Source organism: Segatella buccae ATCC 33574, from assembly GCF_000184945.1.
Taxonomy (GTDB): domain Bacteria; phylum Bacteroidota; class Bacteroidia; order Bacteroidales; family Bacteroidaceae; genus Prevotella; species Prevotella buccae.
This window is the reverse complement of record NZ_GL586311.1, coordinates 138,493-253,835: the sequence shown is the minus strand read 5'-3', so window position 1 is coordinate 253,835 and position 115,343 is coordinate 138,493. Positions and strand designations below refer to the sequence as shown.

Annotated in this window: 88 protein-coding genes and 2 tRNA genes (1 of these 90 running past the window's edge); 57 read left to right on the top strand and 33 right to left on the bottom strand. The window is 51.9% G+C overall.

The window, feature by feature from the left end:
* Nucleotides 1–559, top strand: the 3' portion of a protein-coding gene (locus HMPREF6485_RS01015) for an MIP family channel protein (RefSeq protein ID WP_004344116.1). The gene continues 122 nt to the left of window position 1, outside the view; only the last 559 of its 681 coding nucleotides appear in the window; its start codon lies beyond the left edge, outside the window; the stop codon is at nt 557–559.
* Between the two features lie 301 nt (nt 560–860).
* Entirely contained in the window at nt 861–1,874 is a 1,014-nt protein-coding gene (locus tag HMPREF6485_RS01010; RefSeq protein WP_004341759.1) for a class II fructose-bisphosphate aldolase, read from the top strand.
* 342 nt (nt 1,875–2,216) lie between these two features.
* On the opposite strand, the gene HMPREF6485_RS01005 is transcribed toward HMPREF6485_RS01010, so the two are convergent.
* Nucleotides 2,217–3,734, bottom strand: a complete 1,518-nt coding sequence (locus HMPREF6485_RS01005; protein ID WP_004344114.1) for a bifunctional ADP-dependent NAD(P)H-hydrate dehydratase/NAD(P)H-hydrate epimerase — start codon at nt 3,732–3,734, stop codon at nt 2,217–2,219.
* Nucleotides 3,735–4,025: 291 nt separating this feature from the next.
* Here HMPREF6485_RS01005 and hpt point away from each other — a divergent pair, with 291 nt between their 5' ends.
* From hpt to HMPREF6485_RS00915, 18 genes are all read left to right on the top strand, one after another.
* Nucleotides 4,026–4,565 carry a hypoxanthine phosphoribosyltransferase gene (gene hpt, locus HMPREF6485_RS01000; RefSeq protein WP_007412233.1) on the top strand — a complete coding sequence of 180 codons (540 nt, stop codon included), beginning with the start codon at nt 4,026–4,028 and terminating at the stop codon, nt 4,563–4,565.
* A gap of 74 nt (nt 4,566–4,639) precedes the next feature.
* On the top strand, nt 4,640–5,212 hold the full coding sequence (locus HMPREF6485_RS00995; RefSeq protein ID WP_004344112.1) for an adenylate kinase: 573 nt from the start codon (nt 4,640–4,642) through the stop codon (nt 5,210–5,212).
* Between the two features lie 219 nt (nt 5,213–5,431).
* Nucleotides 5,432–6,598: a GTPase ObgE gene (obgE, locus tag HMPREF6485_RS00990; RefSeq protein ID WP_004341745.1), complete on the top strand. Its 1,167-nt coding sequence runs from the start codon at nt 5,432–5,434 to the stop codon at nt 6,596–6,598.
* Between the two features lie 6 nt (nt 6,599–6,604).
* Entirely contained in the window at nt 6,605–7,384 is a 780-nt protein-coding gene (gene pgeF, locus HMPREF6485_RS00985) for a peptidoglycan editing factor PgeF (RefSeq protein ID WP_004344111.1), read from the top strand.
* A 22-nt stretch (nt 7,385–7,406) separates the two neighbouring features.
* Nucleotides 7,407–8,555, top strand: a complete 1,149-nt coding sequence (locus HMPREF6485_RS00980) for a M23 family metallopeptidase (RefSeq protein ID WP_004344110.1) — start codon at nt 7,407–7,409, stop codon at nt 8,553–8,555.
* Between the two features lie 7 nt (nt 8,556–8,562).
* Nucleotides 8,563–9,114, top strand: coding sequence for a sigma-70 family RNA polymerase sigma factor (locus HMPREF6485_RS00975; protein WP_004344109.1), 552 nt, complete (start codon nt 8,563–8,565; stop codon nt 9,112–9,114).
* The gene (locus tag HMPREF6485_RS00970) at nt 9,111–9,395 is read left to right on the top strand and encodes a hypothetical protein (RefSeq protein WP_004344108.1); all 285 of its coding nucleotides are present in this window, start codon (nt 9,111–9,113) and stop codon (nt 9,393–9,395) included. The genes HMPREF6485_RS00975 and HMPREF6485_RS00970 overlap by 4 nt, the downstream gene beginning before the upstream one ends.
* 105 nt (nt 9,396–9,500) lie before the next feature.
* Nucleotides 9,501–9,992, top strand: a complete 492-nt coding sequence (locus HMPREF6485_RS00965) for a DUF417 family protein (protein WP_004344107.1) — start codon at nt 9,501–9,503, stop codon at nt 9,990–9,992.
* Nucleotides 9,993–10,023: 31 nt separating this feature from the next.
* Nucleotides 10,024–11,244, top strand: coding sequence for a spondin domain-containing protein (locus HMPREF6485_RS00960; RefSeq protein WP_004344106.1), 1,221 nt, complete (start codon nt 10,024–10,026; stop codon nt 11,242–11,244).
* A 772-nt stretch (nt 11,245–12,016) separates the two neighbouring features.
* Nucleotides 12,017–13,933 carry an LptF/LptG family permease gene (locus HMPREF6485_RS00955; protein ID WP_004344105.1) on the top strand — a complete coding sequence of 639 codons (1,917 nt, stop codon included), beginning with the start codon at nt 12,017–12,019 and terminating at the stop codon, nt 13,931–13,933.
* A 58-nt stretch (nt 13,934–13,991) separates the two neighbouring features.
* Nucleotides 13,992–15,203, top strand: coding sequence for a bifunctional 3,4-dihydroxy-2-butanone-4-phosphate synthase/GTP cyclohydrolase II (locus HMPREF6485_RS00950; protein WP_004344104.1), 1,212 nt, complete (start codon nt 13,992–13,994; stop codon nt 15,201–15,203).
* 277 nt (nt 15,204–15,480) lie between these two features.
* A complete protein-coding gene (locus HMPREF6485_RS00945; RefSeq protein ID WP_044125681.1) occupies nt 15,481–16,674 on the top strand; it encodes a pyridoxal phosphate-dependent aminotransferase in 1,194 nt (397 codons plus the stop codon).
* A gap of 226 nt (nt 16,675–16,900) precedes the next feature.
* Nucleotides 16,901–17,743, top strand: a complete 843-nt coding sequence (locus HMPREF6485_RS00940) for a MotA/TolQ/ExbB proton channel family protein (protein WP_004344102.1) — start codon at nt 16,901–16,903, stop codon at nt 17,741–17,743.
* Nucleotides 17,744–17,773: 30 nt separating this feature from the next.
* Nucleotides 17,774–18,400, top strand: coding sequence for an ExbD/TolR family protein (locus HMPREF6485_RS00935; protein WP_004341732.1), 627 nt, complete (start codon nt 17,774–17,776; stop codon nt 18,398–18,400).
* A 3-nt stretch (nt 18,401–18,403) separates the two neighbouring features.
* Complete coding sequence (locus tag HMPREF6485_RS00930; RefSeq protein WP_004344101.1) at nt 18,404–19,072, top strand: ExbD/TolR family protein; 669 nt, start codon at nt 18,404–18,406, stop codon at nt 19,070–19,072.
* A gap of 34 nt (nt 19,073–19,106) precedes the next feature.
* A complete protein-coding gene (locus HMPREF6485_RS00925; protein ID WP_004344100.1) occupies nt 19,107–19,931 on the top strand; it encodes an energy transducer TonB in 825 nt (274 codons plus the stop codon).
* 14 nt (nt 19,932–19,945) lie between these two features.
* On the top strand, nt 19,946–20,905 hold the full coding sequence (locus HMPREF6485_RS00920; RefSeq protein ID WP_004341727.1) for a PstS family phosphate ABC transporter substrate-binding protein: 960 nt from the start codon (nt 19,946–19,948) through the stop codon (nt 20,903–20,905).
* A gap of 82 nt (nt 20,906–20,987) precedes the next feature.
* On the top strand, nt 20,988–22,400 hold the full coding sequence (locus tag HMPREF6485_RS00915; RefSeq protein WP_004344099.1) for a tetratricopeptide repeat protein: 1,413 nt from the start codon (nt 20,988–20,990) through the stop codon (nt 22,398–22,400).
* Between the two features lie 257 nt (nt 22,401–22,657).
* Here the strand turns inward: HMPREF6485_RS00915 and HMPREF6485_RS13230 are convergent, their stop codons facing one another.
* Nucleotides 22,658–22,825 carry a DUF362 domain-containing protein gene (locus HMPREF6485_RS13230; protein WP_004341725.1) on the bottom strand — a complete coding sequence of 56 codons (168 nt, stop codon included), beginning with the start codon at nt 22,823–22,825 and terminating at the stop codon, nt 22,658–22,660.
* 193 nt (nt 22,826–23,018) lie between these two features.
* Here HMPREF6485_RS13230 and porT point away from each other — a divergent pair, with 193 nt between their 5' ends.
* Complete coding sequence (gene porT / locus HMPREF6485_RS00910; protein ID WP_004344098.1) at nt 23,019–23,762, top strand: type IX secretion/gliding motility protein PorT/SprT; 744 nt, start codon at nt 23,019–23,021, stop codon at nt 23,760–23,762.
* 535 nt (nt 23,763–24,297) lie between these two features.
* Here porT and HMPREF6485_RS00905 read toward each other — a convergent pair.
* Together HMPREF6485_RS00905 and HMPREF6485_RS00900 are read right to left on the bottom strand one after the other, a co-directional pair.
* Nucleotides 24,298–25,137 carry a bifunctional metallophosphatase/5'-nucleotidase gene (locus tag HMPREF6485_RS00905; RefSeq protein ID WP_004344097.1) on the bottom strand — a complete coding sequence of 280 codons (840 nt, stop codon included), beginning with the start codon at nt 25,135–25,137 and terminating at the stop codon, nt 24,298–24,300.
* A gap of 36 nt (nt 25,138–25,173) precedes the next feature.
* Entirely contained in the window at nt 25,174–25,938 is a 765-nt protein-coding gene (locus tag HMPREF6485_RS00900; RefSeq protein WP_007412312.1) for a 5'-nucleotidase C-terminal domain-containing protein, read from the bottom strand.
* A 189-nt stretch (nt 25,939–26,127) separates the two neighbouring features.
* Here HMPREF6485_RS00900 and rplS point away from each other — a divergent pair, with 189 nt between their 5' ends.
* Nucleotides 26,128–26,487, top strand: a complete 360-nt coding sequence (gene rplS, locus HMPREF6485_RS00895) for a 50S ribosomal protein L19 (RefSeq protein WP_004341721.1) — start codon at nt 26,128–26,130, stop codon at nt 26,485–26,487.
* Nucleotides 26,488–26,572: 85 nt separating this feature from the next.
* On the opposite strand, the gene HMPREF6485_RS13915 is transcribed toward rplS, so the two are convergent.
* Nucleotides 26,573–26,719, bottom strand: a complete 147-nt coding sequence (locus HMPREF6485_RS13915; protein ID WP_155814374.1) for a hypothetical protein — start codon at nt 26,717–26,719, stop codon at nt 26,573–26,575.
* A gap of 418 nt (nt 26,720–27,137) precedes the next feature.
* Complete coding sequence (locus tag HMPREF6485_RS00890) at nt 27,138–27,437, bottom strand: hypothetical protein (protein ID WP_004344090.1); 300 nt, start codon at nt 27,435–27,437, stop codon at nt 27,138–27,140.
* 106 nt (nt 27,438–27,543) lie between these two features.
* On the opposite strand from HMPREF6485_RS00890, the gene HMPREF6485_RS00885 reads away from it, so the two are divergent.
* The 3 genes from HMPREF6485_RS00885 to HMPREF6485_RS00875 all read left to right on the top strand — a co-directional run bounded on the left by HMPREF6485_RS00885 (nt 27,544) and on the right by HMPREF6485_RS00875 (nt 29,332).
* The gene (locus tag HMPREF6485_RS00885; RefSeq protein WP_258575509.1) at nt 27,544–28,776 is read left to right on the top strand and encodes a phosphoribosylaminoimidazolecarboxamide formyltransferase; all 1,233 of its coding nucleotides are present in this window, start codon (nt 27,544–27,546) and stop codon (nt 28,774–28,776) included.
* 95 nt (nt 28,777–28,871) lie between these two features.
* On the top strand, nt 28,872–29,069 hold the full coding sequence (locus HMPREF6485_RS00880) for a hypothetical protein (RefSeq protein WP_004344086.1): 198 nt from the start codon (nt 28,872–28,874) through the stop codon (nt 29,067–29,069).
* A 189-nt stretch (nt 29,070–29,258) separates the two neighbouring features.
* A tRNA-Met gene (locus HMPREF6485_RS00875) sits at nt 29,259–29,332 on the top strand.
* A 184-nt stretch (nt 29,333–29,516) separates the two neighbouring features.
* Here the strand turns inward: HMPREF6485_RS00875 and HMPREF6485_RS00870 are convergent.
* The 4 genes from HMPREF6485_RS00870 to HMPREF6485_RS00855 form a co-directional block, all read right to left on the bottom strand.
* The gene (locus tag HMPREF6485_RS00870; protein WP_004344084.1) at nt 29,517–32,459 is read right to left on the bottom strand and encodes a DUF4450 domain-containing protein; all 2,943 of its coding nucleotides are present in this window, start codon (nt 32,457–32,459) and stop codon (nt 29,517–29,519) included.
* A 120-nt stretch (nt 32,460–32,579) separates the two neighbouring features.
* Entirely contained in the window at nt 32,580–32,879 is a 300-nt protein-coding gene (locus HMPREF6485_RS00865) for a GNAT family N-acetyltransferase (RefSeq protein WP_004344083.1), read from the bottom strand.
* Between the two features lie 5 nt (nt 32,880–32,884).
* Nucleotides 32,885–34,183 (bottom strand): NAD(P)/FAD-dependent oxidoreductase, encoded by a 1,299-nt coding sequence (locus HMPREF6485_RS00860; protein WP_004344081.1) that lies wholly within the window; start codon nt 34,181–34,183, stop codon nt 32,885–32,887.
* 89 nt (nt 34,184–34,272) lie between these two features.
* On the bottom strand, nt 34,273–34,620 hold the full coding sequence (locus HMPREF6485_RS00855; protein ID WP_004344079.1) for a cupin domain-containing protein: 348 nt from the start codon (nt 34,618–34,620) through the stop codon (nt 34,273–34,275).
* Nucleotides 34,621–34,939: 319 nt separating this feature from the next.
* Between HMPREF6485_RS00855 and HMPREF6485_RS00850 the strand changes: the two genes are divergently transcribed.
* Nucleotides 34,940–36,217 (top strand): pectate lyase family protein, encoded by a 1,278-nt coding sequence (locus HMPREF6485_RS00850; protein ID WP_004344078.1) that lies wholly within the window; start codon nt 34,940–34,942, stop codon nt 36,215–36,217.
* A 103-nt stretch (nt 36,218–36,320) separates the two neighbouring features.
* On the opposite strand, the gene HMPREF6485_RS00845 is transcribed toward HMPREF6485_RS00850, so the two are convergent.
* Nucleotides 36,321–36,716: a hypothetical protein gene (locus HMPREF6485_RS00845; RefSeq protein ID WP_004344076.1), complete on the bottom strand. Its 396-nt coding sequence runs from the start codon at nt 36,714–36,716 to the stop codon at nt 36,321–36,323.
* 114 nt (nt 36,717–36,830) lie between these two features.
* Nucleotides 36,831–37,265, bottom strand: coding sequence for a hypothetical protein (locus HMPREF6485_RS13910; protein ID WP_155814373.1), 435 nt, complete (start codon nt 37,263–37,265; stop codon nt 36,831–36,833).
* A gap of 376 nt (nt 37,266–37,641) precedes the next feature.
* On the opposite strand from HMPREF6485_RS13910, the gene HMPREF6485_RS00835 reads away from it, so the two are divergent.
* The 9 genes from HMPREF6485_RS00835 to HMPREF6485_RS00790 all read left to right on the top strand — a co-directional run bounded on the left by HMPREF6485_RS00835 (nt 37,642) and on the right by HMPREF6485_RS00790 (nt 56,641).
* Nucleotides 37,642–40,593, top strand: coding sequence for a two-component regulator propeller domain-containing protein (locus HMPREF6485_RS00835; RefSeq protein ID WP_004344071.1), 2,952 nt, complete (start codon nt 37,642–37,644; stop codon nt 40,591–40,593).
* Nucleotides 40,594–41,263: 670 nt separating this feature from the next.
* Nucleotides 41,264–43,132 carry a LamG-like jellyroll fold domain-containing protein gene (locus tag HMPREF6485_RS00825; RefSeq protein ID WP_004344067.1) on the top strand — a complete coding sequence of 623 codons (1,869 nt, stop codon included), beginning with the start codon at nt 41,264–41,266 and terminating at the stop codon, nt 43,130–43,132.
* Between the two features lie 16 nt (nt 43,133–43,148).
* Nucleotides 43,149–46,247, top strand: coding sequence for a SusC/RagA family TonB-linked outer membrane protein (locus tag HMPREF6485_RS00820; protein WP_004344065.1), 3,099 nt, complete (start codon nt 43,149–43,151; stop codon nt 46,245–46,247).
* A gap of 25 nt (nt 46,248–46,272) precedes the next feature.
* Nucleotides 46,273–48,051, top strand: a complete 1,779-nt coding sequence (locus HMPREF6485_RS00815; protein WP_004341706.1) for a RagB/SusD family nutrient uptake outer membrane protein — start codon at nt 46,273–46,275, stop codon at nt 48,049–48,051.
* A 19-nt stretch (nt 48,052–48,070) separates the two neighbouring features.
* Nucleotides 48,071–51,319: a SusC/RagA family TonB-linked outer membrane protein gene (locus HMPREF6485_RS00810; protein ID WP_248622178.1), complete on the top strand. Its 3,249-nt coding sequence runs from the start codon at nt 48,071–48,073 to the stop codon at nt 51,317–51,319.
* A 51-nt stretch (nt 51,320–51,370) separates the two neighbouring features.
* Nucleotides 51,371–53,158 carry a RagB/SusD family nutrient uptake outer membrane protein gene (locus tag HMPREF6485_RS00805; protein WP_004344060.1) on the top strand — a complete coding sequence of 596 codons (1,788 nt, stop codon included), beginning with the start codon at nt 51,371–51,373 and terminating at the stop codon, nt 53,156–53,158.
* A 90-nt stretch (nt 53,159–53,248) separates the two neighbouring features.
* Nucleotides 53,249–53,719 carry a T9SS type A sorting domain-containing protein gene (locus HMPREF6485_RS00800; protein ID WP_004341703.1) on the top strand — a complete coding sequence of 157 codons (471 nt, stop codon included), beginning with the start codon at nt 53,249–53,251 and terminating at the stop codon, nt 53,717–53,719.
* Nucleotides 53,720–53,731: 12 nt separating this feature from the next.
* On the top strand, nt 53,732–55,501 hold the full coding sequence (locus HMPREF6485_RS00795; RefSeq protein ID WP_004344059.1) for an arabinan endo-1,5-alpha-L-arabinosidase: 1,770 nt from the start codon (nt 53,732–53,734) through the stop codon (nt 55,499–55,501).
* 99 nt (nt 55,502–55,600) lie between these two features.
* The gene (locus tag HMPREF6485_RS00790; protein ID WP_004344058.1) at nt 55,601–56,641 is read left to right on the top strand and encodes a family 43 glycosylhydrolase; all 1,041 of its coding nucleotides are present in this window, start codon (nt 55,601–55,603) and stop codon (nt 56,639–56,641) included.
* Nucleotides 56,642–56,763: 122 nt separating this feature from the next.
* Here HMPREF6485_RS00790 and HMPREF6485_RS00785 read toward each other — a convergent pair whose 3' ends face one another.
* Together HMPREF6485_RS00785 and rd are read right to left on the bottom strand one after the other, a co-directional pair.
* Nucleotides 56,764–58,701 (bottom strand): alpha-L-arabinofuranosidase C-terminal domain-containing protein, encoded by a 1,938-nt coding sequence (locus HMPREF6485_RS00785; protein ID WP_004344057.1) that lies wholly within the window; start codon nt 58,699–58,701, stop codon nt 56,764–56,766.
* Between the two features lie 803 nt (nt 58,702–59,504).
* Nucleotides 59,505–59,669, bottom strand: a complete 165-nt coding sequence (gene rd / locus HMPREF6485_RS00780) for a rubredoxin (RefSeq protein WP_004341699.1) — start codon at nt 59,667–59,669, stop codon at nt 59,505–59,507.
* Between the two features lie 508 nt (nt 59,670–60,177).
* Here rd and HMPREF6485_RS00775 point away from each other — a divergent pair.
* Genes HMPREF6485_RS00775 through rodA form a run of 6 tightly spaced genes read left to right on the top strand, consistent with a single transcriptional unit; the run spans nt 60,178 to nt 66,556 of the window.
* Nucleotides 60,178–60,771 (top strand): bifunctional phosphoribosylaminoimidazolecarboxamide formyltransferase/IMP cyclohydrolase PurH, encoded by a 594-nt coding sequence (locus HMPREF6485_RS00775; RefSeq protein ID WP_004344055.1) that lies wholly within the window; start codon nt 60,178–60,180, stop codon nt 60,769–60,771.
* A 27-nt stretch (nt 60,772–60,798) separates the two neighbouring features.
* Nucleotides 60,799–61,821, top strand: coding sequence for a rod shape-determining protein (locus HMPREF6485_RS00770; protein ID WP_004341696.1), 1,023 nt, complete (start codon nt 60,799–60,801; stop codon nt 61,819–61,821).
* Between the two features lie 9 nt (nt 61,822–61,830).
* A complete protein-coding gene (gene mreC, locus HMPREF6485_RS00765) occupies nt 61,831–62,694 on the top strand; it encodes a rod shape-determining protein MreC (protein WP_004341695.1) in 864 nt (287 codons plus the stop codon).
* Between the two features lie 18 nt (nt 62,695–62,712).
* Complete coding sequence (gene mreD, locus HMPREF6485_RS00760; RefSeq protein WP_004341694.1) at nt 62,713–63,213, top strand: rod shape-determining protein MreD; 501 nt, start codon at nt 62,713–62,715, stop codon at nt 63,211–63,213.
* 39 nt (nt 63,214–63,252) lie between these two features.
* Nucleotides 63,253–65,103 carry a penicillin-binding protein 2 gene (mrdA, locus tag HMPREF6485_RS00755; protein ID WP_004341693.1) on the top strand — a complete coding sequence of 617 codons (1,851 nt, stop codon included), beginning with the start codon at nt 63,253–63,255 and terminating at the stop codon, nt 65,101–65,103.
* On the top strand, nt 65,084–66,556 hold the full coding sequence (gene rodA / locus HMPREF6485_RS00750; protein ID WP_004344054.1) for a rod shape-determining protein RodA: 1,473 nt from the start codon (nt 65,084–65,086) through the stop codon (nt 66,554–66,556). The genes mrdA and rodA overlap by 20 nt, the downstream gene beginning before the upstream one ends.
* 57 nt (nt 66,557–66,613) lie before the next feature.
* Here the strand turns inward: rodA and HMPREF6485_RS00745 are convergent, their stop codons facing one another.
* The 4 genes from HMPREF6485_RS00745 to HMPREF6485_RS00730 all read right to left on the bottom strand — a co-directional run bounded on the left by HMPREF6485_RS00745 (nt 66,614) and on the right by HMPREF6485_RS00730 (nt 70,750).
* A complete protein-coding gene (locus tag HMPREF6485_RS00745) occupies nt 66,614–67,072 on the bottom strand; it encodes a gliding motility lipoprotein GldH (RefSeq protein WP_004344053.1) in 459 nt (152 codons plus the stop codon).
* Nucleotides 67,069–68,517 carry a PSP1 domain-containing protein gene (locus HMPREF6485_RS00740; RefSeq protein WP_004344052.1) on the bottom strand — a complete coding sequence of 483 codons (1,449 nt, stop codon included), beginning with the start codon at nt 68,515–68,517 and terminating at the stop codon, nt 67,069–67,071. The genes HMPREF6485_RS00745 and HMPREF6485_RS00740 overlap by 4 nt, the downstream gene beginning before the upstream one ends.
* A gap of 157 nt (nt 68,518–68,674) precedes the next feature.
* Nucleotides 68,675–69,772 carry a DNA polymerase III subunit gene (locus HMPREF6485_RS00735; protein WP_004344051.1) on the bottom strand — a complete coding sequence of 366 codons (1,098 nt, stop codon included), beginning with the start codon at nt 69,770–69,772 and terminating at the stop codon, nt 68,675–68,677.
* 21 nt (nt 69,773–69,793) lie between these two features.
* Nucleotides 69,794–70,750: a methylenetetrahydrofolate reductase gene (locus HMPREF6485_RS00730; RefSeq protein WP_004344050.1), complete on the bottom strand. Its 957-nt coding sequence runs from the start codon at nt 70,748–70,750 to the stop codon at nt 69,794–69,796.
* A gap of 244 nt (nt 70,751–70,994) precedes the next feature.
* Between HMPREF6485_RS00730 and xylE the strand changes: the two genes are divergently transcribed.
* The 4 genes from xylE (at nt 70,995) to HMPREF6485_RS00710 (ending at nt 77,277) form a co-directional block, all read left to right on the top strand.
* On the top strand, nt 70,995–72,458 hold the full coding sequence (gene xylE / locus HMPREF6485_RS00725; protein ID WP_004344049.1) for a D-xylose transporter XylE: 1,464 nt from the start codon (nt 70,995–70,997) through the stop codon (nt 72,456–72,458).
* Nucleotides 72,459–73,117: 659 nt separating this feature from the next.
* The gene (locus HMPREF6485_RS00720) at nt 73,118–74,104 is read left to right on the top strand and encodes an aminodeoxychorismate synthase component I (RefSeq protein ID WP_004344048.1); all 987 of its coding nucleotides are present in this window, start codon (nt 73,118–73,120) and stop codon (nt 74,102–74,104) included.
* Nucleotides 74,073–74,666 (top strand): aminotransferase class IV family protein, encoded by a 594-nt coding sequence (locus tag HMPREF6485_RS00715; RefSeq protein ID WP_004344047.1) that lies wholly within the window; start codon nt 74,073–74,075, stop codon nt 74,664–74,666. Before HMPREF6485_RS00720 ends, HMPREF6485_RS00715 begins: the two co-directional genes overlap by 32 nt.
* 211 nt (nt 74,667–74,877) lie before the next feature.
* Nucleotides 74,878–77,277, top strand: a complete 2,400-nt coding sequence (locus HMPREF6485_RS00710; RefSeq protein WP_004344046.1) for a TonB-dependent receptor — start codon at nt 74,878–74,880, stop codon at nt 77,275–77,277.
* A gap of 187 nt (nt 77,278–77,464) precedes the next feature.
* Here HMPREF6485_RS00710 and HMPREF6485_RS00705 read toward each other — a convergent pair whose 3' ends face one another.
* Nucleotides 77,465–78,643 (bottom strand): serpin family protein, encoded by a 1,179-nt coding sequence (locus HMPREF6485_RS00705; RefSeq protein WP_004344045.1) that lies wholly within the window; start codon nt 78,641–78,643, stop codon nt 77,465–77,467.
* A 442-nt stretch (nt 78,644–79,085) separates the two neighbouring features.
* The gene (locus HMPREF6485_RS00695) at nt 79,086–80,048 is read right to left on the bottom strand and encodes a DUF6377 domain-containing protein (RefSeq protein ID WP_004344043.1); all 963 of its coding nucleotides are present in this window, start codon (nt 80,046–80,048) and stop codon (nt 79,086–79,088) included.
* Here HMPREF6485_RS00695 and HMPREF6485_RS00690 point away from each other — a divergent pair.
* The 4 genes from HMPREF6485_RS00690 (at nt 80,000) to HMPREF6485_RS00675 (ending at nt 87,156) form a co-directional block, all read left to right on the top strand.
* Nucleotides 80,000–82,462, top strand: a complete 2,463-nt coding sequence (locus HMPREF6485_RS00690; protein ID WP_004344042.1) for a SusC/RagA family TonB-linked outer membrane protein — start codon at nt 80,000–80,002, stop codon at nt 82,460–82,462. The genes HMPREF6485_RS00695 and HMPREF6485_RS00690 overlap by 49 nt on opposite strands.
* 25 nt (nt 82,463–82,487) lie before the next feature.
* Entirely contained in the window at nt 82,488–84,008 is a 1,521-nt protein-coding gene (locus tag HMPREF6485_RS00685) for a RagB/SusD family nutrient uptake outer membrane protein (RefSeq protein WP_004344041.1), read from the top strand.
* A gap of 11 nt (nt 84,009–84,019) precedes the next feature.
* On the top strand, nt 84,020–85,564 hold the full coding sequence (locus HMPREF6485_RS00680) for a glycoside hydrolase family 30 protein (RefSeq protein WP_004344040.1): 1,545 nt from the start codon (nt 84,020–84,022) through the stop codon (nt 85,562–85,564).
* A 233-nt stretch (nt 85,565–85,797) separates the two neighbouring features.
* Nucleotides 85,798–87,156 (top strand): DUF5121 domain-containing protein, encoded by a 1,359-nt coding sequence (locus HMPREF6485_RS00675; protein ID WP_004344039.1) that lies wholly within the window; start codon nt 85,798–85,800, stop codon nt 87,154–87,156.
* A gap of 180 nt (nt 87,157–87,336) precedes the next feature.
* On the opposite strand, the gene HMPREF6485_RS14075 is transcribed toward HMPREF6485_RS00675, so the two are convergent.
* The 10 genes from HMPREF6485_RS14075 to trxA form a co-directional block, all read right to left on the bottom strand.
* Nucleotides 87,337–87,483, bottom strand: coding sequence for a hypothetical protein (locus HMPREF6485_RS14075; RefSeq protein WP_004342396.1), 147 nt, complete (start codon nt 87,481–87,483; stop codon nt 87,337–87,339).
* A 65-nt stretch (nt 87,484–87,548) separates the two neighbouring features.
* On the bottom strand, nt 87,549–88,040 hold the full coding sequence (locus HMPREF6485_RS00670) for a very short patch repair endonuclease (protein WP_044126165.1): 492 nt from the start codon (nt 88,038–88,040) through the stop codon (nt 87,549–87,551).
* A 237-nt stretch (nt 88,041–88,277) separates the two neighbouring features.
* Complete coding sequence (locus HMPREF6485_RS00665; RefSeq protein ID WP_044126163.1) at nt 88,278–89,936, bottom strand: fumarate hydratase; 1,659 nt, start codon at nt 89,934–89,936, stop codon at nt 88,278–88,280.
* Nucleotides 89,937–90,211: 275 nt separating this feature from the next.
* Complete coding sequence (locus tag HMPREF6485_RS00660; RefSeq protein WP_004344035.1) at nt 90,212–93,121, bottom strand: M16 family metallopeptidase; 2,910 nt, start codon at nt 93,119–93,121, stop codon at nt 90,212–90,214.
* A gap of 127 nt (nt 93,122–93,248) precedes the next feature.
* A complete protein-coding gene (locus tag HMPREF6485_RS00655) occupies nt 93,249–95,075 on the bottom strand; it encodes a DUF4954 family protein (RefSeq protein WP_004344034.1) in 1,827 nt (608 codons plus the stop codon).
* 48 nt (nt 95,076–95,123) lie between these two features.
* Entirely contained in the window at nt 95,124–96,374 is a 1,251-nt protein-coding gene (gene hflX / locus HMPREF6485_RS00650; RefSeq protein WP_004344033.1) for a GTPase HflX, read from the bottom strand.
* A gap of 785 nt (nt 96,375–97,159) precedes the next feature.
* On the bottom strand, nt 97,160–97,486 hold the full coding sequence (locus HMPREF6485_RS00645; RefSeq protein ID WP_004344032.1) for a hypothetical protein: 327 nt from the start codon (nt 97,484–97,486) through the stop codon (nt 97,160–97,162).
* A gap of 30 nt (nt 97,487–97,516) precedes the next feature.
* Complete coding sequence (locus HMPREF6485_RS00640) at nt 97,517–99,469, bottom strand: glycoside hydrolase family 97 protein (protein WP_004344031.1); 1,953 nt, start codon at nt 99,467–99,469, stop codon at nt 97,517–97,519.
* An 80-nt stretch (nt 99,470–99,549) separates the two neighbouring features.
* On the bottom strand, nt 99,550–99,675 hold the full coding sequence (locus HMPREF6485_RS14450; RefSeq protein ID WP_258575507.1) for a hypothetical protein: 126 nt from the start codon (nt 99,673–99,675) through the stop codon (nt 99,550–99,552).
* Between the two features lie 158 nt (nt 99,676–99,833).
* Nucleotides 99,834–100,196, bottom strand: coding sequence for a thioredoxin (trxA, locus tag HMPREF6485_RS00630; protein WP_004342406.1), 363 nt, complete (start codon nt 100,194–100,196; stop codon nt 99,834–99,836).
* Between the two features lie 869 nt (nt 100,197–101,065).
* On the opposite strand from trxA, the gene HMPREF6485_RS00620 reads away from it, so the two are divergent.
* From HMPREF6485_RS00620 to HMPREF6485_RS00610, 3 genes are read left to right on the top strand one after another with little or no spacing between them, the layout of a single operon-like run.
* Nucleotides 101,066–106,615, top strand: a complete 5,550-nt coding sequence (locus tag HMPREF6485_RS00620) for an alpha-2-macroglobulin family protein (protein ID WP_004344028.1) — start codon at nt 101,066–101,068, stop codon at nt 106,613–106,615.
* 51 nt (nt 106,616–106,666) lie between these two features.
* A complete protein-coding gene (locus tag HMPREF6485_RS00615) occupies nt 106,667–107,731 on the top strand; it encodes a DUF1573 domain-containing protein (RefSeq protein WP_004342408.1) in 1,065 nt (354 codons plus the stop codon).
* A 19-nt stretch (nt 107,732–107,750) separates the two neighbouring features.
* On the top strand, nt 107,751–108,689 hold the full coding sequence (locus tag HMPREF6485_RS00610; RefSeq protein WP_044125676.1) for a 4-hydroxy-3-methylbut-2-enyl diphosphate reductase: 939 nt from the start codon (nt 107,751–107,753) through the stop codon (nt 108,687–108,689).
* A 1,109-nt stretch (nt 108,690–109,798) separates the two neighbouring features.
* Here HMPREF6485_RS00610 and cmk read toward each other — a convergent pair.
* Complete coding sequence (cmk, locus tag HMPREF6485_RS00600) at nt 109,799–110,488, bottom strand: (d)CMP kinase (protein ID WP_004344022.1); 690 nt, start codon at nt 110,486–110,488, stop codon at nt 109,799–109,801.
* A 38-nt stretch (nt 110,489–110,526) separates the two neighbouring features.
* Nucleotides 110,527–111,474, bottom strand: a complete 948-nt coding sequence (gene porQ, locus HMPREF6485_RS00595; RefSeq protein WP_004344021.1) for a type IX secretion system protein PorQ — start codon at nt 111,472–111,474, stop codon at nt 110,527–110,529.
* 132 nt (nt 111,475–111,606) lie between these two features.
* On the opposite strand from porQ, the gene HMPREF6485_RS00590 reads away from it, so the two are divergent.
* The 5 genes from HMPREF6485_RS00590 (at nt 111,607) to HMPREF6485_RS00570 (ending at nt 114,987) form a co-directional block, all read left to right on the top strand.
* On the top strand, nt 111,607–112,311 hold the full coding sequence (locus HMPREF6485_RS00590; RefSeq protein WP_044125673.1) for an energy transducer TonB: 705 nt from the start codon (nt 111,607–111,609) through the stop codon (nt 112,309–112,311).
* A 37-nt stretch (nt 112,312–112,348) separates the two neighbouring features.
* The gene (locus HMPREF6485_RS00585; protein ID WP_004344019.1) at nt 112,349–113,320 is read left to right on the top strand and encodes a polyprenyl synthetase family protein; all 972 of its coding nucleotides are present in this window, start codon (nt 112,349–112,351) and stop codon (nt 113,318–113,320) included.
* Entirely contained in the window at nt 113,320–114,018 is a 699-nt protein-coding gene (locus HMPREF6485_RS00580) for a hypothetical protein (RefSeq protein WP_004342415.1), read from the top strand. The genes HMPREF6485_RS00585 and HMPREF6485_RS00580 overlap by 1 nt, the downstream gene beginning before the upstream one ends.
* 6 nt (nt 114,019–114,024) lie before the next feature.
* Nucleotides 114,025–114,816: a TatD family hydrolase gene (locus HMPREF6485_RS00575; protein ID WP_004344018.1), complete on the top strand. Its 792-nt coding sequence runs from the start codon at nt 114,025–114,027 to the stop codon at nt 114,814–114,816.
* 83 nt (nt 114,817–114,899) lie between these two features.
* Nucleotides 114,900–114,987 (top strand) — tRNA-Ser (locus HMPREF6485_RS00570).
* A gap of 154 nt (nt 114,988–115,141) precedes the next feature.
* Here HMPREF6485_RS00570 and HMPREF6485_RS00565 read toward each other — a convergent pair.
* The coding region (locus HMPREF6485_RS00565) for a DUF1304 family protein (protein ID WP_004344017.1) at nt 115,142–115,343 on the bottom strand (202 nt) is incomplete at its 5' end.

The following is a 115,343-nucleotide window of genomic DNA, read 5'->3' as shown; positions in this document are numbered from 1 at the left end:
CTTCGGCCTCTCTGTGGTGGCTATGGCCTATACGATCGGTGGCATCTCCGGTTGCCACATCAATCCCGCCATCACGCTCGGTTGTCTTCTCAGCGGTCGTATGCAGGCCAAGGAGGCAGGTATGTACATGGTGTTTCAGGTCATCGGAGCCGTCATTGGTTCGTTCATCCTCTTTGTGCTGACCTCAGCTGCCGGGCTTAGTGGTACGGGAGCCAACGACCTGCAGGCCAACGGTGCCGGCACAATTCCCGTCTTGGGAGGTCTTTTGGCTGAGATTTTCTTTACCTGCGTGTTTGTACTCGTGGTGCTTGGTGCAACTGCCAAGACCAATGGAGCTACCAACAACTTTGCCGGTTTGGCCATCGGTCTTGCATTGGTGCTCATTCATTTGGCTTGCATCCGCTATACCGGTACATCCGTCAATCCGGCACGTTCCATCGGTCCGGCCCTCTTCCAAGGCGGCACGGCATTGGTCAACCTGTGGATTTTCATCGTTGGTCCGTTTGCCGGTGGTGCTTTGGCTGCAGGCATTTGGAAAATGATCGATACGGAAAAATAATCTTTTTACAGCAAAAGGCTGTCAGTTCGGGGAGTACATGTGTGTGCTCCCTGTTTGCTTTTATGCCTGCGATCCCTTATGGGAATGTAATGTGGGGGCTCTTTGTCTTTGTCAAAGGTTTTGCAAAATGCAGTTTGCAAAACCTCCGCTTCCGACTGTTAAACGCTGATTATTAAACTTTTTAACTTCATTGCAACATTAAAAAACATTCTATCTTTTTGCATTGACAAAAGAAAATGTTAAATTTGCAATCAGTTTAAGCAGTTTGAGAATTATTCATTTTTTAATAAATCATAGAATTATGGCAGTTAATTACAAAGATTTAGGTCTCGTGAACACACGCGAGATGTTCAAGAGAGCCATCAACGGCGGTTACGCCATTCCGGCATTCAACTTCAACAATATGGAGCAGTTGCAGGCCATCATCAAGGCCTCTTCCGATCTCAAGTCTCCTGTGATCCTTCAGGTGTCGAAGGGGGCCCGCAACTATGCCAATGCCACACTGTTGCGCTACATGTCGCAGGGTGCTGTGGAGTATGCTAAAGAATTGGGTTGCAAGCATCCCGAGATCGTTGTCCATCTCGACCACGGCGACAGCTTCGAGACCTGCAAGAGCTGTGTGGACATGGGCTTCTCGTCCGTGATGATCGACGGTTCTTCCCTGCCTTATGAAGAGAATATCGCCCTGACCAAGAAGGTGGTTGACTATGCTCATCAGTTCGATGTGACCGTTGAGGGTGAACTCGGCGTTTTGGCCGGTGTGGAGGATGATGTTGTAGCAGCAGAGTCCCACTACACCAAGCCCGAGGAGGTTATCGATTTTGTGAGCCGCACGGGTGTTGACTCTCTGGCCATCTCTATTGGTACTTCCCACGGTGCCTATAAGTTCACTCCCGAGCAGTGTACGCGCGACCCGAAGACCGGCCGTCTCGTTCCTCCTCCCTTGGCTTTCGATGTGCTCGATGCCATCATGGTGCAGTTGCCCGGCTTCCCCATCGTGCTCCACGGTTCTTCTTCCGTGCCTCAGGAGTATGTTGATATGATCAACAAGTACGGTGGCAAGCTCCCCGATGCTGTCGGTATCCCCGAGGAGCAGCTCCGCAAGGCTGCCAAGAGTGCCGTTTGCAAAATCAATATCGACTCCGACTCTCGTCTTGCCTTCACCGCTGCCGTGCGCAAGGTGCTTGCCGAGAAGCCCGGAGAGTTTGATCCGCGCAAGTATTGCGGCCCTGCTCGCGACCTCATGACAGAACTCTACGAGCACAAGATTAAGGAGGTTTTGGGCTCCGACAACAAGCTCGCACAGCTCGACTAATATTTCTGCCTTCCTCGCCACCGTGCGAGAAGGGTATGGTATGATTTGAATATTGTTTTCATTAGCAAGATAATCGTTATAAAAAGCGGGAATCCATCATTGTGGGTTCCCGCTTTTGGGGTGTGGTTGTGTATAGGGCGATTCATCCTCATTGGCTTTTCTCTTGCAAGACAAGTCGGCCTTCTACGTTTCCATTCACCCATTTCCCCGGTTTTTTCTCCATTCTGTCCCGCCCTTGGCAGGTTGATAGTAGGGGTGTGTCCACCCGTTTTCCGGGTTGGGAAAGTCGGAACGCCTGTTTCGACTTTCTCTCTCTCCCTGTCTCCGGCCCTTGCTTTCCCTTTAATCCTCCAACCTGTGGAAAGCCTGTGGCAGGTAGTCGATGATATCCCCGGCGATGAGGCTTTCTTTCCCCTTTTCCCGGGCAGCGATGTCACCAGCCAGCCCATGCAGATACATGCCCAGTCGGCAGGCATCCGCCTGCTGGTATCCCCGTGCCAACAGCCCTGTGATGATGCCCGTGAGCACATCGCCGCTGCCTGCTGTTGCCATGCCGCTGTTGCCCGTGGGGTTGAATTCCACCTGTCCGTTGGGCAGGCAAAGTGCCGAATAGTGTCCCTTTAGTATGATGTAAGCATGTAGATGCTCCGCCATCTGCTGGGTTTTATGCAACCGGTCGTAGTCTCCATTGCTTGTCCCTCCCGAGAGGCGGTCAAACTCTTTCGGGTGAGGTGTGAGGATGATGTCCCTCGGCAGCTGTTGCATCCAGGCGCGGTGGTTAGCAAGGATGTTGATGGCATCGGCATCGATGACGAGCGGGCAGGTGGCCCGACGAATCTGTGCGATGAGGGCGATGGCCGTATTCTCGAGTTGGCCCAGTCCCGGTCCGATGCCCAGTGCGTCGAAATCCTCCGTGTCCACTGCCTCGGAGAAGTAGGTCTCTTCATGATCCATCTGCATCACTGCCTCGGGCACAGCCATCTGCATGATGTCGTAGTTGCGCTTGGGTGTGTGAACCGTCACTTTGCCCACTCCTGCCCGCAGACAGGCCCGGGCTGCGAGCACTGCTGCCCCTGCCATGCCGTAGCTACCCGCCACAAGCAGCGCATTGCCCATGTTGCCCTTGTGGGCGAAGTCGCTGCGATGGAGCAGCCGGGGCCGCAAGTCGCTCTCTTCGAGCAGGGTGTACTGACTTTCGGTCTTGTTGATATATTCCGGCGAGAGCCGGATGTCAAGCACCCGTAGCCGACCGATGTAAGGCTGATTGTCGGCCAACAGCATGGCGAGCTTCTTCTGTTGAAGTGTCAGGGTAAGGTCGGCCCGGACAATGTTCTGGCGTATGTTGTACGTGTTGTCCTCACACATCAGTCCCGACGGCATGTCGATGCTCACCACCCGGGCCGGTGACTGGTTGATGTATTTCACCATGGCTGCAAACCCGCCGGCGAGCGGTTTGTTGAGTCCGCTGCCGAACAGTCCGTCCACCACCAGCGTGTCGGCCCCCAATTCAGGTGGATCAAAATTGAGCGTCACTTCCGTGAATTTCTTCAACCCTTTCATCTCCGTGAGCCGCTGCTTGTTGGCGGCACAGTCTTCGGATAAATGGTTGTGTACATTGAAGAGGTACACGCTCACATCGTATCCCTCTTCCACCAACAGGCGTGCCACAGCCAGTGCATCGCCCCCGTTGTTGCCCGGACCGGCAAACACCACCACGGGTGTGCGGGTCGAATAGTCCTCGGTGATGGCGTGGGTGAGTGCCTTGGCCGCCCGCTCCATCAGGTTGATGGAACTCACCGGCTCGTGTTCGATCGTATATTTATCAAGCTCATGTATCTGAGCACTTGTGAAAATCTTCATATCAAGGGCAAAATTACAAATAATCTTGGAATTTGCATCCCCTTGCGTACAGAAAAACTTGTTTCTTGCTGTTTAAGTTATAAATCGTAGGAACATTTTGTGAAGTTTAAAGCGCATTTTTGCATAGAGGCTAAATCAAAAACAGCTCCATTGACTGTGGGTGGACGCATTCTCTTTCGCTGATTTCCCGATGTCAGTAACATATAATTAAAAGTGAAAAATTGTCCCACGATGGCTGAAGTTACGCATATTTTTCGTAATTTTGCCACCAAAATAATAATCAGAGGGACAATGGGTACCATTAGAATAAAGGACAAGACCTTCAAGACTTCTATCCCCGAAGCCGAAATCATGGAGAAAATAAAAGTGGTTGCCGACCGTATCAACAAGGACATGGAGGGCAAGAATCCGCTCTTGTTGGCTGTGTTAAACGGTTCTTTTATTTTTGCGGCCGACTTGATGAGGATGCTCACCATTCCGTGTGAAATTTCGTTTGTGAAGTTGTCTTCATACGAGGGTACGGCCTCTACGGGCAAGGTGAAAGAGTTGGTGGGCATCAATGCCGACCTCACCGGGCGGACGGTCATCATCGTGGAAGATATTATCGAGTCGGGACTCACAATGGCGCACATGCTGGAGAGCCTGCGGGCCTGCAGGCCGGAGTCTATCCATATATGCTCATTGCTGGTGAAGCCGGAGAAGCTGTTGGTGCCTTTGGACATCGAGTACACGGTGATGAATATTCCTAATGACTTTATCCTCGGCTACGGCCTTGACTACGACCAGCAGGGGCGTGGCTTGCGTGACATCTACACGCTCGTGAGCGAATAGGGCGCAAGAGGGGAAGGGGGCAGTCCCGTTGGCAACGCATAATCCAAACACATACTTTATATATAAGGTAAAAGATGAAGAATATTGTAATTTTCGGTGCTCCGGGTGCAGGCAAAGGCACTCAGAGCGACAAGCTGATTGAGAAATACGGTCTCGGTCACATCTCTACGGGCGACGTGCTTCGCAACGAAATCAAGAACGGAACGGAACTTGGCAAGACGGCCAAAGGTTATATTGACAACGGGCAGCTGATTCCCGACGAATTGATGGTTGACATTCTGGCCAGTGTCTACGACGGTTTTGGCAAAGAACATGCCGGCGTGATATTCGATGGTTTTCCCCGCACCACTCCCCAAGCTGAGGCCCTGAAGAAGATGCTTGCCGAGCGCGGACACAAAGTGGCAGCCATGATAGAGCTTTCTGTCCCCGAAGACGAACTGATGGCCCGACTCATCAATCGCGGTAAGGAGAGCGGCCGCTCCGATGACAACGAGGAGACCATCAAGAAGCGTCTCAATGTTTATCATACACAGACCTCCCCGCTCATCGACTGGTATGCGAAAGAAGGCATCCACCACCATGTGGAAGGCTTGGGCACTGTTGAAGAAATCTTCAGCCGCATAGCCGATGTGGTAGATGGCTTATGAGGTGGTAGGTGATGGGTGTTAGGTGATAGGTGTTAATGATATGCAGCGATTGTTATTTGGCTGCTGTCGCTCATCTCTTTCCTCCTCGTTTTTGATAGGACTAATCATTAACACCTAACACCTATCACCTAACACCCATCACCTAACACCCATCACCTAACACCCATCACCTATCACCTATCACCTATCACCTAACACCTAACACCCATCACCTCACTAATGGAAAGTAACTTTGTAGACTACGTTAAGATTTATTGTCGCTCGGGCAAGGGCGGTAAAGGCTCTATGCACCTTCGTCATGTGAAATACAATCCCAACGGTGGTCCCGACGGTGGCGATGGCGGCAAGGGCGGAAGCGTCATCTTGCGCGGCAACCATAACTATTGGACGCTCCTGCATCTGAAATACCAGCGGCATGTCTATGCCGAGCATGGAGGCAATGGCGGGCGAGACAAGTGCCACGGCACCGATGGCAAAGACATGTACATCGATGTGCCGTGCGGGACGGTGGTCTATAATGCCGAGACGGGTAAGTATGTGTGCGATGTCACCTACGACGGACAGGAGGTGATGCTGCTCAAGGGCGGTCGTGGCGGATTGGGCAATTTCCAGTTCCGCACTTCCACCAATCAGGCTCCGCGCTATGCGCAGCCCGGTGAACCGATGCAGGAGATGACCGTTATCCTCGAACTGAAGCTCTTGGCCGATGTGGGACTTGTGGGCTTCCCCAATGCCGGCAAGTCGACCTTGCTCTCAGCTTTGTCGAGTGCCCGGCCAAAGATAGCCAACTATCCTTTCACCACCCTTGAACCAAGTCTGGGCATTGTAAGCTATCACGACCAAAAGTCGTTTGTGATGGCCGACATTCCCGGCATCATCGAAGGGGCGAGCGAAGGGAAAGGACTCGGGCTCCGTTTCCTTCGGCACATTGAGCGCAACTCGCTGCTGCTCTTCATGGTGCCCGGTGACACGGACGACATCAAGCGTGAATATGAAGTGCTGCTCAACGAGCTTCGGCAGTTCAATCCCGAGATGCTCGACAAGCATCGGGTGCTGGCCGTGACCAAGTGCGATTTGCTTGACGAAGAACTCATCGAGATGCTCCGGGAGACTTTGCCTACCGACCTGCCCGTGGTTTTCATCTCGTCGGTTACCGGTTTGGGACTCAGCGAACTGAAAGATGTGCTTTGGCGCGAACTCAATTCGGAGAGCAACAAGTTGCAGGACATAACGGCTGAAGACACATTGGTGCATCGCGATAAGGACATGAGCCGTTTTTCTTCCGAGCTGAAAGACGAAGGAGAAGATGAAATCCTGTTTGTCGACAGCGATGAGGTGGAAGACATTGAAGAGCTCGACGATTTTGAATATGAGGAGGAAGAATAGTTGCAGATGAATCCCCCTGTCCTGAAATACTACGAAGTGGCCGACCGCGTGTCGGCCTTTTCCACCACCCGTAAAGGTGGTGTGAGTTGTGGGTGCTATGGCGGATTCAATGTCAATGCTTTTTGTGGCGATGACGAAACACATGTAACTGCCAATCGCCGACTGCTTGCCAAGGAGCTTGGCGTGGCCGAAGACCGGCTCATCATCCCTCACCAGACCCACGGCATCGAGAGCCGGATGATAGCCGAGGAGTTTTTCGGCTTGCCCGGAAGGGTGCGGCAGATGCTGCTCGAAGGCATCGACTGTGTGATGACCGATGTGCCGGGAGTCTGCATCGGAGTCTCCACGGCCGACTGCATTCCCCTTTTGTTCTACGATCGGGCCCACCATGCCGCCGCTGCCGTACATGCCGGTTGGCGTGGCACGCTCAACAAGATAGCCCACAAGGCGGTGGTGGAGATGCATCATTGTTTCAAGACGGTGCCCCAAGATGTTGTGGCCGTGATTGGCCCGGGCATATCGCTTGCCAACTTTGAGGTGGGGCAAGAGGTCTATGAGCAATTTGCACAGTTGGGCAACGACATGGAGCGCATTGCCAAGATGTATGACAAGTGGCACATCGATCTGCCGGAATGCAACCGGTTGCAACTTGTGGAGGCAGGAGTGCCCGAACGCCAAATCCTTTCTGCGGGCATTTGCACTTACGACCATTGCGACGAGTTTTTCTCCGCCCGCAGGCTCGGCATCGAGTCGGGCCGCATCTATACCGGCATTGTGCTTAGATAATGCCCCTAAATCTCCCTGAATAATGAAGAGAAATCCACGACTACATTTTTTTCTTATAGGCATTGCGCTCTTTGCAGCGATAACGGCTTTTGCACCGGCCCGCAACCAGTTTACGGCGGCCGAGCAACAGCAGATAAGCATTGCCACTCCCGGACTGTTTGACAAGAGCGATGCCTTCACTGTTGAATTTGGCACAGTCGGTGCCGGTGACTACTCTTTTCCGTTGCCTGTGGGCAAGGCTGAACAGAAAACCAACTTCTTCCTCTCCATTGAAACCAAGGAGGGAGATGCCGTAAAAGCCATGTTCGATGGCGTGGTGCGTCTCTCCAGACATCATTCCGACTATGGCAATGTCGTTGTGGTGCGTCACGACAATGGGTTGGAAACGGTGTATGCTAACAATGCTCAGAATCTGGTCAAAGTGGGGCAAAGCGTCAAAGCCGGACAGACCATAGCCATCGTAGGCGGCAAAGGCGGACGGGCGTATTGCGATGTTGCCATCATGGTGAATGGCGCGCGCATCAATCCCTCTACAGTGATAGACATTAAGAGCCATCGGTTGCGCAAGCAGACACTGCTTTGCAAGAAAAACGGCTCTCGGGTGGCCGTTTCCATGGTGGGGGAGAAAGAGGCTTCAGCCGAGCGTAAGTGTGAGACACCCACCAGTCTCGACCCGTCCGACGAACTGACCTACGAACAGTCGAAAGAATTTAAAATCGATTTGGAGAAGATAGCCCGTGAGCATTGGGCCTATCCGTTGCCGGGCAGTCATGTGATAAGTCCATACGGTGGCAAACGCAAGCATTCCGGCGTAGACATCAAGACCTGTCCCAACGACAAAGTCTTGGCCGCTTTCGACGGAGTTGTCACCCTCTCTTGTGCCCACTACGGCTATGGCAACTGCATCACCATCAAGCATGCCTACGGCTTTGAGACCCTTTACAGCCATCAGTCGAGAAACTTTGTGAAAGTGGGGCAGAAGGTGAAAGCCGGGCAAGTGATAGGACTCACGGGCCGCACGGGCCGTGCCACCACCGAGCATCTGCACTTTGAAGTCCACTTCAAGGGGCGTCGCATCGATCCGGCCGTCATCTTCAACCACAGCAGCAAGAAACTCCAAGCTTCGACCCTCGTTTTGAAAAACGGGTGCATGACGACCCAAAAGAGTTGACAGAAATATGACGCAAGAGCACGAAGAAATCAATACTTGGATTGAACGCTATTCGGAACCCCTTCTGAACAGAGCTTTGTCGACCATGAGAAACAAGGAAGACGCTATGGATGTGGTTCAGGAAGTCTTTATTGCCGCGGCTGCAGCCTATCACACTTTCGAGGGAAAGAGCACGCCGCTGACATGGTTGCTGCATATCTTGAAAAACAAAACCGCAGATTTTTATCGGGATAAATACCGCAAGCCGGAAGTTGTCAATATGCCGGAGTTCTTTGACCGGACGGGGGCATGGACAGATGATTCCGTCCTTCACGAATGGTCGAGGGGTATCGAAGAGGGGGAAGATCGGCATGCACTGATGAACACCTTGGATAATTGTATAGACCATCTTCCCTCCCAATGGAAAGTCACGGTGAAACTCTACTATATAGAAGAGAAAAAAGCCAATGAAGTTTGTCAGGAGTTGAACATTGCCACGACTAATCTTTGGAAGATTCTTCAGCGCAGCCGTATGCAACTAAGAAAATGTATAGAAGTAAACTGGTTTGAGAAGTTATGAAAGCATTGATCAGCAGATTGATTCATATCATCATTATGCCTTGCAGCCATGTGCCGTTGCAGATAGAGCAGCAAAGGGCCGGCGAGCTCCCGTTCGTGAAGCGGATGAGGCTTCGCGCTCACTTGGCTGTGTGTAAATGGTGTGCTGCCTATGCCAAGAAAGTGGAGATGATAGACGGTCTTCTCACTAAAAAAGCATCGGAAGACAAAAAAAATATGCACTTTGAAAACCTTGAGATACAGCAGTTTAAGGATAAACTAAGAAAAAAAATGTCTTCTTAGCGTCATTTTTCTGTCAGGATTAGAAGAAGTTGACGACTATACAGGTGGAAAAGCCCTTCAAGGGCATTCACTAAACATAGTCATAAATTTCAAGAATCTGACAGGATGAAGATAAAGAAACAGTTGCTTTCGGGCAACAGACTCTATCAAATCGGGTACAATGTTACCCTGTTCGGCACCGCTGCCATTCTTTTGTGGATCGGTATCTTTAAGTTCACACCGACAGAGGCGGCAGCCATCAGACCTTTAATCGAATACCATCCTTTCAGTTTTTGGGCATACGACATGTTCGGCCAGCAAAGCGTTTCCAACTTTGTCGGTATCGTGGAAATATCACTTGCAGTCGTACTCCTTTTATCCATCAAATTTCATTCTTTGAGCCTGTATGCAGGGGTGGGAATTGTTTGTACCTTCCTTGTCACGCTCAGTTTTCTATTCTTCGCCCCCGGAGTGTGGAGAATCAGGGACGGCGTGCCCATAGCCGACTTTTTCATCGTCAAGGATTTGGCCTATTTGGGGTTCGGGTTGATGCTGCTCGGTCGGTCAATGTCCAACGACAAGGAAAAACATGATGCGGAAATGACATCCTCTTATTAAATAATATAATCGTATAAAACAACTAAAAGCAATGAAAAAGATTCAATTTGGCGCCGCTTTGTCGGCAGTAGTGTTAGCAAGTATGGTGTTTGCTTCTTGCAGTAAGGATGATGACATGAAGCCTTCTACGGGCAGTATGCGCACCCTGACAGTTGAAAACATCGTCGCACCGAAACTCTTTGTGGAGAGCGGGGCGTTCAAAAACACGGGAAAATCTCCCGTCATTCAACCCGGAGAGAGCGTCAGCTTCAAGTTTAAGGCTGGCAAAGGGCAGGCACTGATGTTTACCATGATGTACGGGAAGTCCAAAGACTGGTTCTTCGCTTCCCGTCAGCCCGGCATCAAACTGTTTGACGCACAGGGGAAGGCAATGACAGGAGATGTGTCTGCACAAGTGAAACTTTGGGATAACGGGACGAAAGTCGGTATGACAGACGCAAAAGAGTCGAACCCCATCATGGAGGTGAAGGGAGTGGATGTTGCCAAACTCATGAAAGTGATGCTGGCTTATGACGAACCGACCTCCGAGTTCACGCTCACCCTCAAAAACACTTCTGCCGGCACGGACAACGAGACTCCGTTCTCACCCGGCGTGTGGGCCGTGTCTACCTTTGACGGCAGCAAACTGCTTGCAGAGAAGCCCTTCTTCACACCGGGAGAAAAGTCTAATCCGGAGATGACAGACATTGCCCAAATGGGGAATATCGACAAGCTGAAAATGAAGGTGGAAGCCAACACCGGCATCATCACCGGCATCTCCCCGGTGCTTGTGGTTGTGTATCAAGGTGAGAAAAATCCCATCTACGAACTCGGCAAGAAAGATAGCGGCATGGGACTGAAAGATTTGGCACAAATGGGCAATGCAAGCAAGTTGCAGGAGAGTCTGAAAAAGATGAAAGGTGTGAAAAGTGTTGTCGTTGCCGGCACGGCCCCTGTGGGTCCCGGTCAAAAGGTCATGGCACAGTACAAGGTTGAGGCTGGAGACAAGCTCGCATACGCTACCATGTTTGGCTTCTCCAACGACTGGTTCTATGCCAATGAGCAGGCCATTCCGGCCGGTTCGAACGGTGACATTACTGGTAAGACAACCCTCCTTGATTCCGGAACAGGCGTTGACCAATATCCCGGAGCCGGTAACAGACAGGCGCTTTTCGGCGGAACACCGCAGGCAGAAAGCAAGCCCATCAGTAAAGTCGGAAACACTTTCCCCGTTCCTTCTGTCAATAAAGTCTTGAAAATTACAATTAAATAGGAAAGGGGCGACTCCCGTCGAACCGGGTAAACAGATTGGCAAAAACCGGGATGGTTGATGGCTGGTTGCGGAAATGAATATATGTATTGGCCACACACCGGCAAAAATCGGTGAAAGGTACCTCCAGAAGATACCGGATGGCGGCGAATAATATGAACAAAATCATATCCGTCAAAATTCTCCAACCAGAATGAGAAACCAGCTTCAGAACACCGGAAAAGCCCACCGATTTGCTCATTCGTGCCCATCGAACTTCTGAAAGGGCCACACTTTCTCGTCGAAAGGGCCACAGTTATACGACAACTGTGGCCCTTTTGCAAGCCCGTTTGGACCCTTTTAGGCCTGTTTTTGGTCCCGAAATCGTGTCAGTAAAATTCAAACGACTGATTGTCAGCGTCTTGGAAACATCGCCAAAAATCGCGTATTTGCATCCCGTGGGTTGTTGGTTGCGAATATTGCAAGCAGAGAGGTCGAAAACGAATAATTAGTTTGACATTTATTCTGTCCGGAGGTGTTTCACTATGCAACATTCGTTGATCCTAAAAAGCATTTGATTGCATAGCCTTTATGCCATAGAATGGTAAATGAAGGGTGTATGGAGGCAGTTTGGTGGAGCATTGTCGGGCCATCTCAACTTAACCAAGCGGAGAGTAAACAAAGAATCGGGCAGTCGTGGCTTTTATGATAAAAAACTGTAATAATGGATAGAATCTGAATTTTTTGTGCTACTTTTGCACTTTGATACAGTTAAGATGATAGAGACAAGGCAAGAATGCTCCGCATCAAAAAATTAGATATCTTCATAGCCAAACAGTTTGGCTTGCTCTTTGTGGGTACCTTTTTCATCTGCCAGTTTGTGCTGATGATGCAGTTTCTGTGGAGGTATATCGACGAGCTCATCGGCAAGGGCCTTTCTATGGAGGTGCTGGCCCAGTTTTTTTGGTACATGAGTCTGATGCTCGTGCCGCAGGCCTTGCCCTTGGCCATCCTCCTCTCCTCTCTCATCACATTCGGAAATCTGGGTGAAAGCTCTGAACTCACGGCCATCAAGGCCGCAGGCATTTCGTTGATGCAGACCTTCCGCTCGCTGATTTTCATCACGGTGGTGGTCATGGGCTGTTCGTTCTATTTCCAAAACAACATAGGTCCGCAGGCCAACATGAAGATCACCCAGCTGCTCATCTCGATGAAGCAGAAGAGTCCGGAACTGGAAATCCCCGAGGGTATCTTCTACGACGGCATCCCCAACTGCAACCTCTATGTGCAGAAGAAAAATGTGAAGACGGGCAAACTCTACGGAATCATGATCTACCGGATGACCAACAGCTATGAGGATGCGGCCATCATTCTGGCCGACTCGGGCATGTTGCAGTCGACGGCAGAGAAGAAGCACCTCGTGCTGACACTGTGGAGTGGGGAATGGTTTGAAAACATGCAGTCGCAGGAACTGGGGAACAGTGCATCGGTGCCCTATCGGCGGGAGACTTTCTCGTCGAAGAAGATCGTGCTCGACTTCGACGCCGACTTCAACATGACCGATGCCGCTTCGCTCTCCAACAATGCCAAGGCCAAGAGTCTGGGCAGAATCAAGAGTGACATCGACTCCCTCAACCATGTCTACGACAGCATCGGCCGGGTGTATTACAACGACGGACAGCAAATATATTACGCGAAAGCGAGCATCAGCAAGGTCGACTCGTTGCGCGTGGACAGATTGCTCAAGAACGGCAAGGCAGAGAACCCCGATACCCTGTTCAACCGACTGCCGGCCGACCGCAAGCTCGCTGCCGTGAACAGTGCCTTGAGCAGAGTGCAGGGCGACATGGGCGACATGGACTTCAAAGGCATGATAACAGGCGACGGAGACCGCATCATCCGCCAACACGAGATAGAGGCCATCAACAAGTTCACCTTGGCTTTCTCCTGCCTCATCTTCTTCTTCATCGGAGCACCCTTGGGGGCAATCATCCGGAAAGGCGGACTGGGAGTGCCGGTCATCGTCTCCGTGCTCGTGTTCATCGTGTATTACATTCTCGACAACACCGGTTACAGAATGGCGCGTGGAGGCATGTGGGCCGTATGGTTCGGCAAGGGGTTGGCCCCGGCAGTGCTGATACCGCTGGCAGCCTTTGTCACCTACAAAGCCATCAACGACTCGATGGTGTTCAACATGGACCTCTACCGCAATTTCTTCATGAAGATAATGGGCGTCCGCATCAAGCGTCACCTTTTCAGAAAAGAGGTGATCATCACGCCCCCCGACTACAACGGCGATGCAGAGCGGCTGACACGGATTGGCAACGATGTTGCCGCCTACAGCCAAAGCCATCGGTTGGTGCAGGCCCCCAACATCGTCAAGGTGTTTTTCAGATACCGCCCCGACCACGAGATAGAGCGCATCAACGACGAGTTGGAGGCCGTGATAGAAGACCTTTCCAACACGAAGGACAAGGTGATTCTGCACGAGCTCAACCAATATCCCGTGATGGCGGTTAAGGCGCACACGCGGCCTTTCGAGCGCAAGTGGATGAATGTCACGGCAGCTTTCGTCCTCCCCGTAGGACTCTTCCTCTATCTGCGCATGTGGCGCTTCCGCCTGCGACTGCTGCACGACTTGAGGCTCATCCGCCAAACCTGTGCTAACATCACGGAACGAATTAAAGAACTGGGGCCGGTTTGTACGGAATGAACCTCCATATACCGGCATCCCACTCAGATATTTCAGCAACATATATAATAAGGTACAAATGGAAGAATATAAACTCAATAGCGTAGAAGACGCGATAAAAGACTTTAAAGAAGGGAAATTCGTTATCGTAGTCGATGATGAAGATCGTGAAAATGAGGGTGACCTCATTATCGCCGCCGAGAAAATAGACGATGAGAAAGTGAACTTCATGCTCAAACATGCGCGTGGTGTGCTTTGTGCCCCTATCACCATCAGCCGATGCGACGAACTGGATCTCCCTCGTCAGGTGCAAGACAATACTTCTGTGTTGGGTACGCCGTTCACCGTGACCGTTGACAAACTCGAAGGTTGCACCACCGGTGTCTCTGCCCACGACCGGGCAGCCACCATCCGGGCGCTCGCTGACCCGGCATCGACCCCGCAGACATTTGGTCGGCCCGGACATATCAATCCGCTCTATGCGCAGGACAATGGCGTGCTCCGTCGCAGCGGCCACACCGAAGCCGCCATCGACCTTTGCCGCATGGCTGGTCTCTATCCGGCCGGTGCACTTATGGAAATCATGAATGAAGACGGCACCATGGCCCGTTTGCCCCAACTTCTCGAGTTTGGTCGGGAATATGGCTTAAAAGTGATTTCTATCAAAGACATGATAGCCTACCGCTTGAAAAGGGAATCGCTTATCGAGGTGGGCGTCAATGTGGACATGCCCACCGAATACGGGCATTTCCATCTCATTCCCTTCCGCCAGACCAGCAACGGCATGGAACATTTTGCCCTTGTCAAAGGCAAGTGGGAGGAGGATGAACCCGTGCTGGTGCGTGTACACTCGTCGTGTGCCACCGGCGACATTCTCGGCAGCAAGCGTTGTGATTGTGGCGAACAGCTGCATAAGGCCATGCAGATGATCGAGAAAGAAGGGAAGGGGGTGGTCGTCTACATGCAGCAGGAAGGCCGTGGCATAGGGCTGATGAACAAAATGGCCGCCTACAAGCTTCAGGAAGAGGGCTACGACACGGTGGATGCCAATATCCACCTCGGGTTCAAGCCTGATGAGCGCGACTACGGCTGCGGGGCACAGATGCTCCGCCATCTGGGTATCCACAAGATGCGTCTCATCACCAACAATCCGGTGAAGCGGGTGGGGCTGGAAGCCTACGGACTGGAGATTGTTGAGAATGTGCCCATCGAGATTACCCCCAACCCCTACAACAAACGCTATCTGGCCACCAAGCGCGAGCGCATGGGCCATATCCTGCACTTTGTCTGAGAAACGGGAGAAAAACATTTCAGGCATCAATTTAAAAAAGGAGAACGAAACTTTGTTTTTGTCCTCCTTTTGTTTTTGTCCCTTTCCCCCGTTGGGCTGGGAAATGGGGGCAAAACGAAGCTGACGACCAGATGTCGCCATACCGACGGCTTGCAACTTGGAATATGACAAAAATGACATTAATTCAAAACAAACATTGAAATATTGCCACCATTTCTTCTCCATAAAGAATAAAATGCTTACTTTTGCATCAGCATAACTTCAGTATTATTAAAATATGGCACAATTATCAGATCGTCTAAACAGATTGGCACCTTCAGCCACGCTGGCGATGTCGCAGAAGAGCAGTGAGATGAAAGCTCAAGGGATTGATGTAATCAACATGAGTGTCGGCGAACCCGACTTTAATACTCCCGACCACATCAAGCGGGCTGCCAAACGGGCTATAGATGAGAACTATTCGAAGTATTCGCCCGTTCCGGGATATGCCGACCTGCGGAAAGCCATTGTCGCCAAACTAAAAAGAGAAAACGCCCTTGACTATGCGCTATCTGAAGTGCTTGTGAGCAATGGTGCCAAACAAAGTGTATGTAATACTATTATGGCACTCGTCAACGATGGTGACGAAGTGATTATCCCCACTCCTTATTGGGTGAGTTATCCACAGATGGTGAAACTCGCCGGAGGTGTGCCTGTCTTTGTCAATGCGGGATTCGACCAGAATTTCAAGATGACGGCCGATCAACTTGAAGCTGCCATCACACCAAAAACCAAAATGCTGATACTATGCTCTCCCAGCAACCCCACGGGTAGCGTCTACTCACAGGAAGAGCTTGACAAACTGGCTGCGATAATTTGTAATCATGAAAACTTGTATGTGCTCGCAGATGAAATTTATGAGCATATCAATTATATTGGCAAACATGCCAGCATCGCCCGGGCCAAGGGTATGAAGGAACGTGCCATCATCGTCAACGGTGTGTCGAAAGCATACGCCATGACCGGATGGCGCATCGGTTATATCGCTGCTCCAGAGTGGATCGTTAAAGGCTGCAACAAACTCCAAGGGCAGTACACCAGTGGTCCGTGTTCTGTCAGCCAGAAAGCGGCTGAGGCTGCCTACACGCTTGACCAAGGCTGTGTGGAAGAAATGCGTCAGGCTTTTGAGCACCGTCGCAACCTTATCGTAGAGTTGGCCAAAGCCATTCCCGGTCTCGAGGTCAATGTGCCTGAAGGGGCTTTTTATCTGTTTCCTAAATGCAGCAGTTTCTTCGGCAAGAGCGACGGGATTACAACCATCGGAAATTCCACCGACTTGGCCATGTATCTTCTTGAAAAAGGCCATGTTGCCACCGTTGGTGGCGATGCTTTCGGCGACCCCGAATGCTTCCGCATGAGCTATGCCACCAGCGACGAAAATATCCGTGAAGCCATGAAGCGCATCAAGGAAACACTGGCCAAATTGAAATGACCTTGCATGGCGGCAACAGAGATTTGGCGGGGGAAGCGCATATTTTTGCGCAAACTACCCGTTAAAACTTCTTAATTAGGGGGATAGTTATCTTTAAATTGTTATCTTTGCCAGTAAATCTCAGCCAAAAGGGAAGGTGCGTCTGCACAATAACCACGGCATGGATAAGTGACTAACGAATTTAATTACAATTTTATAAATAACTAAAAATTAAAATTTTAAATTTATGGCAACTACAAATCAAACAGCCAGCCCTAAGAAATCTCAGGGCTTCACAGGTATCCGCGCAGCGTTCTGGGTTATCGTTGTATGCTTCATCATCGCAGTGTGCTTCTTCAAGTTCTTCCTCGGTTCTCCTTCTCACTTCGTCAATGGTGATCCCGAAGGTGCCGTGCTGAACTCCAATATCTGGGGTACTATCTACAAAGGTGGTGTTGTTGTGCCGGTGATCCACACACTTCTGTTGTCTGTTATCGCACTTTCCATCGAGCGTCTTCTCGCTCTCCGCACCGCTTTCGGTAAGGGCTCTCTGCCCAAGTTCGTTGCTAACATCAAGGCAGCTCTGAACGCCAACGACTTCAAGAAGGCTCAAGATCTCTGCGACAAGCAAAAGGGTTCTGTAGCCAATGTTGTTTACGCTTCTCTGAATGCCTACAAGGCCATGAACGACGGTGCCAACGCTTCTTTGAAGAAGTCTCAGAAGGTGGCTAAGATCCAGCAGGCCCACGAGGAAGCAACTCAGCTTGAGATGCCTACTTTGACCATGAACCTCCCGCTGATTGCTACCATCGTAACACTGGGTACGCTGACCGGTCTTCTCGGTACTGTAACCGGTATGATTCGCTCGTTCGCCGCTCTGGCAGCCGGTGGTGGTGGCGACTCTCTCGCTCTTTCTGCTGGTATTTCTGAGGCTCTTATCAACACCGCATTCGGTATCGCCACATCTTGGTGCGCAGTTATTTCCTATAACTACTTCACAAACAAGATTGACAAGTTGACATTCGCCCTTGACGAGGTTGGTTACTCTATCGCTCAGACATACGAAGCAAACCACGCAGACGAGGCTTAATTTTTGCTAACCCTTTAAAAATTTATCGCTATGGGTAAAGTAAAAATTAAGAAGAGTGACGTCTGGATCGATATGACCCCTATGTCCGACGTGATGGTTCTTCTGCTGACATTCTTCATGCTGACGTCTACGTTCGTTAAGAACGAGCCCGTGAAGGTTGTTACGCCGGGATCCGTGTCGGAGATTAAGGTGCCCGAGAAAGACGTGCTGAATATTCTTGTCAACAAAGACGGCAGGATATTCATGAGTATGGACAAGGTTACCGATTTGGAGGCCGCGCTTCAGACGATTACGGCCGAAAACGGTATCTCGCTGAACGGCGAACAAATCAAGAAGTTCAAGGATGATGCCATGTTTGGTGCTCCTCTCGACAAACTTTCCGACTATCTGAGTCAGGACAAGAGTGACATGTCAGCAGTGCTGCCTACACTCGGCATTCCTACAGACAGTGTCAAGATGTCCGATGGCACCATGGGTAAGAGCGAGTTCCAGCAGTGGGTTTCTGCTGCAAAGGAAGTCAATCCTGACATCAAACTCGCTATCAAGTCTGACCAGAACACTCCCTACAAGGTGGTGAAGAAGGTGATGGATGAGCTTCGTGATATGGAAGAGAACCGTTACTACTTGATTACATCATATAAAAAGGTGGAGGACTAAAGAATGGCAGAATTAGCAACAAACGGAAAAGGCGGCGGAAAGCAAAAGAAAATGAATGTCCGTGTGGACTTCACGCCTATGGTTGACATGATGATGCTTCTCATCACATTCTTTATGCTCTGTACCTCTCTGAGCAAGCCTCAGACGATGCAATTGACCATGCCAAGTAACGATAAAAACGTGAATGAAGCCGACAAGTCGGAAACAAAGGCTTCCCAAACCATTACTCTCTATCTTGGCGCAAACGACAAGATATACTATGGTGAAGGACTGCCCAAGTATGACGACGTCAACTGGTTGAAAGAAACCACTTGGGGCAAAAGCGGTCTCCGCAAAGTGCTTATCGAGCACCAGACGGAAGACGGCACCGTGCCTGTCGCAAAGATCATGTTGGCTAAGCAAAAGTTGGACGAGAAAAGACTCAAGAATCCGGCTCAATGGCCTGACAGTGTTTACGAGAAGGCCCTAAACCAGATTAAGGAAGGTAACATTGAAGGCGAACCTAACAAGATTCCTACCCTTACAATCGTTATCAAGCCCCTTGAGACTTGCTCATACAAAAACTTGGTCGACGCTCTCGATGAAATGCAGATTTGCAGTATTGGCAAGTACGTCATTGACAAGATTAATCCTGACGACGAGAAACTTATCAAGTTGAAAGGCATTAAGTAATCAATGATTAACCAATTAAAGAAAGGAAAAGACAATGTCAAAAATCGATCTTTACGATCCTTCATGGATTGAAATGGTGTTCGAGGGGCGCAACCAGTCCTACGGTGCCTACAAGCTCCGTAGGAATGTGACCAAGCGCAACATCCTCGCCATTATCATCATGCTCATTGCTGCTGCCATTATTGCATCCATCATCGGTATTCAAGCCATCGTTGAGGCCAACAAGCCTAAAGTGGCCGTGACCACAGGTGTGGAGCTCGCCACCTTGTCTCAAAAGAAGAAAGCCAAGGTAGAGAAGAAGACCGAGGTCAAGATTGAAAAGAAGCAAGAGGTAAAGCAAGTTAAAAGCTCTATCAAGTTCACGGCTCCTGTCATCAAGAAAGACTCCGAGGTGAAGAAGGAGATTGTTTCCCAGAGTGATCTGAACACTTCCAAAACAGCCATCGGTGCTTTTGACGTGAAAGGTAACACCGACAAGGGTGAGGTGCTTAAGGCCGAGCAAGAAATCGCCCAGCCTGAACCTCCCAAGCACGTTGAGGAGAACAAGGTGTTTGACGTGGTAGAAGAGATGCCGTCGTTCCCCGGAGGTCCTTCGGCACTGATGTCCTATCTTAGCAGCAATGTAAAATATCCCGTTGTGGCTCAAGAAAATGGTGTTCAGGGTCGTGTGGTTGTATCTTTCGTTGTTGAGCGCGACGGTTCTATCACCGATGTGAAAGTGGTTCGCTCTGTCGATCCCTCTCTCGATCGTGAGGCTACACGCGTTGTAAAAAGCATGCCTAACTGGAATCCCGGTAAGCAGAATGGTTCTGCCGTGCGTGTGAAATACAATGTCCCTGTATCATTCAAATTGCAGTAAAGCCGCGAAATGATATGAAACATCTATCTTACATCATCGTAGGATTGACTCTCACTGCCACCCTTTGGGTTTCCTGCTCCGAGCGGAAGCCCAAAGGGGGCAGGACAGATACTTATTCGTCAGGGGTGATTAGTTTCGCCTCTGACGAAAGTTTTAGTCCTATCATCGAAGAGGAGCGAGAGGTCTTCGAGAGTATATATCCCAAGGCTCGTCTCAAGCCGATATATACTAATGAGACTGATGCAGTCAATAAGCTCATGAAAGGAGACATCTGTCTGGTGATCACTTCCAGAGATTTCTCTTCTAAGGAACTCAGGAATCTCCAAGACCGTACATTCATGCCGCGTGCGATCAAAATCGCTTACGACGGTCTGGCTCTCATCGTGAATAAGACAAACACTGACACCTGCCTGACTGTCAACGACATCGGTGGGATACTCAGCGGAAAAATCAAAAGTTGGAAACAGCTTAATCCGGCATCAAATAAAGGAGATATCGAAGTCGTGTTCGATACTCAGAAATCGAGTGCCATCAACTGGTGTGTTGACTCCATCCTTAAAGGTAAGCCCATGACAAGTGAGAATATCATGGCTGCCAAGACCAGTAAAGAAGTGATAGACTATGTGGAGAAGACTCCCAATGCTATCGGTGTCATTGGTTCCAACTGGCTCAACGACAAGCGCGACACCACCAACACCACGTTCAACAAAGCCATTACTGTGGTGTCGGTGAGTAGTATGGCCAAGGCCACGCCTATGAACAGCTGGAAACCCTACCAATATTACATCTACAATGGCAACTACCCACTCGTGCGCACCATTTATGCCCTTCTCAACGATCCGCTCAATGCGTTACCGTGGGGTTTTGCCCATTTCATCGAGTCTCCTAAGGGGCAGATGATCATCTTCAAGTCGGGCTTGTTGCCTTATCGGGGTGACATGACCGTTAGGGATGTTAATGTTCGTCAAGAATAGAAACTTTTATATGGGGTAATACGTCATTCCCATAACAAGCATATTTTGTAAGTGTGTCTAACTTTCAACAAAAGTAAGAATTATGAAAGCAATTAAATATTTAGCAATTGCCGGACTGATGATAGGATTCAGCACCGGTGCCGTGGCACAAGAGGATGTGAAAACTCAGATTGCCAACATCACCAAAGTTATCAAGGATAGCAAGGGTAATGCGGAAGCTGTCAAAGAGCCTGTTAAGGCTTTTTATAAACTCAACAAAAAGAGTGCCCAAGCACTCACAGGCCTTGGCCGCGCTTTCCTTGATGTAAATGATACTGCCAATGCCAAGAAGTATGCCGACGAAGCCCTCAAACGAGACAACCACTACGGCGATGCCTATATCCTGCAAGGCGACATCGAAGCTGTCAAGGACGATGGTGGCCAGGCTGCCATGTGGTATCAGAATGCCAAGACTATGGATCCGAAGAATCCCCGTGGCTACATCAAGTATGCCAGCGTGTATCGTGGCCGCAGTCCGGAAGAGGCCTTCAAGTCGCTCGAAGAACTCCGCGCCATCATGCCCGACTATCCTGTTGATGCCGAAGGTGCCCACTTCTTCTACGGGGCCCGTAAGTACGACCAGGCTGTGACGCTCTTCGGTCGTGTGCCTATGAACAAGCTCAACAAGGAACAGCTCCACGAGTATGCCCTTGCAGCCTACTTTGATGGTAACAATGACAAGAGTCTTGAGGTGGCTAAGGCCGGCAATGCACAATATCCCCGTGACGCTGTGTTCAACCGTCTCACGTTCTACAACTCGCTGGCCAAAAAGGACTATCCCACAGCCGTGCAATTTGCCAAGGCTCTCTTCACCGCTTCCGACAGTGCCAAGCTCATCGCCCGCGACTACATGATGGCCGGCCACGCTTACATGGGTGACAAAAACTACACCGAGGCCGTAAACATGTTCAAGCAAAGTCTCTCCATGGAGGACAACAACGATGTGCGCAAACTCATCTCAGATGCCTATTCTGAGGCCGGTGATGTGGACAACGCCCTCACCGCTTACAATGCTTATATCAGCAAGAAGTCTGATGCTACAGCCAATGACTATATGTCTTTGGCTGAGATTTACACCAATGCGGCCGACAAAGCAACTGATGCCCAAAAGGTCGGTTACTTCAAGCAGGCCGACAAGGTGTATGGCGACATTGCAACCAAGTTCCCCGACTACGAGGCCTATGCTACCTACATGCGCGCCAATGTCAATGCTAATATCGACCCTGAACTGAAACAGGGACTTGCCAAGCCCTACTACGAGAAACTCATTAGCATTGTCAATGGACACAGCACAGCAGGCAGCAACGACAAGGCTTACCTCAAGCAGGCCTACTACTACATGGGTGCCTACTACTATGTGAACGGCAATAAGGAAGAGGGTGATGTCTATTGGAAAAAACTCCTTGAGATAGATCCTGACAACGCTAACGCCAAATCTGCTCTCGGCATCAAGTAAAAAACAACTATCCCATTAATACCAATCCCCAATAGGTTCTCCGTATAAGAATCCTATTGGGGATTTATTGTTTTAAAGTATAACAACTCTATCTGTTGCCATTTGATACACTATTCCGTTCTTCCATTTGTAATAGCTTCTCTTACTCTTTGTTTTTCCTACCTAAAACCAAGAGGCAAAATGCATAGGATAAAATGAAAGCGGCTCCCTCCGGAGCCGCCCTGTTGTTTTATGTAACCAAAAGTGTTGTCCCAGGTTTAGGGAAGGCTGATAGCCTCGTTGGGACAAACATCAGCGCAAGTGCCGCACTCAGTGCAGGCATCAGGGTTGATGGAGTAGATGTCACCCTCGGAGATTGCTCCTACCGGACATTCGTCAATACATGTACCGCAAGCGATACAGTCGTTACCAATTACGTAAGCCATAATCTTGTTTCTTTAATTCGTTTATAATGTTTTTGTATAATATCAACGAGTAGAATACCTACTTATGTGTGATGCAAAGGTAGTAATTATTTTTAATATACCTACAAATGATGATTACTTTTTTCTTAATTTAAACAATTTCGAAATAAACGGCAGCACAATATCGCACCCCGTTTGCCGTTATACAATCAGCATGAAGAGACTATCCACCATCATCTGCCTGACCCTGCTGCCTGTAGCCCTTCTCGCTCAGGAACGCACGGTGCAGAACAGGCCTTATACCGACTTGCGCGACCTCCATTTCGGCGTGCTTGTGGGCACACACCTGCAAGACCTCGAGTTTGTGAACGTGGGGCCACAGACTATCACCAATGATGACGGCACCACGCAGCAAGTCATCGTGAGCACTGACCAAGACCGCTGGGATGCCGGTTTTAATGTGGGCGTACTGGCCGAATTGCGTCTCAGCATCCACTTCCAGCTGCGTGTGGCCCCCGCCATGTATTTCGGTGCGCGGCACATTATGTTTCGCAACTACAGCCTGCTGAAAGAAAACGGTACTCCCACCGAACGGCGACAAGATCTCAAGACGGCCTATGTGTCGTCGGCTTTCGACCTCATCGCCGCCGCCCCTCGCTTCAACAACCACCGCCCCTACGTGATGGCAGGTCTTAATCCGATGGTCAATCTCAGCGGAAAGGGCAACGACTATCTCAAACTCAAAAAGTTTGATGCCTTTCTTGAAGTGGGGGTGGGCTGCGACTTCTACCTGCCTTACTTCAAATTGCGCCCCGAACTGAAATTCATGTACGGCCTCACAAACTGCCTCAACACCAATCACGACAAGGACATCCGCGACAAAAGCATGCTGCCCTATACCAACTCCGTGAACAGTGCGCGCAGCAAAATGATTGTCCTCACGTTCTACTTCGAGTGAACCGTCCGGAATCGACATTCTTAAAAAGCTTCTGGGACAGGAAATAAGGCCACCTCAAAGTGTCGTACTTTTTCCCTGCCTGTTTGCAACAGCCCCATTTTTGTATTATCTTTGCATTAGCAAGGGAAGCACACAAGTGTTTCCCTTTTTTCATGCGACCGAACCTCCATCCCCCTAAAGGGGCTTTTTCATTCTGCTGTGGAGTGTCATCGGGCCCGAATGGCGTTGTGAAAGGGTCTTTTTGAGTTTTTCGTTCGGGCCGAACGAGTTTTCAAGTATGGCCGTTTGGTAATGCCGTTTGGGCTTGGTGAGAAAAATGATTGGACGATGAGGCGAATAAGGTAAATGGAATTAGCCTGACGAATGAGTGTGAAAAGAAATCATGTAAGGCTTTTTCTAAACATTTAATAGAAAAGGCTATATGTCCGGTGCAGTCTCATCGGCTGACAATAAAAAGAGGAGGCAAAGGGATACCCCTTGCCTCCTCCAAAGCGTTGTATCGAAAACGCACATCGATGGTACATTTCCTACAATGCTATTTCTTCTTCATGTTGAGCAGCAGCCGGCCTATCCAAATGCCATGTTTGCCGTTCTGGTCTACTCCCACCCACTTGCCGTCAAGGTTGCGGCAGTATTCGAGATTTTGGAAATAGGTGTGTGAATGGCCACCCAGCACGAGGTCGATGTTGCGCGAACCCTCTATTGTGCGCACGTCGTCGTAGTCGTCGAGTTTCCATCCCAAGTGGGAAATACATATCACGAGGTCGCATTTTTTGTCACGTTTGAGGAAGGTGGCCACATTGAGTGCCGTCTTCACCGGGTCGAGGAATTTCACGCCGGGGCAGTTTTTGATGTCCACCAGTCCGTCGAGAGCCGGACTAAGGCCGAATACGCCTATCTTCACTCCGTTGCGGTGGATGATGATCCATGGCTTGACAAGCCCTTCGACCACGGTGCCCTTGAAGTCGTAGTTGCTGCACACGATGGGGAAGTTGGCCATGCGGAAGAGGCGTGCCATGTTGTCGAGTCCGAAGTCGAATTCATGGTTGCCGATGGTCACGGCATCGTAGTGCATCATGTTCATGAGGTTTACCTCTACATCCCCCTTGTATAATGTGAAATAGGCCGATCCCTGACAGAAGTCGCCGCTGTCGAAAAGCAGCAGGGAAGGATTCTTGCGCCGCTCCTCCTTGAGCATGGCTATGCGGCGGAGAAATCCTCCGCGGTCGGCAAAAGCTGTGTCGGCTAAGTTGCTTCCAAGGGGCATCACACAACTGTGGGTGTCGTTGGTGTGGAGTATCTCCAGCTGTTTCTGTGCCATGACAGGGAACGCCACCACACAGCATGTCAATAACAGGATATGTCTCAGTTTCATAATCGTTCGATTGTTTGGTTAATTCTTCTTTTTGTATTATTCTACCACTATCCGGCCTTCCACCTTCGGGGCTACCACGATGCCGTGGGCAGTCTGGTCCTTGAAGTAGTCGACGATGAGAAAACGCACGTTGTTCTCGGCACCTTGCGGTGAAACCATATTGGTGCGAGTCTTGAAGGCCTCCATCTGGTCGTTGCCCTGCGCCACATAGTCGAGCGTGGCCACCCGGTAGCTGCGCGCGGGCTCCACCGGCTCTCCATTGATTTTCGCACTCACCAGTTTTCCGTCCTTTGTGATGACCATTTCCACCCCGTGGCTCACGGCCTCGCCACCGCGGTGTGCTATTTGGCCGAACAGTTCGAGTACTTTTGTCCCTGAAAGGGTGAGAAAGCAAATCTTATTCTCAAAAGGGGCCATGTCCACAATGTCGCCCAGCGTCACGTCGCCTTCAGCCAGAGCGGCACGTATGCCCCCCATGTTGTAGACAGCAAAATCGGGCTTCTCGTTAAACCGGGGGCCGCACCACAAGAGGATGTCGGCCAACAGATTGGAGAGTTGGCTCTCGGGCCGTTTGGCCGCCATATAACAAGCCACCCGCCCCACCACGGGCCGCATCACACTGTCCACTTCGTGCCGGTAGGGCATGATGAATGTAGCGGCTGCAGCATCGGGAGTGGCATCGTAGCGGCGGTCGATAAGCAGGCGCGAGCGATCCACTGAAGCAAGTTGATAATGAGAGGCGCATGAAGCACCCACAAGCAGCATTGACGCAGCTGCAAGCATCACGTTGTATTTCTGCATAGTTCGTATATTTGATTCGTGCAAAGATAGACAAAAAGAGACAAAAGACAAAGAAAAGAGTGCAAAATTTGGAATGTCGGGAAAATAATCGTAACTTTGCATCCGCTTTTCGGCGTAACCGCTGGCCGTAGAAGAGTTACGGGCTATGTTGCGTTGGAACGACAAACAATATTTAATTATCAAACAACAATGGATTTAATTAAAGTTGCTGAAGAAGCATTTGCAACCGGTAATCAGTTTCCCGAATTTAAGGCAGGCGACACGATTACAGTAGGTTACAAAATCGTCGAAGGTACCAAGGAGCGCGTTCAGCTCTATCGCGGTGTAGTCATCAAGATCTGTGGTCACGGCGACAAGAAGCGTTTCACGGTGCGCAAGATGTCGGGCACGATTGGTGTGGAGCGTATCTTCCCCATGGATTCCCCGAACATTGCCTCTATCGAGGTCAACAAGCGCGGTAAGGTGCGTCGTGCCAAACTCTATTATCTGCGCAAGCTCACCGGTAAGGCTGCCCGCATCAAGGAGAAGAGAACCGTCGCTAAGGGTTGATTCTGCACTCCTTCCTTTTCAGCAGAGAAATAAAAAAGGTTTCAGAAGCCGCACTTCTGAAACCTTTTTTGTTTTTTTACAGTTCTCAAGTGAGGTGTATTCCTGCTGATGTGTGGTCTCCGGCTATTCCTGCCAACGCTTGCAGGAGAGTTTCCCGGCATCGCGTCATTTCCCCTTCAGCTGTGGGGCCGTCAATGTTCAGTAGGGAGATATCCGGATAGATGACTGTCAAACTATTTGGCCGTTTTCGGCCTTTCATTTTGCGATATTTGCAACCGATAACCCACTCGGTGCAAATAAGTGATTTTGGCGGTGTTCTTTAAGTCGTTGATAATCAGTCGATTGAATTTTACTGACACCTATTGGAGGCCGGAAATGGGCTTGAAAAGGCCCGGATAGGCTTGCAAAAGGGCCACAGTTGAAGTGCAACTGTGGCCCTTTTGGCATTCAAGTGTGGCTCTTTCGCAAGTTCGGAAAGTCGGAACAAGAAAATCGGGTGACGCATCCGGCATTTTAAAGTTGGTCTTCCACTCTAGTTGGAGAATTTAGGCGGATGTGTTTTTGTCAATATTATCTACCATCATCCGACAACTTACGGAGACTATTTTAATGGGGGTGCATCATGCGCAGATTCACGTCCCCATCAAATGTCAACTGTCCCTCTGCTGTCCCTCGTAGCTGGTCAGTCCGTCATCCTCGCCGTGGAGGTTTTCCTGAAAGTCGTTCCAGTTCTGGTAGCCCACAAAGAGCGCCAATTTGTCAAGTGTCTCCCGCGACGGATGTTCGGCTCCCTTGAGATAGCTCCACACCTTTTTCAGAGCCCCCGAGGGCAGATGCACATGGTGACGGGAGATATGGGCAGACAGCTTTTCAAAGTCGGAAGAGACACTGATGGGCTTCCCCACCTTTTTTTCCACTTCCGTCGCCAGAAGTTTCAATTCCTGTTTCATAACCTACTGTTAATTGTTCATGCCGGCCCCATCGGCAAAGGAACTTGCAGATAGCCGACTGTAACCGGTTGCAAAGATAACAATTTTCAGCATATAACGAACTTATATCGAAGAATTTTCGTACTTTTGCAGCAGGAAATTATTATCCCTCACATTTATGAAAGAATTAGCACTCAAGTACGGATGCAATCCCAACCAGAAGCCTTCGCGAATCTATATGGAAGAAGGCGAGCTCCCCATCGAAGTCATCAATGGCCGACCCGGCTACATCAACTTTCTCGACGCCTTCAATTCCTGGCAACTGGTGAAAGAGCTGAAAGAGGCCACGGGGCTGCCTGCCGCCGCTTCGTTCAAGCACGTGAGCCCGGCCGGAGCCGCTGTGGGGTTGCCCCTGAGCGACACGCTGAAGAAGATCTACTTCGTCGACGATGTTGACTTCGAGCTCTCCCCGTTGGCTTGCGCGTACGCCCGTGCCCGTGGGGCCGACCGCATGTGCTCATACGGTGACTTCGTGGCACTGAGCGACACCTGCGATGCAGCCACAGCCCGGCTCATCAAGCGCGAGGTGAGCGACGGTGTGATAGCTCCAGATTACACCCCAGAGGCCATAGAGATATTGAAGGCCAAGCGCAAAGGCACTTACAATGTCATCAAGATAGATCCTGACTTCAAGCCCGCCCCCGTTGAGCGCAAGCAGGTGTTTGGCATCACGTTCGAACAGGGACGCAACGAAGTGAAACTCGACGACCCGGCACTCTTTCGGGATGTTCCCACCCGTAACAAGACATTCCCGGCCGAGGCCATGCGCGATCTCATCATTGCGCTCATCACGCTGAAGTACACACAGAGCAACTCGGTGTGCTACGTGAAAGACGGCCAGGCCATCGGCATTGGGGCCGGTCAGCAGAGCCGCATCCATTGCACCCGTCTGGCGGGCAGCAAAGCCGACGAGTGGTGGCTTCGCCAGTGTCCGAAGGTGATGGCGCTGCCGTTCAGGAAAGACATTCGCCGGGCCGACCGCGACAATACCATCAATGTCTATATCAGCGACGAATATGAAGATGTGTTGCAAGATGGCATCTGGGAACAGTTCTTCACCGAGAAGCCCCAATCGCTCACGCGCGAGGAAAAGAAGGCATGGATTGCTCGAAACACAAAGGTGGCGCTTGGTTCGGATGCGTTTTTCCCCTTCGGTGACAACATCGAGCGGGCTCATAAGAGCGGTGTGGAGTATATCGCACAGGCCGGAGGCAGCATCCGCGACGACCATGTGATAGACACTTGCGACAAGTATGGCATTGCCATGGCGTTTACGCATGTGAGATTGTTTCATCATTAAAAGCCTTATCCCCCTCTCCCCTCGGAGAGGGAGAAATTAGCCCAAGGGATAAACTGCAATCCATTGGCAGTGTGCTTTTTAACAAACCGACAACTATGGACGAATTTGACAAGATACTTGAGAATGGAATCACTTTCAAGGCTGCACCCAAAGGTGGAGGCAAGGAAGATAAAGTGAAGACAAAGGCTAAGAAAAAGAAATATATTACCGGTGCACATGGCAGCGGTTCGGCCCGACAGAAAGCTAAATACCGTGAGCAGCGGGCCAACCGCAAGTCGCAACGAAAGAAATAGGTGGAGCTACCAAAAGGCGACTGTCGTGACAGCAGAATGAATAAAAGTTGATGTCATTCTGCTGTTTTTCTGTCATTCCCTATATGCTTTTTACATAAAGAACAAAAAACGCCTCAAAAATTTTGCCCGTTCAAAACTTTGTGTTACCTTTGCATCCGCAAACACCAATAGCCGTTTTGCAGACATGATGGCGGGATAGCTCAGCTGGTTAGAGCGTCGGATTCATAATCCGGAGGTCGAGGGATCGTGCCCCCCTCCCGCTACAAATAATAGTTGATGATCGATTGATTATCAGCTGTTTTTGTTTTAGCAGGGTACAAATGATGTGTAAATTGGCTCCAATTCCTTTAGCCGCTTAATATTGCTTCTCAAACTGGTGTCCGTCTATATGATGGAATTCCCCAAGCATACGGCAAGTCATCGGGGATGATGTCGTCTTGAGTTTACTCATTGGGGAGTCTGGACTGTTATAGCCATCAGTCCTATGACAACATCGTTGGCAGTCGTTCTCAGAGTCATTTTACGCAGTTTCTTTCTAGGATTGAGCCTCACCTCGAGCACTTCGGCAGCTCCGCCGTCGATTGTCAGCGGTGGGACTTTCGATGTTGGAGAGTCTGAGATGTTCCTGGCGCGCCTGACAGCCAGTGACTCGGATAGTGTTCTGCTCACCTTCCCGGTTTTCAGTCCTATGCGCCAAGGGCGTGGTTTGGGCAGCGTGAATGCCGGAGAACCGTCGTCGTAGTCCTGCTCTATGGGACACCAGTTGGAAGGGTTGCGCAGGCTGAGCGTCTCTGAATTGCCGTCACTGTAGGTTATCCTTACCACTCCGTTCTCGAAATGACTTTGCATAGGGTTTGTCGAGCCAGCCATGAGCAGGTAAACGTGCGATGCCCGTCCACAAAGCGGAATCTCAATGCTGTCGGGATAGTTGTCCCAAATGCTGGTGTAGACGATGTTTTTCCCCTTGCTCGGTGTACTGAAGGGTACTCCCGCTATCGTAACTGTTCCGCCAGCAGCGATGGCCCGAAGGGCACAATCATTGATGTCGGCTGTTTTTTTCGTCGAACACCAATCACCGATGCCTTGAGTGGGAAGGGCGAGGGTAGTGTATGGTGAGCGTGGCGAGAGGTATTTGTTCTTGAAGATGTCGGTGACTTCGGAATTGAAGAACTTTGAGATGTTGACGGGTTTACAGTATTCTGTGATCACCTCGTCAAGTGCTGTGCCTTCAGCTTTTTCCGTCATGACGTACTCGGGTGAAGGTTCCTCATGGAATCCGACCGTGTCCAGTACAATGGTCTGCACGCTGTCGGAACTGAAGGCCGTGTCTTTATAGTGTCCGTTACCGGTGTTCTGCCGTATAACTATTTGCAGCGGGCGGGTAAAATTTTGTATTACCTTATAATACTCTTTGCCGCCGGAACGCTGAAAAGAGTATTCTATGTATGGGGTCTTCACCGATGCGCTGTCCCAATCGGCAGGGAATCCGGGGCGTATGATGCATAGCCCGTCGAGGGCCTGAGGTGTTATGCCGAACAGACCTTCTATCAGTGCTCGCGATGTTATGCCTGTAACATCGGAGAAGTCGCGGTAGGCCTCCCCGAGGTTAGCGTCATACTTGGAGATCTGCCCGAAGTTAGCAGGGCTGGTGCCCATATACATGAAATCGATCAAGTTGCTCTTCAGCAGCTTGAAGCCGGCATCGGGTCTCCCTGCATGGAAATAGGCGAGTGCCATGTGGCTCACTTCGGCCATGGCCACGTTGTTGATGCTCCACTCGTAAGGTGTCCAGTCGGAGGTGGAGATTGTGGAAAATTGCTCGTTGCCGAGTGAGAAACGGATATGCGGTATCCGTGTATCGACATATTTTGTAGCCTCATACGCCTGCTCCGGGCTGCAAGCCCCGCAATCTATGGGTGTGTATATTGACCACAAGGCGGCATCATTATGAATGCGTTTCAGCCCCATGAAGTCTTGAAATTCGGCCCAATGGCCTTCGTCGCTTAGCCACAATCGGGCGTTCATGGCGTTGAGAATGTGTGAGGCTTCGACACTGTAGGGCTGTGGATCCTCACCTATGATCTCTGCAATGCGTGCGGCAAGAAGATTTCCGCGGTAGTTGTAGGCCGAAGCGTGCGTGACTGCTCCGCTGTTGTATTGCAGTGCGTCGCTGGCCCAAATGCAGCAGTAGGCATCGTAGAGGGCATCGTTGTCGGGATCCCATGTGTTCTTCTCCCACGCTAAGTGTCGCCGAATCACAGGCCACATCTGCCTCATGTAGGCAGTGTCGGCATCGAACTGGAAATGCCACAGAAGCTCGTCAATGTAGTTGAGGTTCATGTCGTAGTGGTGGAACTGGCGACTGTTCTCCCGGCTGCGACAGATGTAACCGTTGCTATACATCGGTGTCCCCCATCGGTATGTGCCGCGGGCAAGGTTGTTGGCAGAGTCCATGAGATGGGGTAACGTAACGGGCACGCCGGTCACCTGACTCTTGGCATATGCGTCGAAGTGGGTGCGCTGCCGTTGTGGCATTCCAAGAAAGTCACCCATATAAGCTGCGCGCCATCCGGGCAGCGGCATCCGCCATCCTACCGCACCGTGCAGCCACACTTTTCCGTCCCATGCCCCATCGGCGGCGATGGTCAATGCACTGCCTATGGGATTGATGTATGGGTCGGGAGTCGTAAAGACGATTGAACCTGCAAGATGTTCACGGTAGCTGTCAGAAGAGACAAATAGGGCTGCCAGTTCATTGCCCGTACCGCAAAAAAGAGTGTCGCTTTCGAAGACGAAATATAGTTCGCGGCCTTCAGTTGGCAGTAGTCCTGATGTCGTGGCCAAAGGCTTCTCGCCCTGCCGTTGGGCGAAACTTGTTTCCGGCTGGTCGATGGTGCCGAGATCGCCGCATCGGTGGAATTTCTTTCCGGTAACGTTACCCACCAAGCATCCTACGTGTATGCCATCAAGGCTGTCGCCAACGAGGCGCCAAATGGCACCTTCCCGGTCGGGGAAAGCTACAACGGCCATCCGTAGTGTTCCATTCCCCAAGCGTGGATCGCGAATGGTGTAATCACGCCGTCCACCAACGTAGCCCGCCATGCAATAGCTGGCTGAGTCAAGGGCAAAGATTCCATCGCTTGCCAACACCTGGAAGCGGATGTTTCGGCAAACGTCCTTCTTGTAGGTAGCAAAAATGGGGACATCGCTGGTCTCGAGGCGCCATTCGCTTCGGTTGCTTCCGTAAAGTGCGCGCGAATAGCGGTTGTTGCCGTTGACACAAACAAAAGCGTTACCTTGCGGAAAGTAATTTGCTGTTCGGGCTTTAGACTGTGCGGTGGCGCTCATGGCCACGCATGCCGAAAAGAGTAGTGTCGCGATCTTTTTCATCCTGAGTGGATAGTTTGGGTTTGCAGGACAAAGGTACGGAAAACAAATAAAATTCTCGAATAATTATGGTTTATCCTGTGTTTGGAGCGTCGAGTTTATAAGTTGGTAGCGAAAAAATATTTATTTTCTTCTCAGTCCGCAAGAGGGTGGGGGCACTTCCTTACCGTTTTGTCGGTCGATAACGGCTTTGGCAAAGGAGCAGACTGGATTGACGGTGAGCTGATGCGCTTCGGCGTAGGCTACGGCCGCTTTTACGAGTGCCTTGCCGATGCCCTTTCCCTCGTTGCCGTCGAATACGACGGTGTGGGGGATGACCATTGTGCGGCCATCGATTTCGAAGTCGAGTTGGCCCACTTGTGTTTCGTTTTCAAACGCCTGAAAGTTGTCGGCGTTGGTCTTGATAGTCAGTTTTGTCTCCATACTTTTTATTTTTTGTTGGTTTCTATTGTTTTGCACTCGGACTTCAAAATCAGCCGCAAGCTCTGTTTATAGTTGAAGTAGTTCCACATCCAGTTGAGGAATATCACGGTCTTGTTCTTCACGCCCAAGATGGAACGCAGGTGAACGACCAGCCAAAGCAGCCAGGCCGACAGACCGCCAAACTTGAATCGGCCTATCTCTGCTACGGCTCTCTTACGCCCGATGGTGGCCATGGTGCCGAGATTCCGATAGGTGAACGGTCTCGGCTGTTCGTTTCGGTTTATCCGCATAAGGTTTTCGGCCACATTGGTGGCCTGTTGTATGGCCACTTGCGCCAACTGCGGATGTCCCAACGGATAGTCGGCGTCGCCCTCTACCAAACTTTGGTCACCGATGGCATACACGCCCGCCATGCCCTTCACGTTGTTGAAGCGGTCGGTGAGCACCCGGCCGGCATGGCCAATGCTCGTCTGTGGGATTCCGCCGATGGTGCTTGCCCGGATGCCACTCACCCAGATGACAGTCCTAGCGTCTATACTGCTACCATCGCTGAGCATCACCTGTCCGCTCCGGCAGTCCACAACCGTGTAGCCGGGCATCACGTTCACGCCCATCTCCCGCAAGTCTTTCTCGGCCCGTGCCGACGAGGCACTGTCCATACTTTTCAGCAACCGCCGGTCGGCATTAACGAGATAGATATTCATGCGGTTGGCATCGAGGTCGGGATAGTCGCGTGGCACCACCGTCCGTTTCATTTCGGCCAAAGCTCCGGCAATCTCCACCCCCGATGGTCCACCGCCCACGATGACAATGTTCAGCAGCGATTGGCGGTGGTGTTCGTCATCTTCGGTTTCGGCCTTTTCAAGGTTTTGCAAAACGGTGTTGCGGAGTTTCATGGCCTCTGTGACCGTTTTCATCGGGAGAGCCTCCCGCTCGATGTTGACGTTGCCGAAGAAATTGGTCGTGGCTCCGGCTGCCAGCACCAGATAGTCGTAATGAAGTGTGCCGAACGAAGTGTGTAGCACCCTCTCGTCATTGTCCACCGACAGAGCCTCACCCATGCGGAAATAGAAGTTGCGCTGGTTCTGGAACAATCGGCGAAATGGGAAGGAGATGCTGCTCGGTTCGAGTCCCGCCGATGCTACTTGATAGATGAGTGGCGGAAACTGGTTGTAGTTGTTCTTGTCGACGAGCACCACCTGAAAGTCAGTGTGCCGCAGTCTCAGAGCCAGTTGCAGGCCCGCCAGACCACCGCCCACGATGGCCACCCTTTTCTGATTGTTGCGTTTGATGTTTGCCCTCATGATTTCCCCTTTCCTCTATCAAAAAGCGTTAGTCCCTGATTCCTCATCCGGTGATGGCGGACGTGCGCAAGAAGCCTTCGCTTCCGTTTTTAATGGTGCCCGACCGAAGAAGTCTGTTCGCGAATCATGGTGATAATCATCTTGAAACGCCGGGCTGCCTTCACCGAGTGGCGTGCTCCGCTGGGTATGACAAAGCTCTCGCCGGCCTTGATGGTGAACACGGTGTCTTCAACGGTGAGTTCCATTTCCCCATCGGTCACTTGAAGCAGTGCATCGAAGGGGGCAAAGTGTTCCGACAGTCCCTGTCCCTCATCAAAGCTGAAGAGTGTCACACTGCCGGAATTGCTGTGGATGAGTTCCTTGGAAACCACGCCACCATCAGCATAATCAATCATCTTGTTGGCTACAAATACCTTGCCTTTTTCCAATATTGCCATTGTCTTAATCTCCTGTTTTTAATTTGTTGTTGATGTATATTTCGAGAATTGTCTCTGTCAAGAGAGGGGCAAAAGACGTGCCAACGGACCGGCAGGTAACAAATGTGCCCGAAACGAAAGGCTTCCCCAATAGCTATATTATGTGCGTTGTCGGGAGCTGCAGTGTGTTGGCGGGTGTCTTCAGATACGCCGTGAAAACGTTTACGTAAGTTTCTTTGTCATTCATTGACGGAGAAACAACATTACATATTAACTTTGCAGCGTCGTTTCGAAACTACATGAAAAATAGTCTAACAATAAAAATCTTAAAGCAACTTTTATGAATTTATTATCTTTACGCACTTTCATGGCGGGGGTGTGTGTCTCTCTCGCAAGTCAAGCCTTTAGCCTTTCTGCTGCCACCCTGTCTGCCTACGACAAGAATGCGCCCGTTGGATGGGCCACTGTTGGCGGCACGGTTACGGGCAGCAATAACAAAAACAGTGTGGTCGTGACCACTAAGGCCGACCTGCTGGCTGCTCTCTCGGGCACCGGTCAGAAGACCATTTACGTGAAAGGCACGATCACTTTCAGTGGTATGGAGACGGTGAAAGATGCTGCCAACAAGACAGTTTATGGCTTGCCGGGGGCTGTGTTGAGCAATCCCATCCACAGCGCAGTGGTAAGCCAATCGGGCATTCTGTCGTTCAGCCGTTGCAGGAACATCATCCTGCGCAATCTCACTTTCAAGAGTGCGGGAGCTTATGACATTGATGGTAACGATAACCTGCAGTTCCAAAATTCCGACTATATCTGGGTAGACCACTGTGACTTCCAAGATGGTGTAGACGGCAATTTCGACTGCAACAACGGCACCGACCATATAGCCGTCACTTGGTGCCGTTTTCGCTATCTCATCAAGCCATACGCCGGTGGTTCGGGCGGTTCTGCCGACCATCGCAACTGCTGCCTTTGGGGCGGCAGCGATAACAATGCCAAAGACCGCGGACATCTGCGCACCACCTTTGCCAACTGCTGGTGGGATCAAGGTTGCCACGAGCGTATGCCCCGTGTGCGCTTCGGACAGGTACACATTGTGAACTGCCTTTTCTCTTGTAAAGGCAATAACTATTGCATCGGTGCCGCCTACGCAAGCAACATCTATGCCGAGAAAAACGTGTTCAGCGGTGTGTCCAATCCTTGGAAATGCTATGCCGTCAAGAAGGGGCGCACCGATTACAATATCACCATGACCGGAAACATCGGTGCAGCAAATGAGCAGAAGCGCAGCGGAAGCGCTGCTTTCTTCAATCCCTATGGTGTTTACAGCTACTCGGCTATGGACGTTGCCAAGGTGCAAGGGGAGGTGTCGGCCCACGCCGGTGCCACCTTGAATGTTACTGTGGGTAGTGGGGTAAACAAAGTGAGTGCCTTTGCCGGCGATAAGGAGGCCACGAGTGTCGCCGCGGTTGGTGAGAATGTTGAGGCCGAAGTGGTGGCTACGACTGTCTATACGCTTTCGGGCACGGAGATTCCCGCCTTTCAGAAAGGTGTCAACGTGGTGCGCACACGCTATTCCGACGGTTCGGTGAAAGTGAAAAAGGTGCTGGTGAAGTAAATCCAGACAGTTCATTCAACCATATAAGAAGGTCTGCAACTTCCCTTGACGGGTTGTTGCAGACCTTTTTTATTGGCCTTCCGGCAGCATTGTCGTCTGTTTCTTAGAAAAGCGAGGCCACAAGTTTGGCTTCTTCACCCTCGAAAAAGCGCGGTTGGGTGACCGGTGTGGCTTGAAAATTATTGTAGCGGAAGAGCTGTAAGGCGGCAAATTCACCGTCGGCAGAGACAAAGGCTTCCAGTCGCATATTGCCGATGGAGTCTGTCTTCAAGCTGCCTGTCTTCTTCACTTCCGCCTCCAGGTCTTCTGCCTTGCTGTTGAGCATGTGCTCTATTTTGGCTCCCATGTCGGCATTGTATTCGAAGCGATAGAGTCGCAGTGGACTCTGTGTGGGGGTGAATACGGCCTTCTTGGAGAGACCGAAGAATGAACTTTTGACGGTAACACGGGCGTCGGCGATGAGCGCAGGTGTCATCACCATGTTGTTAATATTCGACATTGTTGTATCTTGTTAGGATGAATGAAAAGAGCATAAGACTTTCCTGTGGCAGGAAGTCCGTGCATCTGATGTTTTAAATAAGAAAAAAGGGGCGTTTGAACCTACAAGATACGGCTAACAGCGCATACGTTTCAGTGCGAATACATAGTAGTCGCACGAGTGTGGCGAACAGAAAGGAGCCGCCTCGCGGCGTACTCCAAAGCCTGTATGGGCATTGCCCGCGTGTGGATAAAAGTGATGTAGACCAACCCTGCCCGATGCGTGTGGGGGGAGTGGGTTGGCAGAAGGAACGACCCGCTCGGGGCGCGAGCTGCAGATGCGGTAAAGATGCTGCACATCATTGAGCACAGCCTCGTGGCCTTGGCGGTCGTTGCTGTCAACAGTACACAAGCGGTCTCTCGTGGGTACGGAGTCCATCGCCGCGCTCTTGCTTGGGAGGCCAAGTGCCAAAAGCAGCAAGAGTGTGAACTTGATCAAGAGTCGTTGCGTCGTTGATGAGCGTACAATCATGCGACAAAGGTAGTCCAAATCGCCGATATGACAAAACATTTGATGGCATTTTTCGCATTTGTCAGCCGTTTTGTTGGCAAACGCCGTCGGACAGGTTATGCGTGAACGTTTCTTTTCATCGGTAGATGAAAGGATGCGGGCTTGGTTTAACTGTGTGGTAAGGGATTTTTGTTTAGGTGTTCAAAAAACACCGAAAAGTTGTCGGTTCTGTAATATTTTCGTATATTTGCAGCAGAAACCAACTCTATTGTTTTGATAATCCTTTGATCAGGCAACGCAACCAAGCTCATGAGAATCAGGTATCATTTTATCCCGATGGGCGTCCCGGCGGCACTCTTTGTTCTTTTGCCGGTGCTTCCGGTGAAGCTGCGTTGTGTGTGCCCGGCAGGCATTATATAATTAAGGTGGAGGTCGAATGAAGCATTTTGTCGTTTTGCTGTTGTCGGTATTGTCTGTTGCGGTTGCCTGTGCTCAAGGAATGGCTGAGAGCGTGGGCCGCCAATACAATGTGGCCTACCTCGACATCAAAGCCGGCCTGCCCAAAAATCATGTCAATGATATCTTTGCCGACAGTTTCGGATTCATCTGGATTTCCACCTATGGGGGCGGACTCGTGCGCTATGACGGCTACCGGTTTGAGCGAATCAGTGGCATATCCGTCAACAGTAATGCCTGCCGGAGTGTCTGTGAAGATGCTTTCAAGCGTCTTTGGACGGCTTACGATGAAGGAGTCGGTGTGACCGACCTCAAGACGTTGATGCCCGTTGTCCCCGTTTGCAGCCACGGAGATATAAGCAAACTCATTGGCCGACCGGCCGCAGGAGTCTATGCCGATGCGCTCCGCCGGATATGGCTCGTCACGCGCGACAGCATCTTCCTGCTCACTTTCGGCGGCGGGGGCAATGTGGTGGATGTGGCCTCGTGCCGTTACAGTTCGAATACGCCCGATGTGGTGTTGAGAGATGTGGAGGGCAACGGGCAGATGTGGGCCAATATCAACGGTGGTCTCTATCGGCTTGAAAAACGAGGCAACAGGTTGGTGCGCAAAGAGATAGCTCCTGCCATGCGCATACTCGGCGGTTTGTTCGTGACCGATATGCTGCGCCGCAATGCCGATGTGTGGATAGCCACCAATGCCGGTCTTTATCGGTACGACTGCCGCCGGAAGACGCTCGAAGCCTTCAAAAACTCTGTAGTTGCCGGTTCGCTCTCCCATGACTTCGTGAGCAGTCTGGCCATCGGCGATGGGGGAACCCTGCTTGTGGGCACCCTCGGTGGTGTGAATATCTACCGCGACTGCACCCGTGATTTCGAATTGTGGAATGCTTCTTCCCCCGTCAATCCGCTAAGTAGCAACTTTGTGAACTGCATTTTCACCTTCCACCACCAGTTGTGGGTGGGAACAGAAAATGGAGGCATCGTGAAACTGACTCCCCGCCGGTTGCTTCTCAACAACTTTTATCATACTCCTGCCCCCGGTTCGCTCTCGTCCAACCTTGTCAATGCCATGTATGTGGAGCCGGCCGGCCGCCTTTGGGTGGGCACGGTGGAGGGCGGGCTGAACCGCCTCGACCGCGGAAGCAATGCTTTCATACACTACAACACGCACAATTCCGGCCTTCCTCATAACACCGTCTCCACATTGGCTTCCGGTCGTGCCGGCCGTCTGTGGATAGGCACGTGGGGTGGCGGAGTGGCCTATATGGACATGGCCCGGCCCGACCGCATTGTGCCGCTCGCCGTGGATGCCGCCCACCGCCCACTGCTCAACTACATCGGGGCACTCGCTTACGATGCCCGTAACGACGGACTGTGGATAGGCAGCAACGACGGCTTGTTCTTCTACGACTGCAAGGCGGGCCGCCTCATAGAGCCTTTTGACGGATGCCGCAACGTGCGCGGGTGCATCGGTTCGCTCATCGACAGCCGGGGGCGGTTGTGGATGGGGTGCATCTATGGCGTGAGGGTGATAGACCTGAAGACGCGTGACCGGCACGACCACTTCCGGGCACGGTCGTTGGTCTACCGGCTTGATGCCCCTTCGTCGAAAGTCATTGACCACATCACCTCCATCTTTGAAGCCTCCGACGGCACCATCTGGCTGGGCAGCAACAGTTACGGACTCTATCGCCGAGTCACCGACAAGGCCGGCCACGAACGCTTTGAGGTGCTTTCCACAGCCGACGGGTTACCCAACAATGCCGTGAAAGGCATAGCCGAAGACGGAGCCGGCCGATTGTGGTTCACGACCGACAACGGACTGGTGGTCTATTCGCACAAAAGCAAGACTTTCACCACCTATACCGAGGCCGATGGCCTGCGTAGTTCGGCTTTCTACTGGAACTCGATCGTGGGCACGGGCGGCAAGCTCTACCTCGGCAGCATCAACGGACTCACCGTGATGGAAGGTGAAAACCGGACTGCTGTCTATAAAGGGCGGCTGCGGTTTACCGGACTTGTAGTGGACAATCAAGCCATCTTGGCCGGCACCCGTTATCTGGATGAGGACATCTCCGTGGCCCGGGAAATCCGTCTGCACGAAAGTGACAAGTCGTTTTCGATAGATTTTTCGGCCCTCAACTTCGGCAGTGAAGACCAAGGCACCTATTGCTACCGCATGGTGGGGTGGGAGAAAAACTGGGTGTATCTGAAGCCCGGAGAACACGCTGTGAGATATTCCACATTGCCCCCCGGCAATTATCGTTTCGAGGTGAGATATACATCGGCCCTTGAGCGGGCCGAAAACCAGACCGTCGCCATCAATGTGACCGTGAAACCTTATTTCTACAAGAGTTGGTGGTTTGTGCTTCTTCTGCTCTGTCTGGCCATAGTTGTCACCGTCAGTTTCTACAACCGTCGCGCAAATCAGCTGCGACGATTGGAGGCGGAAAGACTGCTGGGCCCCATTCGCAAGATACTTGAGGAGTCTGAAGACCCCGAACAGTTTCGCCGGCGCATACACAACATACTCTATAATGAAGTGAAATACAAGGACAGCTATTCCAAGAGTGTGGAGGCTGACAAAGAGAAGGTGGCCCGCAAGTTGGGCAAACCCTTTATCGACCGTGCGGTGGAGATACTGGAACAAAACTACATGAACTCCGATTTCGGTATTGAAGAGTTTTGCAAGCTCATCGGGATGAGCCGTTCGCTGGTCAACAAGCACCTTAATGCAGAGGCCGGTGTGCCCCTCGGGCAGTTTATTCGCAACTATCGTCTGAGCATGGCCCGCGAACTGTTGGCCAACAACAAGGCCAACCGCAACATCACCGAAATAGCCTACAGTGTGGGCTTCAACGACCCGAAATATTTCACCCGCTGCTTCACCAAGATGTATGGAGTGAGCCCGAGTGCCTATGTCGGATGAGTTTCCTGATTCCCGCGTCATTCGGCCTGTTTTTCCGGCCTGTTGACCGGTCTTTGTCCTGATTCATTCAAAACTATAGTGATATTTCGAAAAAGTTTTACCCGCCCTTTTCCCCTTATGTGTTGTAAAACCGGGAATACCGATTCTTTTTTCCTGAAAAGTTGAAAACGGGATGCGATTTGGCCGTAGTCACAAGGTCAAAGGACCGTAGTGAGAAGCTCAAACAGCCTCTTTTGCAAGTCAGGAACAGCCCTTTCGAAAGCCCGTTTGGGCCGAATGAGCCCCCCGGCAGGCCTAAAACGAAAAAAAGGAAACACCCGCGTGCTTCCTTTGCTGATGCAAAGATACAACTTTTTACGGCCGAATGCAAATGCGGAAAGAAAGATGTTGACACCACGTCCCATTTTTAATCTTTTGCCCTTTTCCCTCTTTTCCTCCCTCCTTTCCCATTCCCGTTCCGGCTTTCTGTCCACTTGAGGTGCCCCTTTCTTGCTTTCCGACTTTCCATCTCCTGCCCAAGACAAACTTTTAAAGGGTGAAAAAGACACTCATAACGCGTTTTATCCACCTTATATATCGTTTTGTCTACCCGTATTCTTGTGCCTTTCTTTAATTTTGCAAACATAATTAAACAATTCTATTAACTAAAACCTAATAAACATTACCTATCATGAAGATTGTTAAATCTTTGTTTAGTATTGTTGGTCTTGTTGGGCTCGTGGCATCTTTTGCATCTTGTAGTCCTGATTGGGGAAGTACCGATCCCGAAGCGGGGAACCAGACTTATGCCACCCGTCAGGCTGTTGCAAGCTACAATTTCGAGTATGCGGGCAAAAAACAGTTTTCAGATCTCAACATGACACACAATTTGGCTGAGGTGGTCAAGGATGATTCCCTCGGCAGCAACGTTTTGCATTTGAATGACTCCGGGTGTGTCAGAATCGTCAATCCGTTCACGACGGTGAAGCTCCAAAATGGTGCTGCCGTAGCTTTTTGGGTGAAACTTGACAGCACTGATACCACTCGTCCACTCTTTTCCTTTGGTTCTGAAGACGAAAATGCCCCAAGGTTCACTTTCGGCGTTAACGGTCAGTTGACCTATTCAAAGCCCGGACAGCTGGAGTCTTTGAATCTTGATGAAAACAATCCTAAAGCGTTCAAGACCGGCATCCTTTCTGCCGGGAAGTGGCATTTTGTAGCCCTTCAAGTTGCAAAGAGCGGCTATCAGCTCTATGTTGATGGCAACAAGAGCCTTTCCGGTCATGAGTCTGATGCCACAGCCGCGACCAATTTCAAGTATGAGACTTTGTTGAAGTTTATAAACACAGCACCTTATTTATATATAGGTACTGAAAAGATTGGCGATGTACATGCAGGAGCTTATTTTGATGACGTGGCTCTCATCGGCAACCAGATGGATGCCAAAGACTGGAACAAGTCGGCTTCCGGCAGTGGCGGAGGTTCAGAAGCCTTCAAATATGTGCTTGGCGACCCAGTCTTGGAAGTAGGTACGTCCGATTGTTCGGCCGAATGGTGGAAACACTTCTCCAACTATTATAGAATGCCTTCGGGAAGTGCCATGCGCTTTAGATTTGTAAACCATACCTCCGGAGCCAATAATTGGAATAACTGGAATCTTTGCCTGAGCACTGATGCCGACCGGGGAGGGGACAGTTATAAGGAGTATTTCGTTATCCGTTCAGATAAATACGGATGGGGTGAAAGCTATAATGGCGACAACTTCAATAACGAAGGTTATCCGACCGATGATGCCGGATGGGCGGAGTTCCGCAAGGAGATGGAAGGCGCCACGGTAGATGTGACCATTGCGCGCAGCGGTTCCACGGTGAATGTCACTGCCGTGGCAACAGGCAAGAGCGGTAAAGTCTATACGGAGAGATTTTCCGCCAAGTGTGGAGACGGCTCTCAGGTGGTGCGGGCATTCTTCATCGTAGACGGGTCATATCTTGTTTTCGACAAGACAGCTTGCGTGGTGGAAAGTGCCGTGACGCTTAAAACCACGACCATTGGGGCGGCAGACAACTCTTCCGAGTGGTGGAAAGAATTCTCCGATTATTTCCAAATTCCGGCAGGCAAAGCATTGCATCTGGGCTTTACGAACCATACCTCCGGAAATAATAATTGGAATAACTGGAATCTTTGCGTGAGTACAAAGGCCGATCGTGGCACTGCCGACTATAAGGAGTATTTTGTTATCCGTTCAGATAAGTACGGATGGGGAGAAAGCTACAAAGGTGACAATTTCAGTACGGAAGGTTATCCGACTGACGATTCCGGATGGGCGGAATACCGTAAGGATATGGAAGGTGCCAAGGTGGGCATGACCATCAGCCGCGTTGGTGCAGAAGTGACCGTAAAGGCTGTTGCCACCTGTACCAATGGCAAGGTGTATGTCGAGAGTTTCCATGCTACTTGTGGCGATGGGAAACAAGAAGTTAATGCTTTCTTGATAGTCGATGGCTCTCACCTTGAAATGGATTCCCAACAGTGCTACGTGATGGCACCATTGTATAATTGATAAAAAAAAGAAAACAATGAATAGCAGCATATTTCATAAGTCGTTCCTTTGTCTGGTTTTGATGCTCCTCTCTTTGGGAGCATCGGCCCAGGAGAAGCTTACTGTGACCGGTACGGTTGTCGATGCTACGGGCGAAGCCATCATCGGAGCAAGCGTACTGGAAGTGGGTACGACGAACGGTGCCGTTACCGATTTCGACGGCAATTTCAAAATACAAGTTAAGAACGAGAAGTCGCAGTTGCGCATTTCATACGTCGGTTTCGACACCCAAACGGTCATCGTCGGCCCCCGTCGCGACTTGAAAGTTACGCTTCAGGAAGACCATCAAGTGTTGAAAGAAGTGGTGGTTGTGGGTTATGGCGCCCAGAAGAAAGAGAGCGTGATAGGTGCCATCTCCCAAGTGTCGAGCAAGGACCTTCTGTCCACTCCTGCTGCCAACGTGACGCAGGCCATTGCCGGTAAGATTCCCGGTGTGATCACGACACAAACCTCCGGTGCTCCGGGCATGGACGACGCGACGATTAACATTCGTGGTCGTGCCACTTTTGCCGGTGATGGCGCCCCTTTGGTCATGGTCGATGGCGTGGAGCGCGCTTTCTCTCAGGTGGCCCCCGATGACATAGAGAGCATTTCCGTGTTGAAAGATGCCTCTGCCACAGCTGTTTATGGTGTGCGCGGTGCCAATGGCGTGATTCTTGTCACAACGAAGCGCGGTCGCGAGCAGAAGCCCGAAGTGAGCCTCACGGGCAACTTCCAATGGTCTTCGCCCACGCGCAAACCTAACTATCTTAATTCTTACGAAAGCGTAAGCCTGCTGGAAGAAGCCCTTTCCAATGACGGACTGCCGTCACAATACAGTGCCTCGGACATTGAGATGTACCGCAAGAGTGTCAACGGCGAGCTTTCCGGTGTGGATGCCCTTCTCTATCCCAATGTGGATTGGTATGACGAGGTGTTGAAGGGGTCTTCTCCCGCCCAGCGATACAATGTGAGTGTCCGTGGCGGTACGAGGCGTATGCGATACTATGCGTCCGGTGAGTTCTATAATCAGCATTCGCTGGTCAAGAATCTGTCGCAAGACCAGTACGGCAATACTTCCAGTCCCGGCTATCGCCGTTACGCTTTCCGTGCCAACATGGATTTGTTCTTGACCAAGGATCTCACGTTCAGCATCAACTTCGGTACGCGTTTCGAGGAACGTTATGGTTCCAATACAACGGAACGGTCAGACAACTATGCCATCTTTGCCCGGCTGAATCACACGCCGGGATGGATATTCCCCGTTGCCTATCGCGTATCCAATGGAGAGACGTACTCCACGCTCTATGGTGGCAGCTCGAATTATCAGGACAATGTCGTGGCTGCTTTGGCAAAGGGCGGTTACTATCGTGGAACGAACACTATCAACGAAACCAATTTCATAGCCGACTATAAGATGGATTGGCTGACCCCCGGTCTTTCTGTGCGTGGCATGGCTTCATTCGACTATGACTCCTACTATCGTAAACTTTTCAGTGCCGGTTTTGCCACATACGAGCTCAACGACCGTGACAACTATCAGAGTCTCGATGCCTATAACAAGTTCAACACTGACGGCGAACTTAGTTATTCCAAGAGTTCAAGCACCATTTACAAACTGTATATGGAGGCTCAAATCAATTACGCGCGGAAGTTTGGTGTGCATGATGTGACGGCCATGCTTCTCTACAACCAGAATGATTACCGTAAAAATTCAGAATTGGCCAAACGTTATCAAGGTCTTGTGGGCCGTGTCACCTATTCTTATGCCGATAAGTATTTGGTGGAATTCAATGCGGGGTACAATGGTTCTGAAAACTTCATGAAAGGCAGACGCTTCGGATTCTTCCCCGCATTCTCCCTCGGATGGCGCGTGACGGAAGAGAAATTCATGGCAGGCACCAAAGAGTGGCTGAACAATCTGAAGATTCGTGCAAGCTACGGTGAAGTGGGTAATGATGTGTACACCGTGAACGGAGTGGCACAGCGTTTCCTCTATGAAGAGAAGTGGAGCCAGATAAACAACGACTATTATTTCGGAAATACCGGCACGACGGGCATTTACGAGAGTCAGTATCCTAACTACGGGGTGTCGTGGGAGCGCGCCCATAAGTATAACCTCGGTGTCGAGTTTGGTCTTTGGAACGGTCTGCTGAATGGTAATGTCGATTTCTTCTATGAGAAGCGCAATGACATTCTCACCGCTTATCTGACACGCCCGCAGTGGGTAGGTGTAGCTATGGCAGCCGGAAATCTCGGCGAGACGAAGAATAAGGGTATGGAAATCGAACTTCATCACCACAAGAGTATCGGCAAAGACTTTTCTTACAATGTGGGCCTTACCTTCTCTCATGCCGCAAACGAGATTATCAACATGGATGAGCCGGCCATCAAGACAGCCTATCGCAAACGTGAGGGGCATCCCATCAATCAGTATTTTGGCCTTGTCTGTGAAGGATTTGTGACACAAGCCGATATTGATGGTGGCAAACTTCCGGTATCTACCTATACGGGCAATGTGAAAGTGGGAGATCTTAAGTATAAGGATATGAATGGCGACGGATTCATTGACGATCGTGATGAGACATTTATCGGCCATAGTGACATTCCCGAGAACACCTATGCGCTGACCCTTGGTGCCAACTATAAGGGCTGGGGCTTTGAAGTGATGTTCCAGGGTGTGGACCATGTGTCTCGCTACTATGACAGCGATGCCATGTTTGCATTTCAAAACAATGGTAAGGTGAAAGATGTGCATTTGGGCCGTTGGCAACCCGCCCAGAGCGAAGAGTGGAATTTGGCCAATGCCTCTTATCCGTTGTTGCACTATGGAAGCAACGGAGATCACAATCAGCGCTTGAGTTCTTTCTTCCTCAAGAACGGTTCGTTCATTCGTTTGAAGAATATTGAACTAAGCTACATGCTTCCTGCAAAGTGGATACAGCGTATTGGCATGAGCAGTGCGCGCCTTTATGTCAACGCCAACAACTTGGTCACTTGGGATCATCTTAACGACCTTGTAGACCCCGAGAGTAACGGCTCTAACCGTTATCCCATCTTGAAGACAGTCAACGTAGGTTTCAATGTTGTATTCTAATCAGAACCTTTAAAATCGATTTAAAATGAAGAAATTCAGTATATATGCTTTGGCATTGGCGCTGGGAGCCATGACGTTTACGTCGTGTGAAGACGCTTTTGGAGATTTTCTTAATAAGCAGCCCAGCAACGAGTTGACTAAAGGCGAAGTGCTTGGCGACTGGGCCCTGTTGGTTCAGTTCCACAATGACACTTACAATTTCCTGCGTCATGGTGCGCTGAGAATCAATCGTTCATGGCTTGATGCAGCCACCGACTTGGCTGAATCGAGTATCCAGACCTCCGGAACCCGCACAACCTTGAATATTGGCAATTATTATGGGTCAGGTGGAGCTGCCGAGTTGGCAGACACTTGGGAACACTATTATCGCGGAATACGCAAATGTAACATAACGATAGCGACACTTGATGCAGACACGGCGGGGGCACTTCGCCCTGCCGACCTTTCGGTCGAACTCTTCAAGTCGCGCAAAGCCAACTATAAAAGTGAGGCCCGTTTTCTCCGAGCCTATTTCTTTTGGGAAATGTTTTTGCGTTATGGTCCTGTACCTTTGGTGACAGAAGTGCTCGATCCCAATGGTGATTTGCTCAAAGGCTATACGGAGCGTCCCACGACAAAGACTTATATTGACTTTATCCTTAAAGAGTTGCAAGAGTGCGAGAGTGGGCTCAAGACTTACACCGAATCGAATGATGCCACTTATGCAGGTGTTGTCAATCAGCCTACGGCACGTGCTCTCTATGTCCGCATCATGCTTTATATGGCCAGTCCGCATTATAGTGAGGCTTCGGGCATAACTTGGCAGCAGGCTGCCGATGCGGCCAAAGGCTTTATTGATACTTACGGAGCAAACTATAAACTTGAAAACCGGACGAATGGCGGTGTGTCTGCCTATAACAATGCTTGGCTGCTTACCACTTATAGTGATCAAAATCCCGAAGTGATATTCTTCCGCAACGATGTCAATATCAGTTGGGGGAATATCGTGGATGACACTCCGGTGGGTGAAGGAGGAAACGGTGGGCTTTGCCCCAGTCAGAATCTTGTTGACATGTATGATATGGCCGATGGGTCGGCACCGTTCACCAAGTATGATGCAACCGGTTCGCCGGTATATGATGCCGCCTATAATCCAACGGTGAATGCCAACAGTCATTATACCGACCAGACCATGTGGCAGAACCGTGATCCCCGTCTTGCTTCCACCATTTTGTATAATGGAGCTGCTTGGGGTGGTCGCACCATCAATGTGGTCTATGGAAAGGCAGACAATCCTATTGGCAACCAGAACTCCACTCCTACGGGATATTATGTGCGTAAGTATATCCCTGAGGCCATTCTCAGTGCCAATCACACCGGAGCAGCCAAACGCCTTTGGAAACTCTTTGGCTACAATGAAATCCTTCTCAATTATGCCGAGGCTTTGAACGAGGCCGACTTTGACGCCAATTATGAAACGGTTTGCGGACTGCTTGACCAGATTCGCCACCGTGCAGGTATCACCGGTAATGTGGCCGACCGTCTGGATTTGACTTCACAGACAGCCATGCGCAATTTTATTCATAAGGAGCGCACCATCGAACTTGCTTTCGAAGAACATCGCTGGTGGGATGTGCGCCGTTGGAATGTGGCTGCCGAGGCTCTTGGCCGTGACATCATTGGGGTGAATGTAGCTAACGATGGCACCATTACCCGGAAAAAAGCTCAAAGCCGTGTTTGGCAGAATAGAATGTATGTTTATCCTATTCCTGAAACAGAGACTTGGAAGATAGGAGAATCTTTCCAGAACGAAGGATGGAATTAAATCTTAAATGAATCATATTATGAATCTACAATATATCATAGAACATGTGTCCGCATCAGGCAAAACCCTGATGCTGGGCGCGTTGCTTGGGGCTTCGACAACGGCTTTTGCCCAAAGCCAGCAGATGTTGAAAGGCCGTATTGTCAACAATGAAGGTGAGCCCGTTGTCGGTGCAGTGGTCAATGTGGCTGAAGAAAACCGTATTGTACTTACCGATGCGGAAGGATATTTCCAACTGAAAAAGGTGTCGAAAGACGATGAAATATGTGTCAGCAGCTTAGGATATAAGAATGCACAGGAGAAGGTCACGACTTTTGACGGAAGTTTTGTCATCAAGTTGGAGGCTGATGTTGACGAATACGAGCATCCTGCTCCCATCCCATTTGCACAGCAGAAGAAAAAGTTGCTTACCGATTCGCGCTCAACCGTCACGGGAACAGAGTTGCAGAAACATCCCGTAACGATTCTTCAGAATGCCTTTACCTCCGTACTCAATGGGGTGGAGACCTATGATTGGTCGGACGAACCCGGTTGGTCGGAGTCGTTTACCTTTATCCGCGGCATTCGCACGATGAACATGTCGGCCCGTTCTCCATTGGTTATTGTCGACAATGTGGAGCGCGACCTCTCTTTTCTTGACGCTTTTCCTATTGAGAGCATCACGGTCTTGAAAGACGCGGCAGCTACGGCCATTTATGGATTGCGTGGTGCCAATGGTGTCATTATGGTTACAACCAAGCGCGGTGAAGCCGGAAAGACCAAAATAGACTTTACCCAAGAGGTGGGCTTCAACACGCTGAGCAACACGATGGAGATGCAAAACTCCTACAATATGGCTCTCACGCGCAATCAAGTGCGCTATCTGAGTGGCATGGCTCCTATGTATTCCGACGAACAGATAGCCAACTATAAATTTGTTTCTGAGGGTGGCCGGTTTGCCGACAACGATATTCGCAGGTATCAATATTTTAATACGTCATGGGCGGATCAGCTTTATCGTGATGCAGCACCGCAATATCGTACCAATCTGCAAATCAGTGGCGGCAATCATCGGGCACGCTACTATGTGAGTCTTTCCTATTTGCGCCAGGAAGGTATGTGGAATAAGGAGGGCACGGAAATGAATGCCAACTTCTCCACTCAGCATCTGCTGAATCGTTGGAACCTTCGTTCCAACATCGACATTGATGTGAGTAAATATCTCAATGTTTCCCTTGACCTTGGCGGTCGCATCGACAATATCAGCCAACCCACAGAAGGGGTGTTCGGACTTGTGACCTTTGGTGTGATTGAGGCCAATCCTATGGCTCCCACCCACAATCCCGATGGAAGTATTTACTCTTCGTCTACGGCCAACAACCCGATACGCTATCTTGGTGGTTCCGGTGTTGAGAAAAACCGTCGGCGCAATCTTTATTCGACGCTGAATGCCAAATACGACCTTAGTCCCGTGCTCTCGGGACTCGGACTGTATGGCACTGTCAGCTTTGATGCCTACGAAACATTTGAGTCTACACAGGGACACCAGATCAATTCTTGGAACTATGATTATGATAATTTGAAAGTGACAGATGTCAGCCAGTTCACTTATACGAAGTACACCACCTATTCGGCCCTTTCCAACCCCACTGCCAATCAGCGTGGTTACTACTATAATATCAACCTGCATGGTGGTCTCACTTATACACATCACTTTGGCAAACATGGTGTAGGCGCACGTGCTTTCGTCCGCTACTATCGCAACGAGGAGGCGGGCTCAGATTTCAGCACGCAGCAGAGTGCTTCGTCTAATCGCTATCTTTCATACAATTTCCAGGGAACATACGATTTTGCCAATCGCTATGTGGCTTCTTTCAACTTGTCGCACATGGGCTGTGACAACTTTGACCCCGAAGACCGTTGGGACACCTTCTGGGGTGGTTCGCTCGGATGGGTGATTTCCGAAGAGCCTTGGGTCAAGAAAGGCGGAATTATTAATCTGATGAAACTCCGTGCTTCCTATGGCACTGCAGGACAGTCCAATACCGGCTCCGGCCGTTATCCCTATCAGAGCACTTATTCGGGCGGAACGGGCTATGCTTATGGTTACAACGGTACGTATATCGGCGGATATTATGAGAAGGTTGCGGGCAATCCCAATAATAAATGGGAAATCTCGAAGATGTTGAATGTCGGTTTCGACTGGGACTTCTGGAACAAGAAACTCTACGGTAGTCTTGATGTCTTCCACGAGTGGCGTTCCAACATCCTTGTGACCCGTTCCACAGTTCCTGAAAGTGTACTTGGTGTGCCGATGGCCAAAGACTCTTACGGCAAGGTAGAAAGTCGCGGGTATGAACTTATGCTCGGTCATCGTAACCACATCGGCGATTTCAACTATTGGATTGAAGGACAGCTCTCTTATAATACCAACCGCGTCAAAGAGATGGATGAAACCACCCCCAACGAGCCTTGGTTGGCAAAGACCGGTCGAAGAATCTATGACAACACCTCTGTCGCAGAACTCTATGAGCAGTCCCAGACCGGTACTAACCGCGTGGGTGGATGGAATATCTATCAGTTTGTCAAGTGGGCCGACGACCCCAACTTGATAGCTACTTCACAGCAAGATGCCATTGCCCATCCGGAGAAGTATCCTTATAACACATTCTCCAATGGTAAGCAGCAGTTGGGTACGGCCGTATTCCAGGATCTTAACGGTGACCGGCAGATAGACTCTAACGATATGTATCCGTCTACCTATACCATTATCCCCGAATTGATTCCTACATTAAACTTTGGTTTCGAATGGAAAGGCTTCGATGCACGCATGATAGTCAATGCCTATCTGCGCCGTTCCGTGTTCCTTTCTCCGTCCATCAGTTTCAGCGGATGGTCGAATATGGGCACCCACGAAGTGACCAAAGCATGGGGATACTACACGGATGACCCCACGGATCCTCGCAATGTGAATGCCACTTATCCGCGTCCGGTGTATAATGGTTTCGATGCAGTGGACTCCGATCGTGCCACAGGATCCTATCAGAATAACATCTGGGTACGCAACGGCAATTTTTGGTCGATTCGTAATATTGAAGTTGGATACTCTCTGCCTAAACAGTTGATAGCCAAATTGTATATGACCAAATGCCGTTTCTATTTCAGTGCCTATAATATAGCAACTTTCAGTGACCTGCCCCACGGCGTGGATCCCGAGAAGCCTATGAGCTATGTTTGGTGGTATCCCAAGACCAAGACATTTACTTTCGGTGTTAACATTGGTTTTTGATGTAAATTGTGCTGAAAGAATATTGATTTATGGATAATAGAACTTTATTATATGAAAAAGCTTTTAATTAACATATCGTTGGCATTTTTAGCCGTAGGCGGTGCAACCTCCTGCAGCGATGTGCTTGACAAGGAAGTAGACCTCACGTTTCAGAACGAACAGATTTTCTCCAAGTTTGAAAATACACGTGGATTTCTCGCCAATGTCTATGCCTATCTTCCCGATGCCTTTGCAGGCTACACGAACGGGCAGTTTCTCGGAGCCTCCCGTGACTGCATGACAGATAATGCTTTGTCCTATTGGAATGTGCATTATTATCATAGTGTGCTCAATGACTCCTACGATGCCACAAACCATTATTTCGCATCGGCTTATTGGAACAACGACCTCAAGGGCATCCGTGCTGCCAATCAGTTTATGGCCAACGCCCGTGCAAGTGTGATCGGTAATGTATCGAAAGCCGGTGACGACAATCATCTCTACGACAGATATATGGCTGAGGCCCGTTTTCTACGTGCCATGCTCCATTTCGACCTTGTAGGCTATTTTGGAGCCGTTCCCGTGGAAGACCATGTCCTCTCCAATGCCGAGGCCTCGTCCATGAAGCGTACGCCTGCTGCCGATGTGTTGAAATGGATTGCTGACGAGTGTGACTCCGTAAAGGATGTGCTGCCTTTCAGATATGCCAATGAGAATGAAAATTGGGGGCGCATCAACGGTGCAGCCGCCTATGCGCTGAAGTCAAGGGCATTGCTTTACCGGGCTTCCAAGCTCAATAATCCTGCCAACAATACCGAATGGTGGCAGCAGGCGGCTGATGCAGCCCTTGCTTTCATCAGCAAGAATGCCTCTTCAAGCAATCCATACAAGCTGTACACGACTGCCAACAATGATGTGAAGCAAAACTACTATCAGTGTTTTGTTACCACTCCTCATTTGAATGATGAGTTTATTTTAAGCCGTTCCGAGTGGAATACGCGCGAAATAGAATTGTTCACCGCTCCTTGCGGCTTCTCCGGAAATGTAAATTCCACGGGACGCACGAATCCCACACAGAATCTAGTCGACTCCTACGAGACCATAAACGGTCTTCCCATTGACCAAGACCCCTCTTACAATGACCAAAAGCCTTACGAGAATCGTGATCCACGGCTGGAGCAGACCATTCTTCATCAAGGTTCGGTGTGGGGAGACCCCCAGCAGGATGAGCAGAGGGCTGTGGACGTGTCCTATCCTGACGGTATCGACTATCAGGCCTTGCATGGCGGTACCACAACGGGATACTACACCAAGAAATTCCTTAACAACATGAGTTTCAAAAATCCGACAACCTACCTCCATGCCTGTCCCATCTTCCGTTATGCAGAGATTCTTCTCAATGCGGCCGAAGCACTTAATGAGGCCGGCAAGACGGATCAGGCATACCAATATGTCAATCAGGTGAGGGCACGTGTCGGTATGCCCGCCTATGCAGGAATGACCCAGGGGGCTTTCCGTGAACGCATCCGCAATGAGCGCCGCATCGAACTTTGCTTCGAGGATCATCGTTTCTTCGATGAGCGCAGATGGATGTTGTTCAGTGACCAGACGGCTTCTTCTGAGACTTCTCTTCCCCGTTACAAGCAGGTCTACAACATTTATAGCGTGGTGGTGACTCCGAAGGAGGGTACGGTCTATACATACAAAAACGACAATACCCATCCCACCCGTTCGTTTAATATTCCTAAGAACTATCTGTTCCCTGTTCCCGATGAAACATTCAAGAAAGCACCGAGTCTGGGACAGAATAGCGGATGGGAACTCACTTCCGCTGCCGGTGAGAAAGGCAAGAACAAGTAGTCGTTGCCAAAAGCTTGGATAAACAGACTTGACGGGGGCAGGCTTCTTGCCTGTCCCCGTTTATAAATTCCATATAGAAATCATATTGTGATGATGAAAAGAACTATTCTATCTTTTGTCGCCTTGTTTTCGTGCATGATGATGCAGGCGGCAGATGTTGTGTGGTGTGTTGTCACACAGTCGGGGCAGGCAGTGCCTGTGAGTGCGGTGAGCTATATACTTAACCTCGGTGCCGACAGTGAGACCTTCAATATTGTGTTGAAAGACGGTACGGTCATTCAAGGTATAACCAAAGCCACTTTCTCCCGAATGGAACCAACGGCGATTTCTTCTGTCGGAATTTCCGGCAGCAATGCACCTGAAACACGTATTGCCGGTGATGAGATAACTCTTATCGGTTGCCCTGTGAAGTCGCATGTGGAGATATATGCAGTTTCGGGCAAGAGAATGAAAAGTGTTGTCACGGCCTCATCCGAGACTTCGTTTTCCATATCAGACCTTCCTGCCGGTGTGTATGTGTTGAAGGTGGGCTCCGTGTCCGTTAAGTTTCTGAAGAAATAACCCTTTCCGTTGATGACTATGACAAAGAAAATATTTGCGCTGTTTTTGTTGTTTGCCGTTATGGCAGGCACGCAGGCACAGATCATTTACAAGCGTGTTTCGGCCTCTACCACGCAGACAGCTATCGGCAACCTTTATTTCAATCGCAACGGTAGTGCCGATCAGTGGAGTCTCGGGACAGAGGGAGCGGGATATTCTTCCCTCCTTGATATCAGTAAGATAACCTATATCACGACCAAAAAGGCCCAGCAGAACGAGACAAATCTTGCGGAGGCTTTGGCCAATTATGTGGCTCCTGTTTATGAAGATTATTATGTGTCCACGGCGGGATGGAATGACCGTGCGCGATGGAATCTTTCACAGATTCACGACCCATCTGTCTGTTTGGCCGAAGACGGTTATTATTATATGGTTCAGACCGATGCCGGCTATGGCAATCCCCAAGCCGGTAAAGGACATTTCCTATGCCGTCGCAGCAAGAACCTCGTTGATTGGGAGTTCCTTGGCCCTACGATGCCGGCCGGTGTCCCCGCATGGGTGGAACCAAAACTGAATGACATACGCGCCAAAATGGGACTTGGGAAAAGCTCTGCCAATTTCGCTGACGAAACGCAGTTCGGTTTCTGGGCTCCTTGCATCCGCAAGGTGAAAGACGGCCTGTACCGTATGTACTACGTGATAACGATTCCCGGCACCATCAATGGTGCTGGCTCATGGAGCGAGCGGGCGTTTATCGGGCTCATGGAAACGGCAACTCCGGCCAATGCTAACTCGTGGGTCGACAAGGGATATGTCATTACCAACTATTCTGACAAGGGACTGAACTTTAATGTGACGGGATGGCAAAACTGCTATTTCAAGTTTAATGCCATTGACCCTTCCTATATCATAACTCCCGAGGGCGAGCACTGGCTCATCTATGGTTCTTGGCATAGCGGCATTGCTGCAGTCCGGCTCAATGGTGACACGGGCAAGACACTTGCCGAACAGGGTGTTCCATGGGGAGCGGAAAACGAAGCCGCCTACGGCAAGTTGATTTTTACACGCACAAAGAACGACCGCTGGCAAGGGTCCGAAGCACCGGAGATTGTTTATCATGATGGCTATTATTATCTCTTCATGGCCTACGATGCTTTGGATGTTCCTTATAATACCCGTGTCCTCCGTTCTAAGAATGTAGACGGGCCCTACACTACATTTGATGGTGTGGTGGCCGATGCCGCTAACGGGGCGAACAATAATCCTGCTGTTCTCACCCATCCTTATAAGTTTGGTTCAGACCACGGATGGGTGGGCATCAGCCATTGTGCCGTGTTTGACGATGGTCAGGGCAACTGGTTCTATGTCAGCCAGCAACGCTTTCCGGCTCACTACAATGGCAATGCTTACAGCAACGCCCTCATGATGGGAGGCGTGCGCAGCATCAAGTGGCTTTCCAACGGGTGGCCTGTCGTAATGCCCGAGCGCTATGGAGCCGTTCCACAGGCAGAGATCGGTGAAGCGGAAATTGCCGGTACGTGGGAGCACATCGATTTGGGCTACTCGTATGGCAAACAGAAAGCATCTTCCCAAATGACCTTTGCCGCCGACGGTAGCATCACGAGTGGCATCTGGAAAGGCGGGCGCTGGTCTTTCAACGCCGCCACCAACACCCTCACGGCCAACGGCGTGGAGCTGAAGGTGCAGCGCGAAGTGGACTGGGAAGCCTCTCCCCGCACCGCTACGATTGTCTATTCCGGACTCAACGGGACGAAGTCTTATTGGGGCAAGAAAGTGCGGTAGAGACTTGCTGGCCGATGATATTTTTTCTCAATGAAAGTGGGGGAGGGACGCTGTGTGGGCGAACTCCCCCTGTTTTTATTACCGAACAATGATAGACCAATGAAAAGACCGCTTTTTCTCATGCTGTTTTTTGCTGCTACAGCCATTACCTTGGCGCAGCCGGACGGCCGCAGTCATGGTGGCTTCGACACGTTTGTCACCGATACGCCGATGGTTCACGACCCCGTAATGGCCTTCGAAAACGGCAGGTATTATCTCTTTTCCACCGGTCACGGCATCCGGCAGATGGTCTCTTCCGACCGGCGTTCGTGGACGGTGTCGCGCCACCCGGCTCTTGACAGCATACCGGCTTGGACAAGAGATTCCGTACCCGGCTTCGCCATCCATGTCTGGGCACCCGATATTATCCGTTGGCACGGCCGTTGGTGGATGGCTTATTCGTGCTCCACTTTCGGGAAAAACACATCGGCCATCGGTCTGATGAGCCGTTCCTCCCTTTCCGATAGTGTGGGATGGAAAGACGAAGGTCCGCTCGTCTGCTCCCGTGAAGGGCGTGACAACTGGAATGCCATCGACCCCAACTTCATCATCGACGAGCACGACCGCCCTTGGCTCGTGTGGGGTTCTTTCTGGGATGGCATTCAGTTGGTGCGGCTCGACAGCACGCTGCATATTGCCTCGGGCGAACATCCCCACACCATTGCCCGTCGCTATGCTCCATCTTCCACCGCGCAGGAGAAAAATCCCACTTCTGAGTATGCCGGTCCCAATGCCATTGAAGCACCTTTTATCTTCCGTCACGGTGGCTATTATTATCTCTTTGTGAGTTGGGACTACTGCTGCCGGGGCACGCAGAGCAGCTATCGCGTGGCTGTCGGGCGAAGCAAAACGATTGAGGGTCCTTATATTGATGAGAGCGGACGAGACATGCTCCAAGGTGGTGGCACGGTGCTCGTCGAGGGTGACAAAAAGACGTTTGAGGCTCTCGGCCATTGCGCAGCCTATCATTTTGCCGATGGCGACCTCTTTATCTGCCATGGTTATAGTGTTGAAAAACAAGGGACCTCTGTCTTAGTGCAGCGCCGTATGGAGTGGAAGATACTTGCCGACGGCACCGACTGGCCGGTGCTTGTTCCATAGTTGCGGTGTCGGTCTCGTCCGGCATCCGGTCGGTTGCCCATGAAGAAAGGCTGCCTCCTTGGTCTGTCACGACCATCGGAGGCAGCCTTTTGCTATGGTGGGGGTGTTGAAAACCGGTTTGCTTAGAAACGGTAGACTGTGAAGGACTTGGCGGGCAGGATAACTTTGACATTCGTGCCGTTTACAGGCAGTTCCGATGTCTGCGGCACAATGGCCGTCTTGTTGGCGATCGAGTTTTCGGCCTGTATGTCGGACGACTGCAATAGGGTCACCTTGGCCGTGGAAACCGGCCGCTTGAGGTTGTTGAAGCCGAGTGTGACGGTCTGCTCCTTGTCGGAGGCATTGCCTATCTTCACGATGTAGCTCTTGCTGTCTTTGTCGTAGACGGCACTGGCATAGAGACCGTCGGTCCCCGTCACCGGCTTGCCGTTTTCGGTGAGCTTGAGCATGTTGGTGCCCCGGTTGGTGCCGTAGAGCATCTGCACATACCAGTTGGCACTGCGCACACTGGTGAGGTTGTCAAACCAAATGAGGTCGGGCTTCCACTGCCAGCCGTCCACATGGGCGAAGAGGGGAGCGTAGGTGGCTTGGTAAACCACGTCGGCATTGCGTTCCAGTCCTGTCATGAAACAAGCTTCCGAGAGGGCTGCCTCCCAGTTGTTGCGGGAGCCTTTGCCGTGGGCGGCATATTCACCGGCAAACACCTTGGGACCTTTGCGCGAATAGTTGTCATAGCGTGTCGCATTGTCGAAGAACCATCGCGGACTCTTATAGTAGTGTTCGTCTACGAGGTCAACGTTCAGTTTGCGCATCTCTTTCCAGCCATAGTCGAAGTCCTTGCCGTCGGCCGAAGGTCCGGAACTGCCGCAAATCCTGATGTTGGGGTATTTGGCCCGAATCTGTTTCATAAATTTCTCCAGCCGCTCGGGATAGAGCGGGCCCCACTGTTCGTTGCCGATGCCGATTTGCTTCAGGTTGAACGGAGTCGGATGGCCCATGTCGGCTCGCAGTTTTCCCCACTTGGAGGTGGTGGGGCCATTGGCAAACTCTATCAAGTCGAGTGCATCGTCTATGTAAGATTGCAGGTCGTCAAGGCACACGTGGGCGTTCTTGTCATTGTCTTTGTTTTGGAATTGGCAGGCCAGTCCGCAACTCAGTATGGGCAACGGTTCGGCTCCGATTTTTTCCGAGAGCAGGAAAAACTCGTAGAATCCCAGTCCGTAGGTCTGGTAGTAGTTGGGGTAGAGACGGTGGGGGAATGTGTAGTTCCAGCGGTTTTCGTTGAGGGGACGGTTTTCCACCGGGCCCACCGAGTTTTTCCACTGATAGCGCGTGGCCAGATCGGTGCCCTCCACGATGCAACCGCCGGGGAAGCGGAAGATGCCCGGATGCAGGTCTTCGAGGTCTTTCACGAGGTCGGTGCGCAGTCCGTGCCAGTTGTCTTCGGGGAAGAGCGACACGTGGTCAAGGTCAACGCCCTGGTCGGACATCAGGAATATGCGCATCAGCCCCTTGGCATCGGTCTTGTTGGAAGTGAGTGTGGCGGTGTATTTCTGCCATTTGTTGTTGGTCACGGTGATAGTGTCGCGGGCGATGGGTACGTCGTCCGAACCGACAAGTTCCACGCGGAAGCGGGCCGTGCCCCCCTGCAAGTCGGTGATGCGAGCATAGACGGAGAAGTCGTAGTGCATACCTTTTTTCAAGCCCATGCCGAAGAAGCCGCGGTTTTCCAGACCCGTCACCTTCTCCGTGTGCCCCGAACGCCGCAGCGTCACATAGTGCGGGTTGCGCTCGAAGGCCGGTTTCTCGTCGGCCACGCTCACGTTTCCGAAAGCATTCCAGCCCATCAGCCGGTCAGGGAACTCAAACGAGCGGTTTTCCACCATCTCGGCGTAGAGGCCGCCATCGGCCCCGAAATTGATGTCTTCAAAGAATATGCCATACATCGTCGGCTGTATGGGGCCGCCCGGACGGGCATCTACCGTAAACCGGTGCTGGGCTGAGGCTCCGATAGAGGCCAAAGCTGCCATGCACGAAATGATCAGTTTTGTTTTCTTCATACAAGTATAAATTGTTTGGGTTTTGTTTGATAGTCATTTAAGTATGTGGCCCGTGTCGGGAAATTCGGTTGTCTGTGCGAGCCTTGCCGGCCTTGCGGACGGCATCCTGCAAAAGGCGTCTCCCGCAAGCGGTTTTGCTTTTTGATAGTCGCAAAGATACTGCTTTTCTTTCAATTTCGAGTAGACGTTTGATAAGAAAAGGTAGACGGAAACGCTTTTGAGTGTAAAAATGATACGAAAAGGGTTCGGACAGCCCTGTTCAAGACCTTAAACCGATGTATAGTGCGAACTATTAAATGTTTCGAAAAACACTTACACGCCCTTTTTCCCCACCCGTCTTTCCTGCCTGTTCCAGCCGTCCCATGAGCCAGATCCGCCTCATCAATTTTCTCACTAAGCCCAAGCGACCATGCAAAAGGGCCACACTCAGAAGCTCATTCGGCCCGAGTGAGGGCGCGAAAGGGGGCGGATTGAGTCTTTGTTAAGCCCCTTTCGCATCCCATATCGGGGATAAAACAGAAAAAGGAGAGCCTTGGTGGACTCTCCTTGCAAGTGCAAAGATACATCAAAAAGAGGGAAAATGCAAATCGATAGTGAAAGAAGTTTACAGCGCGAGGGCCGTTTTGGATTAGGACAGGCAGGCATCGTGAACTTTCCCGTTCATGCGATTTAGCCGGTTTGTTTCCCCAAATGGTGGGCTTGCCAGCCTGAAAAGGCCATAAAAAACGCACTTGACAGCCGCCTGTGGCGAAGTCAAGTGCGTTTTGCTTGTTGTTTTCAGCGGATTGAAGATGCCCGGAAAGTTATTCTTCTACGAGGCTGAAGTCTTCTTTGGTCACTCCGCATGTGGGGCACACCCAGTCGTCGGGGATGTCTTCGAAAGCTGTGCCGGGAGCAATTCCACCGTCCGGGTCACCTAATTCCGGGTCATAGATATAACCGCATACATCGCATACATACTTTTTCATAATGTTTTTATTTTTATTGTTATTATTATCGCAGCACGTGGGTGCGCGAGGAACTGTAGTTTGAAATGAAGAACCTTGAAGTTGATATTCCTTGTTCTCTTTCCTTCAAATAGCTTTTCTTATTGGTTGCAAATTTACATAAAAGTTTAATATGATGTGTGGGAAAAGGCAAAATAAATGTTAATGGATTACTCTTTGTTGGATAAATTACAATTTCTTGAGCTATATCAATCATCCGACTGATGCTATAAAGCGATTGGAGGGCAGGCTCCGGCTGTTGCCATGCAGGTGTCCGTATCAGGCGGGCATGTTATGTCCGGTCTTCCATTTTGCCGCGAATTGATTATTTTTGTCTTAATGTGATTATAATTCGCAACACCTTCCTTCTTTGTCTTTTATTTATTTTTATCAACCAATTAGTTAAAAAATCAACTTTTAGTAAAATCTTCATCAGCTATTCATCAATTTTTTAGTAACTTTGCAATCTCAATATATAAATATGTAATATATGGCTGGAACAAAACGAATGAAGACCGCGTTGATTTCGGTTTTCCACAAAGATGGTTTGGAGGAGTTGCTTGCCAAGCTGCATGAGGAAGGGGTGAAGTTTCTGAGTACGGGCGGTACGCAGAGTTTCATCGAATCTTTAGGTTATGAATGTCAGAAAGTGGAGGATGTCACCACCTATCCGTCTATCCTCGGAGGGCGTGTGAAAACCCTTCATCCCAAAATATTCGGCGGGATTCTTGCCCGTCGCGACAATGAGGGCGACCTCGGCCAGATGCGGGAATATGAGATTCCGGCCATTGATCTGGTGATTGTAGACCTTTATCCTTTCGAACAAACTGTGGCTGGCGGAGCAAGCGAAGCCGAGATTATCGAGAAGATCGACATTGGCGGCATTTCCCTGATACGTGCCGGAGCCAAGAATTTCAAAGATGTGGTCATCGTTCCGAGTAAGGCAGAATATGGCGTATTGTTGGACATTCTCAACAAAAAAGGTGCACAGACCGATATTGAAGACCGGAAAATGCTGGCTGAACGGGCATTCGGAGTGAGCAGTCATTATGATACAGCCATACACAACTGGTTTGCCAAATAACTATTTATCAATTATCAATCAATAGAAATGGGATTTTTTTCATTCATTCAGGAAATAGCAATGGACCTGGGCACCGCCAACACCATCATCATCAGTGATGACAAGATTGTGGTTGACGAGCCTTCGGTCGTGGCACTTGACCGCCGCACGGACAAGATGATAGCCGTAGGCGAGAAAGCCAAGATGATGTACGAGAAGACGCATGACAATATTCGCACGATTCGTCCTTTGCGCGATGGTGTCATAGCCGACTTCACGGCTTGCGAGCAGATGATGCGCGGTCTTATCAAGATGGTGCATTCCGGGTCGCGCCTGTTCTCTCCGTCGCTGCGGATGGTCATCGGCGTGCCTTCCGGTTCGACGGAAGTGGAACTGCGTGCCGTGCGCGACTCGGCTGAACATGCCGATGGGCGTGATGTCTACTTGATATTCGAACCGATGGCTGCGGCTATCGGTATCGGCATTGATGTGGAAGCCCCTGAGGGCAACATGATTGTCGATATAGGTGGTGGCTCTACCGAGATTGCCGTCATCTCGTTGGGCGGCATCGTGAGCAACAACTCCATACGCATTGCCGGCGATGATCTCACGGCCGACATTCAGGAGTATATGAGCCGCCAACATAATGTGAAGGTCAGCGAGCGCATGGCCGAGAGAATCAAAATCCACGTGGGCAGTGCCTTGACCGATTTGGGTGAGGAGGCTCCCGAAGATTATATCGTGCATGGCCCCAACCGCATCACGGCGCTCCCGATGGAAGTTCCTGTGTGCTATCAGGAGATAGCCCACTGTCTCGACAAGACGGTGGCAAAGATAGAAAATGCTGTGCTCTCGGCCTTGGAGAACACGCCCCCCGAGCTTTATGCTGACATCGTGAAGAATGGTATCTATCTCAGCGGCGGAGGTGCTCTGCTCCGCGGACTCGACAAGCGCTTGCAGGATAAGATCAACATACCTTTCCACATTGCCGAAGACCCGTTGCACAGCGTGGCCAAGGGGGCCGGCATCGCCTTGAAGAATGTTGACCGCTTCTCGTTCCTCATGAGGTAAACAGTAGGCATGCACAACCTGATAGAATTTTTGGCCAAATACAACCATTGGTTCTTGTTTATCCTGTTGGAGGTGGCGAGTTTTGTGTTGCTGTTCCAATACAATAGCTATCAGGGCAGCGTGTATTTCTCCACAGCCAATGTGGTGGCGGGAAAGGTCTATGAATGGAACTCGGCGGTGGAGACATTCTTCTCGTTGACGAAAGTCAATCAGGAACTCACACACCGCAATGTCTATCTTGAGCATCAGGTGAAGCAGCTTTCCGACGAACTGGTGGCTGCCACGAAAGACAGTCTGTCGCTGAAGCGCGTGCAGTTGTCCATGTTAAGCAACTATCGGCTGATGCCGGCCAAGGTGGTCGACAACTCTGTGGACAGGCGCGACAACCTCCTGACGATTGACAAGGGAGAGGCCGACGGTGTGCGAAAAGACATGGGAGTGGTGTGTGGCACAGGAGTCGTGGGGATAGTCTATCTCGTCTCCCGGCATTATTCTGTGGTTATTCCCGTGCTCAGTTCGCAGTCAAATATCAGCTGTGCCATTCAGGGAAGGGGCTATTTCGGTTATCTGCATTGGCCGGGCGGAGCTTCCGACCGGGCTTTCGTGGACGACATTCCCCGTCATGCCCACTTCAAACTTTACGACGATGTGGTCACCAGTGGCTACTCGTCGGTGTTTCCCCCGGGCGTTCATGTGGGAAAAATATTGCATGTCTACAACTCCCGTGACGGACTGTCTTATCGTCTGGAAGTAAAGCTTTCTACCGATTTTGGCAATTTGCGTGATGTGTGCGTCATTGACGACGCGACCATGAAGGAACGCATCGAACTCATGAGGGCGGCGCAGGATTCGCTGAAGCCGAAAACAGAATAGAATAAGGAGAAAGGATACATGAATATAGAATCATTGCGTCGTCTGCTCACTTTCGTCATTCTCTTGCTCGTTCAGGTGATTGTGTTCAACCATATTCATTTGTTCGATGTGGCAACCCCGTTGCTCTATGTCTATCTGGTGCTCCATTTTCGTCGCAATCATCCTCGCTGGGCCACTCTCTTATGGTGTTTCCTGATGGGATTGTTGGTCGATGTGTTTAGCAATACGCCCGGTGTGGCAGCCGCGTCTATGACCTTTGTGGGACTTCTGCAACCTTATCTGCTGGAAGTGTTTACTCCACGCGACAGTGCCGACGACCTTGTGGCATCCTACCGTTCGCTGGGTGTGGCCTCGTTTGTCTACTATGTGGTCATCCTCGTGTTCATCTATTGCCTGCTGTTTTTCCTTTTGGAGAATTTCACTTTCTTCAACTGGATGCACTGGATGGCATGCACCGGGGCAAGTGCTGTGCTGACAATCATTTTCATTCTTGTCATAGAGAACTTTCAAAAGCAGTAAGCGTGGCGGTTTGACAACCGCCATTCATCAGGTCGGTAAATGAAGGATTTCAATCTGGATAATCGTCGTTATGTGATTGGAGGGGTGGCAACAGCGATTGTTGTCATCTATATCATCCGTCTGTTCACGTTGCAGGTGATGAGCGATGATTATAAGAAGAATGCCGACAGTAACGCTTTTTTGAAGAAAGTGGAGTATCCTTCCCGGGGCATCATCAGTGACCGGACGGGTAAACTCATGGTGTATAACCAGCCGGCTTACGATATCATGGTGGTGATGAATGAGGAAAAGGGGCGGCTTGACACCACGGAGTTTTGCAATACGCTCGGTATCACCAAGGAGTTTTTCATCCGGCGGATGAACGACATCAAGGACTATAACAAGAATCCCGGCTATTCGCGCTTCACGCAACAGCTTTTTATGAGCCAGTTGTCGGACAAGGAGTTCAGCGTTTTTCAAGAGAAGATTTTCCGTTTTCCCGGTTTCTATATCCAGCGCCGGAGCATCCGGCAGTATCAGTATCCATACGCTGCTCACGTGTTGGGGGATGTGGCGGAAGTATCTACAAGCGATATCGAAGACGACGATTACTATCAGCCCGGCGATTATATCGGTAAACTCGGTGTGGAGCGGTCTTATGAGAAACAGCTTCGGGGAGAGAAAGGCGTACAGATTCTGCTTCGAGATGCTCACGGGCGCATCCAAGGGAGCTATCAGGAGGGCAAGTTTGACCGCCGTCCTGTTCCTGGCAAAGACCTCACATTGAGCATCGATGTGAATCTACAGGCTTTGGGCGAACGTCTGATGCAAGGCAAAATAGGAAGCATCGTGGCCATTGAGCCGTCTACGGGTGAGGTGCTTTGCATGGTGTCTTCGCCCACCTACGATCCTCGTATGATGGTGGGAAGGCAACGGGGAAAGAACCATTTGGCATTGTCGCGCAACGTGTGGAAACCCCTGCTCAACCGGAGTATCATGGGGCAATATCCTCCCGGTTCTACTTTCAAAACCTCTCAGGCCCTCACCTATATGACGGAAGGCATCATCACACCGGGCACCCAGTTTCCTTGCCATCATGGTTTCTCCTATCGGGGGCTGCATGTCGGATGCCACGGTCACGCCTCGCCCTTGAGTGTGGTGCCGGCAATCAGCACTTCGTGCAATGGCTTTTTCTGTTGGGGACTCTACTACATGATGTCCAACCGCAGGAAATATCCGTCGGTGCAAGTGGCCATGAATACTTGGCGCGACTACATGAAAAGCATGGGGTTTGGCTATAAACTGGGCATTGATTTGCCTGGAGAGAAGCGCGGGCTTATCCCGAATGCCGAGTTTTACGACAAAGCCTACAAGGGTTCTTGGAACGGTCTCACCGTTATCAGCATCTCCATTGGACAGGGAGAGGTCAACCTCACGCCGTTACAAATAGCCAATTTGGGGGCGACGATAGCCAACCGAGGCTATTATTATGTGCCCCATGTGGTGAGGAAAGTGCAGGGTGAGCCGCTCGACACCACTTTCACGCGCCGTCACTACACGAAAGCATCACGCCGATCCTACAATTATGTGGTGGCCGGTATGCGTGCTTCCGTGTTGGGCGGTACGTGTAAGCACCTCGGCAGGAGCGACATCGTCATCTGTGGAAAGACAGGTACGGCACAGAACCGTGGCCAAGACCACTCTGTCTTCATGGGTTTTGCACCGATGGATAAACCAAAGATTGCCATTGCCGTGTATGTGGAGAACGGTGGTTTCGGTGCCGATTTCGGCGTTCCGATAGGAGGTTTGATGATAGAACAGTATTTACATGGAAAGCTCTCGGCTTCATCTGAGAAAGAAGCGGCAGTCTTCCAGAGCAGACATATAGCTTATGGCTCAAGAAACAGGTAGACGACAGAACAGCGTGCTTCGCTCACTCGACTGGTGGACGATAGGTATTTACCTTGCCTTGCTCGTCTTCGGTTGGATCAGTGTCTGCGGAGCGAGCTACAATTACGGTGACACGGATATATTCAGTCTTGGTTCACGGTCGGGTATGCAGATAGTCTGGATAGGCACATCCATCGTGTTGGGCTTTGTTATTCTCATGCTCGACGACCGTTTCTACGATACTTTCTCATACGTCATCTATGCGGCTTTGCTTCTGTTACTGTTTGCCACAATATTCAATCCCCATCAAATCAAGGGCTCCCGCTCATGGCTTGTCTTAGGGCCTTTGCGCCTGCAACCGGCCGAGTTCGCAAAATTTGCTACGGCATTGGCTGTTTCCAAACTCATGAGTACCTACGGTTTTTCCATTCATCAGTGGAAACACTTTGCTGCAGCCTGCGCTGTGGTGGTGTTGCCCATGCTCTTTATCATAGGTCAGCGCGAAACGGGATCAGCCTTGGTCTATTCCGCTTTCTTTCTCATGTTCTATCGGGAAGGTATGCCGGGGAGCGTGCTTTTCACGGCGGTGGCCATGGTCATCTACTTTGTTGTAGGCATCAAATATGAGGAGGTCTTTCTTTGGGGTATGCCCACCTCGTTGGGTAAGTTTGTCGTGCTGCTGCTTGTGCATGTCTTTACTGCCGGCATGGTGTACACCTATTGCAAAGACAGGCGGCAGACTTGGATAATCCTGCTTTACACAGTGGGGGCCACGGCTTTGGCACTGTTCTTCTCCAAGTTTGTCATTCCGTTCGATGTCGTGTGGGTGCAGCTTGCCGTAAGTGCCTTGCTGATAGGTTATCTCATCTATGGATGGTTGAGCACCCGGCTTCGCACCTATTTGTATATAGTCCTTTTTGCAGTGGGTTCCATTGCATTTTTCAACTTGGCAGACTTTGTGCTCAATGATGTCATGGAACCCCATCAGCGGGTGCGCATCAATGTGTTGTTGGGATTGGATGAAGACCTTGCCGGGGCGGGCTACAATGTCCACCAGAGTGAAATTGCTATCGGGTCGGGCGGTTTGCAGGGAAAAGGTTTCCTGAACGGCACGCAGACCAAGCTCAAGTTTGTGCCGGAGCAAGATACCGACTTCATATTCTGCACCGTGGGCGAGGAGGAAGGCTTTGTCGGCTCGGCCGGTGTGCTGTTGCTGTTCCTCCTGCTGATACTCCGGCTCATCCATTTGGCCGAGCGGCAGCCCTTTAAGTTTGGTCGTGTCTACGGCTATTGCGTGTTGAGCATTTTCCTGTTCCATGTGTTCATCAATGTCGGCATGGTACTCGGTCTCACTCCCGTGATTGGCATACCGTTGCCTTTCTTCAGTTACGGTGGCAGTTCCTTATGGGGATTTACCATTTTGCTGTTTATTTTCCTGCGTATAGATGCCGGGAGAAACTTAGTGAGAAACTAAACGAAAAAGCCTCATCTCTGTGTGAAAGAAAGTCAAACACAGGGATGAGGCTTTTTCTTATTCTTTTTTCAAGATGATTCCTATGTCACTGATACCCGGCAGTATTTCGCGCTTCATGTCGTGTCTCACGCCGATGTGCAGCGAGTCTCCTTGCTGTAAGTCGAGGTCGGTGATGTGGAAAGTGTATTGAAAGCTTCCGATACCATAGCCCTTCATTTTGCCGTTGCTATCCATGAGCTTGCAGTTCACCGTGTCCACCCGTCTTTTTCTGTCGGGATAGGAGAACTGTTCCACGATGAGTGTGAGTCCCATAAACGGGTAGGTGGCATTGATACGCAGGCCCAGGTCGGCACTGTAGTGTCCGCTCTCGGCCACTTTCGGGATGTCGAAAAAGAGCGTGTCATTCTTTTCCCACCCAGCCACCGGAGCATGTTGGAATTGGTCATACACCCGCTTGTCATTGCACGACACAGCGAGTGCCAGTATATATAATAAGGTGAAGACTGCCTTCTTCATTCTCCTTGCCGTTCATTGGGCTGCGTCTGTTCCGGTTTTCGAGGCGCATCGTTACCGGTCTTCTGCACCGCTGCAGCCATCGGAGTCCCCGGTTTGGGTTGTCCGGCTTTGTCATGCCTCGGTTGTCTGTTGTTTGCTTGCGGTCGGTTGTCTCCATTCTTGGGCCGCTCTCCCACTGCCCGTTGCTGTGTGAATCCGTTTCCGGAGCGATTGCCGTTGTGGTGGTTGGAGCGTTGGCGGTCGTTGAATCGTCCGTTTGGACGTTGTTCACCGTTGCTGCGACCGTCTGTCGGCTTTTCTCCCTGTCGATTTCCGTTACGGTTGTCGGTGTGCTGGCCGTATCCATTCCCCTTTTTGTTCTTGCGTTTCTTCGCCTTGTCGAATCGGCTTAAGTCAGCATCGGCCAACAAGTCGACCGGTTTGCTGGCCGGTTTGCTCCTGTCGTCTTCATTGAGCACCAGCGGTTTCTCCCCCTTTCGGTTCATTTCAATAATCTCACGCGCTCGCTCGGCCGATATGGTTTCTAGATTGGCCGCAAGATTCTTGTCGGTGGAGTAGGTGACAGTGCCTGCGAGAATGTCCGACTTGAAGTGATAGTAATCGCTGTCCTTGGTCTGCAACATCACCTCTTTGCTTGGCAGCTTCTTGCCGGCCTCAATATATTCATCCACCTCATAGTTGAGACAGCACTTCAATTTGGCGCACATACCCGCCAATTTCTGAGGGTTGAGAGAGATGTCCTGAATGCGTGCGGCATTGGTACTTACGCTCACGAAGTTTTTCATCCATGTGGCGCAACACAGTTCCCTGCCACACGGCCCCGTTCCGCCGATGCGTCCGGCTTCCTGCCGTGCTCCGATTTGTTTCATCTCGATGCGCACGTGGAAAGTCTCGGCCAGCACCTTGATGAGCTGCCGGAAGTCGACACGCTCGTCGGCGATGTAGTAGAAGATGGCTTTGTTGCCGTCGCCCTGATACTCCACATCGCCTATTTTCATTTGCAGTCCGAGGTCTTTGGCTATCTGCCGGCTCTGTATCATGGTGTCGTGCTCGCGACTTTTGGCCTCGTTGTATTTGTCCATGTCCACCGGTTTGGCTATGCGGTAGACACGCTTGATGTCGTCGGCCGACTTCAAGTTGGCCTTCTTCACCTGCAATGTGACGAGTCGGCCGGTGAGCGTTACCACCCCGATGTCATGTCCCGGACTGGCTTCCACGGCTACTGTGTCGCCTTTTTGCAGGTCGAGATTGTTCACGTTGTGGTAGTATCCCTTCCGCGTGTTCTTGAACTGCACTTCCACGAGGTCGGTGCTCTCGGCATTGCCGGGCACATCAGCCAGCCAGTCGTAAGTGTTCAGTTGTTTATTTTGCCGTCCGCAGCCCTTGCAACTGAGTCCTCTGTCGCAACCGCGGTACATGGTAAATTCCATATCTTTAAAGTCCATAGCCGTATTTCCCCGTCCCTCCAAAAGGGGGAATGCGCCTTGCGGGCACTGTGGGGGCTCCTTTTTATTTAGTGTTCGTTAATATATATATTGTCTTGAAATCTTCTTCCGTTTGCCCACACTCCCGTTTTCTTCTTTCTGAAAGCGGGAAGAAGGCTCATTTTCTTATCAGCAGCACAATCATCTTCAAGGCCATGTCGAAGAACACGATCTTTGCATTGGCGTTTTGGCTGATGTCGCGCACAGCCCTGTCCATCAGTCCGGCAATGTCAATGACATTGGCCTCGTTGATGAACCGGGCGAATTTCGTCGAGAAGTTTTCCTCGGCCTTTGTCATGTAGTTGAGTTCCGGTTGCCGGAAGTTGAACATGAAGTTCTCCCTCACCATGCGCATGAAATAGACCAACATACGTTTCTGTTTCTCCCGTCCGAATGTCGCCACCACCTCGCTCCACTTCTTGAGGTCGTGGATGTTGCGGGTGTAAGCCAACCGCATGAGCATGATGAACATATCGAGAAACTGCACGTTCTCGTTGCCTGCATCGAGCTCTTCGAGTGCCTTGTTCCAGTTGCCGTTGGCTGTGCGTGCCAACCGGTGTGCCACCTCGCCGTCGATGCCCCGCCGCTCCACGAGCGCCTGCTCCAGCGACGGTGTGTCTATCTTCCTGAGCTCTATGCGTTGTGTGCGGCTGCGTATGGTTTCAAGCAACTGTTCCGGTGCCTCGCTCACGAGGATAAACACCGTCTGTTGCGGCGGTTCTTCCAACAGTTTGAGCAGTTTGTTGGCTGAAGCCGGATTCATGCGCTCGGGCAGCCAGATGATGCAGATCTTGTAGCCCCCCTGATTCGACTTGAGACTCAGCTTGCGCGCTATCTCGTCGCTCTCGGCCGCTGTGATAATGGCCTGTTGGTTGGCCGCCCCCATAGCCTGCATCCACCGGTTCATGGTGAAATAGGGGCCTTCGAGCAACATTTGGTGCCACTCTTTGGCAAAGTCGTCGCTCACGGGTTGGCGGTCACCGGCCATTGAAGGCAGCTTCACCGTGGGGTAGGAGAAGTGAAGGTCGGGATGTTCCCATTTGCGCAGCATGGGACTGTCACCCAGCAGATGCGAGGCGAAAGCCAGTGCCACCGCCATCTTGCCGCACCCCTCCGGACCGCAGAAGAGCATGGCGTGGGGGATGCGCTGCTCCCGCTCGAGTTGCAGCAGCCGCTGTTCGGCATCGGTTTGTCCTATCACTTCTTCAAATGTCATGTTTTTCTCTTTCGTTGATGGTCAGAATAACTTTTTCACCGCCTCCTTCACCGAGTCCACTGCCGACACCGTGTAGAAGTGTACATTGTTCACCCCGCGGCTCTGCAAGTCTTTCACCTGTGCCACAGTCCACTCCACGCCCAGTGCCTTGGCATCCTCGTCCGTCTTACACTTCAAAGCCTCGGCGGCCAACTCCTGCGGTATGTCGCAATGGAAGGTCTTGGGCACCATCGTGAGTTGTGAGAGTTTGGCCAGCGGCTTGATACCCGGAATGATGGGGAGGGTGATGCCCATGGCGCGGGCTTGATCGACGAAGCGGAAAAATTTCTCGTTGTCATAGAACAACTGCGTCACGGCATACTGCGCACCCAGTTCCTGTTTTTCCTTCAAGTGCAGCATGTCCTGTTCCAAGTTGGGGGCCTCTTCGTGTTTTTCGGGATAGCAGGCTACGCCGAAATCGAAGTGGCGGCCCGGATGTTTGATAGGCGTGCCGTCGTTGAAGAAGCCCTCGTTAAATCTCACCACCTGCCTGATAAGGTCGGTAGTGTGTGTATGGCCACCTTTGGCGGGCACGAAACTGCGGTCTTCCTTGGCCTTGTCTCCGCGCAGCAAGAGCAGGTTTGAGATACCGAGAAACTGCAAGTCGAGCAGTTCATATTCAATGTCTTCGGCCGACACGCCGCTGCAAATCACGTGCGGAATCACCGGAATGCGGTAACGGTTCTGCAAGGCAGCCGCAATGGCCACCGTGCCCGGACGCCGGCGTATGGACAGGCGTTTCAGCAGCCCGTTGTCCATCTCCTGATAGACAAACTCGCTGTGGTGGGTGGTGATGTTGATGTATTGCGGTCCGAAGTCTTTCAGCTTGTCGATGGTGTTGAACAGTGCTTCCGTCCCGTTGCCTTTGAGCGGTGGCAGCACCTCAAAGGAGAAGTGTCTCTCGCCTTTGCTCTTATGTAGTAGTTCCGATACGTTCATCTGTCGAAAGTGTGGTTTGGCTGCCGCCGGACTGTGCCGATATGCGCTGGACCCGAAAAGCAGCAAGGTATGCGGTGCAAATTTACTAAAAAAATAGGGGAAACCGCCATCCGAAACGTATTATTTAATAAGGAGACAGAACTTTCCCGGGTACGATGGGAGGGGGATGTGACACTTAAATGACGAAACTAACAGAAATACGAATAGAAAAACCTCATTGGACTTTCGCTAAAAAACTACTGACATGAACCAGAACCAAACGGGCTCGCGAGCCTATCTTATCTCCATTGTGATGGTTGCCGTGCTCGGCGGCCTATTGTTCGGTTACGACACAGCTGTCATCTCGGGTGCCGAAAAAGGTTTGCAGGCCTTTTTCAAGGGTGCTTCCGACTTCGAGTACACCGATTTTATCCACGGTTTCACCTCCTCCAGTGCCCTCATCGGCTGTATCATTGGCAGTTCGCTCTCCGGAGTTTTTGCCGGTAGGCTGGGCCGCAAACGCTCGTTGGTTTTCGCCGGCGTGTGTTTTTTCATTTCGGCTTGGGGCTCTATGTTTCCCGAGAGTTGGCTGTTGCCCGCCGGCCGTCCCTCTTGGGATCTGCTCGTCGTGTTCAATCTCTATCGTGTGTTGGGCGGCATAGGCGTGGGCATGGCCTCCGCCATCTGCCCCATGTACATCGGTGAGGTGGCCCCGAGCAACATCCGCGGCATGCTTGTGAGCTGGAACCAGTTTGCCATCATCTTCGGCCAACTCGTGGTTTATTTCGTCAATTTCATCATTCTCGGCTCCCATGCCAATCCCATCTATGATGCAGCCGGAGCGATAGCCAACATGGCCGATGCCCAATGGACCGTCACCACCGGCTGGCGCTACATGTTCGGGTCCGAGTGTGTGCCCGCCGGACTCTTCACAGTGCTCATCTGCTTTGTGCCCGAGACTCCCCGCTATCTTGTGATGACGGGCCGCGACGACCGCGCTCTTGGCATTCTCTCCCGCATCAACGGCACACAAAAGGCCCGGGAGATATTGCAGGACATCAAGGACACCATCACCGTGAGGACTGAACGGCTCTTCTCCTACGGATTCCTCTGCATCTTCGTGGGCATCATGCTCAGCGTGTTCCAGCAGGCTGTGGGCATCAATGCCGTGCTCTACTACGCTCCGCGCATCTTCAAGGATATGGGCATGGACAACGAGATGGTATTCACCGTCTTCATGGGTGTTATTAACATACTCTTCACCCTTGTGGCCGTGTTCACCGTCGAGCGGCTCGGACGCAAGCCCCTCCTCATCTGCGGTTCCGTGGGCATGGCCCTCGGCGCCTTCGGCGTGGCCGTCACGTTCGGCACTCCGGGCCTTGAGATGGTCACAGCCGCTTCCATCATGGTCTACAGTGCGAGCTTCATGTTCTCTTGGGGCCCCATCTGTTGGGTGCTCATAGCCGAGATATTCCCCAACACCATCCGTGGTGCCGCTGTGGCTGTCGCCGTGGCTTTCCAGTGGATATTCAATTTCATCGTCAGTTCGAGCTTCGTGCCCATGTTCAATATGCACCTCACGCCCGGCGACGACTTCGGCCACTGGTTCACCTATGGGCTCTACGGCCTTGTCTGTGTGCTCGCAGCCCTGTTTGTCTGGCGCTTGGTACCCGAGACCAAAGGCAAGACGCTGGAGGATATGACCGCACTGTGGAAGAAGAAAAAGTGAAAAGAGCCTCCCCCGACCCCTCCGAAGGAGGGGAGGGCCTGGCGGGACAAAGCCCCCTAAGTTAGGGGGGTGGGGGGCTGAACAAGCATCCCACGCTCTGCATTCATTCCTGCTGTGAGTGGAGGGTAAAGTCTTCCGCTTAGAGTGGGGTAATGGGCTGAACAAGAGGGGAGGCAATGTCATATATAGTGCGAAACTTACTGAGATTGCGAAAAAGCCTTACACGCAATTTTTCCCCGCCCGTCTTTCCTGCCCGTGCCATCCGTCTTATTAGGCTCATCCGGCCTGCCAATTTTCTCATCCGGCCCGAACGACAATGTGAAACGGCCATACTTGAACGGTCATCCGGCCCGAACGAGAACCTCAAAGAGGCCCTTTTACAAACCCATTTGGGCCGAATACCCCCACATTTCAGGAAGGAAAAGCCCCCTTTAGGGGGTTGGGGGGCCGTTGGTGGATTGGCAATCAAAAAAAGGGAAACGCTTCCGCGCTTCCCTTGCTAATGCAAAGATATAACACAAAGGCCGAAAATGCAAATGTGAGGCGAAAACACTTTACACAAAAAGGGGCTTGATGCCACTTGTTTAACATCTTTTAAACGCTCACTGCCAGACCGACCGCTTTGTTTTGTGTATCTTTGCGCGATTTTCAATACATTCATGAATCGAAAAATTATTGAGCGCATCGACCTGTTGGCAAGCAGCGGCGAGCCTTTTCTCTTTGTCATCGACTACCTCGGAGAAGAGGCCATTGTCGAACCTTTGGCCGATGTTTCGGCTTCTGACATCCTGTTCGACTTCAACGGGGTGGGGAATGTCGGGCAGCGTGAACGTCCGTTGCCGGGCCGGTTGGACTGGCGCATACAGATGCCCTCATTTGAGTGCTATCGCAGGAGTTTTGAGACGGTGAAGCACCATATCATGGCGGGCAACAGCTATCTGGCCAATCTTACTTGCGCTGTGCCCGTGCAGACGAATTGGAGTCTGAAAGACATCTTCCATGCCTCACAGGCCAAATACCGTCTGTGGATGAACGACCGGTTTGTGTGTTTCTCTCCCGAGACATTTGTCCGGATTAGCGAGGGGCGCATTCTGTCGTTTCCGATGAAGGGAACCATCGATGCGGCTGTCCCCGATGCCGAAAACACATTGCTGGCCGACCGCAAGGAGGCTGCCGAGCACGCCACCATCGTCGACCTCATCCGCAACGACCTCAGCCGGGTGGCCACCGATGTGCGGGTAGACCGCTACCGCTATCTGGACCGGCTTGACACTCATAGGGGCAGCATCCTGCAAACCAGTTCGCAAATCAGTGGTCGGCTGCCCTCCGGCTATGAGTGCCGACTCGGCCGATTGCTCGATGCACTCTTGCCCGCCGGCTCCATCACCGGGGCACCCAAACCCAAGACGATGGATATTATCGCTGAAGCCGAAGACTATCGGCGGGGTTTCTACACCGGGGTGATGGGCATTTACGGTGACGGTTGTCTGGATAGTGCCGTGATGATCAGGTTTGTCGAGCGGCAGGGCCCATCGCTCGTCTATAAGGCCGGAGGCGGCATCACCGCCAAAAGCGTGTGCGAAAAAGAGTATGAAGAAGTGAGACAGAAAGTTTATGTGCCTATTTGTAGAGACTGTCAGGATTGAGGGCGGAGTGCCCTGCAACCTCGCTCGTCACAATGCCCGGCTCAATTCCACGCTCACCCGTTTCTGGCCGGGCTCGTCACCTGTCGACCTTGAGGCCGTGCTTGCGGGACTGACCCACCGGGAACGCCACAAGGCGCGGGTGGTCTATGGTGAGCGAGGGGTGGAAGAACTGACTTGCACGCCCTATCATCCACGTGCCATCCGCACGCTTCGGCTGGTAGAAGACGATGCCATCGACTATTCCTTCAAGAGCGTCGGGCGCGAGCCACTCAACCGCTTGGCTGCATTGGCCGACGGAGCCGACGACATCATTATCGTGAAAAACGGTCTGCTCACCGACACTTCGTTCACCAACATAGCCTTGACCGACGGCCATCGGTGGTTCACTCCCGCCATGCCCCTGCTCCGGGGCACCAAGCGGGCCGAACTGTTGGACAGCGGGCTTGTGGTGGAACGTGACATTCCGGCCACCGACTGCTGTCGGTATAAGGCCGTGAGACTCTTCAACGCCATGCTCGATTTCGGCGAAATAGAAGTTCCAATGAATATGGTGATGCGTTGAAGTCGTTGTAAAGTATTAGTTGGGAAAGAACCTATAGATTGAGGTGCATAGTCTATGCAGCTTTCCTCGCTTTATAGATGAATCTCTGATTTGTAAGTTTGAAAATCCGTAAGCCGTTGGATCTTTATGCAAAATACCTACACCTAAGTATTGATTTTTTGTTAAATAATATCTACCTTTGCACCGTTTTTATTTTTATACTGTTAAAATAATGAAGAGAATCTTATTTTTTATGTTCGGTATGCTTTGCGTGATCGGCGCGATGGCGCAAGGTACCGATGCCATGTTGTTTGGCGATGTGAAGAGTAAAGTGACGGGCGATCATCTGCCCTATGCCATCATCAAGGTGAAAGGCACACGTCTGGTGACGCAGTGTGATGCCACCGGCCATTTCAAACTCGGCGATCTGCCTTTGGGCAAACAGACCGTTATAGCTTCGGTGGTGGGATATAAGGACCAGCAACTCGTGGTGGAGATGAAGCGCAACACCGGTACGGGTGCCTACTTCCAACTTGAGGAAGACGAGCTGTCCATCAATCAGGTGGTGGTGACGGGCACGCGCACGCCCCACTACGTGAAGAATGTGCCCATCCGCACGGAGGTGCTCACCTCGCAAGCCATTGCCAACAAGAATGCACAGAATGTCTACGAGGCGCTTGAGGGCGTTCCGGGCATCCGCGTGGAGCAGCAGTGCCAGTTCTGCAACTTCTCCGAAGTGCGTATGCAGGGACTGGGTGCCGAGCATACACAGGTGCTCATCGACGGCGAGCCCATCTATTCGGGACTGGCCGGTGTCTATGGTCTTCAGCAGATGGGTACCAACGACATCGACCGTCTGGAGGTGGTAAAGGGTGCCGGTTCGGCTCTTTACGGGAGCAGTGCCGTGGCCGGAGCCATCAATATCATCACCAAGGAGCCCACCTATGAGCCTATGGTGAAAGGCGATGTGCAGTTTGGCAACTTCGGTTACAAAAACTACAGTGCCTCGGCCTCGATGCGCAGGAACAATATCGGGTTGAACATCTTCGCCCAGCACACGGAGACGGATCCCGTTGATGCCACCAAGGAAGGGCTCACCCGTAAGGAGGTGAAGCACAAAGACGGCGTTTCCGATCGCGTGGACTCCAAACTCACCAACTTGGGCTTCGGTCTCTATTTCTTCAATCCGTTTACTGACGGTGACAAACTTGTGCTGCGCGGTAAGGTGATCGACGAGCAGCGTGCCGGCGGTACACTCACCGACGATCTCTATCTTAACCCCTTCTCGGAAGGTACGGAGAACATCAAGACCAACCGTCTGTCGTTCGATTTGGCCTACACACTCCCCATCGGCTCGCACTCCGAGCTCAATCTCGCGGCTGCCTACGTGTATCACAAGCGCAATGCCACCAACGACACCTTCCTCGGAAGCTATAAGGCTGCGCACAACGACTCTGCTCCCGATGTGGAGATGATGCGTCCCTATTTGGCAAAAGAGCGCACGTTCACTCCCTCGGTGACGTTCACTTCCACCTTGGGCAACCATACGCTGTTGGCCGGTGCCCAGGCCTATTTCACCAGACTTAACGAGACGGGGCTCTATTGCGTGGACGACAGCACGAGCGCTTACTTCGGCACGGCCTACACTTCAAAAGGAAAGAAGCACGCCAACGAGTTTGGTCTGTTCTTGCAAGACGAGTGGAACATCCTGCCCAACCTCTCCGTGGTGCCCGGTGTGCGTCTCGACTTCCACAATTCGGGTGAGGAATATCAGTCGAGCGAGAAGGTTTTCGACAGTTCTTTCCCCGCTACGAAGTTTAACGAGACTTCGTTCAATCCTCGTCTGGCTGTGAAATATGAAGTGACCAAGGCCCTCGTGCTGCGCGCCAACTTCGGTACGGGTTTCCGTGCCCCCTACGGTTTCTCAGAAGATCTCCATCTGTGCAGCGGTTCACCGCGCGTGTGGAAGTCGTCCGATCTCAAGGGTGAGCGCTCCATCAGCTACAATCTCTCAGCCGACTACTATGGCAAGAATTTCCAGTTGAGTGCCAACATCTTCCGCACCGACCTGAAAAACAAGATCGAATTCTCGCCCGCCGACGACAATGTGAAGAAGTTGGGCTACACCTATCAGTGGAGAAACGAGGACGATGCCTATGTGCAGGGTATCGAACTTGGTGCCAAGGCCAACCTGTTCAAGGATTTCGTGGCCGGTCTCAACTGGACTTTCAATCAGGGCAAGTTCAAGCATGAGCGCGGCGATTGGGCCGAAACCAAATATGCCAAGGACAGCAAGAACATCTCCCGCTTCCCGGCCATGACCGGCGACCTGACCTTGGATTACACTCCGGGCACATGGACATTCTCTGTGAGCAGTTCGTTGCAGGGTAAAATGTATATCGACTACAACTCGGAAGACCACCCCGAAACTTCCAAAATCAAGAAGACCGACACGTTCATGCTGTTTAATTGCCGTGTAGCCAAGCAACTCGGACGCTTGTTCACCGTCTATGCCGGAGGCAAAAACATCTTCAGCTACGTTCAAGATGAGAAGCATCTCGACGATGCTGCCTTCATGTATGCCCCCGTTTATGGTGCCACATGGTATGTGGGTGCCAGTGTGAAACTGTAATCATCAGTATAGACAGATAGTGATTGGTTCCACATTTCGCCGGTGGGCGGGGTGTGGAACCTTTCTTTTTCTGCTGCAGAGCATTGCGCCCTATGCTAATAAAATACGGAAACTCCTCCCTTCTTGATAGAAAAGAGGGAGGAGTTTCCGTGTTTGTAAAGAGGTATCTGTATTCGTGTGGCACTTTTCAGCAATAAGTGCCCACGAAGTTGATAGCCCCATATTTATCCGTGATGATATAGAGGAAAGGGCGGTCGCAATAAAACTCGATGGGGAGGGCCTGGTCTTTCAAGTCTACCAATACCATGCCTACGGTGGTTGTAGACTGCGCTTCGGTCTTGCTTTCGGTAGCCTTGAGCGTCGACTCTTGTAGCACCTGCCCTATTTGGAGATGTGCATCGGTCGTCATGCCGCTGAAATCGGCCTGTGGCGTGAAGGCGGTAGGCATACCGAGAGAGGCAAGCATGTCATTGAAGTCGTAACGGGTGGAGACATCTATGCGGGGCAGTTGCAGGCTGACGCTGTGCTCGCGCAGCTTGGCCACATCCTTGCGCCAGCTTTCGGCATCTGTCCGGAGCACAAGGTCGCCCAAGGAGAGCGACTTCCCGGGAAGCAGGACATACATTTTGAAACCGCCCGTATAGGGAATTTCCACCATGCCGTAGCCCTTGCAGTCAGCAAAACGCAGCTTGTTATAGTATTGTTGCATCATCTTCACCTGTCGCTTCACGCCCTCGCCATTTGTGAATGTGCGCAGTTGGGTCTCCTGGGGGTTAAAGGGCGAGGCCCATATTCCCGTGAAATTGAGGCGGCTCCTGATAGTGATGGGGAAGGCCGAGGGAGCGTTTTCCTTCTTCTTGAGGTCGGCGAAATAATATTCCCGGGCATTGTCAACAAAGTCTTTACGGAAGTCGAACGTTCCATTGCTTATCAAAGACTGTTCGGCTTCGAGCGTAGAACGCTGCTGTTTTTCGCCTCCTGTCCCCTTATAAGCACCGCTCAAGATCATTTCGTGGTGGAGTGCGCGCATCTGTTCGGCGTTGCTGTAGCCCAGCACACTGTTGATTTCCTGCTTTGTGGTCCCCTCTGCGCCATAGTTGGTCATGGCCAGTGCGTAGCTGAGGCCCAGCGGCGAAAAGAGCAACTTGGTATCTTGTTTTTGCCCCACATAGAGGTGGCGCAGCATACGGAAGGCCAATCGGTTGTTGGTCTTTTGCAAGGTGAGACTGTCGGCAGCTGTGGGTGTGCGCGAATCTTTAAACTCTTTGGCTGCTTTTTCCAGCGGGTTCTTACTCTTGTCTAAACAAGTCATGGCGAGCAATATCAGTGCCGCAAGTCCTAAAACGGCTGTTATCTTCTCTTTCATAATCACTGTTGTTATTTGGTTGTTCGGTAGCAAAAGTAGCAATTATTTTTCTATTGGGCAATAGGTGGAGTCGAAATGACACGCGTTTTTTCATTTATTCACTTGATAATGAGCGTGTTGTAAACTTTTTTACCGGGCGTTTTGACACAACGGCCTGTCCTCCCAGGTTCTTCTTTTTGGCCTTTCGCTTGTACCGGATTTGCAGAAATCCTATCGTTTTTACATTTGGTGACATCCTCCCGGAGAGCCATTGTCGGGCCGGTTGGGGCTTGCCCGTAGCCCCATGTCTCCCGGATGGGCCTGCCGACCGGCTGCCCCCACTTTGGTGCATGGCCGTTGCACGCCCCGTGCAGAGCCTTTGCACCACTTGTGCAGCAGCCATGCACGGGGCGTGCAACGGCCATGCACCAAAGCGGGAACGTTTTCGTGGTCTTCCCACCGGCTACATACCGATTTCCTTAACGCGCTGTTCGAACTCCTCGCGAGGGCAGAGGGCCTTGTTCTTGATGCGTGCCCGATAGTTGTAGATGGAGTTGGGCGAATAACGGAGAAATTCGGCTATGCGCGAACTCTCCTCAATGCCCAGTCTGATGAGGGCAAAGATGCGCAGGTCGGTGGTGAGTTGGGTTTTGGAGTCGGGCTGGATGCGGTGCTCGGGCAAGAGCAGCGTGTTGAAGTCGGCAACGAAGTTGGGGAAAAGATTTAGGAATACGGCATCGAAATTGTTGAACAGTTCTTTGATTTCGTCCTGTTTCAGCTGTTCCGAACTTGTCATTTTCATGAGGTCTGAAAGCTGGTTGGCACGCAGTTTCCTGTTCACGCGGATGCGGTAGTTGTCTATCTTGTCAATGTATTCCGAACAAGTGCTGAGGAATTTTCCGATATATTCGTCCTTGACTTTGTTGGTTTCGCTGAGCTTGACATTCAGTTTGGCCAACTGTGTGTTGTTGTTGCTCAACTGCCGGTTGAGCTCCGAGAGCTGTTCGTTGATTAGTCGCAAATCGTTTCGGGCCCGGGACAGTTGTTTCTTTTTGCACCACACGTAGACGAACGAGCCCAAGAGAATGACAGACAGCAGGCTCACGATGGCCGTGAGCCATAGCAGCCGGGTGTTGGCCGTTCGCAGATTGGTCTTGTAAGTGTCGCTGATGACACCCAGTATTGGTGACACGAGCCAACTGCGCAAGTGGGTGTTGAAGCGTTGGGTGCAGTTCCACGAATACTCCACATAACGGTTGGAGCGTTCCAAGTCGCCGTCTTGGCTGAGCAGGCCGGCCAAACTCCACAACGACGCTTGGTCCATGACGGCATTGCGGATGTCGCACAAGGCCGACACGGCAAGCCAATATTTCTGTTGTGTCTCGTTGCCGAGATGCTTGTAGATTTCCGACCGGAAGAAGGCCATGTTGGCATATTCCGGCTGCCGGCGACATCGACAACATCCAGATTCTGAAAGATGCCTCCAGTGCCGCCATCTATGGTAGCCGGGCCGCCAACGGTGTCGTCATCATCGGCACGAAGCAGGGTAAGGCCGGCGTGGCCAAGATCAGTCTCAATGCCCACTATGCCTTCAACACTGTGCGTGACAATCAGAATCCGCTGAACGCGCGGCAGTATCTCGATCTCATCAAAGACATGAATGAGAAGGGCGTGCTCTCATTGAAGTTGCCAGACAACCTCATCGATCAGACTGACTGGAAGAAAGAAGTCTATCGCACGGGCAACGTGCAGGATTACCAGCTGTCGGTTACCAATGGCACCGACAAGCTGCGCTACTATCTCTCGGGTGGCTTCACGGGTGAAAATGGCGTCATTGTCAGTTCCAACTTCAAGCGTTACAACATCCGCGGTTCCATAGAGAATGACATCTCAAACTGGCTGACCATCAATGCCAATGTTGCCTATTCAGACTATACCTATAAGGGCACGGGTATCATCTCCGGCACAGGTAGCGACCGTGGAGGCGTGATTCCGGCCATTCTGAGCACACCCACGTATGGCCCTATATGGGATCCGGAACATCCCGGGCAGTATTATTCCGATTTCTACGGCGTGAATGTAGACGGCCCCTTGGAGAATATCGCCCGCACCAAGGACAACAAGAACCAATACAACAAACTGCTGGCATCGGGCAAAGCCATCGTAAGGCTTCTGCCCGAACTCACTTGGACGTCTACGGTTTCTTTCGACCGGGTGTCTTCCATCACCACAAACTTCCTTGATCCCAAACTCACCCGGGAAGGGCGCAACCAAAACGGAACAGGCTATGACAGCCGTTCTACCGGCACGGTGTGGACATTTGATAATGTTGTCAACTGGGAAAAGAAACTCGGGCGGCATGGTTTCGGGGCCATGGCGGGTTCTTCTTGGACCAAGAGTGATTGGAGTCAGAACTACATCAACGGCTCCGATTATGCCAATGATGATATCCGGACGCTGAATGCTGCCAACCGAATCAGTTGGGATGGTACGGGATCGTCGGGCGCGGACTGGGCGATACTCTCCTTCTTCGGGCGTTTGCAGTATAACTGGAACGATACTTACATGCTGACGGCCAACCTCCGTGCCGATGGCAGTTCACGTCTGGCTCCCGGTCATCGTTGGGGATATTTCCCGTCTTTTTCGGCGGCCTGGCGCGTCTCAAACGAAAAGTTCATGAAGCACATCACTTGGATTGACGACTTGAAGATCCGCGGTGGCTGGGGACAGACCGGTAACCAGAGCGGGCTGGGAGATTATGGCTATCTCGCCATGTACAGTTTCGGGCGCATTCAGTGGTGGCAGCCGGGCAATGAACACGCTGTTCCCACTCGCACGCAGTCGTCTTTGAGCAATCCCGAACTCACTTGGGAAACGACCAGTCAGACCGACATCGGTTTCGATTTGACCATGTTGAGAAACCGTCTGACCTTCTATTTCGACATATACTACAAGAAAACCTCCGACATGTTGATGTCTATCACTCTACCGGCCGGTAGTGCTGCGGCACGCAGTCTGACTTACAACGGAGGCGAGATCGTCAATAAAGGCATCGAATTGGCTGTCAGTTCCAAGAATCTGGTAGGCAACTTGAAGTGGAATACCGACTTCAACATCTCTTTCAACCGCAACAAGTTGACCCGTCTCGACCTTGTGCCGGTCTATTGGGGAGCCTCCACTAACAGCAATGTCGGCCAGAGTGTCGTCCGCAATGCCGTGGGCCATCCCTTGGGTTCCTTCTGGGGATACATTGCCGATGGGGTCGATTCGGAGACCGGTGACATGATTTATCGCGACGTTAACGAAGATGGCATTGTCTCGGCCAGTGACCGTACCTACATCGGTGACCCCAATCCCGACTTCATCTTCGGTTTGACCAACACCTTCTCTTATAAGGGCTTTAATCTGAGCATCCTCTTGCAGGGCAGTGTGGGCAATGATATCTACAATGTGTCGCGTATGGACAGCGAAGGCATGTTTGACGGTCGCAACCAGACAACCCGTGTCTTGGAGCGTTGGAGAGTGCCCGGGCAGAAGACCGATGTGCCCCGTGTAGGCTTCAACCAGCAAAACTCTACCTACTATTTGGAAGACGGCAGTTATCTGCGGGTGAAGGACATCACGCTCTCTTATGATATACCAAGAAGCATTCTCAAGAAGATGTATCTCACGCGCTTGATGCCTTATATCTCATTCAATAATCTCCTCACCTTCACCAATTATAGTGGGCGTGACCCGGAGGTAAACCAATATGGCAACAGTGGTGGCATTCAGGGAATCGATTGGGGGACATATCCCTTAAGCCGTTCGTTTGTCTTAGGTTTGAAAGTGGAATTCTAATTTATAATAATTAACGTATTACGACATGAGAACGAAATATATTAAATTCATGGTGACGGGAGTTGTGGCTGCGTCGTTGGCTGCCTGCTCCCTAGACACCGCCCCGATCTCCTCACCCTCCGAGCTGACTGAGGGTAGGCAAAACGACACGGTGACGGCCGTACTGAAAGATCGCGATGCGGCTGTCAGCCAGCGCACAGCTATCTATCAGTTGTTTAAAAACCGACAGGAGCACATGCATCTCGACTATGTGCTGTTGGGGGAATCGCATGCCGACAATGCCTATGCCGGCACTACCGGGCAGGAAACCATTCCGTTGGAGACCAATGCCCTTGACGCCGCTACCGGAACGCTGGCCCGTGACTGGAGCCGCTATCTGGAAGACATAGCCAAGGCCAATGTGCTCATCAATGGTGTGGAACAGCTGAAGGACAAGGGGCTGATCAGCGATGGCGACTACCGGCAATGGCGTGCCGAAGGGCAGATATTCCGTGCGTTGCTGATGTTCCGCATGGTTCGCATGTGGGGTTCGTTGCCGGTCATCACAAAGGTGGCGCAAACCATTACCTCCGGAAATATTAAAGAGGTTTATCCCACCTATTTCCCGCCGCGTTCCACCACGGAGGAGTGCTATAAGCAGATAATCAGCGACCTGGAATATGCAGAGCAGAATGCTCCCGGCATCTCCGGCACCGACCGCACCATCATGTCAAAGACTGTGGCGCAGGCTTTGCTTTGCAAAGTATATGCGGAAAAGGCCGTCCAAGACTACGACAAGGTGATAGCTTATGCCGAGAAAGTGAGCGACACACCCGGAGTGGTTCTTGAGGAAGACTTCTCCACCCTTTGGGGCTGGGACAACACCAAGAAAGACTGCGTGAAGCGCAACACCAGCGAAGGCATTCTCGAAGTGCAGTGGCTTCCGGGTGGCGGCAACTGGGAAAGCTGGATGTATGGCCGCAGTCTGGAGAACTACGACAACAGCTTTACGTGGGCCAAGTGGGTGACACCGTCGCGCGACCTTATCAAGGCCTATGAGGACGAAGGCGACACCACACGGTTGAACCAGACCGTGGTCTACTACAGTTGCACATGGAGCAACTACTATCCCGCCTCCCACTACGCTTTTATGTATAAGCTCCGCTCCGGCTACAATAACGAATACATAGTGCGCCTTGGTGACATTCTGCTGCTCGAAGCCGAGGCCTATGCTTCCAAAGGAGATGTGCAAAACAGTGCCCGGCTGGTGAATATGATTCGCAAACGTGCCAAGCTGAATGACCTTACCGCCGACCAAACCTCCACGAAGGAAAAGATGATGGAAGCCGTCTTGCACGAGCGTCGTCTGGAACTTGCCATGGAGGGCGAGCGCTGGTACGACCTCTGCCGCTACGGTAAGGTGGAAGAGGTGATGAATACGCTGAAGAACCGTGACTCGGGACGGTTGGCTTTGGCCCGCCCGTATGACGCTAACTCGTATTTGATGCCCATTCCGCAAACTGCGCTTGACGAGAATGAGAACTTGCGGCAGAACCCCGGTTATTAACTTATCATCTAATGAATATTTACATGAAAAAGAATAATATGTATATCACGACATTGCTTTTAGGCATTTGCTTGTCTTCCACCTTTACCGCTTGCGGCGTTGACAGCGGATTCGATACCCAGACACCGCAGGAAGATAATGCGGTGTTGCCCAATCCGGTGCCTGCTTCAGGTGAGGCGCGTATTTTCACGTCCACAGCCAACGGTTTCTCCATGCTCCGACAGGGGAGTGCCGCCTTGGTTGCAGGGCAGTCGATGGCGCCTACCACCATTCAGGTGGATCCGGCGAAAGAGTATCAGAGTATGGACGGCTTCGGCTTCGCCCTCACTTACTCCACTTGTTACAATCTGCTGAAGATGTCGCCGGAGGCCCGTGCTCATTTTCTCAAGCAGACTTATTCGGAGACGGAAGGCTACGGGGTGAGCTATGCCCGCATCTCTATCGGCTGCAATGACTTTTCGAGCACCGAATACTCGCTTTGCGACACGCAGGGACTTGAAAACTTCAAGCTCTACAGGGATGAGACCGACTATGTGATTCCCATCATCAAGGAGATTTTGGCCATCAATCCCAAGATGAAGATCATCGCCGCTCCTTGGACTTGCCCGAAATGGATGAAGGTAAAAGATCTGCAGTCCAAGGCTCCCTTTGATTCGTGGACTGACGGGCATCTGAACCCTGACTATCGCAAGACCTATGCCGAATACTTCGTCAAGTTTGTAGAGACCATGAAGGCCCAAGGTATTGATATCTATGCCGTGAGTCCGCAAAACGAACCTCTGAACAAGGCTAACTGTGCCTCTCTCTACATGCCTTGGGACGAGGAAGCACCGTTTGTCAAGGAGTTGGCGGCCGCTTTCAAGCAGAACAAGTTGACGACAAAAATCTATGTCTTCGACCACAACTACAATTACGATAACGACAAAACGCAAGAAGACTATCCCATCAAGGTGTATAACGCCTTGGGTAATAGTTTTGAAGGGTCTGAATTGGTGGTTGGCGCAGCCTATCATGACTATGGCGGCACCAATGTGGAATTGACCGACATCCACAATCAGGTCGGTGACAAGGAGTTGATTTTCTCCGAGAGCAGCATCGGAACGTGGAATAAGGGGCGCGACTTAAGCCAGCGTCTTGTGGCCGACATGAGGAATGTGACTCTGGGCACTGTCAATCAGTGGTGCAAGGCCGTGTTGGTGTGGAATCTCATGCTTGACGAGAAGATGGGGCCGAACCTCGACGGCGGTTGCCAAACCTGCTATGGGGCGGTGGACATCTTCAACAACTATCAGACATTGAAGTATAACTCCCACTATTACATCATCTGCCATATAGCCTCAGTGGTGCGTCCCGGTGCCAAGCGCATTGGCACAGCCCGGCGCAGCTATCAGGCCGGCAACCTTATTTATTCGGCTTTTCTCAATCCCGACGGCAGCAAGGCCGTGGTTGCGCTCAACGCGGGCGACACCGACATCAACGTCACCGTCAGCGACGGTAACAGCCACTTCGCTGTGACTGTTCCTGCCCAAGGGGTTGTCTCAACGACGTGGAAATAACTGAACTTTCGCAAGTTCAGAAGGAGTTAAAGGAGAAGTTCCTTGAGCGATAGCGAAAAAAGGAGTGAAAAGGAGTTAAGACAATAGTCTTTCTTCCTAATACAATGAAGTTGTCAATCAATAAGGCTGTTGTCTTTAACTCCTAATGAGCGAAGCGAGTGCTAACTCCCTTTAATTCCTCTAACTCCTAAAGTTGAGCTTGCGAAACTTAAAGAAATAATAAAACGCAAAGAATGATGAAACAGACAAGATATATTTCTGCAGCCCTCGTACTGTTGTCCGCACTGGCAGTGGCTTCCTGTAAGAACTTTGACTACGAGGAACTTGTGGCCGCAGGCAATCCTGTGGTCAAGGCTGCCACGGTGGGCAGTGCCGAAATGGGTGACAGCATCGATGTGAAGGTCACCTGTAATGACACCGAGGGGTACGACCTCTCGACGCTCAAGGCCGAGATGTGTTATAGCGGTGAAACGGTGAATGCCGTCACCGTGCGCACCAAGACACCGGGCGAATATGCACTCCGGCTGTATGTTCCTTTACTGCGCTTCATCCCCAATGGAAAGGCGCAGATTCGCTTGACGTTGCAGAACGTGACGACCAAGGCGACTGTTGAGAATGTAGATGTAGAGGTGACGCGTCCGCATTTTGCTGACTTGCAGTTTGTTTCTTCCGACAATGTTTCCTATCCCATGACCGAAGGTGATGACTATACCTACACTTGCAGTGTTACCGTCTCCGAAAACGCCTTCAAGGGATATTTCCGGACAGCCGACGGCAAGTACCGTTTCGGTGCGGGCGACAATGACATTGCCATCGGCGGTGCGGGGCTCCTTTCTTTTCAGAGCAATACGGTGGGGCGAGTTACGGTCACCTTCAACAGCCGTGACTTCACCTACGGACCTCAGGAGAAACTCACGGTGCAGCCCTTGCAGTTCCGCAACATAGAGGGACAGGACACCTTCACGGGCATCCTCACACAGGGAACTGTCTATAAGTTCATCGGCGATGAGGCTGTGCAGGGCAACGACTGGTATTACGATACCGACTTCTTCACCCGCAATGCCGACGGCACATTCACATTTAAAGCCTTGACCGGAACTTACACCATCAAGGCCGTGTTTGCCGAAAACGGCTTCCGCATCTTTGCCGGCGACACTAAGGATCCGGCCAAATTGAATGCTGACGGGACGGGGGCTGTTTGGATTATCGGTGATGCCATCTTCGGCAAACCAACCTTTGCCCACGCCCAAGGCTGGTGGACGGACACCGACCACGCCCTTTGCATGGCGCCTGTCGCCGACAAGATCTATCAAGTGACGCTCACCGTGGGCAAACAGCTCAAGGCCGGCAAGAGTGTCAACTTTAAGTTCTTCGGTCAGGCCGGTTGGGGTGTTGAGTTCAAGGGTACGGCCGGCAGTCATTGGCTCAGGACTACCAGCACCACATTCCTCATTGGCGATGGCAACGGTCACGACAATGGCAACATTTATTTGGCCGATGGCGCAGAACTTGTCGATGGCGAAACATACGTCCTGACCATTGACTGTTCAAAGGGCATGGTGCCCGCTACGCTTTCTGTTGAGAAGAAATAGTATTGATAGGTATTGGGTGGCAATGATGGCTGTGCTGTCATTGCCACCCTTTTTTTCATGCCCGGACCGTTGGTGGTGCTGTGTCTGCAAAGGGCTGTGATGGCGCTTCCTGCCCATGGCGGGGCTTCTGCCCGGCTTTGCAACTGCTGCCAACTGCCGTTTTGTTTTCCGATAGTCCTTTTATGAGTCTGCAGGTTGGCTGCCCCGTGTTTGGTGCATGGCCGTTGCACACTCCGTGCAGAGCCTTTGCACCACTTGTGCGGCAGCCATGCGCGGGCCGTGCAACAGCCATGCACCGGGACGGGAACGACTTGCCGATTTCCTCATGCTGGCTCGATGCTTCTCTCATGCAAGGTTATGGGAGAAGCGTTTACGGTGATGTTCCGGTCCGTTTATCGGGGATCCGGCTCTGCGGCGATGCAGGTTTTGGGTGTGATGGTAGGGTAGCGGATGCTGTGGTCTTGCAAGAATATGCGGTTGAGGGTGAAGGCGAGCGAGGCCAATGTGGCTTCCCGCTTTTGCGGTTTCAGTTCACATTCCCATACGACAATCACGTGCCAGCCCATGTCGGCTAACCTGCGCTGCTCCCGGATGTCCCGTTCTTGGTTTCTCTTTATTTTGTTTGCCCAAAAGTCGGTGTGGATTTGGGGAAGCTTGTAGTATCTGCAATCCGCGTGCCCATGCCAGAAACAGCCATGCACGAAGACACAGGTGCGGTATTTTCTCAGCACAAGATCGGGATGCCCCGGTAGTCGGGGATTGTTCAGACGGTAGCGGAAGCCTTGTCGCCAAAGGTATTTGCGCACGATGAGTTCGGGCTTCGTATTCTTCGAGTGAATGGAAGCCATGCACTTGTGGCGCTGTTGTGGTGTGAGTTTGTCCATTCCGTGTCGAGATTGCGTGAGGCGGTTGAAGGGCTGCTTCTCTTTGCAAATATAGTGCTTTTGTTCTGAAAAGTGAGCAAAATGCCGGACTTTTGCAAGTTTCCCAACTCTTTCCATGCTTTGCATGTGGTATATTGGCGAGCCCGGCGGCGCGTGTCAAAGGCGGGAAAAAGAAAGACCTCCATGCCGGATGTGCCCGCATGGAGGTCTCTGAGATGGAGTATGAGAGAAGGAGACTTACTTCTTCTCGCAGCTGCAAGGTGTCCAGGGTTTGAGCTGTTTGAAGAAATCGTTGCCCTTGTCGTCTACGAGGATGAAAGCCGGGAAGTCTTCTACGTCTATTTTCCAGATGGCTTCCATGCCGAGTTCGGGATATTCCACGCACTCGATACTCTTGATGGAGCTTTGCGACAGCACGGCAGCCACACCGCCGATGGTGCCCAGATAGAAGCCGCCATGCTTCTTGCAGGCATCGGTGACGGCTTGTGTGCGGTTGCCTTTGGCTATCATCACAAGACTGGCCCCGTGGTCTTGGAACTCGTCCACGTAGGGATCCATGCGGTTGGCCGTGGTCGGGCCCATCGATCCGCAGGCATAGCCCTTGGGTGTCTTGGCCGGTCCGGCATAGAGTATGGGGTGATCCTTGAAATATTGGGGCATATCTTCGCCGGCATCCAAGCGGGCCTTGAGTTTGGCATGAGCGATGTCGCGGGCCACGATGATGGTTCCTTTCAGGTTCACACGGGTGGAAACGGGATACTTTGTGAGTTCGGCCCGCACGGCATCGATGCCCTTGTCGAGGTCTATCTCAATGCCTTTGGAGCCTTCTCCCGGATTGCGGAATGCTTCGGGGATGAGTTCGGACGGATTCTCATCCATCTTTTCAAGCCAGATACCGTCGGCATTGATTTTGGCTTTAATATTGCGATCGGCCGAACAGCTCACACCCATGCCGATGGGGCAGCTGGCTCCGTGGCGCGGCAGGCGTACCACGCGGATGTCGTGTGCCAAGGCCTTGCCTCCAAACTGGGCACCGAGCCCTATCTTGTGGGCCTCGTCGAGCAGTTTGTTTTCAAGGTCGATGTCGCGGAAAGCGCGTCCGGTCTCGTCGCCGGTGGTGGGCAGGTTGTCGTAATATTTAATGGATGCGAGCTTCACGGTGAGCAGATTCTTCTCCGCCGACGTGCCGCCGATGACGAAAGCGATATGATAGGGAGGGCAGGCGGCAGTGCCAAGAGTCTTCATCTTTTCCACGAGGAAGGGAAGCAGTGTGCCTTCGTTCTGGATGGTGGCTTTGGTCATGGGGTAGAAGTAGGTCTTGTTGGCCGAGCCTCCGCCCTTGGCCACCATCACGAAACGGTATTCCGCACCCTCGGTAGCCTCAATGTCTATCTGGGCCGGGAGGTTGCATTTGGTGTTCACCTCGTCGTACATGTTGAGCGGTGCGTTCTGCGAGTAGCGCAGATTGTCCTCCGTGAAGGTGTTGTAGACACCCCGCGAGAGTGCTTCCTCGTCGTCGAAGCCCGTCCACACCTGCTGTCCTTTCTCGCCGTGGATGATGGCCGTTCCGGTGTCTTGGCAGAATGGCAGCACACCTTTCACGGCCGTTTCGGCGTTGCGGAGAAATTGCAGGGCTACATACTTGTCGTTTTCTGATGTTTCAGGGTCGGTGAGGATGGCGGCCACCTGCTTGTTGTGTTCGCGGCGGAGCATGAACTCCACGTCGTGGAAAGCCTGCTGGCTCAAGAGTGTCAGGGCTTCTTTGCTCACCTTGACAATCTGTTTGCCCTCAAATTCGGCAGTGCTCACCCCTTCTGTCGTGAGCAGACGATACTCTGTGTCGTCCTTACCCACTTGAAACATGGGGGCATACTTGAAATCTACATTGTTTGCCATAATTGTGTTCATTAAAAAAGCCTCACCTCTGCGCTTCGCCTCCCCTCCCTCTCAGGGAGGGGAAGAAAGTGCCTATTTGTTGAGATTGAAGCTCCTATTCATAATGTTAACTGTTTTGCTTCTCTTTATTTTAAATCTATCCGGTTGGCTTTGGCAATCTCCTTTCCACTCCATCTTCTTAACCGGAGTTGGTAACAGAGCTATTGCCACAAAGCTAATCACTCCTCTCTCCCCTCTGAGAGGGGGCGGGGGGAGGCTTTATTTATAGCCCTTCTTCAATATCCGAATATCTCTTCCGTACTTAGTTTCTTGATTTTTCCAATCTTCTCAAGTCCTTTCACGTCAATATTCTTCTCGTCGCCGAGGATGGCGAAGCGGTAGACCTTGTTGGCCATGTTCTGCTGTTCAAACTTCACGATGTCGCTGAGTTGCAGGGCAGGCAGTGCCTTGTAGATGGTGAGGCCTGTCGGTTCGGTGAGTCCGCGCTGCTTGACAAGGTTGAGATAGTTGAAAAGCACGTTCTCACGCGTGGTGCGCATGCTCTGCAAACTCTTGGTGAGGCTCTGTTTGGCAATGTTGAATGCGGCCTCACTTTGCGGGATCGTGTCGAGGATGCTGTTGAAAACGCGTATGCAGTCCATCATCTTGTCGTTTTGCGAGATGATGTGCGTGAAGTAAGTCTCGGGATGTTTCACGCGCGGATAGGCATTGTAGTTGGCGTATGCATTGTAGGCCAGACCGCGGGCTTCGCGCAATTCTTGGAAGACGATGGTGTTCATGCCCCCACCGAAGTATTCGTTGAAGAGCGACTTCACGGCCAATCCGTCTGTGGAGAACTGTTTATCCGTGTTGTGATATTGGCGCATATAGATGTTCTTGGCCTCGTAAGGGGCAAGAAGAATCTCATTCTCCGTCGGGTTGGCCTGCTCGGTGTATTCTTTGCCCACCGGTACGGGGGTGAGTTTCTTGGCAGTCTTGTGGTGCTTGGCCAACTGTTCGGAAAGCTCTTTCTCACTCATGGGGCCGAAGTAGAGCACCGTCTGCTGCATGTTGCGGAGTGCCTTCAGGCCATCTACCAGCTTCTGGGGATCCTGCTCGCGTAGTTGCTGTTCGCTGAGCACATTGCGTGCCGGATTGTAGGGACCGTAGACGGCATAGTTGCAGAGAGCCCTGAAGTTTGCCGTCTGATTCTTCTTCGTGTCGTTGCGTTCTTTCATGACGAGATCCACATACCCGGAGTAGCTCTCTTTGTCGGCCTTGGCATCCTGTAGCAGTTCTTCAAGTAAGGCGAGTGCTTGCGGCATGTTTTCGGAAAGTCCGTTGAGGGTCACGTAAGTGGCATTGTTGCCCACGCTCACACCATAGTTGCAGGCCAGCCGGTAGAAAGCCTGTTTCACTTCGGCCGCACTCTTTTTTGAGGTGCCTATATAATTAAGGTATTGTGCAGCGTAAGCCAGTGGCAGATTGTCTTCGTCGCCGAAGTCGTAGTAGAAGGTGAGATTGAAGAGCCCGTCGTCAGTGTTGTGCTTGTAGAGCAAGGGCAGCCCTTTGGAAGTTTTGGTGTCGTTGAGGTCTTTCTTGAAATCAAGGAATCGCGGTTGGATGGGATCCACCTTGGAGCTGACCACCTCGTTGAGGAACTTACTCGAAAGGTCTCTGTTGGCCGGGATGGCGGTGATAGCCGGTTTGTCGATTTTCTTTTGCGTCGAGTCCACACCCTGACGCTTGTACACAGCCACATAGTTGTTGCCCAAATGCTTGTTGGCAAAGGCCACGATTTGTGCTTTGGTGATACCCGCCATGCGCTTGAACCGGCCTACGACATCGAGCCAGTTCTGCCCGTTGATAAAGGCATCCTTCATCAGCTCCGTGCGCGAACGGTTGTTGAGCAGCGACTTGTAGTAGTTGAGCTTGAGGTTGTTCACCACCGATGGGAGAAGCTCGTCGGAGAAGTCACCTCTCTTCAGCTTTCCTATTTCGCCCAACATCAGGTCGCGCACTTCTTCAAGACTTTGCCCCTCTTTGGGCATTCCCTCAATGATAAACTCCCCATAATCGGCCAAAGGCTCGGCGTAGGCACCGGCTCCCAAGACTTTCATGGGCTGCTCGAGGTTGAGGTCGAAGAGGCCGGCCTTGCCGTTGGCGAGCATGTCGGCCACCACCTGCATGGTGTCGGCCTGCAGACTTGCGCCACCTTCAAACTTCCATCCCATCATCACGTTCTCCGCTTCCAGTCCCACGATAGTGGTGTCTGTCGGAGCTGTGAGATCGGCCACAGGCGCATATTCCGGTCGGGAGAGCGTTGTGCTTTTCTTCCAGCTGCCGAAATACTTGTCAATGATGTCCACCACCTGTTCCGGATCGAAGTCTCCGGCCATGCAGATGGCCACGTTGTTGGGCACGTAGTAGCGCTTGAAGTAGTTTTTGATGTTGACAATCGATGGGTTTTTCAAATGCTCCTGTGTGCCGATGGTGGTCTGTGTGCCGTATGGATGGGTGGGGAAGAGCTTCTTGTTGAATGCAGCCCACTCCTTGCGACCGTCACTGGCCAGTCCGATGTTGTACTCCTCGTACACGGCTTCAAGTTCGGTGTGGAAGCCGCGGATGACCATGTTCTTGAACCGGTCGCTCTGTATCTTCGCCCAGTTGTCTATCTCGTTGCTTGGAATGTCTTCCACGTAGCATGTCACATCGTTGGAAGTGTAGGCGTTGGTACCCTCGGCTCCGATACTGGCCATGAGTTTGTCATACTCATTGGGGATGTTGTAGCGGGCGGCCAACTGCGAAACGGAGTCTATCTCGTGGTAGGCCTGTTTGCGCTTGGCCGGGTCGGTGAGCTTGCGATATTGCTCGTAGCGCGCCTCTATTTCGTCGAGGAAAGGCTTTTCGGCGGCGTAGTCGGTGGTGCCGAATTGCTGCGTGCCCTTAAACATCAGGTGCTCCAGATAGTGGGCCAGACCTGTGGTCTCTGCCGGATCGTTGCGTGAGCCGGTGCGCACAGCGATGTAAGTCTGGATGCGCGGCTTCTCTTTGTTCACCGAGAGGTACACCTTCAGCCCGTTGGCGAGCGTGTAGACGCGTGTCTGCATCGGGTCGTCGGGCACGATTTCATACTTGTAGGTCTTGGTCTGCGCACTCATGCCGAGGGCAATGGCCAGCGAAGTTAAGATAAACTTTAGTCTCATCGTTATTTGATTTAAATTCCGTATGCTTGATTTTCGGGGCACGTTAAGGAGATTGAAAGGATGACGGGGAAGTTAAAGAAGCCGGTGCTTGCTTTGTCCTTTTGTCTCTTCCGGCTTTTGCGGGTATTCACCCTTGGAGTTTGTCAAGAAACCGGTTGAGTTCCTCTTCCTCCATATCACCGAGAGCAAACTCCCTCTCGGCGTCATATTTGATGGCGTTGATCCATTCTGTATGTGCCCGTTCGTATTCTCGGGCAATGCGTTCGGCATCCTCCTCCGTTAAGGTTTCGAGTCCGTAGTAGTCGATGGCGGCACGATAGGTCCATGCCCATTTGTAGTCTTCATATTTCCTGAAGGTCTCGGCGAAGCGGGCTTCAACCAGTTGCAGGTCGTTGAGAGCCCCCGAACAGAGGTCATCCACCATTTGTTGTTCTTCACTTTCAGGCATGAGTAGTCCGCTCAAGTCGCTCCATTCGCCCGTTCCGATGCTACTCTCAGGCAGTTCGATGGCATGTTGCCCAATCTCTTCTCCGAGGAAAAGTCGGATAGCCATGTCGTAATATTTGATGCCCCGCTGCAACGACTGGTTTCTGATGATGCAGCCCCCATACACGTAGGAAGCCATATTCTCACCCTGTTCGGCCCGCAGTGTCTCGAGTGTTCGCTTGCCTCGTATGCACTCCAGCACCGTGAAGGGACTCAGCCAGTCGAAGCACACCAAGCTCTCCCGACTCATGCAGGGGCGACGGTCCCGCCGCGGCCACTTATCCGTGTCGCGGTAAGTGCCCACGGTGGTGAGGTTGCGTCCCGGCACCAGATAGGTGGTGTCGCCCGCCCCGAAGATATAGGAAAACGGCAGGTTCTTCACCGCAGGGTGGGTCTGTATCTTGCCCATGCACATGGAGAAGGCCCCGATGGTGGCCGGCCATAGCAGGTGGGCCCCGCTGGCCGTCTTGGAACCGCGCTCCATCGTGCCCCAATGCACGGGGCCGAGCTTGTAGGCATGGTTGGAGAAGTTGGTGTTGGAACCGGCATTGTAGAAAGAGTATGCTCCGCCGATGAGCAGTGTGCTCTTGTGGTGGCTCACCGTGAACGGGCCACAGAAAGCCGCACAAGCCTCGCCGTTGTCGAGATAGCTGTTGGCAAAGAAGAGCGACGCTTCGGCCGATGCCCCCTTACCGATGTGGCAGGCCTCGCCCACGAAGCAGTTGTCTATCTTGGCCCCATCGAGAATGGAACTGCCGGCCTGCACCACGCTGTTGTCTATCATCACGTTGTGCCCCACGTAGGTGCCGGCATCGGCCGTGCCGAGGATGGAACACTCGGAGAGGCGGGTTGCTCCGCTTATCTCGCAGTCGTCGCTCACCACGACATTTACCATCTCGGTGGTGTTTACGATCTTCACCCGGTAGCCTATCTGCCCGCGCCGTGGCCTCGTGCTCTCTATGTGACTCTTGATGAGGGAGCGCAGCGCCGCTTGGAAATTCCTGTCGCCGGCATGGCGCACCATGAGTGCAGCCAACTGCGCACTGAGCCGACTGAAAATGACGGCATTGCCCGTGCCCGCCTCGTTGAGCACGGAAATCGTGTTGCCCTGTCCGAAGGTGGCATCGGCCGTGCTGCTCAACCGGCCGATGTTTGAGATGTAGCACTCCTCGCCTATGTCGTAGTTGCTGATGTAGTTGCCGACTCCTTCTATCAGGCAGTTGTCTCCGATGGTGACATCTTTGAGCACGGCGTTGCTGATGCCCGCGTGTCTGAAGAATCCTTCCTCTATCTCAATGCTTTTGTCAAACACCCCGAGGTTTATCTCGCCGTAGCAGCTCACATTTCTGATGTGTTCGGCCCGGAAGTCTTCGGGCACGTTGATGGTGGTCCAGTCTTCGGCCGAACAACCGTTCTGTTCAAGGATTTCGATTTCCTCTACACTCAAACTTCTATAGTCTTCTTGCATGGTAGCCGTCGTTTTATCTGTTTGTTAGGCTGTGGAATGGTACTCTTCTCATTCCTCCACCATCGGGTAGAGGAAGTCGTTGTAGGGATATTTCTGCACGTGCAGCTCCCGCACTTTCGTGTAGAGCGTGTTGCGGAACTCGTCGATATTCTCCTTTTCCCGCGCCGAGATGAAGAGGCAGTTCTCGTTGAGGCGTGCCATCCACGTGCGTTTCAGTTCGTCGAGGGTGATGTTTTCTTTGGTGGCCGGCGTGAGGTCGTCTTCCTCCTTCTCCACCCAAGTATAGTTGTCTATCTTGTTGAAGACTATCATTGAGGGCTTGTCGGCGCAGCCGAGTTCTCCGAGCGTGTTTTCGACCACCTTGATTTGCTCTTCAAAGTCGGGATGGGAGATGTCCACCACGTGGATCAGCAGGTCGGCTTCGCGCACCTCGTCGAGCGTCGACTTGAACGAATCCACGAGGTCGGTAGGCAACTTGCGTATGAACCCCACTGTGTCGGCCAGCAGAAAGGGCAGATTGTCTACCACTACTTTGCGCACCGTGGTGTCGAGCGTGGCGAAAAGCTTGTTCTCGGCAAACACCTCACTTTTGGCCAAAAGATTCATGATGGTCGACTTTCCCACATTGGTGTAGCCCACGAGCGCCACGCGAATCATGCGTCCGCGGTTTTTGCGCTGCGTCACCTTCTGCCGGTCTATCTCCACCAACCGCTGCTTGAGCAGACTCATGCGCTGCAAGATGATTCGGCGGTCCATCTCGAGCTGGGTCTCTCCCGGTCCGCGCAGGCCCACGCTGCCTTTTCCGCCGCCCGAACCCGAACCGCCCCCCTGACGCTCCAAGTGGGTCCACAGGCGTTGCAGGCGTGGCAGCATGTAGCGGTATTGCGCCAGTTCCACCTGTGTCTTGGCGTTGGCCGTCTGCGCCCGCATGGCAAAGATGTCGAGAATGAGCGACGTGCGGTCGAGGATTTTCACCTTCAGTTCGTTTTCGATGTTGCGCATCTGCTTGGCCGATAGTTCGTCATCGAATATCACCATGCCTATTTCCCGCTCTTCGTCCTCTTCTTGTTGGATATATTGCTTGATTTCTTCGAGCTTTCCCTTGCCCACGTATGTTGTCTGGTTGGGGCCTCCCACGCGCTGGGTGAATCGCTTCACGGTCACAGCCCCTGCCGTATCGGCCAGAAATTCGAGCTCGTCGAGATATTCATTTGTCTTGGCCTCGTTCTGCTCCTGCGTGATGAGTCCCACGAGAATGGCTGTTTCGGCCTTGACTTCGGAAATGACAAATTCTTTCATTAAAAGTGATATGTATTATTATAAGGTGCAAATTTACTTCAAAATGTGCATATCACAAAATAAAATGGTACTTTTCTCGCAAACGTTTACGTTGATTTTCGAGCAAAAGGGATCGCAATTTTGATTTAAATCAATTTAAATATCTATCTTTGCAATCGTCAAGAATGACCAAACTGATTTTCAAAAGATCATAACTACATAAGACACAAACTGCTGAAACATTCAAAAACAAGCGAAAAAGCCCGACGTGATGCCGGGCTTTTTTATTTTTATTCCAAGTATTGCAATTTTCATCTTTTAGGAGCTAAAGAAGTCGGAGGAAGCCGGCCCTTGCTTCACCCATAGAGAAATTGATGCGACAGCCTTGTTTCCAGACCGGCTTGTACTCACCGTTCGATTTCTCGCGCACAGCCTTTTACTTGTATAGCGCGAACTATTAAAACTTTCGAAAAAGCCTTACATGCCATTTCCCTGAGTCCATCTTTCCAGCCTGTGTCATCCGTCTCATTTGTCCCATCCGCCCCATCAATTTCCTAACTCGGCCCAAACGACATTGCGAAAGAGCCATACTTGGAAGCTCACTTGGCCCCTTTCGCAACGTCGTTTGGGCTGAATTACAACCCATTTCAGGATGGAAAAGCCCCCTTTCGATGGGTGGGTGGCCGTTGGGAGTTTTGGAGACTAAAAAAGGGAAACGCTCTCGCGCTTCCCTTGCTTATGCAAAGATACAGCTTTTTCCGGCCGAAACCAAATGCGTGATGAAAGATATTGACATCTGGCATGCTTCAGTCTTGAGCTCTGAGATATTTCCACCACCCGTATCGGGGGCGGTGGCACAGGTAGCTCTCGTCGCCCATGTGGGCGTAGGCCTCGCGCTCCAGCGAGATGTTGGTGTATGCCCGGCCTTTCATGGGCAGCCGGACAAGCCATTCGGCCACATACCACAGATAGAAGCCCACGATGCCCATTTCGAGCATCTGGGCCGTGTGGATGCGCTCATGCCGCAGGAGGGCGGCAGTGAGCGTGGTGCCCCTGCGGCAGAAGAGCAGCCCCAGAATGTTGATGGCATCATAGTTCTTGGGCGGCAGCAAGCGGTTGCGAATGATTCTCACGATGGTTTTCCTTCAGCGTTGGCAGTGGTTCTATTTTACTATTCTTGCTGTCCATCCCCCTCCGGGAGCGAGGTGTACGGTCAGTTTCTCGCCCGGGCGCAGGGTCTTTTCCGTGCGCTTGTAGTCGGTCGCCTCGCGGTCGGCGTTGATGCCGTCTTCAAAGACGACCGCCTTTGTCCCCACCTTGTGCAGCCGTGAGAGGTCGATGGTGATGTCTCGTGGCTGCCAGTCGCCCATTGCCGCCACCCACCACGTGTCGCCTTTGCGGCGGGCCATCACCACATAGTCGCCCATGCGGCCGTCGATGGCCACCGTTTCGTCCCACACAGTGGGCACAGCGGCAATGAAGTCGGTGCATGGTTGGTTTTTCATATACATTGTGGGTGAGTCGGCGAGCATCTGTAGCGGGGCGTGGAAGATGGTGTACATGGCCATCTGGTGCACTCGTGTGCCTTGGCTCATGGGGTGGTTGTTGTTGCCGAAAAACTGGTCGCGCGTGGCGTTGCTCATGGCTCCGGGCGTGTAGTCCAGCGGGCCGGGCAGCATACGCAGGTAGGGTATCGTGCAGTCATAGCGCGGCTGGTCGTGCAAGGGACCGTGGTCTGAGCGCGGTTCCCACTTCGAATTTTCCAGTCCTTTCACCCCCTCGAAGTTCAAAATATTGGGGTAAGCCAACTGCAAGCCCGACGGTTTCATGCCGTGATAGTCGAGCACGAGCCGGTGGCGGGCCGCACACTCGGCCACTTCGCAGGCCGACTCCATCACGCGTTGGTCGTCGCGGTCGAAGAAGTCTACCTTGAATCCCTTGATGCCCAGTTTGGCGTAATGCGCCATGACCTCCTCCATCTTCTCCGGCCCACGCTGCACGAGATTGCGCCACGACGACCACAAGATGATGCCCACGCCCTTGTCGGCCGCGTAGCCCACCAGTGCCGGGAGGTCGATGGCGATGGAGGTGTCGAGCAGGTCTTCGGGATTGCTCCATCCCTCGTCGATGATGATGTATTCAAGACCGTTGGCCGCCGCGAAGTCTATGTAGTATCGATAGGTGTCGGTGTTCATCCCGGCAGGGAAGTCCACCCCCGAGAGATTCCAGTTGTTCCACCAGTCCCAAGCCACTTTGCCCGGCTTGATCCACGCCGTGTCTTTCAGCCGGCTCTTGGGGCCGAGCTTTGTGGCGATGTCGCAGGTGAGCAGGTCGGTGTCGTGTGTGCTGATGGCCACCACCCGCCACGGGAAAAACTTCCTGCCGGTTACCCTCGCGATGTAGTCGGCGCGCTTGGTGGGCACGAGGTTCAGGCTCGCCTGTTTGTTCACGGCCTCTTCGAGCGGATAGGGGGCAAACTCGGCTACGAGCGAGTGCCCCTCGCCTTTTTTCAGAAACATGCCGGGATAGTCCAGCTGGTTGGCTTCCATGATGACGGCCCGTTTGCCTTCGGGCAGTGTCGCTGCGAGTGGCGTGATGGCCAGCGAGTCGGGGAACATCTCGGAAAGCCGCTGCTCGTCGTAGTAGGATTCAAACGAGTAGCAGTAGCGTTCGCCCGCCCGGTTGTCGTTCACGTAGGGTATGAAGGCCTCGTAGTCGGCTGCGAAGCGGAATTCCGCCCGCTCGTCCACTACGTTCACCTGCTTAGGTGTGATGTTCACGAAGCGGTAGCAGGCCGCCCCGTTGTAGGCACGAAACTCCACGTTGTAGTCGCCCGTGCACCGGAGTGTCATGCTGCGGCAGTCCTTGTCCTGCCCCGTCTTGGTGCCAACCACTTTCACGCCGGTGCCGTAGTGCTTGCCGTCGCTCATCGTCATACCGATGGCCGATGGCAGCAACACCTGCGTGCGGCCGTTGTCTACGGCCCATGTGAGGTTTTGACTGTCGTCGACGGTGACGACCGTTTGCCCGTCGGGCGAAGTGAGCGTGTAGGTTTTTCCCCATGCCCCGAGCGTTGTGAGGGCAAGGGACAGAATGGTCAGTGTCCGGATTTTCATATTTTTTGTTGTTTGGTTGTCGATATGCGTCTGGTGCAAAGATATAAATAATCCGGTAGAAAATCCCGCCAGAAGGTGGATTATTGCAGAGTTTCTTGTTTGTCGCCCTGCACCATGGGCATGGTGAGTTCCACATCTGCCGGCGTGTAGGTTTCCGCTTTAGGCTTGTCGGAGCCACCTGCCGCGAGGAATATCGGCAAGGTCAATGCCGGAAAATGTGATATTTCGATTTCATCATTGCTTGTTTTGTCTTGATGTGCCCGGATGGTTGAGGGCAACCGGGTTGAAATCTTGTGCCGTCATGCTCTGATGCTCTATTTTGGTGTGATATAAATGCCTTTAGAAAGTATTTCGTTCGACAGCATTACCCTTTCAGCAGAACACTCTCTATGGCTTGTTTGAATTGAGCTTTGCCCATGGCTCCTGAAGCCAGTTGTGGTGCTTCGTTCAGAGGAATGAACAGGAAGGTGGGGATGGACCGGATGCCAAACACGGCGGCCAACTCTTGTTCGGCTTCGGTGTCCACTTTGTAGAAGTCAACTTTTCCGCTATATTCTTCGGCCAATTCGTCCATGATAGGTGCCATCATCTTGCAGGGGCCACACCAGTTGGCATAAAAGTCTATTACGGTAGGCCTGTTTCCTAAAAACTTCCACGTTGTGGGATTGTTCTCGTAGTCGGCCACTCTCTTGAGGAAGTCACTCTTGGTCAGTTGCATTGTTTTCATACGCTTTTAATAGTTATATTCGTTATTATTATTTGTTGCTGTGTCTTTAGAAATATATTCCAATGGAAATTACACTTACAAAGATAAGAATAACGCTTTGAAATCTCCAAATTTAAGTACCGATACGAGCCTGCTTTTTAAGAAAATTAAGAGTGTTGAGGCTGCTTTTAACATCTTTATGCTAAACGGAGTTGCTTTTGCAGCGATAAGGGATGGTGGCTTTTGCTGTCAAATATCTTCCTGCCGGATTTGTATTTTCGACTTTTGTGTTGTATCTTTGCAGTAGCAAGGGAAGTGCGGGAGTGCCTCCCTTTTTTTAGTTTCCAATCCACAGCAAGCCCCCCAACCTCCTAAAAGGGGCTTTTTCACCTTGAAATGGGGGGGGCATCCGGCCCGAATGGCTTTGTGAAAGGGCCTCTTTCAGCTTCTGACTATGGCTCTTTTGCAATGTTGTTTGGGTCGAGTGGGAAAATTAATGGGGCGAATGGGATAAATGAGACGGATGGGATGGGCAGGAAAGATGGGGGTGGAAAAATGGCGTGTAAGGCTTTTTCAAAATCCTGGTAAGTTTCGCTATATATGGGCAAGGGGGTTTCAGAATCCTGATTCTTCCCGTTAAAAAAGTCTGATAATCACCATTTTTTATTTATTGGTGCTTTTGTTCTGATTTTTTTTGCCTATATTTGCATAAGGTAGGCTGCGCTCGGCAATGGTTGAGCAAGCTCCCATTGCCCTCACTGGCACTACCTTTGCATAAGGTAGGCTGCGCTCGGCAATGGTTGAGCAAGCTCCCATTGCCCTCACTGGCACTACCTTTGCATAAGGTAGGCTGCGCTCGGCATCCTAAATGCGATAAAGAATATTTGGCTATGAAGTGTAAGAGACTGATTTTGGCGATAGCTGTGCTGTTGGTTCCCGCAATGATGCTGGCCGACGGCTACACGACATTGTGGAAAAAAGTGGCCGGTGCGCGAGAGAAAGATCTGCCTAAGACCACGGTGGAATGGTTGCAGAAAATCATTGACAAGGCATCCGCCGAAAAGGCCTACGGCCAGTTGTTGGCAGCGGAGTTGAGTAAGGTGCAGGCCGAATCGGCCATATCGCCCGATTCGCTGATGCCGGCTTTGATGCGCCTGCAAAGCAAGGAGCGGTCGGTGCGCAGCAGCGATCACGTGATGGCGGCCATCTACGAATCGGCTTTGGGCCGTCTGTTGCTACAGTCTGGTGCAGAACCGGAGGCCTTCACCACCACATCGCAGGAATACTACCGCCTTTCGATGCTGTATCCCGACCTGTTGGCACAATACAAGACCACCGCTTTCGAACCGCTTTTCGACAGAGGGACCGACAGCCGTATCTTTGGCGATGACCTGTTGCATGTTATCGGTTTCGCTGCTGGCGACTATCAGGCACTCCACGACTACTATCAGGCGCATGGCAACCGGGCTGCGGCCTGCATCTGCGCCTATCGATTGGTGAGCAAACAGCGCCAAGATGAGGTGAGGCTCGTGCGCAAGTCGAAATACCTGAACACCATCGACTCGCTCATCCACGTGTATCAGGATTTGCCCGAAGCCGGTGAACTGGCCATCGAGCGTTACACTTTCATGAAAGAGGCGGAGGATGCCACGGTGGAAGAACGCGTGCGCTACATCAACTATGCCGTGGGCAAGTGGGGCCGGTGGCCACGGATCAACCGGTTGAGAAATGAACTGAAAGAGCTCACCCGGCCCTCGTTCACGCTCGCTGTGGACAATGAGGTGACGATACCCAACCATCGTGTCGTGCTCAACTTGCGGCGCGTGCGGGCCGTGGGTAGCATCACACTCACCGTGTCGCGGCTCACCGTCGATGCCACGACCCGTCTCGACCCCGGGCGGGCCAAAGATTTGGCTGCGTTGCGCAAGCTGGTGCAGCCGTTCAGACAAATCACGAAGACTTTCCGCTATGTGGGCATCCCGGACTATCAGCTGTCGGCCGACTCGCTCGTCATCGACGGATTGGAGCCCGGTGTCTATCTGGCCGATGCCACCACACCCGGTAGTGACGTGGCCGAACACGGTCTGTTGCTCTATGTGACCAATGTGGCCACAATGCAGGAGGCGTTGCCCGACAATCAGATACGCTATATCGCCGTGAATGCCACCACGGGACAACCGTTGCCCGGGGCCACCCTGCATCTGGGTTATGGTCAATATACCGGTAGGGTGGGAGCCGAAATCACGCTCACCTGCAACGATAAGGGCGAGGCTGTCTACCGCTATGCCGATGTCCGCCCTATCTCCGTCTATGCCACCACGGCCGACGACCGCTATTGTCCTGATGGAAATGCTTGGGGAGGATATCACTATTGGGAGGCGCAGAAATATGAAAACAGCACCCAACTTTTCACCGACCGGGCTCTCTATCGTCCGGGGCAGACCGTGCATGTGGCCGTGCTCACCCATCAGCTGGTGGATGGCAAGCAGGCCCACGTGAGAAGCGGACAAACCGTGGTGCTCACCTTGCGCGATGCCAACTACAAGGAGGTGGAGAAGAAGACCGTCACCACCGATGAACTTGGCATGGCTGCGGCTGACTTCACACTTCCTGCCGCGGGGCTTACAGGGCGGTTCTCCATTCGCAGTAGTAGTGATGGGGGCAGTGCCTTCTTCGATGTGGAAGAGTACAAGCGCCCCACTTTCGAGGTCGACTTCCCGGAAGTCAACTACCGCTATCAGACTGGTGACACGCTGATGGTGAAAGCTACGGCCCGGAGCTATGCCGGTGTACCGGTGCAGCGTGCCAATGTGGGCTATCGGGTGGTGCGCCGCACGGCATGGTGGTGGCGCGGTTATGGTGACTACGATGGCGAAACGGTGCTGGAAGACAGCGTGATGACCGACGACAACGGCTACTTCACGGTGAGTGTTCCGCTCACGCCGGAGCCCGGTGTGACCATGGCCCGCAGCCATCGCGATGCCCGCTATTACAATTTTGTGGTCACGGCGGCTGTCACCGACCGCAGTGGAGAGACGCGCGAAGGCGAGATGACGCTCCCCTTGAGCACATGGCCGACGGCTTTTTCGGCCACATTGCCCTCTAAGGTGGAACGCGACAGTCTCAAGACACTCACCTTTATATATAAGAACGGTGCCGGGGCGAACATCGCTTCCACGGTCAATTATTTCTTTGACAACGGTCCCATGAAGCGGGCCAAGACCAATGAGCCTGTGTCACTGGCTTCCCTCTCCGGCACACTCCGTTCGGGCAGGCATCTGCTCACGGCCTATTGTGACAAAGACACGCTCAAACAAGCGTTTGTGGTGTTTTCGATGGATGACACCGTGCCTGCCGAGCCCACCGATTGCTGGTTCTATGTCAGCGGCAAAGAGTTTGCCGGCGACGGTCGCCCGGTCTGTGTGCAGGTGGGCTCATCTGCCAAAGACCAGTACATCGTCTACACCGTTTTCTCCGGCGAGAAGATGTTGGAACAGGGCGTCATCCGCCAGAGTAATGCCGTCAACACGCGTCGCTTCACCTATAAACCGGAATACGGTGACGGCATACTCCTCACCTATGCTTGGATGAAAGACGGAGTGGGCTATACCCGTTCGGCTGCCATCCGGCGCGCACTGCCCGACAAGAAACTGAACATCTCGTGGAAAACCTTCCGCGACCGGCTCACCCCGGGACAGAAAGAGGAGTGGACATTGACTGTGGCACAGCCCGACGGAAAACCGGCCAAGGCCGGACTGCTGGCCGTGCTCTATGACAAGTCGCTCGACCAAATCACCGGGCACAGTTGGACTTTCAGTCTTAACAGGCGGCTGTATCTACCCTCCACCGGTTGGCAGGTGCCCGTGAGCCTCTCCAATCCCCGCCCCATGTCGGTCGTTTGTGAGAGTCCGCTGCGGCTGTTTCCGCTCCATTTGCTGTCTTTCAGTGATTTCCGCAAAGAATATTTCTATGACTATCTGTCTGTCTATTCCGCCTTATTCGGCAGTGCAAGAGGGCTTCGGGTGAGAGGCGTGGGGACTGCAAGGCCGGAGGCTTTGATGAAAGAGTCGGCTGTAATGGCCTATGACGTGGTGGGAGATGCCGACACCATGACCGGAAATACCGTGATGTCAGGAGCGGAATCCACCGATGAGAAGAAAGAATACAGCGGTGGAAAGGAAGTCGGCCGGCATCCCCAGCTGCGGCAAAATCTCAACGAGACCGCTTTCTTCTATCCCAATCTGCTCGCTGACGGGCAGGGCCATGTGTCCATCAAGTTCACTTTGCCTGAGAGTGTCACCACATGGCGGTTTATGGGTCTGGCCCACGACCACGACATGAACTATGGCAGCATTGAGGCTGAAGCCGTGGCCAAGAAGACGGTGATGGTGCGGCCTTATCTCCCGCGCTTCCTGCGCGAAGGTGACTGCGCGCTGATTCGCGGCAACGTGTCCAACACTTCCGAGCGGGCAGTGAAGGCTACGGCCCGCCTTGAATTGCTCGATGCGGTCACCGGTCGCACGCTCTATACGAAGGAGCAGGCTGTGAGTCTTGCCGCCGGTCGCACGGAGAGCGTGGCTTTCCGTGTAGATCTCGCCGCAATTGGTGTGCAACCGTCGGTGCTCGTGTGCCGCATGACAGCCGACGGGCGTGGATTCAGCGATGGTGAGCAGCATTATCTGCCCGTACTTTCCACCCGCGAAGTGGTCACGACGACTTTCCCGTTCACCCAGCATGGGCCCGGTGTCAAGACCGTAGACCTTGATTCGTTGGCCGGCAGCAATGCTTCCGGTAGGTCGCTCACCATCGAATATACCAACAATCCCTCGTGGTTGATGATTCAGGCTTTGCCTACGGTGTGCAATCCATGGGAAGACAATGCCGTGAGTCTTGTCACCGGCTATTATGCCAATAGCATCAGCCGTTATCTGCTGAAGCAGGTTCCGGCCATTAGACAGGTGATGACGCAGTGGCAAAAAGAACCCGACGGAGGGTCGCTCAAGAGCAGTTTGCAGCGAAACGAAGAACTGAAACCCCTCGTGCTCAACGATACGCCGTGGCTGTTGGAGGCAGAGGGCGAGTCTGAACAGAAGCAGTTGCTCGTCGACTATTTTGACGAAGCGAAGACGGCAGCCCGCATTGACGGCCAACTTGACAAACTGCGTCGCTTGCAGAATACCGACGGTTCGTGGAGCTGGTGGCCGGGCATGAGGGGCAGCATGTATATAACGGTGGCCGTGAGTGAGGCGTTGGTGCGGCTGAACAAGATGGTTGGCACGCAGGAGGAGACCGCCGGCATGTTGGCTCGCGCCCTGCGGTTCATGGAAAAGGAGGTGGCCGATGAAGTGGACGAATTGAAGGGAAAAGCCAAAAAGGGCGAGAGGCAGTTGTTGCCGAGTGAAATGGCACTTCACTATCTCTATCTCCGCGCACTCGACGGGCGTGCATTCTCGGTTTCTGCCGAGGCCGACAAAGATTATTTACTGAAGATGCTGGCAGCCCGTCCGGCGGCTCTGACCATCTATGGCAAGGCCAATTCGGCTGTCATTCTGGCCCTGAACGGCTACAAGAGGCAGGCTGCCGACTACCTCCAAAGCATGGAGGAATACAGCGTATATAAAGAAGAGATGGGACGCTATTATGACACCCGTAAGGCCGGCTATTCATGGTTCGACTATAAGATACCCACCGAGGTGGCTGTCATTGAGGCTTTGCGTCTGCTGAAGCCCGAAGCCAAGCAGACCATCGAGGAGATGCAGCGGTGGCTGTTGCAGTGCAAGCGCACGCAGGCTTGGGACACACCGGTCAATACGGTGAATGCTGTCTATGCCTTTGGAGTGGACAAGGCCATCGCCCGCAGTGGTGGTGCGCCGGCTGTGATGAAACTCGACGGCAAGCGCATCGCCCTGCCGGAGGGCTCTGCCGGTCTTGGCTACGTGAAGATGCGTGTGGAGGACGATCATGCCAAGACCTTTACCGTGGAGAAAACCACCGAGGGCACGAGCTGGGGAGCACTCTATGTGCAACAGCTCATGGCCATGACGGAAGGAATAGGAGGGAAGCAAGAGAGTGCTGCCGGGCTCGCCGTGAAGCGCGAAATCGTCGGAGGCAGTAGGGTGGGCGACCGCGTGAAGGTCAGAATCACCATCACAGCCGACCGCGACTACGATTTCGTGCAGGTGGTGGACAAACGTGCCGCCTGCCTCGAACCCGTGGAGCAGTTGAGCGGTTACCGCATGGGCTGTTACGTGACTCCGCGCGACAACGCCACCAATTACTATTTCGACCGTCTGCCTAAAGGCAAACGCGTCATCGAGACGGAATATTTCATCGACCGTGCCGGTGAATATACCGGAGGCAGTGTGACCGTGCAGTGTGCATACGCCCCCGAGTTCAACGGACGGTGTGCGGGCCGGAAACTGACCGTTGCAGAGAAATGAAAGGGAAAAAAGGCTTTCAGATGAAGAATGAATAAAAAACAAGATAGCAAGATGAACAGAACGTGTGTGCTCTTATTCCTGCTGGTGGCAGGATGTTTCGGACTTTCAGCACAGCAGTTGACTACATCCCAAGCGGTGATAGACTTGGGGCAGGTGGTCTATCGGCAGCCTGCCACGGCCGAATTTGAGGTGTTCAACGACGATTACCGGCCAGCCACGATACGCAGTGTCCGCACCGCTTGTGGTTGCGCCACGGCCACTTATTCCAACACCTCTATTGCTCCGAAGTCGAAAATAGGCCTGCGGGCCACCTACGACGCATCGCAGTTGGGGCATTTCGAGAAACAGATAGCCGTCTTTGCCGGCAACGAACAAGAACCTCTCGTCCTCACGATGAAGGGTGTTGTGGTTAGCGAAGTGGTCGACTTCTCCGGCGATTACCCTTACACGATAGCAAGTTTGAGGGTTGACAACAACAATGTGGAGTTTGATGATGTCAACCGTGGGGACCGCCCGGTGCAGAAGATACACATCAAGAACGTGTCGGGTGAGACGCTGAAACCCCAGGTGATGCACCTTCCGCCCTACATGAAGGCCAATGTTTCGCCCTCCACGGTGGCCCCCAACCACGATGCCGTGGTGTCGCTTACGCTCGAGTCGCGCCTCATCCGCAACTTCGGACTGACACAGACGAGCATCTACCTGGGCATGTTCCCCGGCGACCGGGTGGCTCCGGAGAAGGAAATCAGCGTGTCGGCAGTCTTGCTGCCCGACTTCGATCGCCTCACAGAGGTGGAGAAGGCAAAGGTTCCGCACATCTCGCTTTCCACGGAGAATTTGAATTTAGGCAGTTTCAACGGCAAAGCCAAGTTGAAAGGAAGCATCGAAATCAAAAATACGGGTCGCTCACAGCTCGACATTCGTTCCATGCAGATGTTTACCATGGGCTTGCAGGTGTCGCTTGGCAAGACACGCATTGCCCCCGGCGAAACGGTTAAACTAAAGGTGACGGCCATTGCCCGCGAACTGAAGAAGGCACGCAGCAAGCCCCGCATCCTGATGATTACCAACGATCCGGAACATCCGAAGATTGTCATCAATGTGTCGGCACAGTAGAATCAAACGACAGACAGTAGTGATACAGATAGAGATAGACAGTGGCAGTGGTTTCTGCTTTGGCGTGACCACTGCCATCAAGAAGGCAGAAGAAGAATTGGCCGCAGGCAAGACACTTTATTGCTTGGGCGACATTGTGCACAACGGGATGGAGGTGGAGCGTCTGCACAGCAAGGGACTTGTCACCATCAACCACGAAGACCTCAAACAGTTGCATGACGTGAAAGTGCTGCTCAGGGCTCATGGCGAACCGCCGGAGACCTACGCGCTGGCCCGTCGCAACAACATCGAGATTATCGATGCCACCTGCCCGGTGGTATTGGCATTGCAGCGGCGCATCAAACGGCAATACGAGAACTCCTCCCCCGAACAGCAGGAGCTGCACCGGGAGGTCTCCGAGGCACTTTCTGCCATGCTTGCACCGGCCCGACCGAAGCAGGGAACGCAGATTGTCATATTCGGGAAAAACGGTCATGCAGAGGTGCTGGGACTGGTGGGACAAACCAACAGCCATGCCATTGTGATAGAGAAGTTTGACGATGTGAAGCGACTTGACTTCGAACGTGACATCTATCTCTATTCCCAGACCACCAAGAGCCTTGACGAGTTTCACCGCATTATCGACTATATACAGCGTCACATTGCCCCCACGGCAACATTCAGGAGTTTTGACACCATTTGCCGGCAGGTGGCCAACCGTATGCCCAACATCGCCAATTTCGCCTCGAAGCACGATCTTATCCTCTTTGTGAGCGGGCGCAAGAGCAGCAATGGCAAGGTGCTTTACAACGAGTGCAAGAGTGTCAATCCCAACAGCTATCAGATAGAGAGTGCCAAGGAGATCGACTTGGGGTGGTTGGAAGGTGTCAGCACCATAGGCATTTGCGGAGCCACGAGTACTCCCAAGTGGCTCATGGAAGAGTGCCGGGACTATATTCTCCGTCATGTGGAGGCCTGATGCCGACCGGCATGGCGGAGAGACTGTTGACATTTGATGGGAAAATAAATCCACGCATTATTCGCACATTCTAAAAAACAGTCTCTGCAAGTTGTCGGATGGTGGTGAATAATATTAACAAAATTGCACTCACGGAATTTCTTCAACCAGAGCGGAAAACCGGTTTTAAAACGCTGAGGAAGTCCGTTGATTTTCTCATTCGGGTCTTTCGAACTTGCGAAAGAGCCATACTTGAATGCCGAAAGGGCCACAGTTGCATTGCAACTGTGGCCCTTTTGCAAGCCCGTTTGGGCCCTTTCAGGCCCGTTTCCGACCTCCAATATGTGTCAGTAAAATTCAAACGGCTGATTATCAACGTTTTGGAAATGTCGCCAAAATCGCATATTTACGCCGAGCTGGTTGTCGGTTGCAAATATCGCAAGCAGAGAGGCCGAAAGCAAACAAATAGTTTGACAGTTGTAGAGCTTGATGCAATGGCGACCGCAGACGGGAGGGGCAGTCTGCCAAACAAAAAAAGGAGAACCTTCTCGCGAAGCCTCTCCCTCAACAAAAAACAGTAATTAACTCAAAATTTATAATCTATTGCTCATGTATCCTTTTTGTCGTATGAAACCAAAAAGTTTTCTTCGTCGCTCATCTCTCTGCAAATATCTTGGGCGTTTGTTGTCTCTGTCGTTTTGTTTGGGTGGCGCAGGGCTTTTCATACCTCCCGGCATATAGCCCTTTTGCCTTTCCGAATAGCATATAAACAAGGTCTATACGCATCAAAATTAACATAAACAAAAACTTAATATCCTCTTGTTTGAACCTTCACCGCAGTGTCGGTTGCGGGTGGAAGCAGACTCTCCGAATATTTCATCCGTGCTTGTGGGTGAATCGGGATGTGGTTTTGGAGTGGCCTTTTGTTTCGTTCAGGCTTCGTCCTGCTTCTTCCTTTTTACATTTGCAAAGATACTTTGTTCCCCCATTTGCAGAAACTTTTTTCAGCGAATCGGCCTTTTTCTTCAACGAGTCTGTCTGTTGTCACTTTTTGTTTTGCGTTTGGAGGCGTTTTCGGATGCGTGGAGTGCGCCTCCGCCTTGTTCACCGGAGTCTTGAAACACCGGCCATTAGCGCACTGTCCGCTCATATTGTGCCAGCAACCATGCTTTCTGCTCGGCGATGGTCAGATGGCTGTTGTCCAGTTCCAAGGCATCATCAGCCTTTTTCAGCGGTGACGTTTCGCGATGGGTGTCTATGTAATCACGTTCCTGCACGTTCTTGAGAATGTCGGAAAAGTCGGCCGGCATCCCCTTGGCCTGTAGTTCGTCGAAGCGTCGTTGGGCTCGCACCTGCGCACTTGCGGTGACAAAGACCTTCAGTTCGGCATCGGGAAATACGGTCGTCCCTATGTCGCGGCCGTCCATGACAATGCCCTTTTCTTTCCCCATTTGCTGTTGTTGGGCCACCAGTGCATGGCGCACGAAAGCTATGGCAGCGATGGGGCTCACGTGGTTGGACACTTCAAGCGACCGGATGTCGTTCTCCACGAGTTCGCCGTTGAGATAAGTGTCGGGGCGGCCGGTCTCGGGATTCAATTTGAATGTGATGTGGATGTTGCCCATTTCCTGTCGCAATTCATCTTCGCGGACACTGCCGTCGGCATTGAAGAGGTTGTGGCGCAAGGCATAGAGCGTCACCGAGCGGTACATGGCTCCCGTGTCTACATACACATATCCTATTTCCCGGGCAAGGTCTTTGGCCATCGTGCTCTTGCCGCATGATGAATAGCCGTCTATGGCGATGGTTATTTTCTTCATTTCTTAATCGTTAGTTATCTTTTTATGTTGGTCATATCTTATAAAGTGTAGGCAAGGTTTAAAACCACGGAACTGCTCGACACGTGGTATTTGCCGTATGCCAGATTGAGCTTGAAGCGTTCCAGATTGAGACCGGCACCTATGCTCAGGCCCGCCCCGTGGCTGCTTCCCTCGTCTTGACTCGTCTGGATGTTCATCTCGTCGGCCCGCCTGAAGTTGTAGCCGCCGCCCACCCAGATGCTCGGACTGAGGATTATGTCGAGTCCGACGACGGCATGGTTGACAAATTTATAGTCCCAATGGTTGAGGTCGACGAGCGTAGCCGACACCCTGAAAGGCGTGTGGAGCAACCGTTTGCTCACACCCAGCTGCACGTCGATGGGCATACGCTCATATTCTTCGTTGTAGGCCTTGAGCTGTCCGCCAAGGTTTTTGGCCACGGCCGATACCGACCACTCCCGGTCTGAGTCGTAGTAGTTGAGGCCGAGATCCACGCCCAAGGCAATGGAATTGTAGTCTCCGAGGTATGAAGTGATGAATTTCGCACTGATACCACCTGCCAACCGGTCGGTCAGCATATACGAAAAATAGCCTGCAAATGACAAGTCCTTGGCTGAAAACTCCCCTGTCTGCACATTGTTTTCATCCACCTGCTTCATCTTGCCATAGTCAATGTATTGTGCCGAGAAGGCCACCGAAGCCTTTTCTTTGATGTTCCGGTTGAACGATGCCGAAGCCATGTTGGCCCCCGACATGTAGTTCATGTAGTTGAGGTTGACCGTTTTGTCGCTTACCGACGACAACAGGGCGGGGTTGTTGAAGATGAATGTCTCGTCGTCTTCTATGATGGTGATGTTGTCTCCTCCAAGTGCAGCCGCATGGGCACTCACGGGAAGCCTGAGAAAATTATATTCCGTCTGGCTTTCCTGTGCCCAAGCCCAAGCTGTGACGAAAGTAAACAGGAGGGTAAAAACACCTTTTTTCATTTAAAAATTCTAATTATTGCACAAAGATACGGCTTTTTTCAAATATAAGAGGTAAATTTGCACATATATTCGTGGATTTGCCTATGGCGTCTGTCGCCTTGATAACGCGGAATCCGATGATTTATTATACCCTTGGAAACGAAGAAATCATATCAGGCCGATTTGGAAAACAAGCGATCCACCCGGTTGCTGTTGGGGCTCGTGTTGGCTTTTTCGTTGCTGTTGGCGGGGTTGGAATACACCTCTTCTCCGACAGATTCGGACATGGATTCCGAGATGTTTGAAGACTTGGTGCAGGATATGGAAGTGGTTCCCAACGATCGGAAAGACATGATTTCTGCTGTCTCAGCCCCAGCCTCCCATGCCGTCACCGCCCGTGTCAAGCCTGTGGAGGCCGCTGTGTCGTCTCCCGAAAAGCTCAATCCCAATACCGGTACACAACCCGTGGGCGATGGTGGTGGAGCTGTCGATGCCGCCAAGGTGACGGAGGCTTTGCCCCAGACGGCGGCCGACGACGAGAAGGCCAAGGATTTTCGCATCGTGCAGCAGTTGCCCGAATTTCCCGGCGGATGGGTGGAGTTTATGAAATGGCTCACCAAGAATCTTAAATATCCGTCGCAGGCTCAGAGTCAGCGGATACAGGGACAGGTGGTCGTTACTTTCATTGTCAACAAAGACGGCTCTGTTGCCGACATCAGAATACCGCATCCGACCACTCCTGTGCTCGACAGTGAAGTGCTCCGGGTGATGCGCATGATGCCCAAGTGGAAACCCGGTGTGGACAACGACAAACCCTGCCGCACGATGATGGCCATTCCGGTGGTGTTCAACCTTTAATGTTACTGTAACAATCAAAACGGAGGAAAAACTCAAAATGAAAACAGCTGATGAACTCTTGCAGTTGATAAACCGCTATCTTGACAGCTTGCCCTACGACCGCAAGCCTGCATCCCTCTATGCCCCCATCAAGTATGTGCTCTCCATGGGGGGCAAACGCATCCGCCCCACGCTGATGCTTTTGGCCTACAACCTCTTTAAGGATGACCCCGAAAAGATTCTCTCCAGTGCTTGCGCCTTGGAGACCTACCACAACTACACACTCCTCCACGACGACCTTATGGACAATGCCGACGTGCGCCGGGGGCAGCCCACCGTACACAAGAAGTGGAATGCCAACTTGGCTGTGCTCTCGGGCGACTCCATGCTCGTGTTGGCCTATCAGCGCATGACCGAGTGTGACAGCCATTTGGCGGAAGTGTTGCGCCTCTTTACCGAGACGGCACTGGAGATAGGAGAGGGGCAGCAGATGGATATGGAATTTGAAACTCGCAACGATGTGCGCGAAGAAGAATACATCGAGATGATTCGTCTCAAGACGAGCGTACTGTTGGCTTGTGCCATGAAAATTGGTGCCCTGTTGGCCGATGCTCCTGCCGACGATGCCGACAATCTCTATCGCTTCGGTGAGAAGATAGGGTTGGCTTTCCAGTTGCAGGACGACTATCTTGATGTCTATGGTGATCCGGCTGTGTTTGGTAAGGCTATCGGTGGTGACATCGTTTCCAATAAGAAGACCTACATGCTCATTAATGCCTTCAACCGGGCCGATAATGCCCAACGTGCCGAACTCGAAAGGTGGATTCGGGCCACTGATTTCGATCGTCATGAAAAGGTGAAGGCTGTCACCGGACTCTATGACGAAATGGGGATTGACCGGCTTGCACAGCAGAAAATCGCCGGTTATTTCAATGAAAGTAAGACCTACCTCGATCGGGTGGGCGTGAGTGACGAGCGCAAGTCTGAACTCATGCGCTATGCCCAACGAATGATGAAACGCCGGTACTGATGCCCTACAGAAGACTCCCTAAAACCGATGCCGCACGGCTGAAAGCCTTGAAGACGTTGCTCGATAACAACGACGTCTATACCGTGCGTGACCGTTTCATCGACTGGAAGTCACTCAACCGGGCGCAGCCGGCCTATGACCGACTGCTCACAGCGGCCGAACAGTATCGCATCAATCTCAATGCGCAGGTTCGCAATGCCAAGAAGATAGACCGCCTGCAGCGCAATGCCACCATGTATGTGAGCCATTTCATGCAGGTGCTCCTCATGGCGGTGGAGCGGGGGGAAATCAGAAAGGCCCAACTCGAACTCTATGGGCTGCCACCCGACACCACGGCGTTGCCCAACTTCAAGACGACCGACGGGCTGATAGCTTGGGGGCAGAAGGCGATAGAGGGCGAGAAGGCTCGTGTGCGAAAGGGAGGCCGCCCCATCTACAATCCCACCATCGGCATGGTGAGTACCCACTATGACATCTTCCGCACTATCAATGAACAGCAGCGCAACTTGCAGAGTCGCACGGCTAAATCCATTGAAGTGTTGCGGGCCATTCGTCCGGAGGTAGACGAGATATTGCTTGACCTTTGGAATCAGATAGAAAAGCATTACGAGAGCGAACCGCCTGAGCGCAGGTTTGCCGCGTGCCGCAAGTTTGGCGTGGTCTACTATTACCGCCGCCATGAACCCCATGACTATTAAGCAAAAATGATGATAGATACACATGCCCATCTCGACGTGGAAGATTTCCATGCCGATCTTCCCGAAGTGATGGCCCGGGCCCGTGAGGCCGGGGTGGAGAAGGTGTTTGTTCCGGCTGTCGATCTGCCTTCGGTCGAAGCCTTGCTTGCCGTTTGTGAGGCCTATCCCGGTTATGCTTACCCTATGATAGGGTTACAACCCGAGGAGGTGAGAGCCGATTTCCGCGAGGTGCTGGCTGCGATGAAAGCCCGCCTTATGGGTCCTGAGGGGCGACGGTTCATCGCTGTGGGCGAATGCGGACTTGACTTCTATTGGAGCCGGGAGTTTGAACAAGAGCAGCTAGAGGCTTTTGAGGAACAGGTGAAGTGGTCGGTGGAGACTCGATTGCCCTTGATGATACACTGCCGTAAGGCCCAAAACGAGTTATTGCACATACTCCGCAAGTATGCCGACGACCTGCCCGGTGGTGTGTTCCATTGCTTCACGGGCAACCGGCAAGAGGCCCTTGAGTTTCTCCGCCTTCCCCGTTTCGTGCTTGGCATCGGCGGTGTCTCCACTTTTAAGAGTAGTCATCTGCGGGAAGACCTGCCGGCAGTGGTGCCCCTTTCGCGCATCGTGCTCGAAACCGACAGCCCCTACATGGCCCCTGTGCCCCATCGGGGCAAGCGCAACGAGAGTTCCTTCATTGTAGAAGTGGCCCGCACCTTGGCTGCTGCTTATGGCATGAGCGAAGCGGAGGTGGCCCGCATTACCAACGAGAATGCAGCCCGTATATTTCCAAAGGTTAAAGAATTTTAAAAACATTTCCGAAATATCGGTTTCTCCTTATTTTTAGATACTTTTGCACTCGCAAACCGAAAGGCTTCGCATTTTAGCTCTTTGGAAAGGTGCTCGAGTGGTTGAAGAGGCACGCCTGGAAAGCGTGTAAACGCCTAAAGCGTTTCGGGGGTTCGAATCCCCCTCTTTCCGCATAAACACGGGGCTTACAAGTGAAAATCCGCTTGTAAGCCCCTTTTCTTTTTTACGTAATATTGTATGTTTTCACACTGTTTTGAACAAGCTTTCATAAGAAAGCTTGCAAAAAACTTGCAAGTAAACTATGGCGAATGGCCATTGTTCATGTTTAGTCGGCCACGAAACTGGCCAATAGTGCAGACACGGTCGAACCACCCTGTTTGACAATGATTCTCTGGTTGCTGGTCAAGCCGTCGTAGAGAGCTCCAGCCACTACATAGTCCATGAGGAAACGTGTCCGAAACAGGTCTCTTATCCACGTGATAATGGGGATGAGAACGGGCAACAGTCCGTTACAGATACTTTGATTC

Excerpts from the sequence above, each read along its gene's own strand:
- HMPREF6485_RS00995 (WP_004344112.1), top strand. The coding sequence starts at position 4,640 with ATGAAGAATATTGTAATTTTCGGTGCTCCGGGTGCAGGCAAAGGCACT.
- HMPREF6485_RS00815 (WP_004341706.1), top strand. The coding sequence starts at position 46,273 with ATGAAGAAATTCAGTATATATGCTTTGGCATTGGCGCTGGGAGCCATG.
- HMPREF6485_RS00855 (WP_004344079.1), bottom strand. The coding sequence starts at position 34,620 with ATGGCAATATTGGAAAAAGGCAAGGTATTTGTAGCCAACAAGATGATT.
- HMPREF6485_RS00575 (WP_004344018.1), top strand. The coding sequence starts at position 114,025 with ATGATGATAGATACACATGCCCATCTCGACGTGGAAGATTTCCATGCC.
- HMPREF6485_RS14075 (WP_004342396.1), bottom strand. The coding sequence starts at position 87,483 with ATGAGGAAATCGGCAAGTCGTTCCCGTCCCGGTGCATGGCTGTTGCAC.
- HMPREF6485_RS00775 (WP_004344055.1), top strand. The coding sequence starts at position 60,178 with ATGGCTGGAACAAAACGAATGAAGACCGCGTTGATTTCGGTTTTCCAC.
- HMPREF6485_RS00900 (WP_007412312.1), bottom strand. The coding sequence starts at position 25,938 with ATGCAGAAATACAACGTGATGCTTGCAGCTGCGTCAATGCTGCTTGTG.
- HMPREF6485_RS00955 (WP_004344105.1), top strand. The coding sequence starts at position 12,017 with ATGCTCCGCATCAAAAAATTAGATATCTTCATAGCCAAACAGTTTGGC.
- HMPREF6485_RS00865 (WP_004344083.1), bottom strand. The coding sequence starts at position 32,879 with ATGGAGACAAAACTGACTATCAAGACCAACGCCGACAACTTTCAGGCG.
- HMPREF6485_RS00970 (WP_004344108.1), top strand. The coding sequence starts at position 9,111 with ATGAAAGCATTGATCAGCAGATTGATTCATATCATCATTATGCCTTGC.
- rodA (WP_004344054.1), top strand. The coding sequence starts at position 65,084 with ATGGCTCAAGAAACAGGTAGACGACAGAACAGCGTGCTTCGCTCACTC.
- porQ (WP_004344021.1), bottom strand. The coding sequence starts at position 111,474 with ATGAAAAAAGGTGTTTTTACCCTCCTGTTTACTTTCGTCACAGCTTGG.
- HMPREF6485_RS00715 (WP_004344047.1), top strand. The coding sequence starts at position 74,073 with ATGTGCCTATTTGTAGAGACTGTCAGGATTGAGGGCGGAGTGCCCTGC.
- HMPREF6485_RS00670 (WP_044126165.1), bottom strand. The coding sequence starts at position 88,040 with ATGGACAAACTCACACCACAACAGCGCCACAAGTGCATGGCTTCCATT.
- HMPREF6485_RS00790 (WP_004344058.1), top strand. The coding sequence starts at position 55,601 with ATGAAAAGACCGCTTTTTCTCATGCTGTTTTTTGCTGCTACAGCCATT.
- trxA (WP_004342406.1), bottom strand. The coding sequence starts at position 100,196 with ATGAAAACAATGCAACTGACCAAGAGTGACTTCCTCAAGAGAGTGGCC.
- HMPREF6485_RS00850 (WP_004344078.1), top strand. The coding sequence starts at position 34,940 with ATGAATTTATTATCTTTACGCACTTTCATGGCGGGGGTGTGTGTCTCT.
- HMPREF6485_RS00845 (WP_004344076.1), bottom strand. The coding sequence starts at position 36,716 with ATGTCGAATATTAACAACATGGTGATGACACCTGCGCTCATCGCCGAC.
- HMPREF6485_RS00710 (WP_004344046.1), top strand. The coding sequence starts at position 74,878 with ATGAAGAGAATCTTATTTTTTATGTTCGGTATGCTTTGCGTGATCGGC.
- HMPREF6485_RS00930 (WP_004344101.1), top strand. The coding sequence starts at position 18,404 with ATGGCAGAATTAGCAACAAACGGAAAAGGCGGCGGAAAGCAAAAGAAA.
- HMPREF6485_RS00785 (WP_004344057.1), bottom strand. The coding sequence starts at position 58,701 with ATGAAGAAAACAAAACTGATCATTTCGTGCATGGCAGCTTTGGCCTCT.
- hpt (WP_007412233.1), top strand. The coding sequence starts at position 4,026 with ATGGGTACCATTAGAATAAAGGACAAGACCTTCAAGACTTCTATCCCC.
- HMPREF6485_RS00795 (WP_004344059.1), top strand. The coding sequence starts at position 53,732 with ATGACTATGACAAAGAAAATATTTGCGCTGTTTTTGTTGTTTGCCGTT.
- HMPREF6485_RS00735 (WP_004344051.1), bottom strand. The coding sequence starts at position 69,772 with ATGACATTTGAAGAAGTGATAGGACAAACCGATGCCGAACAGCGGCTG.
- HMPREF6485_RS00720 (WP_004344048.1), top strand. The coding sequence starts at position 73,118 with ATGAATCGAAAAATTATTGAGCGCATCGACCTGTTGGCAAGCAGCGGC.
- HMPREF6485_RS00975 (WP_004344109.1), top strand. The coding sequence starts at position 8,563 with ATGACGCAAGAGCACGAAGAAATCAATACTTGGATTGAACGCTATTCG.
- HMPREF6485_RS00805 (WP_004344060.1), top strand. The coding sequence starts at position 51,371 with ATGAAAAAGCTTTTAATTAACATATCGTTGGCATTTTTAGCCGTAGGC.
- HMPREF6485_RS00770 (WP_004341696.1), top strand. The coding sequence starts at position 60,799 with ATGGGATTTTTTTCATTCATTCAGGAAATAGCAATGGACCTGGGCACC.
- HMPREF6485_RS00980 (WP_004344110.1), top strand. The coding sequence starts at position 7,407 with ATGAAGAGAAATCCACGACTACATTTTTTTCTTATAGGCATTGCGCTC.
- HMPREF6485_RS00580 (WP_004342415.1), top strand. The coding sequence starts at position 113,320 with ATGCCCTACAGAAGACTCCCTAAAACCGATGCCGCACGGCTGAAAGCC.
- HMPREF6485_RS00640 (WP_004344031.1), bottom strand. The coding sequence starts at position 99,469 with ATGAAAATCCGGACACTGACCATTCTGTCCCTTGCCCTCACAACGCTC.
- xylE (WP_004344049.1), top strand. The coding sequence starts at position 70,995 with ATGAACCAGAACCAAACGGGCTCGCGAGCCTATCTTATCTCCATTGTG.
- HMPREF6485_RS00835 (WP_004344071.1), top strand. The coding sequence starts at position 37,642 with ATGAAGCATTTTGTCGTTTTGCTGTTGTCGGTATTGTCTGTTGCGGTT.
- HMPREF6485_RS00945 (WP_044125681.1), top strand. The coding sequence starts at position 15,481 with ATGGCACAATTATCAGATCGTCTAAACAGATTGGCACCTTCAGCCACG.
- HMPREF6485_RS00870 (WP_004344084.1), bottom strand. The coding sequence starts at position 32,459 with ATGAAAAAGATCGCGACACTACTCTTTTCGGCATGCGTGGCCATGAGC.
- HMPREF6485_RS01005 (WP_004344114.1), bottom strand. The coding sequence starts at position 3,734 with ATGAAGATTTTCACAAGTGCTCAGATACATGAGCTTGATAAATATACG.
- HMPREF6485_RS00655 (WP_004344034.1), bottom strand. The coding sequence starts at position 95,075 with ATGCAAGAAGACTATAGAAGTTTGAGTGTAGAGGAAATCGAAATCCTT.
- HMPREF6485_RS00740 (WP_004344052.1), bottom strand. The coding sequence starts at position 68,517 with ATGGACTTTAAAGATATGGAATTTACCATGTACCGCGGTTGCGACAGA.
- HMPREF6485_RS00585 (WP_004344019.1), top strand. The coding sequence starts at position 112,349 with ATGAAAACAGCTGATGAACTCTTGCAGTTGATAAACCGCTATCTTGAC.
- HMPREF6485_RS00965 (WP_004344107.1), top strand. The coding sequence starts at position 9,501 with ATGAAGATAAAGAAACAGTTGCTTTCGGGCAACAGACTCTATCAAATC.
- HMPREF6485_RS00745 (WP_004344053.1), bottom strand. The coding sequence starts at position 67,072 with ATGAAGAAGGCAGTCTTCACCTTATTATATATACTGGCACTCGCTGTG.
- HMPREF6485_RS01010 (WP_004341759.1), top strand. The coding sequence starts at position 861 with ATGGCAGTTAATTACAAAGATTTAGGTCTCGTGAACACACGCGAGATG.
- obgE (WP_004341745.1), top strand. The coding sequence starts at position 5,432 with ATGGAAAGTAACTTTGTAGACTACGTTAAGATTTATTGTCGCTCGGGC.
- HMPREF6485_RS00620 (WP_004344028.1), top strand. The coding sequence starts at position 101,066 with ATGAAGTGTAAGAGACTGATTTTGGCGATAGCTGTGCTGTTGGTTCCC.
- HMPREF6485_RS00705 (WP_004344045.1), bottom strand. The coding sequence starts at position 78,643 with ATGAAAGAGAAGATAACAGCCGTTTTAGGACTTGCGGCACTGATATTG.
- HMPREF6485_RS00925 (WP_004344100.1), top strand. The coding sequence starts at position 19,107 with ATGTCAAAAATCGATCTTTACGATCCTTCATGGATTGAAATGGTGTTC.
- rd (WP_004341699.1), bottom strand. The coding sequence starts at position 59,669 with ATGAAAAAGTATGTATGCGATGTATGCGGTTATATCTATGACCCGGAA.
- HMPREF6485_RS00810 (WP_248622178.1), top strand. The coding sequence starts at position 48,071 with ATGAATCTACAATATATCATAGAACATGTGTCCGCATCAGGCAAAACC.
- mreC (WP_004341695.1), top strand. The coding sequence starts at position 61,831 with ATGCACAACCTGATAGAATTTTTGGCCAAATACAACCATTGGTTCTTG.
- HMPREF6485_RS00825 (WP_004344067.1), top strand. The coding sequence starts at position 41,264 with ATGAAGATTGTTAAATCTTTGTTTAGTATTGTTGGTCTTGTTGGGCTC.
- pgeF (WP_004344111.1), top strand. The coding sequence starts at position 6,605 with ATGAATCCCCCTGTCCTGAAATACTACGAAGTGGCCGACCGCGTGTCG.
- HMPREF6485_RS00880 (WP_004344086.1), top strand. The coding sequence starts at position 28,872 with ATGGACGAATTTGACAAGATACTTGAGAATGGAATCACTTTCAAGGCT.
- HMPREF6485_RS00860 (WP_004344081.1), bottom strand. The coding sequence starts at position 34,183 with ATGAGGGCAAACATCAAACGCAACAATCAGAAAAGGGTGGCCATCGTG.
- HMPREF6485_RS00920 (WP_004341727.1), top strand. The coding sequence starts at position 19,946 with ATGAAACATCTATCTTACATCATCGTAGGATTGACTCTCACTGCCACC.
- HMPREF6485_RS00915 (WP_004344099.1), top strand. The coding sequence starts at position 20,988 with ATGAAAGCAATTAAATATTTAGCAATTGCCGGACTGATGATAGGATTC.
- HMPREF6485_RS00960 (WP_004344106.1), top strand. The coding sequence starts at position 10,024 with ATGAAAAAGATTCAATTTGGCGCCGCTTTGTCGGCAGTAGTGTTAGCA.
- HMPREF6485_RS00820 (WP_004344065.1), top strand. The coding sequence starts at position 43,149 with ATGAATAGCAGCATATTTCATAAGTCGTTCCTTTGTCTGGTTTTGATG.
- HMPREF6485_RS00905 (WP_004344097.1), bottom strand. The coding sequence starts at position 25,137 with ATGAAACTGAGACATATCCTGTTATTGACATGCTGTGTGGTGGCGTTC.
- HMPREF6485_RS13910 (WP_155814373.1), bottom strand. The coding sequence starts at position 37,265 with ATGTTTTGTCATATCGGCGATTTGGACTACCTTTGTCGCATGATTGTA.
- cmk (WP_004344022.1), bottom strand. The coding sequence starts at position 110,488 with ATGAAGAAAATAACCATCGCCATAGACGGCTATTCATCATGCGGCAAG.
- HMPREF6485_RS00665 (WP_044126163.1), bottom strand. The coding sequence starts at position 89,936 with ATGGCAAACAATGTAGATTTCAAGTATGCCCCCATGTTTCAAGTGGGT.
- HMPREF6485_RS00890 (WP_004344090.1), bottom strand. The coding sequence starts at position 27,437 with ATGAAACAGGAATTGAAACTTCTGGCGACGGAAGTGGAAAAAAAGGTG.
- HMPREF6485_RS00615 (WP_004342408.1), top strand. The coding sequence starts at position 106,667 with ATGAACAGAACGTGTGTGCTCTTATTCCTGCTGGTGGCAGGATGTTTC.
- HMPREF6485_RS00730 (WP_004344050.1), bottom strand. The coding sequence starts at position 70,750 with ATGAACGTATCGGAACTACTACATAAGAGCAAAGGCGAGAGACACTTC.
- mreD (WP_004341694.1), top strand. The coding sequence starts at position 62,713 with ATGAATATAGAATCATTGCGTCGTCTGCTCACTTTCGTCATTCTCTTG.
- porT (WP_004344098.1), top strand. The coding sequence starts at position 23,019 with ATGAAGAGACTATCCACCATCATCTGCCTGACCCTGCTGCCTGTAGCC.
- HMPREF6485_RS00950 (WP_004344104.1), top strand. The coding sequence starts at position 13,992 with ATGGAAGAATATAAACTCAATAGCGTAGAAGACGCGATAAAAGACTTT.
- HMPREF6485_RS00800 (WP_004341703.1), top strand. The coding sequence starts at position 53,249 with ATGATGAAAAGAACTATTCTATCTTTTGTCGCCTTGTTTTCGTGCATG.
- HMPREF6485_RS00680 (WP_004344040.1), top strand. The coding sequence starts at position 84,020 with ATGAATATTTACATGAAAAAGAATAATATGTATATCACGACATTGCTT.
- HMPREF6485_RS00685 (WP_004344041.1), top strand. The coding sequence starts at position 82,488 with ATGAGAACGAAATATATTAAATTCATGGTGACGGGAGTTGTGGCTGCG.
- HMPREF6485_RS13230 (WP_004341725.1), bottom strand. The coding sequence starts at position 22,825 with ATGGCTTACGTAATTGGTAACGACTGTATCGCTTGCGGTACATGTATT.
- HMPREF6485_RS00695 (WP_004344043.1), bottom strand. The coding sequence starts at position 80,048 with ATGGCCTTCTTCCGGTCGGAAATCTACAAGCATCTCGGCAACGAGACA.
- rplS (WP_004341721.1), top strand. The coding sequence starts at position 26,128 with ATGGATTTAATTAAAGTTGCTGAAGAAGCATTTGCAACCGGTAATCAG.
- mrdA (WP_004341693.1), top strand. The coding sequence starts at position 63,253 with ATGAAGGATTTCAATCTGGATAATCGTCGTTATGTGATTGGAGGGGTG.
- hflX (WP_004344033.1), bottom strand. The coding sequence starts at position 96,374 with ATGAAAGAATTTGTCATTTCCGAAGTCAAGGCCGAAACAGCCATTCTC.
- HMPREF6485_RS00940 (WP_004344102.1), top strand. The coding sequence starts at position 16,901 with ATGGCAACTACAAATCAAACAGCCAGCCCTAAGAAATCTCAGGGCTTC.
- HMPREF6485_RS00935 (WP_004341732.1), top strand. The coding sequence starts at position 17,774 with ATGGGTAAAGTAAAAATTAAGAAGAGTGACGTCTGGATCGATATGACC.
- HMPREF6485_RS00660 (WP_004344035.1), bottom strand. The coding sequence starts at position 93,121 with ATGAGACTAAAGTTTATCTTAACTTCGCTGGCCATTGCCCTCGGCATG.
- HMPREF6485_RS00675 (WP_004344039.1), top strand. The coding sequence starts at position 85,798 with ATGATGAAACAGACAAGATATATTTCTGCAGCCCTCGTACTGTTGTCC.